Raw genomic sequence first — 84,391 nt, 5'->3', positions numbered from 1 at the left:
TGCTGTATCTTCCACTCCTCATGATTTTCCTGATCGCTACGGATTTTGCTTGGCAAAGATGACCTCTGCGGTAGCCGTCGCAGGCCCGACCATGTTGTTCGACTGTCTTTTTGCATCCGTGGTGCTGTCGTCATACATTCCATAGCCGATCACCTGCACTTGGAAGACCGAAGGAGTGGCTTCTTGGGTGGCCGACGCGCGGTTGGTATCCACGCTGTTCATGGCGTTGGTGGCCACGCCGGCAGCCGTCGATGCGGCGGTCAGCGCGGCGTAACCGTAGGCGGCGCGTTTGAGGCAGCCGACCTTATTGTTGATGCCTTCGAGTTTGCCGCTGGAGATGGGGAAGTGGAAGTAGTTCAAGATGCCCAGGGCGTGGCCGCTGAGCGTCTTGGCAAGGCTCATCATCTGGACGATGCCGCTCTCCAACGCCTTGGCGCACCAGTTTTGCAAAAACGCGCTCATGGCGCTCAGGCTTGGCTGCTCCAAAGCAGGCGCAACTTCTCCTTGAGGTAGTAGGCAACCGAGAGCGGTTCGTTGAACCGCAGCGCCTCGGCAAGCTTCTCGCGCTTGGTTTCTGGAAGGTTCTCGGCTCCCATCAACAGCAGTTAGCGGCTGCCTTTGATGGCGTTGCGCTGCAAAATGCCGGCCTCGCGCCACAACACCCGGCGCAGTTCGTCAATCTTTTCGTTGGCCAGCTTGACGACATGGAAGTGATCGAAGACCAGCGCCGTGCGTGTTCTCGAAGTTTCCACCATGACAAAACTAGGACAAACGGCTTCCATTTCTTGCGTCTTTATGCGATCATCCCTTTCGTAAGGCACGACAGAAGGCGCACAGAACCAAAGCCTTACGAAAGCGGCGGAAATCCTTTGACACCTTGCCGGGGCTGGGGCGGAGCCCCGGCATCCTAGTCCTTAGGCAGGTCCTCGGCCCGCACGGAGCTTCCCCGTGGCGTGATGGTCCCTCTTCGCCGCAGCGTGGTTGCCTTGGTCAGCTCGACGCCAAAAAACAAAATGCACGCAGAGTAATAAACCCATAGCTGAATAACGATAACCGACCCCGCCGCGCCATAGCTGGAAGCCACTCCGGTCGTGCCCAGGTAAAGCGCGATAAGAAATTTCCCCAAGGTAAAAAGAAACGCCGTCAGCGCCGCGCTCAGCCAGACATCGGCCCACCGAATCCGCACATCAGGCAGAATGACAAAGAGCGCCAGAAACAGCACCATCGTTACCAGCATCGTAAGCGAGAAGTCAAAGAGCCGCGCCCCGCCCCCGGGCATGGGGATGAACCCCGAGGAGATCACCGCGGAAAGAATCGCGCTCGCCGCCACGGCAATGATCAGGACCGAGCCGATCGCCAAAATCGCCAGCATCGAGATCAGCCGTTGCCCGAAAAACGACCGGAGCGTCTTCCCCGGTGCAGCCGTCACCCCCCAGATCGAATTCATGGCCGCCTTCAGCTCCCCAAACACCCCCGAAGCGCCAATAAAGAGCAGCACCGTGCCGCCGATCACCGCCACTGCGCCGGAGCGGCTCTGGTGAGCGTTGCGCACGAGCGAAAGCATGGCCTCGCCCGCCGTATTCCCCGCCAGCCCGCGAATCTGCTCGGCTACATGCTGCCCGGCCGCCGCCTCGCCGTAAAAGAGTGCCGCCAGCGCGATCAGGATCAGGATGAGCGGCGTTACCGAGAGCAGCGCATAGTAGGCCAGCGCCGCGCTCAGACGCAGGGCATTGTCGCCGCTCCATGAGACCGCGGCGGCCTGAATATCGCGTAATATCGCCGGAATCATGACGGCGTTTTCGCGGACGCCCGTCCCCGCCTCCCGGCCTCGCACTTGACCTTCACCCAGGCCCCGCTGCGGACATCCGCCTCATAGCGCGAGTCGGCACGTTTCGCCACGACCCCCTCCAGCCCCAGCGCCTTGGCGTGCTCCAGCAGTTCCGCCGGGGTACCGTGCAGGCTGCCGCAGAGGCGCAGCAGGCCCGAGTTGGACTGCGCGAGCAGCCGGGAAAGCAGGCGTTTGCGCTCCGCAAGCGGCTGGGCGACGAGGTTCATGCCGTCCAGGAACATCAGGTCGAAAAGATAATAAGCCTGCAAGAGCGCCGGATGCGGCCCCGGCCCCGGCTCCCGGGCGAACGTCGGCCGCCCCTGCGCGTCGAGCGCCACGACCTGGCCGTCGAGCGTCGCGGTCTTGCACGGCAGCTGGGCCACGGCTTGTTCCAGCGCCGGGAGATCGAGCTGTTTTGCGTTAAGCGAATGCAGCGAAACGTGCGCGCCCTGTTTCACCGCCACGGTCCGGCGGCCTTCGAGCTCCAGTTCGTAGAGCCAGCCCGCGCCCGTGGGCAGCGAGGTCTCCAGCCTCGGCTTCATCGGGGCGATAAATCCACAGGTGGCCACGGCACGGCGGTCCGTGTTTTCACGTTTCACTTTCACATCGAAAGTTTCGGACGGGGAGGGGGTGCGGGCCGTCCTATTTCGGCGTAGCTAGATTTCCCCGCCCGCCGCGATGAAATCCGCCGGGAGCGCCGCCTGGAATTGCATCCATTCCCCCGTGCGCGGGTGCTTGAAGCCGAGTTTCCACGCATGAAGCATCTGGCGCGGGTAGGCGCCCCGCTTGCCGTAAAGCTCATCGCCCAGGATCGGGTGCCCCAGGTGCTTTAAGTGAACGCGGATCTGGTGCGTGCGCCCGGTGTGGAGCGTACACTCCACCAGGCTCGCCCCGGGCAGTTCGCGCACGACGCGGTAATCCGTCACCGCATTGCGCCCCCGGCCTTCCTGCACCACGGCCATCTTTTTTCGGTGCACCGGGTGGCGGCCGATAAAAGTCTCAATCACCCCCGACTTTTTGAGAAACACCCCTCCGGCCAGGGCCAGGTAAACCTTGAGAACCTCGCGTTCCGCAAATTGTTTCGAGAGCGCCTGGTGCGCGGCGTCGTTCTTGGCCACCACGAGGCAGCCGCTCGTTTCCTTATCGAGCCGATGGACGATCCCCGGGCGCAGCTCGCCGCCGATCCCCGAAAGGCTGGCGCAATGGTGCAGCAGGGCGTTGACCAGCGTGCCGCTGGGGTTGCCCGCCGCCGGATGCACAACGATCCCCGGCGCTTTGTTGAGCACCACCAGGTCGCCATCCTCGAAAAGCACGTCCAGCGGGATCTCCTCCGGGGCGGCGTTGGCGGCGGGAGTCGGCTCCGGCTCCTCCACCGTTACGCGCTGGCCTTCCCGCACCTTTTCCCCGGGCTTCACCTGCCGCGCCTCCACCCGGATGTGCCCGTCCTTGATCAGCGCCTGGATGCGCGAGCGGGAGAGGTGGGGCAGTTCGGAGGCCAAATAATGGTCCAGGCGCAGGCCGGAGGCTTCGGTTGAGACAAAATATTCCGGCATGGAGGAAAATAGAGGGATTGCACCGGCCACCATAATCGTTCAAAATACTCCAGCTCAACTCTTAAAACGCCCTCTCCCCCCATGGAAACCGAATCGATCGTTCATCCCTGCCCCCACTGCGGCACTCGGCTCGACGTTGCTGAAATCGACCCCTTCACCGAAGTGGAGTGCCCCACCTGCGGCAAGACCATCCGCGTGCGCGACCGCTTCGACCACTTCCAGATCACGGAATTCATCGCCTCGGGCGGCATGGGCTCGGTCTACCGCGCCAACGACGTCAACCTGAACCGAGTCGTCGCCCTCAAGCTGCTGCGCAAAGAGTACAACGACGACAAGGAGTACATCCAGAAGCTCGAAACCGAGGCGAAAATTACCGCTTCGGTAACGCACCCCTACGTCGTCAAAGTTTTCTCCTTCGGCTGCGACCAGGGCGTCTACTACATCGCCATGGAGCTCGTGGACAAAGGCTCGCTCGACGACCTCATGGGCCTCCAGGGCCGCGTGGCCGAGGCGCAGGTGTTGGAGATCGGCCTCCAGGTGGCCCAGGGCTTGCGCGCCGCCTACCGCGTCGGGCTGATCCACCGCGACGTCAAGCCGGGCAACATCCTCTTTGCCGACGCCCATACCGCCAAGATCGTGGACTTCGGCCTGGCCATGCCGCTGGAGCAGGCCGCCGAGGGCGAGGAAGAGATCTGGGGTACTCCGTATTACGTCGCCCCGGAGAAGCTCAACCACGAGCCGGAAGATTTCCGCAGCGATATTTACAGCCTCGGGGGCACGCTATTCCACGCCTTGGCGGGCCGCCCGCCCTTCGAGGCCCAGAACGCCTCCCTCGTCGCCCTCAAGCACTTGAAGAACCAGGTCGTCAGCTTGCAGGCCTTCGCGCCGGACGTCTCCAGCCCCACGGCCTACGTCATCAACCGGATGCAGGCCAAGAACCCGAACGACCGCTACGCCTCCTACGACGAGTTGATCGAGCACCTTGAGTATGCGCGCAACGAACTCCTCGGCAACGCCGGGAAGACCCGCCAGCCCAAGGCGCGCGTGGTCGTGGAGGACGAAAAGCAGAACGCCATTTTCGGCTACATCATCTTCGGCGCCATCGCCGTGCTGATGATGATCGGCGGGACGCTCTATTACTTCCGCGAGTCCATCATCAGCAGCCACAGCGGCGCGGAGGAACTGGCCAAGCAGCAAATGGCCCGCTCCGTGGAGTCGGCCGAACAAGTGCTGGCCTACTCGCGCAAACAGATGCTCGCGGGCAAGGCCGACGTGGCCGCCGCCGCCGTCCGCACCCTGGAGAGCCGCCAGAGCCTGCCGGATGCCCTGCGCCCGTGGGTGCCGCTCCATGCCGCCGCCGCACAGTTCCAGGCCGGGCAGTCCCAGAGCGCCGGGGAAGTCATCCCTTCGGCGCTGGCCAAGAACACCTTCGCCGGAGCCGACCGCAACGAGCAGGACCGCGCCCAGAAATTCCTCTCGACCCTCGGCGGCATCGTGCGCACCCGCTCCAAGAGCGTCCTGGACCCGGCGCAAACCAAGTGGACCACCGGCGCTTACGAGCCCTTCGGGTACTACATCTGCGCCCTCAAGGAATGGGACGCCGCCCGGTTCGACGCTGCCGACCCGTTGTTCCAGAAATTCCTGGAATCGAAAGCCACCGTCGCGTGGGTGGAGGAGTTCAAGCCCCTGGCGCAGAAGTACCGCGATGATTTCGCCCAGTACCGAACCGTGCGCGACGCCATCAAGAACGCCACCTCGCCGGAGCTGAAAAAAGAGGCCCTCAAAACAGCCAAGACCCTCCGCTCCCACGCCAAGACCCAGGGGCGGCTCGCCTCCGAGCTGGCCGTCACCATCGAGGCGCTCCAGAGCTCGCTTTCGCCTGCCGATGCGCCGAAACTCACCTCGCTCAAGGTGCTCAAAGCGGATGTGGACCGCCGCCTTGCCGAAATGCAACCCGCCCAGGCCGCCGCCGATATCGACGCCGCCAAGCTCTCCGCAAAAGAGGCCGCGGCCGCCGCCGACCTCAAGAAAAAGGTCGCCTTCATCGCCGATCTGAAAAAGCGCGTGATCGAAAACCTTAACGGCAACCCGGCCAACCGCACGCTGACCCAGCGCAACGCCGCCAGCTACAGCGGCCGCATCGCCAAGGCCGACGAGAGCGGCGTCCAGTTCATGTACCCGTCCACCGTGATCCCGTGGAGCGAAATTATGCCCTCGACGATCCTCGTCTGGGCGGACTCCATCTCCGCCCCCGCCGCCGACCGCCTCTGGCTGGCCGGGGCCTACGCCTCCGTGGCGGGCCTGCCGAGGGAAGCCCGCGAGCGGCTCGACCCGGCGGCAGCGCAAAACAAAGACTACACAGCGAGCCTGCCGCTCTTCCAAGGCAAGTAGTAACTAGGAATCCATGCGATTTTACCGAGCCACTCTCGTTTCCGGCGCGCTGGCCGCCAGCCTGGCCAATTTCCTCCTGGCCATGGGGGCCTTCAACGCCTGGACACTTGCGGTATTTGGCCCCGACCCCGCGCCGCTCTGGGCGCAGTGGAGCGGCGCGTTCGTGCTCGGCTTCGGGTTGGCGTGGACGACCATCGAGATCGGCGCATTTTCCCTGAAGATCGGCGTGGCGGCCATCGCGCTGGTCGAAACGGCCGGGCTCTCCTGGCTGCTCGCCTGGCAGGGGATCGCCTGGCCGCCCTTTGCCACGCTTGCCGCCGGGGTCTTCGCCACCCTTTTCGGGCTCTTTTACAGCGGCACCATCGCGGGCCGCCGCAGTCGGCTCATCGAAGCGATCCTGGGCCATACCGTCTCCCCGGCCACGCTCGACCGGGTGCTCGAAAGCGAGCTGCCTTTCCCTTTCCAAGGCGAGGAACGCCACGCCTCGGCGGTGGTCTGCCGTTGGTTTAACCGGCGCGACCTGGCCGAGACGCTTCCGGCGGCCGATTTCGTCGAGCTCTCCAACACCTTCTCCGCCACGGTCTCCGCCGCCTTCAAAGAAGCGGGTGGAGTGGTCACCGAGGCGGACGGCGAACATGTTCACGCCGTTTTTGGCGCGCTGGCCGGGAGCCCTGACCACGCCGCGCGGGCCTGCCGCGCGCTGCTGGGGCTGACCCCGCAGATCGACACCTTCCGGCACGCGGCGAAAGTGCGCTGGGGCGTCGATCCAGACGTTCGCGCCGCCGCCGAGACGGGGACCCTCATCGCGGGCGTCTTTGGCGTGCCGGGGGCGGGCGGTTTCGGCGCCGTGGGCGAGCCCGTCGAGGCCGCGCGGCGGCTGGCCCAAGCCAATCTGTTTTACGGGACGCGGCTTTTGCTCGGGCAACGCACCTACATCGAGGCCAGGGGCGCGGTCGAGGCCCGGCCCGCGGATCTCGTCTGGGTCCACAACCTGCGCGAGGAAATTTACGAGCCCCTCGGGATGAAGGGGGAGCTTTCGCCCGAGGCGCTGGAGCGCCGCGACGCCTACTGGATCGGGCTTATCCACGCCCGGTCGGGGCGGTGGGCTGAGGCGGTGCGGCTGCTGGAGCCGCTGCGCCTTGACGCCAAGGGAGCCGAGGACCCGCTCGTGCGCGCCACGCTGGACCTGGCTTCGACCTTAAAATAAGCTTCCTCCCATGAATCGCGCAGAATACCCGCCCCTTCTCAAGGAACTGGTGGCCCAGCTCAAGCGGATGCCGGGCGTCGGCCCCCGTTCCGCCGAGCGCATTGCCCTCTGGATGGTCAGCGCCCGCAACGCCCGGACGAGCGAGATCGCCGCAGCTATTTCCGCCGTTGCCGCAAGCGTGCATCCCTGCCGCCAGTGTGGGTTTTTCACCACCGAGCCGCTCTGCGAAATCTGCCGTGACGAGACGCGGGCGGGGGATCTGCTCTGCGTGGTCGAGCAGGCTACCGATATTCTGCCGCTGGAGCGCACCGGAGCGTTCCGGGGCCTGTACCATTCGCTCGGGGGGCGCATCTCGCCGCTCGACCATGTGGGCCCAGAGGATCTGCGCATTGGCGAACTCCTGGAACGTGTTCGCCAGGGCCACCCGACCGAAGTCATCCTGGCCCTAGGCGCGGATGTCGAGGGAGAGGCAACGGCGAACTACCTGGCGGGGCTCTTGAAAGAACTGCCCGTGTCGATTACGCGCATTGCCCAAGGGCTCCCGGCGGGCGGCGGCCTCGAACACGCCGACGAATTGACCCTGAGCCGCGCGCTCGGCGGGCGGGTCAAGTGGTAGCGTTCTAGCCGTTCTTCCCAGCTTCTTCGTCCCACTTTTTGAGCTGCGCGAGTTTTTCGCCGATTTTGAGCTCCAGGCCTCTTGGCACCGGGCGGTACCAGCCCGGTTCGGCCATGTCCTCGGGCAGATACGTTTCCCCAGCCGCGTAGGCATGCGGCTCATCGTGGGCATAGCGGTAGGCGTGCCCGTAGCCCAGCTCTTTCATCAGCTTGGTGGGGGCGTTGCGCAGGTGTACCGGCACTTCGCGGCTCTTGTCCTGCTTTACGAACGCCATGGCCTCGTTGTAAGCCATGTACCCGGCGTTGCTCTTGGCGGCCACGGCCAGGTAGATCACCGCCTGCGCCAGGGCCAGCTCGCCTTCCGGGCTTCCCAGCCGCTCATAGGTCTCGGCGGCGGCATTGACGACCTGAGCCGCCCGCGGATCGGCCAGCCCGATGTCCTCCCAAGCCATGCGGATGATGCGCCGCGCGAGGTAGCGGGGATCGGCCCCGCCGTCGAGCATCCGGCACAGCCAGTAAAGCGCCGCGTCGGGGTTGGACCCGCGCACCGACTTGTGCAGGGCGGAAATCTGGTCATAGAAATTATCTCCCCCCTTGTCAAAACGCCTGGAGTTCAGCGTCAGGGCGTTTTGGATGAAATCCGCGTCGATCCGCTCAACGCCTGCCGAAACCGCTGCCGTGTTGCACTGTTCGAGCAAGTTTAGGAGCCGCCGGGCATCGCCGTCGGCATAGCCCACAATCGTATCCACGGCCAAGTCGTCGATCGCAAGATGGCCGAGCGCCCGTTCCTGGGTTCGCCGTAAGAGCTGCTTTAATTCTTCGGCAGTCAGCGGCTTGAGAACGTAGACCTGAGCGCGGGAAAGAAGCGCCGAGTTCACCTCAAAGGAGGGGTTTTCCGTCGTCGCCCCGATGAACGTCACCAGCCCGCTTTCCGCGTAAGGCAGCAGCGCGTCCTGCTGGCTCTTGTTGAAGCGGTGGATCTCGTCCACGAACAGGATCGTCTGCTTGCCCCGGGCCTGGTTTTCCCGGGCTTGATCCACGGCAGCCCGGATATCCTTCACCCCGGAGAAAACCGCCGAGAGCGCGATAAACTCGCATTCGAAAGCCGTCGCAGAAAGCCGGGCCAAAGTCGTCTTGCCCACCCCGGGCGGCCCCCAGAAGATCATCGAATGCGGCTTCCCTGACTGGAACGCCAGCCGGAGCGGCTTTCCTTCGCCCAGGAGGTGCGTCTGCCCGATCACCTCGTCGAGCGACTGCGGGCGCATCCGGGCGGCGAGCGGCGCAGCCTCCGTTACGGGTGGGTTCGCCGCCCGGGCCTTTTCGTCGTCGGTTTCAAATAAATCCGCCATAGGGTTGGGAGGGCAAACTTAGCCGTTCGCGGGCCCGGGAGCAAGCAGCGGGAATTTGTCTTGCAGGGGAGGGGAGAGCGGGCGTAGAGGTGCGGCTGGTTTTTTAAAACGACACAGCTCCGACCCATGACCGAAAACGCCTACGCCTTCAAAGGCGCCGTCCTCGCCGCCGCGATAGCCGTCGCGGCTCCGCTGTTGCTGATGGTGCGCTCCGCCATTTTTCACCCGGGCGGGTCCGATCTTTCCATCGGCGTGCTGGCCCTTACGATGCCCTTCTTTCTGCCCCTTGCCGCTTTGGTCGGCTGGTTGATCGGCAAACGGTGGCCGCAGCGGTAGGCGGGGTTCAACAGCGCCCGGGCTTACTGCTTCATCCGGCTGTCATTTTGCCCGGGGTGACGCCAGCCGGTTTCGAAGAACGAGCGATCCTCGGGGTCCGTTGCGCAGCCGCACAGAAGCAGGGTGGAGGAAACGAGTACGAACAAAACAAGCACTTTCATGGAAGGAGATGCCTCCAAGCTAGGGGATGCGCCCCGGGTTTGTAAATCGGTTTTCTTTGCGTGGACGATCATCATCCCCGCTGTAGCGTGAGGTGGACAATCTCCGCCGGAGCATTGACCCGTAGCGGGAACCAGTTGCCGATGCCGTTGGAGACCACAAGCGTCTGATTCGGCTGCCCCGGGCCGATCGGACGCCTGTAGAGGCCGGTCCAGTAGCGGAACATCGCCGGGCCGAAGCCGTGGTCCTCGTTGAGCATTAATTGCCCGCCGTGGGTGTGGCCGGAGAGGGTGAGGGCGATGTCGCCGCAGTAATCCCAGGCGTGCGGGTGGTGGGCCAGCAGGATGGGGTAGGCGGCCGGGTTGCGTTGTTTGAGAAGCTCGTCCACGGAGGTGCGCAAGCGGCGCTCGTCGCCCCGGTCCTGCCAGTTCTGCGGCCCATCCCAGCGCAGCCCCAGCAGCTGAACCGGTACGCCCCGGACCGTCCGGGTCGCGGTCTGGTTGACGAGCAGGCAGACGCCCCCCGCCCGGAGGTTCTCCTCGAACGAAAACCGGCGCGTATTCTGGTCATGGTTGCCCTTGATGGCCACGATCTCTGGCTCCATGGCCCGCAGCGCATCGATGGCCCGCAGCATGTATTCGGGGTCGTTGTTGATGAGGTCGCCGGTGAAGACGTTCAGATCGGCTTTGAGCTCGTTGACGGCGTTGACGACCGAAAGCAGAAACTCCGGAGAGGTAAACGGCCCCACGTGCAGGTCCGATAGGTGCGTGATTGTCATGCCATCGAGCGCCTTGGGGAGGTCGTGGAGGCGAATGGTGTAGCGGCGAATGCGGAAGTTACTGCTCTGCCCAGCCGCGAAAAGGGTCAGGGAGCCAGCCAGCAGGGGCGGAGCCAGCGCAGCCACGGTTCCCAGGAACTGGCGGCGGGAAACGCCGGAGGCAACCGCCGGGGCCGCCTCTTTCGCGCTCCGGGGCCGCGCCCAGCGGAAAAGGCTAAGCGCCCCGCTTCCCGTCAGCCCCAGGGCGCAGCCGACCAGGAAGAGCGGGGCCAGGAGCAGGTGCCACAGGTAGACCAGGTAAAGTAACGGGGTGGAGAAGTGCGTGGTGGAGCCGCCGTGAACGGCCCGCAAAACCAGCGCCACAAACCCGAGCTGCAAGACAAAAAAGCCGTGAAAGAGGACCCGTGCGGGCCACGCCGCCGCGAGCCAGATTTTCCGCGCGAGAAACCTCCAGAGCGCCCAGACTGCAACGTCCAGAGCGGCAAAGATGGTCAGGACGATGTGGATAAAATCCATGAGGTTGTGCGCGCGCCCTACCGGGGGGCTTGATTGAGGTGCTCCATGCAGTAATCGTTACCGTCGGCGGCGACGCGGAAATCCAGTTCAGGGTTGGAGACGTCCGTCCTCTTGCACACAGCGCAGCGGTGGAGCGGCTCCTCCTCCGGGATAGAGGCGCTCCGGTAGGCCTCCCGCCGTGCCCCGACCTCCCGGCGCTGGCGCAGGCGCGCGACGATCTGTGGCCCGAAAAATAAGAGGTAATTGAGCAGCGCCGCCACGAGCGCCATGCCGTAGGCAAAGCTCGCCAGGGAGAGAAATTGCCACAGCACCGAGACGGCGAAGAACCACGCCATCCACTTCACCTTCACCGGCAGGATGATGAAATACATCTGCGCCTCTGGGTAGAACCACGCGAAGGCGAAGAAAAGCGACAGATTAAGCATCCCGTTGGAGAAGCTCGCGCCGAAAAGGAACGCGGCAATCGTCGTGCCGATCATCCCGATCAGGTAAAAGACGTTCAGGCGGAAGGTGCCCCACGCCTCCTCCAGTGCAGTGCCGATCCACCAGAGAAAAAGCAGGCTGAAGATAACGAAAATGGCGTCCGTGGTGCTTGCCGCGGCTCCAGAGAGCGTCCCCAGCACACTGCCGTAGTTGGGGATGAAAATATACGTCACCAGCCGCCAGACCTCGCCGTGGAGCACCGCGCCGGGGTTGAGGTCCAGGTAGGAAATGAGCGCCGGGTTCCAGAGGTTCAGCAGGTAAACCAGGGCATTAAGGATGACAATTTGCCGCACCAAGCCGGGAAGGGCGTAGCGGCCGAAGCGGCGTTCCATGGAGTCGAGCAGATTCATCGAGCAGATCTCCTACATAACCGCAATCTCCAGCCAAGGCAAGGAAGGCCGTGCCGATTTGCAGGGGGCTCGACATGGCGCGCGGCACGGAGTAGGATAAAAAAACCAATATGATCCTGCACTTTACGAAGATGAACGGCGCGGGGAACGACTTTGTGATGGTCGACAACCGCCGGGACGAAATCCACCTCAGCCGCGAGACAATCGCCCGGCTGTGCGATCGCCACCGGGGGGTGGGGGCCGATGGGTTGATCGCCGTGGAGCCCGCCCGGAGCGGCGCGGATTTCCGGATGCGCTACTACAACGCCGACGGCGGCGAGGTGGAAATGTGCGGCAATGGAGCCCGCTGTTTTACCCGGTTCGCGGGCCGTCTGGCCGGGAGAACCGACCGGATTCGCTTTGAAACCGAGGCCGGGATCATTTCCGCCGAGCTTGTGGGCGAGAACGTCCGGCTTTCAATGAGCGCCCCGAAGGACCTCGCCCTGCGCGAAAGCCTGACGCTGCCGGGCGGCACCACGCTCACCGTGCATTCGGTCAATACCGGTGTGCCGCACGCGGTCGTCGTGGTCGAGGACCTCAAGGCCGTGCCGGTGCAGGAATACGGCTCCGGGTTGCGCTACCACGAGCACTTTGCCCCCAAGGGGACGAACGCCAACTTCATCCTGCCCGTGGACGCCCAGACGCTGGAGATCCGCACCTACGAGCGCGGCGTGGAGGGGGAGACGCTGGCCTGCGGCACGGGCGTAACCGCCAGCGCACTGATTTTCCATGAACTGACCGGAGCCAAGAGCCCCGTGGCTGTGAAGGTTCTCGGCGGCGACACGCTCAGCGTGGGGTTCGAGGAGGAGGGCAGAGGCGCTTTCCGCAACGTGACGCTCACCGGCCCAGCTGACTTTGTTTTCGAAGGCGACGTGGAGGTTTAATTCCTCCGCTACGTCATTCGCTACGTTAATCCCGCTCCACCTCATTGGGCAGCTCGTCGCCGCCTCCCGGGGTGGGCGGAAAGTGCTTGGCCAGGAGCGTGCCGCAGGTTTCAACGGCCAGGATGACGGCTTCCGTGAACTGCTCTTTTTTGAGCGCCTCGCGCATGACGGCGATCAGCTCGGTCCAGAATACCTCCCCGCAGCGTTCATGGACGGCGGTGTCGCCCACGACGGCAAATTTGTGCGTGTGCGGGGCGAAGTAGATCAGCACGGCGTTGCGTTCGCGGGTGCCGTCCATTCCGAGCGCCTGGAAGCGGGCCTTGGCGCGTTCGAGCGGGTCCACCACGTCGTCCTTGCTGGAGATGAAGACGCGAATCTGGCCGGAAGTGTGGCTCTCGCTCTTGGCAATAGCCTCCGCGATCTTCCGGTCATCGAGTTTTTCCAGGAATAATTTTGGTTTCATCACCAGTCTCCTCCGGCTCCGCCGCCTCCAAAGTCGCCGCCACCGCCACTGAACCCTCCTCCGTCGCCGCCTCCACCACCGCTAAAGCCGCCCCCGCCGCCTCCGCCCCCAAAGATAATCGGGCCGCCGCCGGAGAATCCGCTTCCGCCTCCCCAGCCGCCTCCGCCGCCGAAGGCGCGCAGGACTTTTAGGAAAACGAAGATCAGGATCAGAAACGGGATCAGCACAAACCACCCGGGGCCATCGTCAGCCTTCCGTTTTCGTTCCGCCACGGTCTTGCCGGTGCCTTTATATTCGCCCCGGGCCGCGGCCATCATGGCGCTGACCCCGGCGGAAAGGCCGCCGCCGTAGTCGCCCGCCTGGAAGCGGGGCTTGATGTCGTTGGCGATGATCTGGTGGCAAAGGTAGTCTGTAAGAACCCCCTCCAGGCCGTAGCCCACCTGGATGTACATTTTGTGGTCCTGGACGAACACGAAAAGCACGGCCCCGTTGCTGCGCCCCTTCTGGCCGACTTGCCAGGCATGGGCGATCCGCACGGTGTAGTCCTCGACTGACGAGTCGGTCTCCATTTTAGGGAACACCGCGACGACAATCTGGTTGGAGGTATCGCGCTCGAACTGGGCGAGCTGGGCGTTGAGCTGCCGGGCGAGCTCGGGGCGAACGACGTGGGCGTAGTCGTTAAAGTAGGCTTTGGGCGGGGGCGGCATGACCTCCCGGGCAGGGGCTAGCGCGCAGCCCAGGAGAAAGACCCACAGGATCAGGCAAATCCCACGCTTCCAATGCGTGCGGCGGCAAGACATAGCGCCCCTTTCCTACTTCGCGGGGCTGGCGGCCGGGCTTCCGAAGTTGAAATCGACCTTCGGCGGAACTTCCGCGCCCTGCGAGGCGGCAAAATACGGTTTCTGGGAAAATCCCATGATCGGCCCGATGAGCACCAGCGGGAAGCGGCGCAGCGTCGTGTTGTAGGATTGCACGGTTTCGTTGAAGCGGCCCCGTTCGACGCTGATGCGGTTTTCCGTTCCCTCAAGCTGCGCCTGGAGTGCCTGGAAATTGCTGTTGGCTTTCAGGTTGGGGTAATTCTCGGCCACGACGAGCAGACGCGAGAGCGCGGAGGAGAGGCCGCCCTGGGCCGCTTCGAATTCCTTCAACTTCTGCGGATCGCTCGGGGCGGAGCCCGGGTTGATCTGCACCCGGCCCACCGAGGCGCGGGCGTTGGTGACTTCGGTGAGGGTCGATTTCTCGAAATTCGCCGCGCCGGAAACGGTGGAGACCAGGTTCGGAATGAGGTCCGAGCGGCGCTGGTAGACGTTCTGGACCTGCGCCCACTGGGCATTAACGGCCTGATCAAGCGTGGTCAGGCGATTGTATCCGCCGATGGCCGTGACGGCTCCAACGACGACAATAAGGACGAGGGCGACAACGACGGCAATGAGGCAACCTAAGACGGGTTTCACAAGGTTTATCGGGTGGTTTAAAAGACGAGGGCAGCGTACCCTCTCCGGAGGCGAAAGCAAGCAAAGTTGCGCCCGCCTGGCAAGGCTGCTAAGGTGCCCTCCTTTTTCGCCATGAACCGCTGGATTTCCAACGAACTGCTTGCCGCCTTCGATAGCGAGGGAACGACCGCCCACCGGCTTTTCACCTCGCCCAGCGCCTGGGTGGAGCGCCTTGGCGATGACGTGCTCATCTCCCACAAAACCGACGCGGCCCGGGACGCCCTCTGCGCCGGGGTGCAAGAGTGGGCCCAGAGGGCGAATTTTGCGATTTCGCGCGTTTTTACCCGCTTTCTGCCCCGCCAGAATGCCGAGCGCGTTTCGCCCGTGCTCGCCTGGGGCGCCCCCTCGCTGCCGCTCGAAATGGTGGTCACCGAACGGGGCGTGCGTTACGGCATTGACTTCGGCGCGGGCTATTCGGCGGGGCTCTTTATAGATCAGCGGGCCAACCGGGCCTACGTTCGCGCCCGCGCGCCCAAGCGGCTCCTTAATACCTTCTCCTACACCTGCTCCTTCTCGCTGGTCGCCGCGCTCGGCGGGGCGCAGACCGTCAGCGTCGACCTATCCAAGAAATCGCTCGACCGGGGCCGGGCCAACTTCGCCCTGAATGGCCTCTCCACCGACGGCCACCGCTTCATCGCCGATGACGTGCTTGACGTCCTGCCGCGCCTTGTGCGCCGGGGGGATCAATTCGACGCGATCATCCTCGACCCGCCCACCTTTTCGCGAGGGAACAAAGGCCGTCGCTGGCAGGTGGAGGAGCAGATCGGCACGCTGCTGCACGCCGCCCTGGAGCTGGCCGCCCCCGGGGCCTCCGTCCTCATCTCCACCAACTGCACCAAGCTCGACCGCACGGCCCTGGAGCGCACGGCGCGCTTTGCCTTGAAGATGGTGCGCCGGGGCGGGGAGTTCCACTACGAAGCGGCGCTGCCCGATTTCCCCGCCGGGGAGGGGGCCCGCACCCTCTGGTTGCACCTTAAGTAAGGGCTTGCTGACGAAAAGAGATTGCCAACGGCGCTCCGTCCATCGCTAATACAACCGAAGCGCAAAAACACGACCCCATGATTCCCCAAATTCTCGTCACCGAATCTTCCGCTGATTATGAGCTGATCGACAGCGGCGAGGGGGAAAAGCTCGAACGCTACGGCGGCGTCATCCTGCGCCGTCCCGATCCCCAGGCCCTCTGGCGCAAGGCCGAGCCCACCCGTTGGAAACAGGCCCAGGGCACCTTTGTCCGCGAAGGCCGCGAGGGGCACTGGGACTTCTCCCAGCCCGTGCCGGAGAAGTGGACCATCAATTTCAGCGGCCTCTCCTTCCACATCCGCCCCACCGCCTTCAAACACACCGGCCTTTTCCCCGAGCAAGCGCCGAACTGGACCTGGATGCGCGACGCCATCCGCGCTGCCGGGCGCGAAATCTCCGTCTTGAACCTCTTTGGCTACACTGGCGGGGCCACCCTTGCCTGTGCCCAGGCCGGGGCCAAGGTATGCCATGTGGACGCCTCCAAGGCGGCGGTGGGCTGGGCCCGCGAGAACGCCGCCATCTCCAGCCTGGCCGATAAGCCGATCCGCTGGATCGTTGACGACGCCAAGGCCTTCGTGAAGCGCGAGCTGCGGCGCGGCAACCGCTACGACGCCATCATCATGGACCCGCCCGCCTTTGGGCGCGGCCCGGACGGTGACGTGTGGCAGATCGAGAGCGATTTCGTCCCGCTCCTGGAAGCCTGCCGGGGGCTCTTGAGCGAAGCGCCGCTGTTCTTCCTCCTCAACGGGTACGCCTCGGGGTATTCCCAGCTTGCCTACCGCTTTAACTTGATGGAGCTGGCCCGGGAGCGCGGCGGCGAAGTGGAGTCCGGCGAACTGGCTCTCCATGAATCCCGTGGCGGCCGCACTCTGCCCTGCGGCATCTTCGCCCGGTGGCTGAAATCCTCCGGCGGCAGCTTTAAATCGACCTGGCACTTCGGCTCCGGCTGGGAGGAGAAAAGCCAGTTCAACGAAATCGTCGCCGACCCCGAGCTTCCGGCCAAGAACTCCATCGCGCGCGTCAGCATCTGCATCCCCGCCTACAACGCGGAGAAATACCTTCCCGCCGCGCTCGAATCCGTGCGCTGCCAGACCTTCACAGACTGGGAACTCATCGTCACCGAGGACGGTTCGCGCGACGGCACGGAGCAGATCGTGAACGAGTTCGCCGCCCGGGTGCCCCAGCCGGTGCGCTACCTGCGCAACGAGATCAACCAGGGCCTGCCCGCCACGCGCAACAGCGGCATTTCCGCCAGCCGCTCGGACTTGATCGCGCTGCTCGACGCCGACGACATCTGGGAGCCGGATCACCTCCAGGTCACCATCGAGCGGATCACCTCCACCGGCGCCGACCTGGCCCACGGCGGCTCGGTGTTATTCGACAGCGACACGGGCCGCGAAATCGAAGTCCGCGCCCCGAGCGCCGAGACCATCGCCGCCTTCCCGCTCTCGCTCTTCGAAGGCGACTACATCATCCAGCCGTCGTCCGCCGTCATGCGCAAGTCCCTCTGGGAGCGCTCCGGCGGCTTCGATCCCTCCTTCCGCTACGTCGAGGACCGCGAGATGTGGCTGCGCTGCGCCCGGGTAGGGGGCCGCTTCGTCTACACCGGCAAGAACACCTGCCGCTACCGCAAACACAGCGAGGCCCTTTCCTCCCACGCCGACGAGATGGCCGTGGCCTGTGCCCGCGTGTTTGATAAGCACCTTACCTGGAACCTCATTCCGCAGGACGTGCGCATCGACTACGCCTCCGGGGCCTGGGTGGCCGCGGCCCGGATCGTCCAGCGCGCCCACCCGATGGAAGCCTCCGAGTACCTCTATAACGCCTGGAGAATCCAGCCCCGCGCCGCTACCAAGTTCTGGATCATCGGGTTGCGGCTCTACTCCTGGGTGTTCGAAAAATAACCACCGCCCCCCTCCGCGCCATGGGCCTTGCCTACTGCATCCTGGCTCACAAGAATCCCGCCCAGACCGCCCGCTTGATTCGGGCCCTCGACGGCCCGGGGAACGCCTGCTTTGTCCATTACGAAAAGCGCTCGCCCCAGGCGGAGCACCGCGAACTCGCCCGGCTCTGCGCAGCCATCCCCGGCGTGCGCTTCCTGAAGCCGAGGCGGATCTTCTGGGGCCGCTTCAGCGTCATCGGCGTCCAGCTGGAGGCCATCCGCCAGGCGCTGGAGGCCGATGGCTCGTGGACGCACCTTATCACCCTCAGTGGGCAGGATTTCCCGCTCCGTTCCCAGGCCGCCATCCAGGCCGATCTCGCTTCCACGCCCGCGCAATCCTTCGTGAGCTGGTTCGACCCGTTCGCCAACCGGCTCTGGAAGAACCTCGATGACCGGATCGGCCGGTATTACTTTGAATGCGCCCCGCTGGAGGATTTTCTCCAACTGCCCTTTATCGGTCGCCGCGTCCGGGCGCTCCTCGGGTGGAGCGGCCAGATCCCCAGCGTGCCGGGGTTTCGCCGTCGCCTCCCGGAGGGGTTTCAGTACCGGGGCGGCTCCAATCACGTCATCCTTTCCCGGGAAGCCGCCAGCTATATTGTGACCGACCCGCAGGCGCTCCAGATCACCGCCTGGCTGCGCCACAGCGGCATCCCCGACGAAAGCCTCTTCCAGAGCATCCTCTGTAACAGCCCGCTCGCCTCCACCGTAGTCAACGACGACCGCCGGGCCATCCTCTGGAAGCACCTCGGCGACCCGAGCCCTGCCACGCTCACCTCCGCCGAGCTCCCCTGGATCAGCGAACAGCGGGCGCAAGGCCGCCTTTTTGCCCGGAAATTTGACGCCACGGCGGATGAGACCGTTCTTAACACCCTGGAAAAGCTGCTTTAACCCATGACCACCCCACACGTCGTAATCTGCACCGCCACCAATGAAACCTACGTCCTTGGCGCGGCGGCGGCGCTCGTCTCCGCAGTCCTGAACGCCCCCGAGGCCGTAGAGATCCGCGTCTACGTGCTCGATGGCGGCATGAAAGAGCGCTCCTGGCGCAAACTGGAAGCCAGCCTGAAGCGGCTGCCGCGCCCGTGCGAGATCACCCGCCTGCTCCCGAACATGCAGACCTTCGCCGGGCTGCCGCAGGACTGGGGCTCCAGTGTGATGACGTATGCGCGCCTCGCCCTGCCGAGGATGGTCAGCGAAGAGCGCATCCTGTATGTCGACGCCGACATGATCATTCAGAAGCCCTGGCGAGAAATCTGGGAAACCGACCTGGGCGAGGGGATCGTCGCCGCCGCCCCGGACATCGTCACCAAGACCCTGGGCGACGAAAAGCTCGACCTGGAAAAGTTCCGGCTCGACCCTCGGGCTCCCTACTTCCAGGCCGGGCTGCTGCTCATGGACTTGTGCCGCTGGAGGGACTTCTGCGTGAGCGAAAAAGTCCTCGCCTACCTGCGCGACAACCCCGACCACTGCCGTTACTGGGACCAGAGCGCGCTCAACGTCGTGCTCTACCGCCTCTGGAAACCGCTCCCAGTAGCCTGGAACACCCCCGCCTGGTGGGCCGACCAGGGGCGGGAAGATTGCCAGCTCGACGCCCCCGTGCTTCACTTCGTCGGTCCCCACAAGCCGTGGCTCCACGGCCACGACGCCAACCCCAGCTCCCTGCGTTTCTACGGCTACGTGGACCAGACCGGCTGGAAAGGCTGGCGGCCCAACTCCCTGCGCTTCGCGTGTAAAATGGCCAAATACCGCCTGGGCCTCGCGCTCTCCAAGGTGAGGGGAGTGCTTCGCGGAAAATAATCCTCCTTAAGAGGTCCCTCTCCTGTAATTCCTTCCTGTTCAAAGGCAAAAAACCGGCTAAGCTCGCGCACCGTTTCATGAAGATCATCGCCATTGCGAACCAAAAAGGCGGCGTCGGAAAAACCACCACCGCCGTCAACCTCGCCGCCTGTCTTGCCGCCAAGCGCAAGCAGATCCTCCTTGTAGACCTCGACCCCCAGGCCAATGCCACCTCCGCCCTCGGCGTCACCGAGACCGGCGGGAAAAGCATGTACGGCCCCTTGATCGGCCAGAGCGCCGCAGCCGACCAGATCATCGCCACCCGGTTCGCGAACCTCTGGATGATCCCCGGCGACATCAACCTGGCCGGAGCCGAAATCGAAGTCGCCCGCCAGGAGGACCACCTTCTGCGCCTGCGCAACGCCCTGGAGCCGCTGCGCGAACAAGCCCCGCTCGACTACATCGTCCTGGATTGCCCCCCCTCCCTCGGCATCCTCATGACCAACGCCCTGGCCGCCGCCGACGAAATTTTGGTCCCCATCCAGTGCGAATACTTTGCCCTCGAAGGCCTCAGTAAGATCGACAGCGTCATCCACCAGATCGCCGACGGCGGCATCAACCCCGGCCTGGCCATGACCGGGATCGTCATGACCATGTTCGACTCCCGCACCAACCTCAGCTCCCAGGTCGTCGCCGAGGTGCGCAACCATTTTGGCGATAAAGTCTACAAAACCATGATCCCCCGCACCGTCCGCCTGGGCGAAGCCCCCAGCTTCGGCAAGCCGATCATCGAATACGAGCCGATCGGGGCCGGTTCCATCGCCTACAACGCCCTGGCGAAGGAATTCATCACAAGGCACGCCGCCCAAGCCAGTTAGGCCGGAAGCCTTGCGCAGCGGCCCCCCGGGCGGTCAGGGGAAAAAATGCCGCTTGTGCTTTTTTTCACAAGTTTCAGCTTGCCCCGGAAATTCAGGGTCGTAGAGTCTCACTCCATGGTTTCTCAGACACCCGTTGTGTTCGACCCCCGGTTTGAAAACAACGTCATCATCACCAAACTTGACGAAGCGATCAACTGGATGCGCAAAAACTCGCTCTGGCCCATGCCGATGGGCCTGGCCTGCTGCGCCATCGAACTGATGGGCACCGCCTCCTCCCGCTACGACATCTCCCGGTTCGGCGCGGAAGTCATGCGCTTCTCCCCGCGCCAGAGCGATTGTATGATCGTGGCCGGCACGGTGACCTACAAGATGGCGCTGGCCGTCAAACGCATCTACGACCAGATGCCCGAGCCGAAATGGGTCATCGCCATGGGTGCGTGCGCCTCCTCCGGCGGCATGTACCGCAGCTACTCCACCTTGCAGGGCGTCGACCAGATCATCCCCGTAGACGTCTACATCTCCGGCTGCCCGCCGCGGCCCGAAGCCCTCATCGAGGGGCTCCTCACCCTTCAGCGTAAAGTGGAGACCAACCATTCGTTGCTCTCCCAGAAACGCCTAACCACCGCCAATTTGTCATGACGCTTGCCGAAGCCATTGCCGCCCTGGAGAGCCGTTTCACGGTCCTCGCCAAAAAAGAATTCCGGGGAGATTTCTCGCTCACCGTCGAGCGCACCCGCATCGCCGAGGTCTGCGAATTCGCGAAAACGGAGCTCGGCTTCGACGCGCTCAATAACCTCACTTCCGTGGACAACTTCGGCAGCGAACCTCGCTTCGAGGTCGTCTACATTCTCTACTCCATCGAAGGCAACCATTACCTGCGCCTGAAAGTGGCCGTTTCCGAGGACGCCCTCGAAGTCCCCACCGTCACGGGCGTCTGGGCCGCCGCCGACTGGTATGAGCGCGAAGTGTTCGACCTCATGGGGATCAAATTCGCCGGTCACCCCGACCTGCGCCGCATCCTGATGTGGGACGGCTACCCGTACCACCCGCTGCGGAAGGATTTTCCGCTCGCCGGGCGTCCCTCCGAAGTGCCCGACGTGGCGTTCTCGAAATCGGCCCCCCTCGAAGGCGGCCCGTTCGTCACCACGCCCTGCGCCGCCGGGTCCCGCGAACGCGAACCGCGCTCCAAGCAGATCGAGTAAGGGGCGGAAGATCAGATTTGCCGCAAAAAGCGCAAAATTCCATCGCCCTGACGCCCTCGTGCCCAAACTCCATTTGGGCACGCACTTGAGGCCGCAACTCGATTGCGGCGATCGAGCAAAGGCGCATCAGCCCTGTTTTTCCCCGCCGGGCCCGGAGGCTTTCTCCCAGGGCCAGCGGCCTTCGATCTCCAGCTCCAGCGCCGTGCTCAGGAACGTCCGGATAAGGACAATCCCCGCCAGCACCGCCACATTCGTCGGAGAAGGGGCCACGGCCACCGTCCGAATGATGTCCCCGGCCACCAGGAACTCCAGGCCAAGGAGAATCGCCCGGCCCAGGCTGCGGCGGTAGCGCAGGTAGCTATCCACGGCCTGCCGGTTGCGGAGAAAAACGCGCGTGGCGTAGAGGGCTCCGATCACAATGATGATCACGCCCCCCGTGTCCATTCCGATGCCGACCCACTCCAAGAGACCCTTGAACGAGTTCATCGCGAAAGGATCGGTTCGCGCCTGGATGGCGCGTGTAATACGACTTTAGTCAGACGCCACCCAATGGCCTTTCCTGCAAAAATATTTCACGCAAAGACGCAAAGAAGGGACGCACCTGCCTTCTTTGCGCCTTTGCGTGAGACTTTATGCCTTTTGTCTGTGTAAATCGTGTAAGCCTTGCCGCTTTCGGGCGCCTACCAGTTCACCTCGCAGTCGCCGCCGTTGAACTGGTGACTGTGGTTCGTGTATTCCTGCACCTCGAAGGCGTTCCCGTCCGGGTCCCGCACCCAGATGGCCCAGGTGCCGCAGGCCCCCATCTGCTTGCGGGTGCATTCGATCCCCTTGGCCTCCAGCTCGCTGGCAAACGCGTCGAGGTTGTCCGTTTCGAGGCTGAAATGGACCGTTTTAGCAGGCGGATTGCGCTCGAAAACTTCCAGAAAACTCCGTGCGCCGAGCGAGAAATAGACGCCGACCGGCTTTCCCTGCCGGACAAACGTAAATTTCACCGGGAACCCGAGGCCGTCCTGGTAAAAGGCAATGCAGCGCTTCAAATCGGCCGTTTCGAGGCATACGTGGGCGAGTTGTTTGATCATACGGGGGGGGATGATGATGCGGTTACGAGGCAGTTTTATCGCTCTCCTGGCTGACCTGCAAGCGAAGTTGACCGCAGGCGGCCTGAATATCCACTCCTTTTTCGCGCCGGATGGTGGCGTCGGCCCCCGTGCGCTCCAGCGCGGCCATGAAGGCGTCCTGCCGCCGCAAAGAAGGCCGTTTCCATTCCAGTCCCTGGACCGGGTTGTACGGGATGCAGTTGATCTTCGCCTCCAGTCGCCGGGCGATCCGGCCCAGCTCCGCCGCCTGCTCCAACGAATCGTTGATCCCCTCAATCAAGATGAACTCCAAGGTAATGCGCTGCTTCTTGCGGGCCACGTACTCGTCGCAGGCGTCCAGCAGCTCCGCCAGCGGCCAGCGGCGGTTCACCGGCATGATCTGGTTGCGCACCTCGTCGGTGGCCCCGTGCAGCGAGACGGCCAGGCGCAGTTGGAGGGGCTGGGCGGCCAGGTCGCGGATGCGCGGCGCAAGGCCGCTCGTGGAGACCGTAATGTGCCGCGCGCCGAGGCCGACTCCCCACGAAGCGTTGATGATCTCGATGGCCCGGATCACCTCGTCGAAATTCGAAAGCGGCTCGCCCATCCCCATGAAGACAATATTGTTGATCTTCTCGCCGCTGATCTGCTCCGCTTTGAGGAACTGCCCGACGATCTCCCCGGCGTGCAGGTTGCGCGAAAAGCCGTTCAGGCCGCTGGCGCAGAATTTGCACCCGAAGGCGCACCCGACCTGGGAGGAAATGCAGAGCGTCCGGCGGTCCGAGCCCTCGCCGTAGAGAGCGGGGGAGGCGGGGATGAGGACCGTCTCGATGAGCGAACCGTCGTGAAGGCGGAAAAGGAATTTGCGCGTCGTGTCGCCCGAGCCGAGCGTGCGCACCGGCTCCAGTGAATCGAACGCGAAGGCCGCCTCCAGCGAGGAGCGCAGCGCCGCGGGCAGATTGGTCATCTCCGCGAACGAGCGGGCCCGCTTCAGGTAGAGCCACTCCATGACCTGCTTGGCGCGGTAGGCCGGTTGGCCCAGCTCGGATAATTTCGCGCTCAGCTCGGGAAGCGTGACCGAATGGATGGGCGTCTGGGTTGGCGTGAATTTCATGGAAGAGCCCTTAATATACAGGACGCGCCGCAAAGTCGACCTTGACCAAAGATAAGCCTCCTGATAATTAGGTTAACGAATTATTAGTCGCCTAATCATTTCTCTTTATGCTTAAACGAATGCTCATCATGATCGGGACCGTCCTCCTGGTCTTTGTCGCCATTGGGGCCTACTGGTACCGGGGGATGCAGGCGAAAATCGCGATGTTCAAGTCCATGACGCCGCCGCCGACCGCCGTGACCACGACCGTGGTGAAGGGGCGCACGTGGCAGCCGGTCTTAAGCACAGTTGGCTCGCTCAAGGCGGTCAACGGCGTGCTGGTGAGCACGGATCTGGCGGGCATCGTATCCGAGATCGCCTTTGAATCGGGCAAGCCGGTGAAGAAAGGCGACCTCCTCATCAAGCTCGACACCAAGACCGAGGAAGCCCAGTTGCAGTCGGCCCAGGCGCGGCTCGATCTGGCCCGGGTCAGCCTGGAGCGCAAGAAAGATCTGCTCGCCAAGAAGGCGGCCTCGCAGGCGGATTACGATGCCGCGCAAGCCGAATCCCGCCAGGCCCAGGCGGCGGTGAACGAATCCCTCGCTACCATCGCGCGCAAGACGGTCACGGCCCCGTTCGACGGGATGCTCGGTATCCGGCAGGTCAATATCGGCCAGTACTTAAGCAGCGGCACGGCGGTGGTCCCGTTGCAGTCGCTGGACCCGATTTACGTCGAGTTTTCCATTCCCCAGGCCGATCTTTCGCAGATCGCGCTCCACAAGAAAATCCGCCTTTCCGCCGTCGGGGTGGGGGATCGGGAGTTCGAGGGGGAGATCACGGCCATCAACGCCCTGGTGGATGAGACCAACCGCAATATCCAAATCGAAGCCACCGTGCGCAACCCCGAGGGGCAGCTTCGCTCGGGCATGTTCGTGAAGGTGGAGGTGCTCTTGCCGGAGAAGACGGGCATCCTGGCCATTCCCGCCTCGTCGATCAACTACGCCCCCTATGGCGACTCGGTCTACGTCGTCAAAGAGGGAAAAACGAAGGACGGCAAGCCGGAGAAGCAGGCCGTGCAGCAGTTCATTAAGGTGGGCCCGAGCCGCGGCGACCTGATTTCGATCATCAAAGGCCTGGCCGAGGGGGATGAGATCGTCACATCGGGTGTTTTCAAACTGCGCCCGAATGCCCCTGTGCAGATCAATAACGCCGTCCAGCCCGGTAACGACGAAAAGCCGCAGCCGCCAGACACCTAGGAGTTTCACCACGGAGGGCGGAAGAGGAAGAAAAAAAGGCTTTGGTCTCACGCAAAGCCGCAAAGGCGCAAAGATAGGGAACGCCTGCCTTTGTCTTTTTTGCGGCTTTGCGCTTTTGCGTGAGAATAGAAAATCCCCCCTTTTTTCATGCCGCGTGGAGCCCCGTTCTAGCGGGGTATGGGGCTCTGGGGTGAATTCTATGCTTCTTTTCGTTTCCGATTTTCCAATTTCGTGAGAAGTTCTATCTCTTTGAATGAGTGAATTCTTGGGAAAAATCGTCGAGCGGGTCCGGGGTTACACGCCCTTTGCGCACCGCCTCAACAGCACCGCCCGGACCGTTTTCCGGCGGGCGCTGCGTACGCCCAGGACCGTCACCGAGAGCCCGAACCTGCTGCCGCTCCTGATCCAGGTGCTGGCGGCCTTCTCCAAGGTCAACGGCGAGGTGCTGGAGGAGGAAATCGACTCTTCGCTCGGCTTTCTGCGCTACGATTACCCGGAGGCCGTCTACTCCGAGCTGCGGAAACTCTTTCGCCAGGCGCTCAACGAGCAGCAGGACCTCGCCGGGATGGCCCAGAAGCTCTCCTCCCAGCTCAGCGACGACCGCAAGATCATGCTGGGCGTGCAGCTCTACGACCTCATCGCCAAGGCCGACCTGAACAAGAACGAGCAGCTCGTCAATTTCTACGCCTTCATGTCGCAGCTCGGCATGGCGGCGCAAGCCATCGACATCGTCTACCAGCTCAACGGCTCGGACGATACCGACCCCTCCATCTACCAGAAGGGGGCCTCGCCTCTGGAGTCGATCTGCTTCGGCGCGGGGCCGACGTGCGATGTGGCCATCAAGGGCCTGGCTCCCGGCGAGCGGCTCATGGCCTACCGCTATCACGAGCTGATCCTTTTCAAGAACCAGACCCAGAAGCCGGTCTTTGTGCGCAGTCGGCCGCTTGGGCCCGGCGAATTCTGCCGCGTCTACTCCGGCCAGCGCATCGTCATCGGCGAGCAGGTCTTGAGCTACCAGGACCTCGCCTGGTACTTCGACGCCAAGAAAAACGTCGTCGTCACCAGCATCTTTATCTCCATCGACGAGGACGGCGAGGTGGAGCTGGAGAAGCGCCGCAGCCGCGACTCCCGCCTGGAGGTGAAGTTCGGCCTGAAAGTGCGCGTCCGGGCGCTCAAAAACGTCGATGCCGTGCTCAACGGCGTTCTGCTCAAAGCCGGGGCGGCCACCGTGGGCACGCTGGAGGATATCATCCGGTTCCGCAACGGCTCGCAGCTCTCGCTCGATGATCTGCGGCGCAAGGCCCGCGCCTTTGGGGGGCGCTTCCAGCTCAAGGCGCACAAAAGCGAGTACCTCGTTTCCAACAACTCCTCGTTGCTGGAGGAGGACGACATCCTGCTTTCTCCCGGCACCGGCGGCGATGTCCTCCTGCGCATTCAGTGTGATTACGAAAACCGCCAGGGGCGCCTGGAGGTGCTGCAAGCCGACCGGCCCATCCTGGTCGGCGAGACGCCCGTGCGCAACTCCGCGCCGCTGGCCGACGGCGACACGATCCTGATCGACACGGGCCAAATCCTGCGGTGCGACTTCTCCGAGCGGATCATCGAGGAGGAGCGCAACATCATTTCCCAGCTCGAAGCGCGCGACCTGAGCCACCGCTTCACCCCCGGCGACACGGGCTTGGACGGCATTTCCTTTAGCATCACGCGCGGCGAGATGGTCTGCGTCATGGGGGCCAGCGGCTCGGGGAAATCGACCCTGCTGCGCGTGCTCGCGGGCCAACTCCAGCCGATGCACGGCGAGGTTCTCCTTAACAGTACGCCGCTTTACGAGGACGTCGAGAACCTAAAGCAGCACGTCGCCTACATCCCGCAGGACGACGCCTTCGACGAACACCTCACCATCGCCGAAAACCTCGACTTCGCCGCCGCCATCCGCGCGCCGCACCTTTCCGCGCGCGACCGGGCCCGGCGCATCGATACCAAGCTGGTCGAGCTGGGCTTGAGTGAGCGGCGCGACTCCATCGTCGGCTCGCCCGTGCGAAAAATCCTCTCCGGCGGCGAGCGCAAGCGGCTTAACATCGGCCTCGACATGATCGGGGGCGCGGATGTGTTTCTCTTCGACGAACCGACCAGCGGCCTCTCCTCCAAAGACGCCGAGCACGTCGTCGAGATCATTCGCTCCATGGCGCACAACAAGATCGTGCTCGTGACGATCCACCAGCCGACCTCGAAGATTTTCCAGATGTTCAGCAAGGCCCTGCTGCTCGACAAAGGGGGCAAGCTGGTCTTCTTCGGCACGCCGCACGAGATGCTGGAGTACTTCGCCGGAGCGGAGCACGAACAGCGCTTTGGCACGGAGCTGGGCGGCTGCCCGGCCTGCGGCACCACGCGGCCGGAGTTCATCTTCGACGTGCTTGAAACCCCGCTGCGCGACCTCTCGGGCGACATCATCTACGAGGAGAACAACCAGGGGCAGCTCGTCCCCGCCCGGCGGTACTCGCCCGATTACTGGCGCGACAAGTACGAATCCTTCCGCCTGCTCCAGGACGTGCGCCAGATCGCCGTGCGCAAGCAGCCCGTCCTTCAGCTTCCGGATAACTCGCTGCTGGCCTACGCCAGCGGGAAGGAGAAAATCCGTTGGCGCGACGAGTGGACGCAGTTCCAGACGCTCCTGCGCCGGGCGTTCCTAAGCAAAATGCGCAACCGGGGCAACCTGCTCATCACCATCGTCGCCGCGCCCGTCCTGGCGACCTTGATCGGCTGCGTGCTTTACTACAACGAGAGCGGCAAATACGACTTCGCCAGCGCCTACCACATCCCCACCTACCTTTTCTTCGCGCTGGTCGTCGTGATGTTCCTGGGCCTGACGAACTCGGCCGACGACATCATCCTCGACCGCGCCACGCTCCAGCGCGAGCGCAACCTCAACATCCGCCTGCCCTACTACATCGCCTCCAAGGCCTTCACGCTGGCGCTCTTCGCCGCCCTCCAGTGCGTGATGTTTACCTTGATCGGCAACGCCATCCTGGAAATTCGCGGGATGTTCTGGATCTACTTCTTTTTCAATTTCATCACGGCGTTTACCGGCGTCTGCATCGGCCTTTTTGTCTCCTCACTCGTGGCCGACGGCAAGGCGGCGGCGAACATCGTCCCGTTCATCCTCATTCCGCAGATTCTCTTGAGCGGCGCTTTGATCAAGTACGAGGACATGAACCGCAACCTGAACCTCGCCTACGCCTTCTACCGCTGGTTCGCGGTGCACCCCGACCGCGCCAAGGAGAACCCCGAAAGCTCGCTCCAAGTCCCCTTCCTGTGCGAATTCATGCCGATGCGCTGGAGCTACGAGGCGATCATCGTGGCGCAGTATAAATTAAACCCCCTCAACCGCCGCCAGGACGAGGCACAGAGGCAGATCGACGTGCTCAAGGAGAAGCTGAAAAAGCGCGGCCTCACCGAGGCGGAGACCACCCGCCTGGAGGACCTCAAGGACACCCTTGCGCTGCTCTCCGGCATGGAGGGGGAGACGCCCGAGGAGGTCAACCGGCGCTTCCGGAAGGTCGACGCGGTGCTGCGCGGCGGGCCCTTTATCCTCAAGACGCTGCGGCCGAAATCCGAGGGCGTGACCGCCGAGCGCCTCTTCGTGAACCAGAAGATTACCGACCTGGTCTCCAAGGCCGAGAGCGAGCAACTCGACTACCGGCGGCTCCCGTCGCACCGGATCAACGTCTTCTTCGGCCCGGACAAGTTCTACAACTTCAATGTCTTTGGGCGCGACCTGACCATCCACTTAAGCGTTCTGACGGTGAACACCCTGGTGATGCTCGGCTTCTCCGCCGTCTCGCTCGGGGCGCTCCACGTCAGCCTGCGGCGGCGGCTCCGGATGCAGCGGTAAAAACAAAAAAAGAATAGCCGCAAAAAGGCGCAAGAGGCGCAAAAACAGAATTAGAATTTGCGCTTTTTGCGCCCTTTTGTGGCTATTCCCTCTGCAATTTTTTGGATAATCCCCGAGGGGGCGGAACGGGGTTTTCCCGACTTGCCCATCGGCGCGGCAAAATTGTAGCCTCCGTCCCTCCCATGGACGGAAAAAATATCCTTAATGCCGCTTCCGCGCGCGATGCGGCCGCGCTGGGCTTTGGGCGGCGCGGTCGGCTCTGGGCTTGCTTGCTGGCGGTGTTTCTCGCGCTGGCTTCCGGGGCGCTGTTTTTAAGCCACTGCGGCTTCTCCGTTCGCTGCCATACCGATGAACCGGGCAAAGTGCGGCAGATTTTGCTCCGGGAACGGAATTTCAACCACCCGCTGCTGATGCTCAACACCGCCCAGGCGGTGGTTGACGCCTCGGGCCTCGCGCCCACGCCGCAGAACGTGGTCCGGGTGGGGCGGGCGGTCATCGGCGTCTTTGCGGTCGTTACCGTGCTCGCCTTTGCCGCCGCTGCCGGGGTGACTGCCGGGCCGGTGGCGGCACTGGTCTGCGGGCTCTTTTTAATGACCTCGCCGCTGCTGGTGGAGGTGGCGCACTATTTCAAAGAAGACCCGGCGATGACGATGGGCCTGGGCGTCGCGCTCCTGGGCATCGCGCTTTTCCAGAAATCGCCCACGGTGGCCCGCCTTGTGCTCATGGCCGTGGGGGCCGCGCTGGCGGCTTCCGGGAAACACCTGGGCGCGGCGGTGATCCCGTTTTGCCTTTATGCACTCGCCCGCCAGCCGAAGGAGGGCCGCCTTGCTCGAACGAAACGCCTGGCCGGGTTCCTGGCGGTGCTCCTGGGCGTTTATGCGGCGATCAATTACCAAACCGTGGGCCATCTGCTCCTTTACAAAGAGCGCATCGGGCGCGAGGTCAACCTGGTCAACCAGGGGGGCTCGGTGCCGGTTCGCAACCTGGCCCTCAGGAAGTATTGGGGAATGCTCCCGGGGAATTTTCCCTGGCCGCTCTTCTGGTTTGTTGGCTATGGCGCGTGGGTCTGGGTCCGGGAAAAACGCCAGACGTTTGGCCTTGCCGCCCTCTTTGCGGTGGCGCTTTTCCTGGCGATCTCCTCAGTGAACAAGACCGCCGGGCGCTACTTTCTCCCCGTCGATTGTGTGGCCTGCTACCTGGCCGGGGCGGGAGCTGCCTGGGCAGCGGCGAGGCCCGGTTGGCGCTGGCGGATCGCGGCCTTCTGGGTGCCGCTCCTGGCAGCGGCGGTGCTTGGCATTCCTCGGGGCTGGGAGACCAGCCGCACCTTTGAGAAAGATACGCGGCTGGAAATGGCGCGCTGGATCGAGGCCCACCTCTCCGCGAACGCCGTCATTGCCCAGGACGAGTTCGGGCAGTTCGAGTCATCGGCCCAATCCGACAGCCCCTACCGCATTCCACAGGCCCTCTTCGACGCCGGGGCCGACGTCCGATCCATCCCGCTGGTGCGCCTGGAGGCAGCCGGGGTCGGCTACGTGCTAGTGGTCAACCCGGAGGCGGCCACCGCCAAGAAAAAGAAATGGAAGCGGGCCCTAGGGGAGCCGGACGGCCCCGGGGAGACCTGGCTCGCGCGTTGCCGGAAAATCCACGAGCTCCAGGGAGGCAAATTCGTCACCAACGTCAGCCCTGACATCGCCCTCTATCGGCTACCGGAATAGTAGGCATTTCTTGCCACGAGCGCCGGTTTGGGCGACACTGGAGTGTTTGAAAAGTTCCGAACATTCCATCCAGATCCGTGGCGCACGGCAAAATAACCTCAAGGGGATCGACCTCGACCTCCCCCTGGGGAAATTGATCGTCGTTTCCGGCCCGAGCGGAAGCGGCAAGTCGAGCCTCGCCTTCGACACCCTCTACGCCGAGGGCCAGCGCCGTTACGTCGAGACCTTCAGCCCCTACACGCGGCAGTTCCTGGAACGGATGGACAAGCCGCAGGTGGACGAAATCCGCGGCATCCCGCCTGCTATCGCCATCGACCAGTCCAACGCCGTGCGCACCACGCGCTCGACGGTCGGCACGATGACGGAGATCAACGATTACCTGAAACTCCTCTTTCCGCGCGTCGCCGAGGCATTCTGCCCGTCGTGCGAACGCCCCATTCGCCCGGAAAACGCCTCGACCGTCGTGGCGCAAGCCTTTGCGGAGGGCGCGGGGCTCGCGGCGCTGGTCACCTTCGGCATTCCCGTGCCCGCGGGGACCAAGGCGGCTGATTTCTTCAAATTCCTCCAGGGCCAGGGCTACCTGCGCGTCTGGATCGACGGGAAAGTTCTCCGCACCGACGAGGCGGGCCCGGCGCGGCTCCCCGCCATTGTCCGGGTCATCCAGGACCGCGTAACGATCAATGAGGAAAACCGGGCGCGGCTTTTCGAGGCCATCGAAACAGCGCTGCGCTTCGGCAAAGGGCAGATCGCCCTTATCGCTGACGGCAAAATCTATCCCCACTCCACCGGCTGGCATTGCGCCCATTGCGACCTGCACATTACCCCGCCGAGCCCGGGACTCTTCAGCTTCAACAGCCCCATCGGCGCCTGCCCCACGTGCAAGGGGTTCGGGCGCGTCATCGGGCTGGACTACGAACGGGCCGTTCCCGACCGCAGCCTCACGCTCAAAGAAGGCGCCGTGAAGCCCTTTCAGACCGAGAGCGCGCAAGAGTGCCAGCGCGACTTGATGCGCGCCTGTGCCGAAAAGGAAGTGGACGTCAACGTTCCCTTCGCCGAGCTGCCCAAGGCCGATCAGGATTTCGTTTTCTACGGTGACGACGACCAGCTCAACGCCGAGGATCTTTGGCGCAACGGCCGCTGGTATGGCATTCGCGGGTTCTTCTCCTGGCTCGAATCCAAGACGTACAAGATGCACATCCGGGTGCTCTTGAGCCGCTACCGCAGCTACACTACTTGCCCGGATTGCCACGGCGGCCGCTTCCAGCCCGAGACGCTCCATTTTCGCCTCGCGGGCCACACCCTTCCCGGCCTGATGGCGCTGCCGGTGGACGAACTGCTTTCCCTTCTGGCTCCCAAGCCTGCCGGGGAGGACGCCACCACTGCGATGCTGCGCGGGGAGGTATGCGCGCGCCTGCGCTACCTCAACGAAGTGGGCCTGAGCTACCTGAGCCTGGAGCGCCCCACGCGTACGCTGAGCGGCGGCGAGGTGGAGCGCGTGAACCTGACCACCTGCCTCGGGGCCTCGCTCGTAAACACCCTTTTCGTCATGGACGAGCCAACCGTGGGCCTGCACCCGCGCGACGTGGGCCGCCTACTGGATGTGATGCGGGATTTGCGCGACCGGGGCAACACGCTCGTGGTCGTTGAACACGAGGAGGCCGTGCTGCGGGCCGCCGATCACCTGGTGGAGATCGGCCCGGGACGCGGCGAGGGGGGCGGTGAGCTGGTCTTTAGTGGCCCGCTCTCCAAGCTCAAGGGCACGCTCACGGGCGATTACCTCACCGGCAAGAAGTCGATCCCGGTGCCGTCGCTCCGTCGCGAGCCGAAGGGCTGGCTGAAAGTCGAAGGCGCTTCGCAGAATAACCTTCAGCGCATCGACGCGGCCTTCCCGCTGGGCGTTTTCGCCTGCGTTACGGGCGTTTCCGGCTCGGGAAAAAGCACGCTCGTTCACGAAGTGCTTTACCGCAATTTGCAGAAGCTGCGCGGCACCCTCGAAGGCGAGGAGCCGGGGACCTGCCGCCGGATCGTGGGAGCGGATGGCGTCGGTAGCGTCGTGATGGTCGATCAGTCGCCGCTTTCGCGCACACCGCGTTCGAGCCCCATTGTTTACCTGGAGCATTTCGACACCGTGCGCGAGTGCTTCGCCATGCTGCCCGACGCCATGGCCGCCGGGATGACCGCGAGCTCTTTTTCGTTCAACTCCGGCACGGGCCGCTGCGAACGCTGCTCGGGCATGGGTTTTGAGAAGATCGAAATGCAGTTCCTGAGCGATCTTTATGTGCGCTGCCCGGAGTGCGACGGCAAGCGCTACCAGCCGCACGTCCTGCGCATCCGGCTGCGCGGCAAGTCGATCGCCGATGTGCTCGAAATGACCGTGACGGAGGCCATCGCCTTTTTCGGAGCGGAGACCGCCGCGCCGATTCGCTCGATGGTCAACTCGCTCAAGCTGCTGGAGGAAGTGGGCCTCGGCTACCTGGGCTTGGGCCAGCCGCTCAACATTTTAAGCGGAGGCGAATCCCAGCGGCTCAAGCTTGTCGAACACCTGGCGCGCGGCATGCGCGAGGCGGCGCAGGGCGACGGCAAGGGCTCGCTGCTCATTCTCGACGAACCGACAACCGGACTGCATTTCGACGACGTGGCGCAGCTCCTGCGCGTCTTCGAACGCCTGGTGGAGCAGGGGAATTCGCTGCTCGTCATCGAGCACAATCTCGAAGTCATCAAGAGCGCCGATTACGTGCTCGACCTCGGCCCCGAGGCGGGCGTGGGCGGCGGGTTCGTCGTCGCCGAGGGGACGCCGGAGCAACTCGCGGAGGCCGCTGGTTCCCACACGGGCGCGGCCTTGAAAGAGGTGCTTGGGAAACGACGCGGAGCCGCGGGGACCCGGAAACCGGCAGAGAAAAAAGCCGCCCGCGTGGCCGCTACCTGCTCTGCCATCGCCGTGCATGGCGCGCGCGAGCATAATCTCCAAAACATCTCGCTCGAAATCCCGCGCGATCAGCTCGTCGTCGTCACGGGCCTGAGCGGTTCGGGCAAGAGCACGCTCGCCTTCGATATTCTTTTCGCCGAAGGCCAGCGGCGTTTCCTCGACAGCATGTCGGTCTATGCGCGGCAGTTTGTCGAGCAGCTGGAGAAGCCGGACGTGGACCTGGTAACGGGCCTGCCTCCCGCCGTGGCCATCGAGCAGCGCGTCACCCGCGGCGGCGGCAAATCGACCGTCGCCACCGTCACAGAGGTCTACCATTTCCTGCGGTTGCTCTACGCCAAGCTCGGCGTGCAGTATTGCCCGGATTGCCAGCTCCCGGTGCAGAAACAGAGCTTCGCCGCGCTGCTGAAAACCGCCGAGTCCGTCGTGCGTAAAGGCGGCGGAGGGACCGTGCGCGTGCTGGCCTCGCTCGTCAAAGGGCGCAAAGGCTTCCACACCGAACTGGCCCGCTGGGCCGCGCGCGAGGGCTACCAGGAGCTGGTCGTCGACGGGCGCTTGATGCAGGTCGCCGATTTCAAAAAACTGGAGCGCTTCCGCGAGCACACCATCGACGTCGTCGTGGGCCAGCGCCATTCGCCCGGGCGGATCGAACAGATTCTGCGCCGCGCGCTGGAGATCGGCAAAGGCACCGCCAAGCTGCGCGATCATCACGGTAAAATCACCGTGCTCAGCTCCGAGATGAGCTGCCCCGGCTGCGGCCAATCCTTCGAGGAACTCGACCCGCGCCTTTTCTCCTTCAACTCGCCGCACGGCTGGTGCGAGCTTTGCCACGGCTTCGGCGAAGTCTGGGAAGGCCCGGCAGCGGAGGCCGAATCGGCGCTCGAAGCCGAGATGGACGAAGAGCGCCGCCACGAATGGCTCGAAGAAGGCGAAGCGCAAATTTGCCCCGAGTGCCACGGCGCGCGCCTCAACGAACTGGCCCGCAACGTGCGCCTCCAGAACCGAACCCTCGGCGACCTCGTGCAAATGCCCGTGAAGGAAGCCCTCGCGGAGGTGGAGCGCCTGAAATTCGTCGCGCGGGAGAAGGTCATTGCCGCCGACATCATCCCGGAGATCCGCCAGCGCCTGGAATTCATGGGGCGCGTCGGGCTTGATTACCTGGGCCTGGGCCGCAGCGCCAAGACCCTCAGCGGCGGCGAGTCGCAGCGCATCCGGCTCGCGGCGCAGCTTGGCTCCAACCTGCGCGGCGTCCTCTACGTGCTCGACGAGCCGACCATCGGCCTGCACCCGCGCGACAACGACCGCTTACTGGATACGCTCGAAGCTCTGCGCGCGAAGGGCAATTCGCTGGTTGTCGTAGAGCACGACGAGGAGACCATGCGCCGTGCCGATACCATCATCGACCTCGGCCCCGGCGCGGGCATGCGCGGCGGCAAGGTTGTCGGCATCGGCACGCTCGCCGACTTGAAGCGCAACCCGGATTCCCAGACCGGCCGCTGCCTGCGCGAGCCGCTCCGGCACCCGATGCGCGGCGCGCGCCGACCGCTGGCGGAAGCGCCCGGCTGGCTCGAAGTCACCGGCGCTCGCGCCAATAACCTGCAATCCGTCGACGTGCGCATCCCGCTCGGGCGGCTGACCGTCCTCACGGGCATTTCCGGCTCGGGCAAGAGTTCCTTCATGCGCGGCGTCCTGCGGCCCGCCCTGGAGAGCAAACTCAAAAAAGGCGCGAGCGGCAGCCACGAGAAATTATTCGATACGATCAAAGGCGCGGACAAAGTCGAGACGGTCTACGAAGTCGACCAGTCGCCCATTGGCAAAACCTCGCGCTCCACCCCCGCGACCTACATCAAGGTCTTTGACGAAATCCGCAAGCAATTCGCCGCGCTGCCCCTCTCGCGCATGCGCGGCTACACCGCCTCCCGCTTTTCCTTCAACGCGGCGGGCGGCCGCTGCGAAACCTGCGCCGGCCAGGGCGTCATCAAAGTGGAGATGAACTTCCTCCCTGCGAGCTACATCCCGTGCTCCGACTGCAAAGGCAAGCGTTACAACGCCGCCACGCTGGAGGTCCTCTACAACGAAAAGAGCATCGGCGACGTCATGGACATGACGCTGGAAACGGCAGCGGAATTTTTTGCCGCCAACCCGAAGATCGCCCGGCCCCTCTCGCTGCTTTGCGACACCGGCCTGGGCTACCTCAAGCTCGGCCAGCCGAGCCCGACCCTCAGCGGCGGCGAGGCCCAGCGGCTCAAACTGGTGAGCGAATTGACCCGGGGCGTCACCCGCGCGGCCAACGACCGCATCCGCCGCCAGCGCACGCCGAAATCGACCGTCTACCTGCTTGAAGAGTCGACCATCGGCCTGCACATGGCCGACGTGGAGCGGCTCCTGGACGTCCTCCACCGCCTGGTCGACGACGGCCAGACCGTGATCGTCATAGAGCACAACCTCGACCTCATCGCCGAGGCCGACTACGTCGTTGATGTCGGCCCCGAAGCGGGTCCCGAGGGCGGGAAAGTGGTCGCTGCCGGGACGCCGGAGGAGGTCGCCAAGAATAAAGAGAGCCGTACCGCGCCGTTTTTAAAGGCCGCGCTTAAGGGGAAATAAGCGTTGCGAAACTGGGGATGCTCAAGTAGTACATTGAGCTTCTCATGAAATGGATTTCATTTGGCACCCTCTTTTTGGCGTTTTGTACCACGGCAGGTTTCGCGGATCTGGTTGCGCCCGCGGATACGATCACCTATATCAGTTCGTCCAGCGCCACGAGCATCGTCATTGAATCAAACGGCGTAGCTCAGTTGCAGCTTCCTTCATGGGGTGTGTTGAGCTCCACGGTAGCCAACAGCGGCATTCTGGCCGACTTTTCCTCTTATACTTCCAGCATTAGCGGAGCTGTGAGCGGAACGGGGACGTATTATAAAGGAGGCGAGGGGACGACGATTCTTACCGGCAGCAGCACCTATTCCGGCTACACGATCGTCAATGCCGGAGTTTTGCAGACGGGAACATCCAATACGCTTTCCCATCAGTCTGCCGTGTTTGTTGGGACCAGCGGCACGCTCGATCTGAGTGGCTTTCAGCAGTCCGTCGGGTCCATTTCCGGCGGCGGTACGATTTTACTGGGTACCGCCGCGCTTCCGGCAAACGCCGGTTTGGTAACCCTGGGCGGATCTATTTCGACCGGCGCCAATAGCGTGGTGGGGGCCGGAGCGGCTTCCGGAGCCGTGTTGATGATTGGATCCATAAAAAACGGAACCTCAACGTATTCGCTGGGCACCGGCTATACGATTTCTGGCAGTGGAGGGCTCGGCCTGATCGCGGTGGGGGGAACCACCGGGCAAACCGGCACGGGTGTAGGCTCCGGCGGCACTCTTACCATCAATCCCGGGACCGGCAGTGCCGATGTCATTTCGCTGGGGTGCGCTACACTAAGTGGTTGGAACTCAGCCCTCACCTCGGGATCATTGGTTTACTCGTCCACAAACCTGAATATTTCCATTAGAGCGACGCTCACCGGTACGTTGAACTTTGGCGCTTTGTCCTCTGGAACGCTTACGAACGCAAGCGGCGGCACGTTGTTGCTGAACGGAACTTATGCGCTCTCCAATGGATTGTCCGTATCGTGGAGCGGAACCGGGACTGATTATCTCTTAACCCAGATCAACGGTACCACGATCACCGGGAGCGCCACCTTGACCGGTTCGTCGCTGGCGGTTTCCGGGGCGCCGCAGCGAATGATGCGTGCCGCTTTATTGCCCACCTTGAGCGGCTCCGACAGCGTTCTGGTGACCGGTTACGATAACCAGAATACCGTTTATTCCGGCACGATCAGCGGCAATGGCCAGATCGTCAAAACCGGCACGGGCACCTGGAATTTCACCGGCCTTAACACCTCGCCCGGAATGACCACCGTAGCCGATGGGGCGCTGCTGGTGAACGGCACTGTTTCCGGCGATGTTTTCGTCTGGGGCGGCTACCTGGGCGGCAGCGGGGTGATCGGCGGGAGTGTTCTGAATGAATCTGTGGTCAGTCCGGGAAATTCGCCGGGCACGCTGACCATCGCGGGTGACTATGCCCAAGCCTCCACGGGTTACTTGCTCATCCAGATTGCCTCCACCAGCGTCTACGACCGCCTTGTCGTTGGCGGCAAGGCCTACCTCGACGGTAACCTGGTCGTCCAATATCTGGACGGTTTTACCCTGAAGCGGGGCGAGACATTCTCATTCCTTACCGCGGCGGGTGGCGTCTCCGGAAGCTTTTCCCAAATCTTCTTCTCCTCCAATTACCTCCTGGGCCTCGGCGTCACCGTGAACGGAACCACCGTCAGCCTGGACGTCGTGCAGGGCTCCTTTGCCAAAGACATCCCCGGCTTGACGTCGAACGAGAAAGCCGTCGCCTCCGCGCTCGACAAGGTGGTAAACCGCTCCAGCGTTTCCGGGTTGATCGACAAACTCGATGCCATGACCCTCTCCTCCATCCAGCGCGCGCTGGACAAGATCGCCCCCACTGATTTGCTGCCAATGTTCGATGCCAGTTTCGCCTCGGCAGACGTGCAGATGGACAACATCGAACGCCGCTTGGAGGAAATCCGCGCCGGATGGGTAGGGGCCAGCTCCGCGGGGCTTCATCTTGGCAACCAGCCTGCCGCCGTGGGAGAAACGCTCGACGCGAAAGGAAAAACCGTCTACCCGGCCGGGTTGAGCGACCGCTGGGGGTTCTTCGCCAACGGTTCCGGCGAATTTGTGGACACCGAGAGTTCGTCGGCTGCCCATGGGGCCGACCTGCAAACAGCGGGCGTCTCCGCTGGGGCCGACTACCGCCTGGGGGATCACGCCGTGATCGGGGCCATGGCCGGTTACGCCAACACGACAGGCAACGGGAGAACGGAAAACTCCGTCCAGACCGACAGCGGCAAACTGGGCCTCTTTGGCAGCGTCTTCGGGAGCGGCTTCTTCGCCAACGCCGCCTTGGGCGGTGGCCTGGAAAGCTACGACACCAAGCGGGATACCGTTGGCGGCACCACCCGGGGCAGCACCGACGGCACCGAGTTCGACGCCGCGCTGGGCACCGGCTACACCTACCAAAAGAACGGACTGAGCCTCGGGCCCATTGCCTCCCTTCGTTACGACCAGGTGGCGTTCGACAGCTTCACCGAGCGCGGCTCCCTTGCTCCGTTGCGCTATCCCGACCAAAGCGAGGCCTCCCTGCGCTCGCTGCTGGGCGTCCAGATCGCCTACCTCATTGAGGCGGGAAGCGTGGGGATTCGCCCCCAAGTGCGCGCCCAATGGAAGCACGAGTACCTTGATGCTGCGCGTTCCATCGGCGCGAGCTTCCTGCCGGGCGGCGGATTTGTCGTTTCCGGGCCGGCTACGGGGCGCGACAGCCTCCTGCTCGATGCCGGATTGGGCGTCCAGTTGAGCCCTCGGCTCAGCGTCGGCCTTTTCTATACCGGCGATCTGGGGCGCGAAAACTACGGAGCCCAGAGCGTCAACGGTAGCGTAGACTTCCGTTTTTAGGGCTGTTTTTCTCTGGAAATTGCTCCATTTTGTCTCAATGCGATTTTCCCGAAAAATAACTGAGACATTTCTACCCGGTTATGTCAGGCTCTGAGCTCTTTCACACATGTTTTATCCCAAAATTATACAGGGGGGCATGGGCGTAGGGGTATCCAACTGGGTCCTTGCCCGTGCCGTTTCTATCGCGGGCCAACTCGGAGTGGTCTCCGGCACCGCGCTGGATGTGGTCCTTGCCCGTCGGCTCCAATTGGGTGACCCCGACGGACATGTTCGCCGCGCCCTGGATCATTTTCCGTTCCCTGAAATCGCCAAGCGCGTTTGGGAAACCTATTTCGTTGAAGGGGGCATCCCCAAAGGGCAGCCCTACAAGCCCGTGCCGCTGATGACGGCCACCCCCCACCAGAGCGTCTTGGAGCTCCATACGCTGGCAAATTTCGTGGAGGTCTTCCTGGCCAAGGCCGGGCATGCGGGGTCCGTCGGGATCAACTTCCTGGAGAAAATCCAGATGCCCACACTGGCCTGCATCTTTGGTTCCATGCTCGCCGGAGTCGATTTCATCTTGATGGGGGCGGGGATTCCGCGCGCCATTCCCGGGGTGCTTGATCAGTTCGCAAAAGGCCAGGCTGCCCGCCTCAAGCTCGACGTCGAGGGGAGCACGCCGGACAAAGAGTTCGCCTCCACCTTCGATCCCGAGAAATTCTGCGGCTGCAAAGTTCCCGAACTCAAGCGCCCGCACTTCCTGGCCATCATCACCTCGGCCACCCTCGCTCTGACACTTTCTAAAAAATCGACCGGCAAGGTGGATGGTTTCGTCGTCGAGGGCGAATCCGCCGGGGGCCACAACGCCCCGCCTCGCGGCGTCATGCAGCTCAGCGTCGACGGCGAGCCGATCTACGGCGAGCGCGACCTGCCCGATCTCAAAAAAATCGCCGCCATCGGCCTGCCCTTCTGGCTGGCGGGCTCCTACGGCGCTCCTGGCAAATTGCGGGAGGCCCTCGATCTCGGCGCCACCGGCATCCAGGTAGGCACAGCCTTCGCTTTCTGCGAGGAGTCCGGCATCACGCCTGAAATTAAAGAAGCCGTCCTGCGCGAAGCGGCCTGCGGCACCCTCAAGGTGCATACCGACCCCCTGGCTTCCCCGACCGGCTTCCCCTTCAAAGTCCTGCAACTCAAGGGCAGCGTCGCCGATCCGGCCGTCTACGACACCCGTTGCCGCGTATGCGACCTGGGGTATTTGCGGCATCCGTACCAGAAAGCCGACGGCACGCTCGGCTACCGTTGCTCTGCCGAACCGGCCACCGCCTTTTTAAGAAAAGGGGGCAAGGAAGCGGAGCTCGAAGGCCGCAAATGCGTTTGCAACGGCCTGGTAGCCACCGCCGGTTACGGCCAGCTCCTGTCCGGGGACAAAGTCGAAGCCCCGCTCCTGACGGCGGGCGACGACGTCGTCAACATCCGGCGGTTCCTGAAACCGGGGCAGTTGACCTACACGGCAAAAGACGTCATCGACGCCCTACTGGCCTGACAGAGGGGGCAAACTCGTGCCAATTTGGCTCGAATTTTGCTCCTTCGAGGTTGCAGCCATTAGCGCAGGCAGCTACCTTTGGGACTCGCCTCCATGACCCCGACACTCCTCATTGTTGATGACGAAAAGCACACCCGGGACGGGTTGCGCAGTTCGTTGGAAGACAATTATGACGTTTATGTGGCGGCCGACATCCAGGAGGCGCTCAACATCCTGGAAGCCGATCCGGTCGACGTCATGGTGACCGACCTGCGTCTGGGCGGCGAGGACGGCATGAAGTTGATCGACAAGGCCCTCGCCCTGCCGCATTCGCCCGTTTGCATCATGATGACCGCCTACGGCTCGGTCGATACCGCCGTCGAGGCGATGAAACACGGCGCCTACGATTTCATCACCAAGCCGCTCAACATCGACCGCCTGGAGATCCTGATCCAGCGCGCCCTGCGCAGCCGCCAGGCCGAGCAGGAAAACACCGAACTGCGCCAGCAGGTCGAGCAGCGCTTTGGCCTGGAAAACATCATCGGCAACTCGGCGGCGATGAACGAAGTCTTCGACGTCATCCGCCAGGTAGCCCCCTCGCGGGCCACGGTCCTCATCCTGGGCGAAAGCGGCACCGGCAAGGAACTCGTCGCCCGGGCCATCCACAACCTTAGCGGCCGACCCAAGCAGAAATTCGTGGCCGTCCATTGCGCCGCCCTCTCGCCGCAGCTTCTGGAGAGCGAACTTTTCGGGCACGAACGGGGAGCGTTCACCGGAGCCATGGAGCGCCGCGTCGGTCGCTTCGAACACGCCAACGGAGGCACGCTTTTTCTTGATGAAATTGGCGAAATCGACTCCAACCTCCAGGTCAAAGTCCTGCGGGTCTTGGGTGAAGACCGTTCCTTTGAGCGGGTGGGCGGCAACCAGCCCATCAAAGTCGACGTGCGCCTCGTGGCGGCCACCAACAAGAACCTGGAGAAAATGGTCGCCGAAGGGAAATTCCGTGACGACCTTTTCTACCGCCTCAACGTCGTCCAGATCACCCTTCCTCCCCTGCGGGAGCGCAAGGAAGACATCCCGCTCCTGGTGAACTCCTTCCTCAAACAGTTCGCCAAGGAAAACGGGAAACCCTTCCGGGAATTGACCTCCGAGGTCATGGATGCCATTCTCGCCTACGACTGGCCGGGCAACGTTCGCGAACTGCGCACATCAGTGGAGCACGGCGTCGTCATGGCCACCGGCGCGAAGATCGGCCTGAGGGATTTTCCCATGACCATTCGCCAGGCCAAATCCGCAGCTCCAGGGAAACCGGTGATCCTCCCGAGCGGCGGCAACTATTTGAATTTACACGAAACCGAACATCGGCTCATCATGAGGGCTTTGGATGAAAGCAAAGGCAACCGCACGGAGGCGGCAAAGAGGCTTGGAATCAGCCGCCGCACGCTCCACCGCCGTTTGCAGGAAATCAATACCACGACATAACCATGCCTTCTGATCAACAAGTACAGGACCTCGTCTACCAATTGGAGGAGGGGCGGTGGAAGAAGTGGATCACGCTCGGCGTTTTCATCTCGATCGCCATCATGGCGTTTGTCGGCTTTGTTCTGGACCCGTGGTACTGGGGCTTCTACCGGGGGCTCCAACACCCGAAGGCCATGGAGGCGGCGGAGGTCGCCCGCGAAGTCGCGCGAGGGAACGGCTTCACCACCAAGATGATTCGCCCGCTGGCCATCGCCCAGTTTCGGACCAACCGGGGCGTGATTCCAGGAGGCACCGTGCCCGATACCTTCCAGGCTCCGCTCTGGCCCCTGACGGTTGCCCCGTTCTACCTGGCGCTGGACAAGTGGCCCGATTCGTTCATTCCCTTTCGGCTCTCCCACAAGGATCGCTGGGCCGTTTCGCCGCGGGATTATATTTACGCGGGCGACCGCGTCATCTCGGGCGTCGCCACGCTCTTCCTGCTCCTTTCCATCATCGTCAATTACTTCACCGCGCGGCGGCTTTTTGACAACCACATCGCCCTTTGGACCGTGGTGTTTATGTTCGGCTGCTCGCTGCTCTGGAAATGGGCCCAGAGCGGTTTGCCGCAGATGCAGATGCTCTTCTTTTTTAGCACGGCCATGTACACGCTGGTGAGGGCCATCGAATTTCACAACGATACCCAGAGGTGGCCGTTTCTTTGGCTGTTGGCCACAACGGTCTTTTTGGGCTTTCTGACCCTTTGCCATGGGATCGGTTTCTGGGTATTCCTGGGAACGGCGCTCTTTTGCGCCATGTATATTTCCGGCTGGCGGAAGACCCTCATTTTGATGCTGGGCGTGTTTGCGATCATGATGCTGCCGTGGCTTTGGCGCACCACCAGGGCCTGCGGCAACCCGTTTGGGGTGGCTATTTTCACTCTGGTGGAACAAGTGCGCGGCACCGAGAACGCCATCATGCGTTCGGGCGACTACGAATTCCCGGGGTTGTCTCCGACGATTTTCCGGCAAAAACTCCAATCGGGCATCGTTGGGCAGTTTTCTAACCTTTTCAGCTCGCTGGGGGGTGTTTTAGTGGCGCCCGCCTTTTTCCTTGGGCTGCTGCATAACTTCAAGCATCCGACGCCCCGGGGATTCCGCTGGGGCCTCTTGTCCATATGGGTTTTCTCAGTCATCGGCATGGCCCTCTTTAACCTCGCCGAGGAGGATGCTGGCAGCGGGCTTTCGGCAAATGATTTGAACGTCCTGTTCATTCCGCTTTTCAGCTCGTTTGGCATGGCGTTTCTGCTGGTGCTCTGGATGCGTCTGGAGATCTCCGTCGCCATCCTTCGGTACGCCTTTTACGTCCTGGTCTTCGTGCTCTGCTCCTTCCCGATGCTTAACACGCTGACCATGCGAACCCGGGCCGCCGTTCAGTGGCCGCCGTATTTCCCGCCCGGGATCGGTATTTTGCGCGAATGGACGCAGCCGAGCGAAATCATCGTCTCCGACATGCCCTGGGCCGTTGCGTGGTACGCCGACCGCAAGAGCCTCTGGCTGCCAGCCTCCATCCAGGAGTTTCTGGAGATCAACGACTACCGCAAACTCGGTGGGCACGTTGCGGGCATTCACCTTACCCCCATTAGCGGCAACAAAGGGCTCATCTCCGACATCGTGAAAGGCGATTTTAAACAATGGGCCCCGTTTGTATTGCGCAGCGTTAACATCAAAGACTTTCCGATGCGCGCCGTGACGGCTCTGCCCATCGATCAACAGTGTATCTTCTACAGCGACCACGACCGGTGGACCGATCGCTCCGAATAGCTCTTTTTTTTGTCAGTCATCATGGGAAAAAACCAAACCTTTGAACAAGCCGTTGAACGGCTGGAATCGCTGGTCGAAGCGATGGAAAGCGGTCAATTGCCGCTGGAAGAAATGCTCGACCGTTACGAAGAGGGGACCCGCCTGGTGCAATTTTGCAGCGAGAAACTTGCCGCCGCCGAAAAACGCATTGAGATTGTAACCCGCAACGCCGCCGGAAAACCGGAAGTTGCGCCGTTTGATCCCAACGCGCCGACGCCCGCTCCTTCAAACCGTCCCGCCAAGGCCGCAAAGCCGTCAACCGAGGACGAAATCAGCCTGTTTTAGCATGGGGTATCTGGAAAATATCAAACATCCGTCCGACCTAAAGGCGCTTCCCGAGAGCGTCCTTCCGGAACTTGCGGAGGAAATTCGCGCAACGCTCATCAACACGCTTTCCGAGGAGAATCCGCATTCCGTTGGCGGCCACCTCGGGCCGAACCTAGGCGTGGTGGAGTTGACCCTCGCCCTGCATCGCGTCTTTGACACGCCCAAGGACAAGATCATCTTCGACGTCGGCCACCAGGGCTACGTGCACAAGATGCTCACCGGTCGCGCGGGCAAACTCAATACGATCCGGCAATACGAAGGGCTCAACGGCTTCCTGCTCCGGACCGAAAGCGAGCACGACTGCTACGGCGCGGGCCACGCAGGCACAGCGCTTTCCGCCGCCCTCGGCCTAGCCGTGGGGCGCGACCGGCGCGGTTCGGACGAATCGGTCATCTGCGTGGCGGGCGACGGAGCCTTTACCTGCGGCGTCAGCTTCGAGGCGCTCAACAACGTGGCCGGGTCCACCAAGCGGCTCATCGTGGTCTTGAACGACAACGAGTGGAGCATCGCCCGCAACGTCGGAGCCATCGCCGATTACTTCAATAAAATCGCCACCAACCCGCTCTACTTCCGCCTGCACGAAAAGACGGCGCAAATCGTCGAGCGCATCGGTGGCCAGATGGCCCGCAACCTGGGCAAAAAGGTCGAGGAAGGCATCAAGGGCCTCGTCCTCCAGAACGTCATTTTCGAGGAACTGGGCCTGCGCTACTACGGCCCTATCGACGGCCACGACCTGCCGCGCCTGATTCGCGCCTTCGAGTTCCTTAAAACGCAGAACTCCCCCGTCCTGCTGCACGTCCTGACGCAAAAAGGGCGGGGCTACGAACCCGCGATGAAGCGGCCCGACAAATTCCACGGCCTGGGCCGGTTCAACCACGACACCGGTGAGACCGTTCCCTCGGCCACGCCGACGTATTCCGAGATTTTCGGCAAAACGCTCGCCAAGTTCGCCAACGACAATCCCGCCATCTGCGCCATCACCGGCGCGATGCCGACCGGCACGGGCCTGGTCCACTTCGCCAACGAGCACCCCGACCGCTACTACGACGTCGGCATCGCCGAAGAGCACGCCGCGATCTTCGCCAGCGGCCTGGCCATCCAGGGCTTCCGGCCTTTCGTGGCCATCTACTCGACCTTCATGCAGCGTGCCTACGACATGATCGTGCACGACATCGCCTTGCAGCATCTCAACGTGGCCCTCTGCATGGACCGCGCGGGCTTGAGCGGCGACGACGGCCCTACGCACCACGGCCTCTTTGACATCAGCTTCCTGCGTTCCATCCCGGGCCTCATCCACATGCAGCCCAAGGACGAGGACGAATTCGTGGACATGCTCTGGACCATCCTGCACCACGACGGCCCCTCCGCCATCCGCTACCCGCGCGGCACCGGCACGGGCGTCACGCCAAAGGAAACGCCCCGGCTGCTGGAAATCGGCAAGGCCGAGGTCGTCCGCGAAGGCACCGACGTCGCGATCCTGGGCTTGGGCAACATGCTGGAGCTCGCCCTGGCAGCCGCCTGCCAGCTTGAAGAGCGGGGAATCTCCGCCGCGGTCATCAACCCGCGCTGGATCAAGCCGCTCGACACGGATCTTATCGAGCAATACGCCCGCAACGTGCGCGTCCTTTGCACCGTGGAGGACCATGTGCTCACCAACGGCTTCGGCAGCGCTGTGCTGGAGCACCTCGCCGACGCCGGGCTGAGCCCCGCCGCGGTGGTGCGCGTTGGCTGGCCCGACGCCTTCATCGAGCACGGTAGCGTCTCGGTATTACGCAAGAAGCACGGGATCACGCCCGAGGCGATTGTCGAAAAAATCGTCCCGCATTTTTCCGAAAGCTTGCAACAACCCTAGCGCCGGTCCGGGCCCATCTTTCAAGCGCATGGCCAAAGTCCTGATCAAGACCTACGGGTGCCAGATGAACGAGCGCGACTCCGAACAGGTCGCGCAAATGCTCATCGCGCGCGGCCATGAGCTGACCACGAGCGAAAAGGAGGCCGACGTCATCCTGCTTAACACATGCAGCGTGCGCGACATGGCCGAGCAGAAGGCGCTGGGCAAAATGCGCCTCCTGGCCCATCACCACAAAGGGAAGGGGAAAGTCCTCGGCTTCCTGGGCTGCATGGCACAGAGCCGCGGCTCCGAGCTCACCGCCAAGGCCGACTTGGTCGTGGGAACGCAGAAATTTCACCGCGTGGCCGATTACGTCGAGGAGCTCCTCGCCCGCAAGGCACAGCCCTCGATGGACGACGCCCGCTTTTCCATCGTCGATGTCGAGCCCGAGCCCGGTTCGCAGGAGGAGATCCGCGACCACTCGCTGCGCCCCCGGCAATCGAGCGCCTTTGTCTCCGTCATGCAGGGCTGCAACATGCGCTGCACCTTCTGCATCGTGCCCCAGACGCGCGGATCGGAGCGGAGCCGGGCCATCCCCGAGATCGTGCGGGAGGTAGAGGGGCTCGTCGCGCGCGGCGTTCGGGAAGTCACCCTCCTGGGGCAGATCGTGAACCTCTACGGGCGGAGCGAATTCCCCAAAGTGGAGGGCAAATCGCCCTTCGTGCAGCTTTTGGAGGCCGTCCACGGCGTCCCCGGCCTGGAGCGGCTGCGCTTTACCTCGCCGCACCCGATCGGCTACAAGGCCGACTTGATCGAAGCCTTCTCCCGGCTCCCGAAGCTGGCCGAGCATGTGCACCTTCCGCTGCAATCCGGCTCCGACCGCATTCTCAAAACCATGCACCGGGGCTACACCGCCGAGGCCTTCGTCGCCCTGGCCGAAAAGATCCGCGCCGCGCGGCCCGGCATGGCCATTACGACCGACATCATCGTCGGCTTCCCTGGCGAAACGGAGGAGGACTTCCAGGCCACGCGCGAAGTCTGCCGTCGCGTCCGGTTCGATAACGCCTTTATTTTCCGCTACTCCCGCCGCAAGGATACCCCTGCCGCCGCCATGGAGGGCCAGCTCGATGACGCCACGCTCGAAGCCCGCAACCAGGACCTCCTGGAGCTGACCAACGCCATCATCCGCGAACAGCTCGAAACCTACGTCGGCCACCGCGTCGAAGTCCTCTGCGAAGGCCCCAGCAAAAACAACCCGGCCCGCCTCACCGGGCGCACGCGAAGCAATAAAATCGTGCTCTTCGAGGGCGGGGAAGACCTCATTGGCCGGATGGTCGAGGTCGACATCCAAAGAACGAGCGGGTTCTGCTTGTATGGCGACGTGGTTTCGCGTTTGCTTTCCTAATCCATGATTTATCCAACCTTGAGTCTGCAAACCGTGGGGCTGGTGGTCGGCGTGCTGCTGCTTTTGGCGCACCTGGGGGCGCTCTTTTTCGCGCCGGTCTGTCAGCGGCTGCTGCGCCGCTTTCCGCGTTCGGGCGAAGCGGGGGCCGTGCTCTTGACCGTGGCCACCGTCTGGGCCGTCTCGCTCCTGGCGACGATGGACCTGGGGGAATTTTCCTCCTACCGGCAGATTTTCATGGGCGTCGTCATCGCGGGCTACGTGCTGACGCTGGTTTTCGTGCGGGAGTTCCTGGCCGTGCGGGCGCTGGGGATGCTGCTCTTACTCGCTGCCGAGCCGCTGATTGAAGCCGCCTTCCTCCGGCCTGAAACGAGCCGCCTGCTCCTGACCGTGCTGGCCTACATCTGGGCCACGGCGGGGATGTTCTGGGTCGGTAAACCGTATCTCCTGCGCGACCAGATCGAATGGCTCGGACGCGGCGTCTGGCGCTGGCGCGTGGCGGCGCTGGGCGGGGTGCTCTACGGGGCCGTTCTCACGATTGCCGCCGTGACCTTGTACCACGGCTAAAACCATGCGTATATTGGAGGCACTATGTCACAAGCTCCCTTTGCTTCGAACGAAGCGGTTTTAGCCGCCCTGAACTGGCGCTACGCCACCAAGCAATTCGATCCCGCCCGGAAAATCTCCGAGCAGGACTGGAAGACCCTCGAAGAAGCGCTCATCCTGAGCCCGTCCGCCTTCGGCCTGCAACCGTGGAAATTCCTGGTCATCACCGACCAGGCCACGAAAGAGAAGCTCGTTCCGGTTTCCTGGAATCAGCGGCAGGTGGCTGATTGCTCGCACCTGGTGGTCTTCGCACATCCCAAGACGCTCGACCTCGATTTTGTGGACCGCTTCCTGCAACGCACCGCAGAGGTGCGCGGCGTGCCGGTGGAGTCGCTGGCCGCCTACCGGGAGATGATTGGCAAATCGCTCATCGACGGCCCCGAGCGCGAGGCGCTGGGCTCCTGGAGCCGCCGCCAGACCTTCATTGCGCTGGGTAACTTCCTGACTAGCGCGGCGCTCCTTGGCATCGATGCCTGCCCGATGGAGGGCATCGTCCCCACGGAATACGACCGCATCCTGGGCCTGGACCAGCGCGGCCTCGCCACCTGCGCGGCGTGCCCCGTTGGCTACCGCGCGGAGACGGACAAATACGCCCAGCTCGCCAAGGTCCGCTTCGAGCCGAAGGACCTCATCGAGTACATCTAGCATTGGCCCATCCGGCAAGGCTGCGCAGCCTCAGTGAGCCGGAGCGAGCCCATCGGGCATCCCTTTCCGCCGGGGATTCCGAACCCATAGGGAATACCCATGAACCGTCTATCATGGAAGGCGTACTTTATTGTTGCCGTCTCGCTGTTGGTGATCTGGCTGGCCCTGCGCGCCACGTTGCTGGCAGCTGAGCCGGTGAGCACCCGCTATTTTCCGCTGGAGAAGGGCAATTACTGGATTTACCAGGGGGAGACCCGCTGGGTGGAACCGCAACGGGGGGGCCGCCGTAGCGGTAAGCCTCAGGCCAAATGCGCGGTGCTGACCTGGAAAATGGAGGTTGCAGAGACGCTTTCCGGCAACGGCTGGCAGGCGGCTTTGTTGAAGGGCTTCCCGAGCGAACTCTCCTGGTACGAACCCGGGCAGGTGCGCGGCGACCATCTTGTCCTTCAAGTCGGGGCCGGTTCGTATTTCCTTTTTCACGAATCCGACGCGCGGGAGATCTGGGCGGGGCTGAAAAAAGGGGGGCCGCTTGCGCCAGGCGTGGCGACGGCTGAATCGCTCTTTTTCACGGCGCCGCTCGTCCGGGGCCGGATCTACGGGGGGAGCCGCCAGAACGTGAAGCGCGGCCTCTACTGCTGGACGGTGAAGGCAGAGCGCCCGTTCGACCCCAACCGCTTCCCTGGAGCGCCGGTCATTCCGCCCGGGCGGGAGTTCACGCTGGTCTACACCACGACGCCCGATGACACTACGGTCAACTTCGTGCCGGGGATCGGGATGGTCGCTTACCACTACCGCCACCATGGCACCCCGGCGGAGACCACCCTCACGCTGGTCGAGTTTAGCACCTCGAAGCCCGTTCCCGCCGCCTCACAGGAAAGCCCAGCCCCAGGCGATCGCGGGAATTAGCAGGGCGGCGGTCGCTAGGGCTTTTTGGACCGGGGGTGGCGTTTTTTCTGGCAGGTGGGTCCACCCCAGCAGCGTCCCCAGGAGGAGCCCGCAGAGCATCCCGAAGCCGTGGGCCAGGATATCGACGTTGCCCGTCCCGTCGCCTACGCCCAGGTAAGCCAGCAGCGCCAGCCCGGCGGAGAAGGGGAGAAAGACGTGGCGCGGGCGGAACGAAGCCCACTTCCGGCGCTGAAACGCGACGGCTACCTGAAAGCCGACCAGCAACCCCAGGCCCCCGAACACGGCGGTCGAGGCCCCGATGGAAAGGTGGTCGCCGCCCCGGTGGCTCAGCGCGTTGAGGAGGTTGCCCCCCAGGCCGCTCAAGACCAGCCCCAGCCAGGTCCAGCCGCTCCCGAGCAGCGGCAGGAGCGACCAGGCGAAGACCAAGCCGCAGGCGATGTTTGCAGTCAGATGCCCCAGGTCGGCGTGGAGTGTCAGCGCCGTGACGGTCCGCCAGAGTTCGCCGTGCAGAATGGCCTGGGCGTCGGCTTGGCCGTGAGTTACCCAGCCCGGCCCCCGCGAGGCCTGGATCGCGAACCAGAACAGCATGACCCAGATGAAAGCGTACAGGGAGAAGGAGCCTGGCCTGGGGGCTGTTTTGCCCGCCTCGGCTTCCGCCTGGGCTTCGAGAAGCGCGGCCCGCTCGGCGGCTCGTTCGGCCTCGAATTTCTCCAGCTCTTCGGTAACCGCGTCCACATCGTGGCCGTCCACATAAAGGGAAAAGAGCCCGTCCTCCTCCAGAATCCAGTACGGCTTTTCGATTGCGAGAACGACGAGCCCGCGCTCCTCGGCTTGATCGCGCCGAAGATAATGGCCAACCTGAATCAGTTCGCGGGCGGGGCGCATGGGAAAAAGCGATTCGTTGACAGGCCCCCCCAAAAGCCAACGGGGCCCAAGCAAGAAGGCATGATACGGGCTAAGCCGCAGAATCAAAGGTGGAAATTAGCCATGCACGCTGTTGACGAAGCCCCCTCGGATTCATCATAAGGGTAAGCATGGAAACCTCTGTCTGTACGCTTTTTGAGGGAAACTACCATTTTGGCGTGGGCGCGCTGGTTAACTCCCTCTGCCGGACGGGGTTCCAGGGAACGGTCTTCGCGGGCTACCGGGGCGAATTGCCGGAGTGGCTGGCGGCGTTGGGGCCGTCCCAAAACGCGGCGGGCCATACGCTGGCGCGCGTGACGGACAAAGTGAGCCTGGTCTTTGTCCCGATGGCCGGGACCTGGCACCTGACGAACCTGAAAGCCGCGCTGATGCTCCGCGTTTTGCGCGAATTGAGCCCCGGGACGGAGCGCATTTTTTGTTTCGATCCGGATATCGTCTGCCTGGCTCCCTGGAGCTTCTTTGAGGGGTGGGTTGACGAAGGGGTTGCGCTGGTTATTGACGGGAATTTTCCCATGCCGCAAAATCACCCTGTTCGCAAGGCATGGCGGCGCTATTGCGAGCCTCACGGGCTGAAGTTCGCGGGCACCGCGCAGGATTACTACTTTAACGGCGGCTTCCTGGGAATCACGCGCAGGGACATCGCCTTCCTGGAGGCGTTGCAGAAAATCCATGAGCTCATCGAACCGGAGGGAATCCTCTCCCTGCCGATGGGCCTGGCGGGCGCGCCGGAGTACAAGCGGCGGCGGAGCTACCCCTTCTGGCTGCGGGATCAGGATGCGCTCAATATCGCGGCGGACCTTGAGGGGATGAACCTCAGCCCCATGGGTTGGGAGGCCATGGGGTGGCGGCAGCCTTTCGAGTTCATGCTGCACGCCTGCGGCAGCCCCAAGCCGTGGGCCACGAACATCTTGCGGGAGGCGATCCGGGGGAAAACGCCCGAGGCGCTGATGAACTTTACCTTTCTCGACCACTTCTCGGGTCCGATCCCGGTCATGAGCGCGGAGGAAATTCGCCGCCGGATCTGGCAGGTGCGGATTGCCGGGGCCATCGCGCCCCTCTGCGGCGCGCTCCAGTGGCTTAAGCGCAGCCGGTAATTAACGACTTTGTTTTTTTTCTCCTCCCTACCGGCTCTCTTTCCAGACCTGGAAGGAGGAAAGAAAGCTGTTGGAGAAATCCTGCGGGCGGGCTGCCGTCCAGCGTTCCAGAAGCGGGATCGGGAAGAAGAGGCCGCTCTCGATTTCGGCGCGGGGCCAGTGGAAGGGGCCATCGTGTTCGGTCCGGAAAATTTGCACGAATTCCCAGCCCGTCTTGGGCCCGGCGGGGTGGGTGCCGATCAGGGTAAGCGGGGCTGAGACGCCGAGCTCCTCGCCCAGTTCGCGCTCGGCGGTTTCGAGATAATCCGCGCCCGCGTTGACGTGCCCCGCCGCGCTGGAATCCCAGCGGCCTGGGTTGGCGTCCTTGAAGCGGGAGCGCTTCTGGAGAAACAGGTCGCCTCGTTTGTTGAAGACAAAAATGTGCACGGAGCGGTGCCGGAGCTTTTGGGTGTGGACTTCGTGGCGGCTGGCTTGGGCGATGACGCGGTTTTCGTCATCCACCACGTCGAAGCGCTCGCCGTGGACGTCCTGGGCCTTGGCGTTGAAGGTTTCGGGGTCCTTGGCGGCCTCCACATAGCGCGTGAGGTCCACCCACTGGCGCAGGCTGAGCGCCTCGCCCCGGACGGTTTCCTCGATGCCGAGGGCGGTGCAGAGGGCCGACCAGTCGAGCTCATGGTGGGCCAGCATTTTGCGGAGCATTTTCCGGCGCTGGGAGAAGCCTTCCTTTACCAGGCGGTTGAAAAGCCGGGCGTCGCAATCGGGAAGCTCAGCCGGGTCGCGCGGGGTCAGCGCGATGACGCCGCTTTCGACGTTCGGCGCGGGGAGAAAGGCGCTCCCGGGAATGGTCCGGATGTAGTCCACCTTCCAGCGGCGGCCGACGATGAGCGTAATGGCTCCGTAGTCCTTGGTGGAGGGCTTGGCGGAGAGGCGCTCGGCCATTTCCTTCTGGAGCGTGAAGACGAGCTTGCCCACCGGCGAGGGCTCGGCGGTGAAGGCGAGAAGCACCTGGCTGGAGACGTAATAAGGGAGGTTGCCGAGCACCTTGGCCGGGCCGCGCGGGAAGAGTTCCCGCAAATCGTACTCCAGCGCGTCCTGGTGGAGGATCTCCACGTTCGGGTGGTCCCGGAAGCTCTCCTGCAAGTAACCGGCCAGGCGGCCATCCTTTTCGATCAGCGTGGCCGAGCCGCACTTGGGCACCGCGAACTCGGTGAGCGCCCCCAGGCCGGGGCCCACCTCCACGAGGTGATCGGTGGGCGAGAGATCGAGCTGACCGACGATCCACGCGGCGGTTTCCTCGTCCTGGAGGAAATTCTGGCCGAGGCTCTTCGTGGGACGGGTCTGGAGGGCCGACAGGGCGTTTTGGATTTCAGCGCGGTTCATGAATAATGGGGGCAAAGATGAGGCAGCTTTTTCCCGGATGCGAGCCAAAGATTCTTTGTAACATTTCCTCCGTTTCGCTTCTGGGGTTGGTATATGAATGAAGCTCATTCCCCCATGACTGGCAAAAATACTTGTTCCCGCTGTGGTTCTTCCCTGCCCGCCGGGGTGCTTTCCGGGATGTGCCCCGCCTGCCTGCTCCAGATGGGAGCCGCGCCAGAAACGGTGACCGAGCCCGGCGGCCCGGTGTTCGTGCCGCTGACTGTGGAGGCGCTCGCCCCGCTTTTTCCGCAACTGGAGATCCTGGAACTCATCGGTAAGGGCGGGATGGGTGCAGTTTATAAGGCAAAACAGAAGGAACTCGACCGGCTGGTGGCGCTTAAAATTCTGCCGCCCGGCAGCTCTGGTGGCCGCTCGACTGCGTTTGCGGAGCGGTTCGCGCGGGAGGCCCGGGCTCTGGCGCGGCTGAACCACCCGGGGATCGTGACGCTTTATGAATTTGGACACGTGGAAGGCGAGGTGCCGCTCTACTTTTTTCTCATGGAATTCGTGGACGGCGTGAATCTGCGCCAGTTGCTTGGCCAGGGGCGGATTTCACCCCGGGAGGCGCTGGCCATCGTGCCGCAGATTTGCGATGCGCTCCAATACGCCCACGACCAGGGCATCGTCCACCGCGACATCAAGCCGGAGAACATTCTCATGGATCGGCGGGGCCGGGTGAAGGTGGCCGATTTTGGGCTGGCGAAGATTGTCGGAACGGACGAGCCCGCGCCTTTTGACGTGCCCGGGGAGGCGGATGACCTGACAAAAACCGGAGCGATCATGGGCACTCCGCGCTACATGGCCCCGGAGCAGACGGCCGCGCCGGGCGAGGTGGATCACCGGGCGGATATCTACGCGCTGGGGGTGGTCTTTTACCAGATGCTGACCGGCGAGTTGCCGGGACCGCACATCGAGCCGCCCTCCAGGAAGGTGCAGGTGGATGTGCGGCTGGACGAGGTGGTGCTGCGGGCGCTGGAGGAGAAGCCGGAGCGGCGCTATCAGCAGGCGAGCGTGTTTAAGACCCAGGTGGAGACGATTGCCGCCGGGCGAGCTTCCTCGGTGGGGGCTTCCTACGAATATCGCAGCCGGGCGACGCTCTTTGGTTTGCCGCTGCTACACATGACCTATGGCAACGATCCGGCGACGGGGCAAATCCGGGCCGCCCGGGGTATCGTGGCAATCGGCGGCATGGCCCAGGGTGTCATTGCGATCGGGGGAGCTGCCTTTGGCGGGCTGGCTTTTGGAGGCGTCGCGGCGGGGTTGCTGGCCTTCGGTGGGCTTTCGATGGGGCTGTTTTCCATCGGAGGGTTGGCGCTCGCGCTGATTCTGGCCCATGGAGGGCTGGCGGCAGCTCCGGTGGCGATGGGCGGGGCGGCCTTGGGGTATTTTGCCAATGGCGGCTGGGGCTATGGCCTTCATGTCTGGAGTTCCGCCATCCGGGACCCGGAGGCCATGCGGTTTTTCCAGAGCCCGTGGATGCCTTCTTTGCAGACGCTCTTGAATCTCGCCAATGCGCTGTGGATCGTGATTTTCGGGTTGGGCATGGGGGCGTTGTTTTGGGCTAAGGCGGCGATGGGGGGCGGGGGAAGCGCCACGCCGCTTCCTGAAGCGGCAAGCCAGCCCGCAGACTCAGACGAACCCTCGCCTTGGCAACCGATCATGGCGCTCCTGGGGGCGCTGGTGTGCGTGGTGGGGCTGATCGTCGCGGTTGCCCTGCCGTTTCCCTTTAATGCGGTTATTGCCCTGATGGGCTGGTTTGGGCTGACGGTGGCGGGGTTGAAGTTGATGGGGCTCTGGCCCTGGCGCTCCCCGCTTTTCCCGAAATCCACCTGGACGGGGCGGCATCTCCGGTCGCGAAAGCGGAAGATTTTCCTGCTGCTGATCCTGATCCCTTGGGTTGTCCTATCGCTGCATTCGATGTCGGTCTTGTGGGTCTATGCGCATGATGGGGCCGCAAAGAAAGGGGAAAATGCCAATCATTGAAATGGGGGCATCCCGGCAAAGCTCCGGCGACCTCTTTGCCACCACGCGCTGGACCGCCGTGATCGCGGCGGGGATGCGGGGTTCGCCACAATCCGAGCGGGCGCTCGAAGAACTTTGCGAGGCCTATTGGTATCCGCTTTACGCCTACGTGCGGCGGCGGGGGCACTCGCGGGAGGACGCGGAGGATCTCACTCAGGCGTTTTTCAGTCGGCTCCTGGATGGCCGCTCCCTGGAGGGGCTGAGTGCGCAGCGCGGGCGTTTCCGGGCCTTCCTGCTGGCCTCGATGAAGCACTTCCTGGCCAATGAATGGGACCGGGCAAACCGGCTGAAGCGAGGCGGCGGGCGGGTGCATCTTTCGCTCGACTGGGCGACGGCAGATACCCAGTTCAAGATCGCCGACCGCTGCGCAGCCAGCCCCGAGGCGCTCTTTGATCGGGAATGGGCGCTGGCTCTGCTGGAGCGGGTCCTTGAGGGGCTGCGAAACGCCTACGCCGCCGAGGGGCATGGCCCGCTTTTTTCGGCACTTCAACCGCTGCTGCTTCCGGAGACCGGCGGCGGGCGCATTGCCGACGCCGCCCGAAGCCTCGGCATGGAGGAGGGGACCCTCCGGGTGGCGCTGCACCGGTTGCGGAAGCGCTACCGCAAGCATCTGAGGGAGGAAATCGTCCAAACGCTCGAAAATCCCGCCGAGGTGGATGAGGAAATGAGGACCCTTTTTCAGGCCTTTGCGGCGGGTTAAGCCGGGGCATTTCCCTGAAGAACGCAAATTTTTCCTCATGGGTCTTGAAACCGCCACCCATTGGAGCGCATTTTAAGCGTTCCCATGATTGCGTTCCGCGACGAAGTTGGCGACGAGTTTGTCGAGCGCGTTCGGCAGATTTTCTCGCCGGACGGTCTCCTCGCGGTCGCGCGCAATTTCGAATACCGCCCCGAACAGCAGCAGATGGCCGTGGCCGTGGCCAAGGCGCTCTCGGAGGAACGCCATCTCGTCGTGGAGGCGGGGACGGGCGTGGGCAAGTCCCTGGCGTACCTGGTTCCGGCCATTCTCTTTGCTCTGGCCCACGGGAAAAAGGCGGTGATCTCCACTTACACGATCAATCTCCAGGAACAGCTGGTTTATAAGGATATCCCGATCCTCCAGAAGGTGCTCCCCGTGGAGTTTGAGGTGGCGCTCTGGAAGGGGCGGCAGAATTACCTCTGCCCGAGGCGCTTGGAGCGGGCAATGCAGACTTCGGCGGATCTCTTTACGTCGCCGGAGCAGGAGGAGCTTAAGCGCATTTACGAGTGGTCCACGACGACGCAGGACGGTTCGCTGGCCGATTTCTCGGTGGAACCCGATCCGGCGGTCTGGGCCCAGGTGTGCAGCGAGCCGCATCTTTGCACGGTCAAAACCTGCGGTGGAAATGATAGTAAGTGCTTTTATCAGCGGGCGCGTAAGAAGCTGATTTCCGCTGACGTGGTGGTGATGAACCACACGCTCTTTTTCCTGAACGCCGCCGGGGCCGACGAGGCGGATGAACAGAGCGGGTATATTTTCGCCAACGACTTCGTGATTTTCGACGAAGCCCACACGGTGGAGGGCGTGGCGGCTAAGCAGATCGGGATGAATATCTCGCAGTTTAGCCTGAAGTATGCCCTTCAGCGGCTCTATAACGAGCGCACGAAGAAGGGGCTCTTTACGCAGTTGCGCAACCCGGACGGCGTGAGGGAGGTGACGGCGCTCCTTTCGCAGGTGGACGATTTTTTCAACACGGTCTCGGACAAGGCCCCATTCAACCCCAGGGGGAGGGAGGTGCGCATTCGGCAGGCGGATTTCGTGCCGGATACGATCACGGGCGAGCTGGGCAAGCTGCAAGAGCACATCGTGGGCATCCTCAAAGGGGTGGAGGACGATATTACCAAGGGCGAACTGCAGGAGATGGGCCGCCGGGTTCGCGATGCGCGCCTGGGCATCGCCACGTTCCTTTCGCAGACGGCTGAGGACTACGTCTACTGGGTGGAGAAAACGGGCAAGCAGGGGCAATTCTGCGCGCTCAACGCCGCTCCGGTGGACATTGCAGCACACCTCCGGGCGATGTTGTTTAAGGAGGGCTCCTCGTGCATCATGACCAGCGCGACGCTCTCGGTGGGCAGCGCGGAGCTGAACTATTTCCGCAATCGCGTGGGAGGCCAGGAGGTGACGGCGGAGCAGGTGGGCAGCCCGTTCGATTACGAAAAGCAGATGCGTCTCTACGTGACGCGCAAGATGCCCGACCCGCGTGACGCCGGTTACGAGGAGGCGCTGGCGGGGCAGGTGCAACATTTCGTGGAGATGACCAACGGGCGGGCGTTCGTGCTCTTTACCAGCTACAAGACGATGCAGTCGATGGCGGAGCGGCTCACCAAGCCGTTCGTCAAGAAGGGGTGGAATTTGCTGGTGCAGGGGAGCGGGCTTTCGCGGCACCGGCTGGTGGAGGAGTTTAAGAAGGAGGAGGACCCGAATGTGCTTTTCGGGACGGATAGCTTTTGGAGCGGCGTGGATGTGCCGGGCGAGGCGCTCTCGAATGTGATCATTACGCGCCTGCCGTTTGCGGTGCCGGATCACCCGCTCATTGAGGCCCGGCTTGAGGTGATCCAGGCGCAGGGGGGCGATCCCTTTGCGGAGTATTCGCTGCCGGAGGCGATCCTCAAGCTGCGCCAGGGGGTGGGGCGGCTCATCCGCACGAAGTCGGACAAGGGGATCGTGGTGATCCTGGACCCCCGCATTCTAACCAAGGGCTACGGCAACGCGTTTATGAAGGCGCTGCCGAAGTGCCCGGTGGAGATTGTGTAGGAGACCAGAGGGCCATGAATCTGCTTTTCCCGCGAATTCAATGGCGCCTTCTGCCTCGGATGGCGGGGATCGCCTGCCTTGGGGCCCTGGTGGCGGGAGGGTATGGAGTTCTTCACGATCAAATCACCTACACCATTTCGCCAGAGTACTTTACCAAGCTGAAATCCGCCCAGTTTGCCTATGCTAATTTTGGGTTCCCAACACGCGTTTTTGTCGCGGAGATCGGGTTTCTCGCGACATGGTGGGTGGGTCTGTTTTCTGGCTGGTTTCTGGCGCGGATTGCCTTGCCTGTGTGGCCAATCCGCAAGGCTTTTCATAAATGCCTCAAGGGCTTTACGCTTATTTTTGTTCTAGCCGCCGGGGCTGGAGTTTTCGGTTATTTGCTAGCGCTGCTCCATTCCCGGGATTATTCGGATTGGCAGGAAATGACTTCGTGCTTGGATATCCAAGATGTGCCCGCCTTCGTCCGGGTGGCCTACATCCACGCCGGAGGATACATTGGCGGCCTTGCAGGCCTCTTGATTTCGCTCGGCTGGAGCTTCCACCAAAAGAAGCTCAGCCGTCAATAAGGACGATTGAAGCAGGGCAGGCCTACCGCCGCCCGGGGCTCCAGGTCATGCCGCCGGGGATGCCGCGCAGGCTCGGAACTGCCTTGGCTTTGCCGGGGCCCCGTGAAGGGCCGCCACGGGACGATCCGGAGGCTTTCTCTTGCCGGGATTTGCCGCCGCCGCTGTTGTGCGACCGGGGCTGGCTGCTGCTGTTGCTGCTTTCGCTGTTGCGGCCGCCACGGGATTGACCCTGCCTCGAGCTGCCTCCACGGCGGGGACGCTCTCCGTCGCCTTCCACTTGCTTGGGCGCGGCGGCTCCGTAGTTGAAGCCGTCGGCCTTTTTCCGGACGATGCCGCGGCCAATGAAGCGCTCCAGCGAACGGAGCGCGGCGCGGTCTTCATCGGTGACGAAGCTGGTGGCGACGCCGACTTGCTGGGCCCGGCCCGTGCGCCCGATGCGGTGGACGTAGTCCTCGGAGTGCATGGGGAAGTCAAAATTGATGACGTGCGAGATGCCGTCGACGTCGATGCCGCGCGCGGCGATGTCCGTGGCGACGAGGACCCGCACGACGCCGGATTTGAAGTCTTTCAGGGCCCTTAGGCGCTGGTTTTGCGACCGGTTGGAGTGCAGGGCGGCGGTCTTGATGCCCGCGCGCTCCAGGTTGCGGGCGATGCGGTCCGCGCCGTGCTTGGTGCGCGAGAAGACGAGCACGGTATCCAGGGCGGGATCGGCCAGCAGGTGCAGGAGGAGCGCCGGTTTCAGGTGCTTGGGCACTTCGTGGATGAACTGCGTGACGGTCTCCGCCGGGTTGGAGCGGCGGCCGATTTCCACGACTTTCGGCGCGTGCTGGAATTCGTGGGTGAGGGTCTCGATTTCTTTCGAAAGCGTGGCGGAGAAGAGCAGTGTCTGGCGCTGGGGCGGCAGGGTGCGGATGATGCGCCGGATGTCGGGCAGGAAGCCCATGTCGAGCATCCGGTCGGCTTCGTCGAGGACGAGGTGGCGCAGGCCGGAGAAGTTGCCGTAGCCCTGCTTCATCAAGTCCAGGAGGCGGCCCGGGGTGGCGATGATCAGCTCGGTGCCAGCCTTGAGGGCGGCGATTTGCGGGCGTTCGCCGACGCCGCCAAAGACGGTGGCGTGGCGCAGCGGCAGATACTTGGCGTAAATCTGGACATTCTCCTCGATCTGTGCGGCTAGCTCGCGCGTGGGGGCCAGGATGAGGGCGCGGGTGCCCGGTTTGTTGCCGCCGCCGGTGGTGGCGACGAGGTTGGTGAGGATGGGGAGGACAAAAGCGGCGGTTTTTCCGGTGCCCGTCTGGGCGATTCCGATGAGGTCGTTTCCAGCCAGGATGAGGGGGATGGACTTGGCCTGGATAGGGGTCGGTTCCTTATATCCCGCGTCGTGGATGGCTTTGAGGATATTGGGACCGAGCCCGAGATTGCTAAATGGCATAAGGGATCAGTTTCAACCCCGGAGGCAAGGAAGGCACGCTCTAATTTCACGAATATCAGGGAAATCCCGGCGTGACCGATGTGCCGCCCGATGCTAGACAATAGCGGATGCAGTGGGAAACCCTCCTCTCTCCGGCCCGCTTGGGCAAACGCGATCCCGCCAGCCGGGAAGAGCAGCGCTCGGCCTTTCAGCGCGATTACGACCGGGTGATCTTTTCGTCGGCGTTCCGCCGGTTGCAGGATAAAACGCAGGTGTTCCCGCTGGCGGGCTCGGATTATGTGCGCACGCGGCTGACGCACAGCCTGGAGGCGGCTTGCGTGGGCCGTTCGCTCGGGGCGCTGGTCGGGGCGGAGGTGGTCAAGCGCCATCAGTTGCGCGGCATCCACTCCTCGGACATCGGGGCGATTGTCGCTGCGGCCTGCCTGGCGCACGATATTGGCAACCCGCCTTTTGGCCATTCGGGCGAGGATGCCATCCGGCACTGGTTTACCGCTTCGCCGGTGGCCCGGCGCGTGGCGGGCGGGCTTTCGGAGGCGGAACGGGCGGATTTCGAGAAGTTCGAGGGCAACGCCCAGGGCTTCCGCATTTTGACTCGCCTCCAGATGCCGGATAACCGGGGCGGGCTCCAGCTCACGTGCGCCACGCTGGGGGCGTTCGCCAAATACCCCCGGCCTTCCTACCCGAAGCGCGATCCGAAGGACCGCCGGGTGAGCGCGAAGAAGTTCTCTTATTTTCACGCGGAGGCCGATCTCTTTGAGGAGGTGGCGCAGCGGACGGGGCTGATCGCAAGCGACGCGGGCTGGCGGCGGCACCCGCTTTCGTTCCTGGTGGAGGCGGCGGACGATATTTGCTACCGGCTGGTCGATTTCGAGGACGGCGTGCGCCTGCGCTTGATCAGCTACCAGGAGGCGGCAGAGGCGTTCGTGGAGGTGATCGGGAACCCGAAGTTCCTCGACATCGCCGCCCGGATGCACGGGGACGAGGCGCGCATTGAGTTCCTGCGGGCGATCGCCATTGGCGAGGCGATCGGGCATATCTCGCGCGTTTTCCTGGATCATGAGGTGGATATTTTGGAGGGGCGCTTTGAGCAGCCGCTTTTGCAATGCACGCCGGTTTCCGGGGCGATGGACGCGATTGTCCGGCGCTCGGTGAGCACGCTTTACCGGAACCCGCGCGGGCTGGAGATCGAGGCGGCGGGCTTCGAGGTGGTGGGCGGGTTGCTCGATTTGTTTGTGGAAGCCGTGGAGGCGGCGGCGCAGAAAGAGACCCCGCTTTCGCCGCGCTGGCGCAATTTGCTGGAGCTGGTGCCCGAGCCGTCGGTGGGGCCGGGCCGCAAGCCCGCGCCGGATGCCTACACGCGCCTTCTGCGGATGACGGACTATGTCTCCGGTATGGCCGATTCCTCGGCGGTGAGCCTGTATAAGAAGCTGCGCGGAATTTCCCTGCCGGGGCAGTAGGCGGAGCCCTGCGCAAGGGGTGGGTTGAAATCTGAGCGAAATCGGCTATCCTTGAAGGCGATCCGATACGATTCGGAGAGAGACCCTTGCGATTTGTTCAGTTCCATACGGTCCGCCGGTTGCTAAGCCTCGGCAGTGAGGTGGGGGGTGAGCTGCGGGTTCTTGCGGGCGTTGCGGGGGCGGTTTTGCTCGCGCTGACGGTGTGCGGCCAGGCCGAGGAGGCTCCGGACGGGGTGACGCCGCTCATGAAGGCGGTGGCTGCCGCGGACTATGGCGAGATTCAGCATCAGCTCGCTCTCGGGGCGGAGGTGAACCGGAAGGATGCCCAGGGCCGCACGGCGCTTTTCTACGCTCTGGAGGCCCGTTCGCCCCGGGTGGTCGATTGGCTGATCGCCAGGGGGGCTGACCCGGATTTGATCGACGGCCAGGGCGTGCCGCTTCTGGAGCGTGCGTTCAAGACCGGGGAGTTAACTTTGTTTAAACCGCTGCTCTGGGCCCGGGCTCCGCGAAAATGGAGTGCCACGACGCTGCGCGAACTCGACGCGGCGCTGGCGGCGGCCAATAAACCGTTCATCTCCACGCTGCTTGCGGCGCATGCGGGGGTGCCGGTGGCTGAGGGGGCGCGGCAATCGCGGCTGGCCTACCTGGTAACGCAGGGCAAAAGCGAGGCGCTCGGGCTGCTGCTGGAGGGCGGAGCGAGCCCGGACGGGACGCTCAGCGTGCCGGTGGAGAAGGCGTTTGCGCAGACGGTGAGGAACCGGGAGTTTCGCGAATCGCTGGACCGGGAGAAGGGGATCACGCTCTTGATGCTGGCCGTGGCGGAGGGGCAACTGGGGTGCGCAGAGGTCTTGATGGCCCACAACGCCCGGACGGATTTGCTGACGGCCCAGCGAAAACTGTCGGCGATGCAAATCGCGGTGACGGGAAAGGCCTCGCCGGAGATGCTCCAGGTGCTGCTGGGGAAAAACCCGGAGGAGGAGGATCGCAAGGTGCGGGTGGAGATTTCCGTCAAGAAGCAGCAGGCCGTGGTCTACAAAAACGGGCTCCCCGCGATGGAGGTGCCGGTTTCGACGGGCAAGCCGGGGTTCGAAACGCCGATGGGCCGCTTTGTCGTGACCGACAAGGACACGATGCGGATGTCGACGATTTACACGTTTGCCTGCATGCCCTTCTTCATGCGCCTGAGCGGCAGCGAGTATGGGATTCACGCGGGCGAGGTGCCGAAAAATCAGGCCGCCTCGCACGGGTGCATCCGGGTGCCGCTGGAATCGGCCAAGGGGCTCTACGATGAGGTGGAGCTGGGGACGCTGGTGACGATCTCCGAATAGGCCTCGGGGCCGTCTTGGCAGGGCCGACGGGTGTTCGGGGCTCGAAGTCTAGGGCAACTGATCTTTTACCCATGCCTACTCAGCCCATATCGCGCCGTCATTTTCTGGCCGTCACCAGCCTGGCCGCCGCTGCGGGAGTGCTCGGCACCCGGAGCCGCGGGGAAAAAGCTCCCGAGCCAAGCGGCGGCTTCGAGATGATCCTGCTGCCGTATGATTACGGAGCTTTGGAGCCGTACATTGACGCCCAAACGATGCAGCTCCACTACGATAAGCATTACGCGGCGTATACGAAGAATCTCAATGAGGCGCTCAAGGATTACCCCGACCTGCGCGGGTTGAAAATCGAGGAGCTGCTTTCCCGGGTCGAGACGCTACCGGAGGCGGTCCGGAGGGCGGTTCGCAACAACGGGGGTGGGTACTATAACCACGGGCTTTTCTGGCAGATGATGAAGCCGCAGGGAGGGAGCCCGCAGGGGGCGCTCGCCGGGGCAATCAAGACGGCTTTCGGCGGCCTGGAGGAAATGAAGAAGGCGTTCTCAGCCAAGGCAGCGGCGGTTTTTGGCTCCGGCTGGGCGTGGCTGGTGGTGCGCGATGGGCGGCTCGAAATTACCAGCACGCCCAATCAGGACAGCCCGATCATGAAGGGCATCGCCGAGGTGGAGGGCAAGCCGGTACTGGCGCTGGATGTCTGGGAGCACGCTTATTACCTTAAATACAAGAACGAGCGGGCGAAATATATCGCGTCGTGGTGGAACGTGGTCGACTGGGATACGGTGAAGAAGCTCTACGAAGAGGCGCTGGGGTGAGGGCCCCGCGCTTTATTTCCCGAGCCGCCGGGTGAGCTGATCGGCGTGGAGGTCTTGCGGGGTCAGCGCGGCGGGTTGGATGGCCTCGAACCATTTCCCGTCGGGGCTGGTTTCGCTGGGCTGGTTGGTGCTTAAGGCCACGAGGTTGATCGAGAGCGGGCCGAAGTCCGCAGGCGGGTAGGCGAGCGGCTTGGCGGCCCGGATGTTCCAGAAGGTTCCGCGCGCGGCGCACGGTTTGCCCAGCGCGTCGCCGCCGCCGTGGGCCCAGAGGCGCGTGCCCGCCCCGGCGTCGAGGTTGGTAAAGAGGTTCTCCGAGCAGGTCCGCTTGTGATGGTCGAGGCAGAGGTCCACGCCTTTGCCCTCGGCAGCGACGTTGCCGGAGGCGCCGCCGTCGACCGAGATGTCGTGGATGAAGCGGGTGCGGAAGTCGAAGCGGGTAAAGAGGTTGTCCCGCCCGGTAAACGTGAAGCCGTGGTGGCCGGTGGCGCCGGTTTTGTCCGTCGGGCGATGGGAGTCGAGGACGACGTCTTGGATGGTGCAGAAGACTCCCGTGGCGAAGATGCCGCTATCCGCGTTGACGATGCGGAGGTTGCGCGCCCAGCAGTCCGAGCATCCGTAGAAGGCCAGGGCGTTGTAGCCCGCTTCGGTGAAGTGCCCCTCGTAGGGCGTCACGGGGAACTCAAAGGTGAGCCCCTCCACGCCGGATTCCGTCACGGTCGGCTGAAAGCTGGCGATTTCCGCCTTCCATTGCGGCTTGAGGTCGCAGCGCAGCGGCCGGTCGATGGAGACTTTGTGGCCGTCGATCTTTGTCACGGTGCAGACGAAAAACGTCTTGGTCGAGCCGCGGAGCTTTTCCATCGGGCCCGGGTCGCCGGAGTAGAGCTGTGAGGCGAGCGAATTGTCGGGGAGGTCGTGTTGGCGAACGATCACGCGCTGGCCGGGCTTGAGGCCCTCGGTTTTGTCCACGGTGAGGAGGGTCTCCCCCCGGCGGGCTTCGGCGGTGATGCGGGTGAGGTGCTTGGCCTGGTAGTCGCCCTTGATGGCCACGATGCCGCCGTCCCAGGACCAGCGGGAGGTGGGCCGCCCGGTGGTGGTGGCCGAGGGGCTGGGCTGGCTGGTCTCGAGCGGCACCGGGCAGACGAGCACGCTGCTTTCCGGGTCCGCGCCGCTCAAGACGATGCTGCTGCGGTTGATGACCAGCATTTTGGTGATCCGGTAACGTCCCGGCGGCACTTCGATGGCCCCGGCGGGTGCTTTGTTGAGCGCGTCCTGAAAGGCTTCGGTGTCGTCGGCGATGCCGTCGCCCTTCGCGCCAAAGTCCATGACGCTCAGGCCCTTGGAGAGGACGGGGATGGGGCGTTCGCCTTGGTGATAACCGGCGTGGGAGAAATCGGGGAGCCTGGAGTCGGGCGTCCAGGCTTCGCCATGCTTGCCCCAGAGGGCAGAGGTTTCGGCGGCGAAGGAGGAGGCGGCAAAGGCGACAAGGAGAGGAAAAATCCAGCGCATAGAGATAGGAGTGGGGTATTCTGCTACCACCGGGCCTCGAAGAATCAAGCTATTCCGGGTTGAACTCGGGTCGGAATCAATAAATGATAATCCCTATGCACTTTCTGCGGTTTTTACCGATTTTACTGACAGGGGGGGCGCTGGCGCTTTCCGGTTGCGGACGGAAGGCTCCTCAAGCGTCCGCCAAAGCCCCGCGTCCCGTGACCGTCGCCAAGGCGGAGACCCGGGATGTCCCCTTTTACCTGGACGAGATCGGCAATTGTACGGCGTTTGAATCCGTTATCATCAAGCCACAGGTCTCCGCGGCGATGATCGGCATTCACTTCAAGGACGGTGCGGAGGTGGCCAAGGGCGATCTGCTCTTTACGCTCGATCCGCGCCAGTTCCAGGCGGCGCTGGCCAAGGCCCGGGCCACGCTGGCCCAGGACCGCGCCAAGGCCGATTACGCCCTCATCCAGGTCCGGCGCAACGAGGATCTGCGGCAGAAGAAAGCCGTCTCTGACCAGGAGTACGACAGCGTTCGCAGCACCGCCGAGGCCGCCGTGGCGACGGTCCAGGCCGACGAGGCGGCGGTGAGTTCGGCGCAGATTGATCTCGACTACTGCCAGATCCGCTCGCCCATCGGCGGCCGCGCCAGTAAGCGCAACGTTGACCAGGGCAATATTGTTATTTCCAACTCCACCTCGCTGCTCGTCATCCAGCGGCAGGACCCCATTTACGTCGATTTCACCATCCCCGAGGATGTGCTCCCGCAGGTGCGCCATTACTTTGAGGCGGGAACGCTCAAGGTCGAGGCGGGCTTCCCGAACGATCCCGCCAAAAAGCGCGAGGGGAAATTCGACTTCCTCGACAGCGGCGTGCAGCCGAACTCCGGCACCGTCCGGCTGCGGGCGCTCCTGGAGAATAAAGACCGGCTTTTCTGGCCCGGGCAGTTCGTTAACGTCCGCCTCGTGCTCGAAACGCTCAAAGAAGCCGTGCTGATTCCCAACGAGGCGCTGCAAGTGGGGCAGGATGGGCCGTTTGTTTTTGTCGTCAAGACGGGCAATACCGTTGAGCTGCGCCGCGTCAAGCCGGGCCAGCGCCAGGAGGAAAGCCTGGTGATTAAAGAGGGGCTGAAAGCCGGGGAAACCGTCGTCGTCACCGGGCAGATCGCGCTCTCGCCGGGCGCGGCGGTGGACATTCTTCCTCAGTAGAACCCAGAAAAGCATGGCCAGTCTCTCCGCTCCCTTTATCAAACGCCCGGTCATGACGATGATGTGCACGCTGTGCATCGTCGTCTTCGGCATCCTCGGGTTCAACCGGTTGGCCGTCAACGATCTGCCCGCCATTGATTTCCCGGTCATCAACGTCACGGTCAACTACCCGGGCGCGAGCCCCTCGACCATGGCTGCCAACGTGACGACGCCGCTGGAGCGCCAGTTCATGCAGATCCCCGGCCTGGACCTCGTGACGAGCCAAAGCTCCCAGGGGGTCAGCACGATCACGCTCCAGTTCAAGCTGGACAAGAGCGTTGACGCCGCGGCGACCGACGTGCAGGCGGCCATTAACCAAGCCAGCTCCAGCCTGCCGCAGGACCTGCCCTCGCCGCCCCTTTTCACCAAGTTCAACCCAAACGACCAGCCGGTGATCTACCTCGTATTGACCACGGCCTCGCTCACCCAGGGGCAGCTTTACGACTACGCCAGCAGCCAGATCGCCCAGCGCATCAGCATTCTGCCGGGCGTGGCGAAGGTGGATATTTACGGCTCCAAGGCGGCGGTGCGCGTGAAGGTCTCGCCGACCAAGCTGGCCTCGCTCGGCCTCAGCGTGAGCGACCTCGCCAACGCCATCAAGGCCGGGACCAGCTACCAGGGCGCGGGGCAGTTCGACGGTGCCTCGCGCACGTTCCTGCTCCAGCCGCAGGGGCAGCTTGAGAACGCGGAGGCCTACCGGGGCCTGATCATCGGGTACAGAGAGGGGGCGTCGATTTACCTGCGCGATGTGGCGGACGTCACCGACTCCGTGCAGGACGAACGCATGGCCCGCCATTTCTGGATGCGCAAGGGGAGCGCCGCCGCGACGAACGTGGTGCTGGCGGTCTCACGGCAGTCCGGCGCGAATGCCGTGGCCACGGCTCAGGGCGTTAAGGATTTGCTGCCGTTCTTCCGGCACGAGCTGCCCGGCTCCATTCAGCTGGAACCGATGTTCGACCGCTCGATTACCATCATCAACTCCGTGGAGGACGTGAAGGAGACGCTCCTCATTGCCTTTGCGCTGGTGGTCATTGTTATTTTCATCTTCCTCGGGCGCGCCACCGACACGCTCATCCCGATCGTGGCGCTGCCGATGTCGATGCTGATCACGTTTTTGGCGATGTTCCTTCTGGGCTACAGTATCGACAACTTGTCGCTGCTGGCCTTGACGCTCTCCATCGGGTTCCTCGTGGACGACGCCATCGTGTTTCTGGAAAATGCCGTGCGCCGGATGGAGGCGGGCGAGACGGCGCTGGAAGCCTCTTACCACGGGGCCAGCGAGATTAGCTTCACGATTCTCTCGATGACGCTTTCGCTCGCCGCCGTCTTTCTGCCCATGGTCTTTATGCCGGGGCTCATTGGGCGGACGTTCCAGGAGTTCGCCATTACGATCATCATCGCCATCGTGGCCTCCGGTGTGGTCTCGCTGACGCTGACGCCGCTGATGTGCTCGCGGATGCTGGCCCGGCACGAGAATGCCACCAAGACGTGGCTCGAAACGCACGTGAAAAAGGTGCTCGACCGGGTGATCGGCGCTTATGGCGATTCGCTCCACTTTTTCCTGCGCCATAAGTGGATTTCCGCGCTGGCATGGGTGGTCTGCATGGTGGGAACAGTGGTCCTTTTCCAGACGGTGCCCAAGTCGTTCCTGCCCGTGGGCGATAGCGGTACCATCCGCGGCACCTTCATGGTGCAGGAGGGGACTTCGCCGGATCGGATGCGCGAAATTCAGTACAAAGTGGATCAAATCCTGCGCGACAACCCTTTCGTTGATCTTTCCTACACCATCTCGGGGCTCACCGGGCGGCTGCCTTCCAACCAGGCGCGCATTCTCGCCAATCTCGTTCCCACACAGATGCGTCCGCCGATCGACGTGGTGATGGCTCAAATCGCCCGGGAGATCGCCAAAATACCCGGGGTGATTCCATATATGCAGGCCAACCCGGTCTTGCAGGTCAGCACCGGGGCCACCGGCAATGCCCAGGGCAAATTCGCCTACGCCATCAGCGGCATCAGCACGGAGGAGGTCAACGACGCCGCGCGCAAGCTCATCGATAAACTGCGGCCCTACCCGGGCTTCCTTTTCGTCAACTCCGACCTCAAGACGGCGACGCCCAATTTGCAGGTCGACATCCTGCGCGAGCAGGCCGCCTCCTACGGCGTCTCGGCCCAGGCCATCCTCTCGGCGCTGCGCAACGCCTACGCGCAGAACTACGTCTACCTTATTAAGAAAGAGACCGACCAGTACCAGGTCATCATGGAGGTGAGCGACGCGGGCCGCTCCCAGCCGCAGAACCTGGAGCGCCTTTATGTGAAGCCGGACAAGGGCGGCGACTTGGTGCCGCTCAAGGCCGTGGCCCGTTGGAAGGAACGGCTCGGGCCGCAGGCGGTCAACCACATCAACCAGTTCCCGTCCGTGACGATCTTCTTTAACCTCGTGCCCGGGGCGGTGATCGGCGACGCGGCGGCCTTCATCGAAAAAACCGCCGCCGAGACGCTCCCCCCGACGCTGCGCGGCAGCTTGCAGGGCGAGGCGCTGGTGTTTAAGGAGACGATTAAGAGCCTCTCCATCCTGATGATTTTCGCGGTGTTCGTGATGTACATCATTCTGGGGATTCTTTACGAGAGCTACGTCCACCCGCTTACGGTGCTCAGCTCGCTGCCGGTGGCGATGGTGGGCGGCCTGGCGACGCTGGTGCTTTTCGGCAAAGAGGCTTCGCTCTACGCCGATGTGGGCCTCTTTCTCTTGATCGGTATTGTGAAGAAGAACGGCATTATGATGATCGACTTCGCCCTCCAGCGCATGGCCGACGGGCTTGACCGCGTGGCGGCGGTGCACGAGGCGAGCGTGGAGCGCTTCCGGCCGATCATGATGACGACCTTCGCGGCGTTGATGGGGGCGCTGCCCCTGGCGTTTGGGTTTGGCGCGGACGGCAGCTCGCGCCAGCCGCTCGGGCTGGTCATTGTCGGCGGCCTTGTGGTCTCGCAGTTGGTGACGCTCTACGTCACTCCGGCGCTTTTCCTGATGTTCGAATGGTTCCAGGAGCGGGTGCTCGACCGGAACTCGTTTTTGCGCTCTCACCGCGCCACCCATGTCGGTATCCATCACGCTGCGCCGGAGGAAACCGAGGTTCTTCCCGTGCCGTAAGCTCCCTCCTTTTTTATGCAGCCCCCCGAAGCATCCTTTTGCAACCGGTCGGTTTATCGCCTGCTCTGGCTGGCGTTCTGGCTGACGCTCATCGGCTTGGTGCGCTGCTGGAACTCGGGCGATGTCTTTATCCAAAAGCAGGTTTTCTTTGTCGATCCGGATTGCTACTCGCGCATGACGCGGGTGCAGCGAGTCTACGAACACCCGGGCCAGCCGGTGCATACGCACGAGTTTGAGAACTGGCCGGAGGGGACCCGCCCCCATACCACGGCGCCGTTTGACTACCTGACGGCCGGGCTGGCGCTCGCTTTCCGCCCGTTCAGCCCGGATGCGGCGGTGGCGCTCGACCGCGCGGGCGCTTGGGTCTCGCCGTTGCTCGCGGTGCTGGCGGGCCTGGCGCTCTGGCTGCGGGGAGGGCGGTGGAGGTACGCCGCGCTGGGGCTTTTTGCCGTGAGCCCGATCCTGGTTCACGGGACGACGCTGGGAAGGCCGGATCACCAGTCGCTCATCATGTTCTGCGCCGTGGCGGCACTGGCGGTGGAGGGGAAGACGCCCCTGACGCGTGCCCGGGCGGTGATCGGCGGGCTGGCCTGGGGGCTTGGGGTGTGGGTTTCGCTCTACGAGCCGCTGATTTTGCTCCTGCTGACCTGCGTGCTGGGCGCGGCGGCTTACCGGCGGGCGTTTTTTAACCGCGAACGGCTCGTTTGGGTGGGGGGCATCGCGCTCGTTTTCCTGCTCGGGCTGGCCGTGGACGGCTGGCCGATCCGGCGGCCCGACCCGGCCATTCTGGCTTACTTCGAGAACTGGAGCCACACGGTGGGCGAACTGGGCCGTGCCACGCCGGGGAGCTTGGTTTCGTGGGGCGGCTGGCTGCTATTTGCCGCGCCGCTGCTGCTCGCGTGGCGGCTTTTCCGCGAGCGCGATGCCGAGGCTGGCTTTTGGCTGGGGATGCTGCTGGCCCTGGGCGTGCTGACTTTGTGGCAGGCCCGCTGGGGGTATTTCCTGGCCGTCGGCTTTGCCCTGGCGCTCCCGACCGTTTTGGAGACGTTCCAAAAACGCTGGCTGGCGTGGGTTATCCTGGTTGTTTCTCTTTGGCCGGTGGCGCGGGAGTGGGACCGGATGCTCGACACGCGCCAGAGCTCCCTTTCCCTGGAACGCCGCTACGAGGCGGTGCAACTGCGCGACGTGGCCACCCGGCTGCGGGCCGAGCGCCGGGTGGCGATCCTGGCCCCTTGGTGGCAGTCCCCCGCGCTGGCCTACTGGTCCGGGCAGCCGTGCGTGGCGGGCAGTTCGCACGAGAGCCTGCCGGGGATCGTCGATAGCGCCCGGTTTTTCGAAAGCCCCGGGCTGACCCCCGCCGCCCTGGAGATCCTGGATCGCCGCAAGGTCGATTGCGTGGTTGCTTACGACGGGGCGCGCGTGGACCGGGTGAGCAGCGCGATCCTTGGCGAGCCCGTTCCCGAGGAATCCCTCGCCCGGCTGCTCTACGAACGCCCCCATTCCGTGCCCGCCGGGCTGGAGCCGGTCTACGACAACAATATTTTCCGCGTGTTTATCCGCCGCCCCTCCGGGACGCCGTGAGGCCATTTGCCCGGACGGCCCCGAAAGCTTCTTGAAAGAGGAGAGCAAAACATGATCACCGCCAAAGACTTAACGCAAGCGCCCCCGCGCAGCCCACGCGTACGGGTTCGCGATTACGCCATCCTGGCCCGCGCCGCCGACAAGGCCCGTGCCGAACTGGCCGGGACAGCCGGGGAGTACCACTTCGATTGCCCGCTCGACCGGACGCTCTTTACCTTTAAGGGCGTCACCGGAGACGAGTTCCTGGCGCACGTCAAACGCGGCTACAGCGACGAGGACCTGGGCATCTGGCTCGACGAGAACGGGCTCGACAAGACCCCGGAGGAGATCCTCGCCTGGAGCGACTCCATGGAGGCCTACTGTCTCTATAACAACCTCGAAAAGCGCGAATCCTTCGTGCTCGAATGCACCCGCCTGGGGCTCAACCCGGCCCACACCACGCTCTTTGACTGGCTCGAAGCCGACGACCGCGCCAGCTTCCCCGCTGCGGTGGTGTAGGGATTTTTGAGCCGCGAAATTTCCCGGCATTTCCGCTTTGCGCCGGGGCGTTTCGACGCTAGCCTGCCCGCTCTATGTTAAGCGCAGGCATCGTCGGGCTCCCCAATGTGGGCAAATCCACCCTCTTTAACGCCGTTACGCGGACGCGCAAGGCGCAGGCGGCTAACTACCCCTTTTGCACCATCGACCCGAACCAGGGCGTCGTGGTCGTTCCCGATCCCCGGCTCCAGGTGCTTTCCAATATCTCCCATTCGCAGAAACTCATTCCGGCGGTCATCGAAATGGTCGACATCGCAGGCTTGGTGCGCGGCGCCAGCCAGGGGGAGGGCCTGGGTAACCAGTTTTTGAGCCACATCCGCGAGGTCAACGCCATCGTGCAGGTGGTCCGGTGTTTTGAAAACGACGATATCCACCATGTGGCGGGCAGCGTCGACCCCGTGCGCGATATCGAGGTGATTAATACCGAGCTGATCCTTGCCGACCTCGCCAGCATCCAAAAGCGCGGCGATCGCAACCAAAAAGCCGCCCGCTCCGGCGATAAAGTGGCCAAGGCGGAGCTCGCCTTGATCGAAAAGCTCATCCCGCACCTCGACTCCGGTAAGCCCGCCATCACGCTTGAGCTGAGCGACGACGAGAAGCGCCTCGCCCGGGACTTCATGCTGCTGACGATGAAGCCGACCCTCTTTGCCTGCAACGTGGCCGAGGCCGACCTGGCGCAGATCGCCCAAGAGCTCAAGGCCCCGGCGAGCGGCGAGCTTCACCCCTCCACCCGCTTCGTCAAGGCCGTGCAGGATTACGTCCGCACCCACCTGGCCACCGAGGCCGTGGTCATTAGCGCGCAGATCGAGAGCGAACTCATCGATCTGCCCGAGGAGGAAGCCCGGGAATACCTCAAGGACCTCGGGGTCGAGGAGAGCGGGGTTGGCTCTCTCATTCGTGCGGTTTACCACCTGCTCGGATTACGTACCTACCTGACCACCGGCGAGAAAGAAACGCGGGCCTGGACGATCAACGAAGGCGACAAAGCACCGCAAGCCGCCGGGGTGATCCACTCCGATTTTGAGCGCGGTTTCATCGCCGCGGAGACGGTCCATTTCGACGACCTGGTCGAGCTCGGATCCTTTGCCAAAGCCCGTGAAGCGGGCAAGCTGCGCATTGAAGGGAAGGAATACGTCGTCAAGGATGGCGACGTGATGGAGTTCCGCTTCAATGTGTAAAAATACGGTCCTGTAATCATCCAGATCGGATACAGCCGGTCCCGGTATGATTGTGCGTGCTTATACGTGCTAAAAAAAAGGTATATCGTGGGTGAGAATGACTTGCATTTTTGACAGGGAATCCCTACAAAACACATCGCAAAAAGGACAATTAGAGCCAAAGGGAACCACCTCACGGGCTCGGCTATCAAAAAAAACAAACAGGAGGGGAACATATGAAACTTTTTACAAAGAGCGTAGTGGCTGCGGTGTTAGGTGCCGCTTTGGTGTTGCTTGGATCCGGACAGCAAGCAAAGGCAGCTAGCTATTCCGTCACGGGTACTACTGGTTATACGTTGACGAATTTTGCTGATGTCGATCTGACTGTTGCGGGATTTGACACCTTGAAGGGAACCCTTACTGGGGTATCCATTACGATTGTAACTTCGGCCACTACAAGTATCCAAGTTTCCTCCATAGGGGCTTCGGCTGGTTCCGTTTACAGTGAAGTTACGCTGCATTTGAGTGGCGCCTCTTTCAGCAAAACTTCGGTTGTGGATATTCCTAATACCGTTGACGAGGATACCGGAAGGGTCGTTGGGCTAAGTTATTCCCTTGCAGCCACGGGGCAAACCACAGTTGCGGCCTCCTCTACGGGGACTGCTTCCAAAACTTTAACTTCCTCAAGTTTTGATGAATTTTCAACTGATGAAGTGGCCCTAACTCTGTCTGGATCAACCGATACGATTCTTAGAACTTCGAACGGCAACACTTCAACTCAGCAAAACACCTATACTGCGGTTGCTGTCACCGTGACCTACACCTACACCCCGACTGCTGTTCCCGAGCCCGCCACTTGGGCGATGATTTTCGGCGGCGTGGGTACGCTCGTTCTGGTTCAGCGCATGCGCCGCCACAGAGAGGCGTAAGATTTTTGCTAGCTTTTGATTTGAGGGGTTCCGCTTCGGCGGAACCCCTTTTTTTTGCCGTTTTTTTGGTGGGCAAAAGAGGTGTTTTTGAGGCGCTCCCCGTTTTCTCATCACAGAAACTGGGTGATGTGGCTGCGGCCCAATATTGGCGATAGGATGAAGCTTTGCTCTACTATGGAATGATGTAATCTTTGCACTAAGGATAGTGCTTATAATTACGTAGGTAATTATACTTAAAATTGCGAAGTTTTCAGTGGATATGGCTTGCAATTGTGATGCGGATTTCCTACAAGCGCGGACACGGATTTTGTTATTCCAGGTAGACCTGGAAGGAACCAAAAACAAAAGAGGAGGAAGAAATGGAATTCAAAACGATTGCGATGGCCACGGTTGTCGGTATGGCGCTGGTTTTTCTAGGGGAGCCGCAGGCAAAGGCATTATCATATTCGGTGACTGGCACCCTTGGGCAAACGCTGACGAATTATCAGGGTTTTATTACGGTTGATGGTTTCGATACCTCGCTAGGTACTCTGGACTCCGTGACGATTAGCCTTCAAGGGAATCTTTCCACGGTGTTGACGGTTACGGCGGGGCCTTCCGGTGCGACGAACGTTAGTAGCTATACGGTCGTGACCTTTACACTCAGTGACGTCGGGGGGTATGTTTCTTTGATCCGCGATGCGAGTTCCGATCACTATTCAGCCCCCGTGCTCGCGCCAAATGAGACGGTGACTTCCGGTACGTTGACGGGATCGGATACAAGAACGACATCGCCTCTCACCAGTGCTGGAATTCTCCAAGAGTTTTCGGAGAGTACCGTAACGCTTGCCACGACGGGGACGGCAACGACTTGGACCAGCTACACGGGCGGTAATGCGACGACAGCCCAAGTGACCTATGGGGATGAATTGGTCACGGTGATCTATAACTACCAAGCCATTCCAGAGCCGGCGACCTGGGCCATGCTTTTCAGTGGCCTTGGCGTGCTGGTCTTGGGGCAGCGGATGCGCCGCCTCAAAGCGGCATAAGCTTATCCCTGCTGTGCTTGGTTAAGGGGTTCCGTTCGCGGAACCCTTTTTTTATTCTCCTTGGAGGAAACCGGGTGTGCTGCGGTTGGGTGGCATCAGTTTGCCCGGGACCCCTCTTCCTGCGCGGAAATGAGGTGGTGCAACGCGAGCGCGTTGTGGTAGGTTAGGTTGCGTGACGTCCTCTAGCTTACGCATAAAGGTCGTTCTGTTGATGTTGCTGGCTTTCCTGCCAGTGGTGGTCTTGGAAATCAATACGACGGCTGATCAGGAACGCAAGGCTGCGGAAAATGTTCGGGCGGAGTCGGCCCGGCTCTCTCGGCTTTTTGCGAACAATCAGACCGCGCTCATCGACTATTCCCGGCAGATTCTTACCATGGTCTCGAAGCTGGACCGGGTGCAAAACTGGGACCCGGTGAGCTCTCAGCGGCTGTTCGATCAGTTGCGAAGCGAGAATCCGCTTTTTTCCGTGGTGGGCTTGGCCGATCTCAAGGGCAATGTTTTCTGTTCCTCGCCGGAGGGGAAAGGCCCCTCCAATGTGAGCGACCGGTTTTATTTCCAGCGGGCGCTTCAAAATAAGGGCTTTGTGGTGGGGGACTTTACCATCAGCCGCGCGGCGGGTAAGCCGACGCTGCACATGGCCATGCCGGTCTGGAATACCGAGGGGCATGCGGTGGGGGTCGTGTTTATTGGGCTTGATTTGATGGCGGTAAGCGAGTCGCTGGGGAATGTCACGTTAGCGCCGGGCGGCACCATGGCGATCCTCGATCCGAACGGTATTTTCCTGGTTCGTTATCCCGAGCCGGGAAAGTGGATTGGCCGAAAAGGCTACCACGGCGTGGTTCAGATGACCGTTCCCGAGGGGGCTGGGGAAGGGACGCATGAGGCGAGGGGGGCCGACGGGGTGGAGCGGCTTTACGCGGGGACGCGGATTGATGAACCGGGCGTGGGGCATCTCTACGTCATGGTGGGGATTGCCAAGAAGGAGGCCTACGCGCCTTTTCACCAGCAGATGCGGGAGCAGATCGGCTTTATGGTCGTGATCGCCTCGCTGGCCATGGCGGCGGCCTGGGCGTTTGCGAGCAGCTCGATCTGGCACCCGGCGCGGCATCTGGTGGAGGTGGCCCGGGCGTTGAGCGCGGGGCATCTTGATACTCGCAGTAAGCTGAGGGGCGGGGAGTTCGGGGAGATCGGGATGGCTTTTAACCAGATGGCCGAGGCGTTGAGCAAGCGTATCTCGGAGCTGAAGGATACCCAGGGGGAGCTGCGGCAGGCGCACGATGAGCTGGAGCTGCGCGTGCAGGAGCGCACTGACGAGCTGCGCCGGGCCCGGGAGCGGCTGGTGGATGCCATTGAAAACCTCGACGCCGGGTTCTGCATGTTTGGCCCGGACGAGCGGCTGGTTATTTGCAACCAGACCTTCCGCAATACCTATGGGATCTGCGCGGATGTCATCCGGCCCGGGAACCAATTTGAGGACATCGTCGAGGCATTTGTCGCGCGCGGGGGGCGCGTGGAGAGCGAGGACGACATGCGGGAGTGGGCCCGCAACCGAATGGAGCTTTTCCGGCTGGCCGACAGCCGCCCCTTTGACGAAAAAATCAACGGCCGCTGGTTGCGTATCAGCGATCACCGGACGCGGGAAGGCGGGACGGTGTCGCTGCGCACCGACATCACCAATTTAAAGGAAATCCAGGAGACGCTCATTCTGCGGGACCGGGCCATCGCGGCGGCGGTAAGCGGGATTCTGGTGACCGACCCGAAACAGCCCGACAACCCCATCGTGGATGTCAACCCGGCCTTCGAACGCATCACCGGCTATGGCAAGGCGGAAGCGCTGGGGCGCAATTGCCGCTTCCTCCAGGGGCCTGATTCCGACCGCGGTGTTCTCGATGGAATCCGCACGGCCATCGCGGCGGGCCGGGAATGCCAGGGCGTGATCCGCAACTACCGCAAGGATGGCACGCCGTTCTGGAACGACATCAAAATAACCCCGGTGCGCGACGAGATGGGCCGGGTGATCCACTTCGTGGGGGTCATCACCGACGCCACCGAGCGCGTGGAGGCGCAAAAGGCGCTGGAGCGCGTGCTCGACGATCTGCACCGCTCCAACCAGGAGCTGGAGCAATTTGCCTACATGGTGTCACACGATTTGCAGGAGCCGCTGCGGATGGTCGCCAGCTACACCCAGCTCCTGGAGCGCCGCTACAAGGACAAGCTGGATGCCGACGCGCATGATTTCATCGGCTTTGCCGTGGACGGGGCGAAGCGGATGCAGGGCTTTATCCGAGACCTGCTGCAATACTCGCGCGTGGGGACCCACGGGCGCCCCTTTGAGTGGGTGAAGGTGGGGGGCGTGCTGGCTGGCGCGGTGGAGAATCTCCGCTTTGCCATTGAGGAGAAAAAAGCGGAGATGATCCTGGGCGAAATGCCCGAGCTGGAGGCCGACCCGGTGCAGTTGGGGCAGCTGTTCCAGAACCTGATCGGCAATGCGCTGAAATTCTGCGGCGAAGCGCCGATCCGCGTTTCCGTCGAGGCCCGGCGGCTTGAGGACGGCCTGTGGGAGTTCGTGGTGAGGGATAACGGTATCGGCATTGACCCGAAGGATGCGCAGCGGATTTTCATCGTCTTCCAGCGCCTCCACACGCGCCAGGAATACGAGGGGACGGGGATCGGGCTAGCCATCTGCAAGCGCATCGTGGAACGCCACGGGGGGCGCATCTGGGTGGAATCCGAGGTGGGTAAGGGGGCGGCATTCTTCTTCACGATCCCGGAGCGGCACGAGGGGTAGGGACTCTGCTTGGGGCGCTTGCAGTCTTGCATCCCGGCGCGGTTCGCGAGAGATTAGCACCATGCAAGGAACCCAGCCTGCCAGGACGCAGCAACCCCCGTTGCGGGTATTGCTCGTGGAAGATAATCCCGGGGACGCGCGGCTCATTCAAGAGCTCTTGTTGGAATCCCAATGGGGGGAGCTCCAGACCTCAGTGGCCGGGTCGCTGGCGGCGGCGCTCGAAGTGCTGCGGGGGGAGGAGATTAAGCTGATCCTGCTGGATTTATCGCTGCCCGACAGCCTTGGCATCGACACCTTCCACAAAGTGGCCGAGGCCGCGCCGCTCATCCCGGTGATTGTCTTAAGCGGCCTGGACGACGAAGCCCTGGCGCTCCAGACCGTGGAGGAGGGGGCCCAGGACTACCTGGTGAAGGGCCAGGTGGACCCGAACATCCTTGAGCGGGCCATCCGCTATGCCCTGAAGCGTGTGGAGGCTGAGCGCGCCCTTTCCGAGGAGCGCAATCTGCTCCGGAGCGTCATCGATAACCTGCTGGACTCCATTTACGTCAAGGACGCCACGGGCCGTTACCTGCTGGATAACCGCGCCCACATGCGCTCCCTCGGGGTCGATACGCCCGAGAAGGTCATGGGCAAGACGGTCTACGATTTTTTCCCCCCGGCGGTGGCCGCCAAGTTCCAGGAAGACGACGAGCACGTGGTGAGCACCGGCGAGCCGATCGTCAACCGCGAGGAGGTGGTCGTCTCGGATTCCACCGCCGTGCGCTGGATCTCCACGACCAAGGTGCCGCTGCGCAACCGCGATGGGAAGGCCGTGGGCGTGATCGGCATCGGGCGCGACATCACCGAGCGGAAACGGGCCGAGGAGCAGATTTTCCGCTACAACTCAGAGATTCGCCAGCGCAATGCCGAGCTGGAGGACGACCTCCACATGGCCCGCGAGATCCAGCAGGCCTTCCTGCCGCAGCAGTACCCCACCTTCCCTCGGACGGCCCTCCCGGCGGAGAGCGACATCCGGTTTTTCAGCCGCTACATCCCGACCACGGCGGTGGGTGGGGACTTTTTCCACGTTCTGCCCATCTCTGACACGCAGGCGGGGATTTTCATTTGCGACGTGATGGGCCATGGCGTCCGGGCCGCGCTCGTAACGGCCATCGCCCGTGCGCTGGTGGAGGAGATGTTGCCCGTGGCGAACGATCCCCACCGCTTCCTGACCAACATCAATCAGACCCTACTGGCCATCTTGCGCCGGGCCCGCACCCCGATGTTTGCCTCGGCCTTTTCGCTGGTGGTGGATACGGAGAGCAGCGTCGTGAGCTACGCCAATGCCGGGCACCCGAACCCGGTGTTGATCCGGCGCGGCACCCGCGAGGTGGAGTGGCTCTGCGGCACCGCCGAGCGCCCTGGTCCGGCCCTCGGGGTTTTTAAGGATGCGGTGTACGAAACGCATACCCGCCCGGTTGAACCCGGTGACTTGATTTTGCTCTTCACTGACGGCCTTTACGAGGTCGAGGGGAATGACGACGCTTTTTTCAACCACGATATGCTCCTGGACGTTCTGCGTCGAAATGCGGCGGAGCCGACCGAGAAACTGATCGATAATACCCTGAGCGAGGTGCGGGAATTCGCCTTAGGCCATATTTTTGCTGATGACGTCTGCTTAATTGGAGTGGAAATCGAACGAACTCACCGGTATAGTCCGTAAAAGTCCGTACGTTTCCTCGTCGTGAAGCCCCCTCCTACATTTATTCGAGTCTTTCTGGTCGAAAACAGCCAGACAGACCAGATGCTTATCATGGAGCTGCTTCGAGCCTATGGTGGGGGGCAGTTCATTATATGCGGAATTTTCCGTAACCTCGCGGATGTCATCACGGCTCTTCAGGACGGGGGCTCGGTGGATATCGTGATGCTCGCCCTGGCGCTTCCGGACAGCCGGGGGGTGGGGACGTACACGCGGTTTTCCTCTTCTTTCCCAGACCAGCCCGTGGTGGTGCTCTCCGAGGTTGACGACGAGCCGATCGCCGCCGAGGCGGTGCACCTGGGGGCGCAGGAGTACTTGGTTAAAAACGAGCTGACGGGAAAGTTCCTTGTCAACTCGCTGCGCTACGTGGCCGACCGCTGCCGGGCGGAAAGCGCGCTTAAGAGTCTCCGCGAGGAGATGAATACGAAGATCACCGAGCGCACGCAGGCCCTTACGAAGGCTAATCAGCGCCTGGCCGAGGTGCTTGATGAGTTGAAAAACGGCCGGGAGCAGGCGGCGGATCAGGATCGCCTGAAGTCGCTCGACCGGATGGCGGGTGGCCTGGCCCATGATTTTAACAACGCACTTTCGCCGATCCTGGTTCACAGCGAATGGCTCCTCAATAAGCCGGGGGTGCTCGGCAACGAAGCCGTGGTGCGCAATGCGTTGGCCGCCATTCATCAATCTGCCGGGCAGTGCGCGGAGATGGTGCTCAAGGTGCGCGATATTTGTCGCCCGTGCGAGGAGCCCCGGCGGGTTGAACCGCTGGATTTGCGCGAGGTGCTCCGCGAGGCTGTCTCGGTGACGCGCCCGATCTGGAAGGATCAGGCTGAGCTGCGCGGTTGCGAGATCCGGGTCGAGACCGATTTCGAGCCGGTCTCCAAGGTCCGGGGCACGCACGAGGACCTGGTGGAACTCTTTACGGACCTGATCCTGCACGCGGTGGACGCCATCCAAGTCGCCGGGGTGATTGCGGTGAAGGTTTTCGCTCCCGACGAGGGGTACGTCACGGTATCGGTGACGGACAATGGCTCCGGCTTAATCGACGAGAGCGGGGTGCCTGTCCGCAGCGGAGTGGGGCTCGGGGTGGTCTACGGCATCGCCCAACGGCATGGGGCGGAGGTTGATTTTTCAGTGTTGGGAGAGAACGGCGCCTGCCTTTCGGTCCGCTTCCCGGTGGGCGGGGAGGTGCCGCAAGCGGCGGAGGTGGTCCAGCCGTCGGAGCATCTTACCGGGCTGCGCATCCTGGCGGTGGACGACGAACCGTCCATCCGCAATATTCTGGGGCTCTGCCTGACGGAGGATGGCCACCAGGTGGAGCTTGCGGGAGATGACCGCGAGGCGCTTTCGAAGTTCAAGCGCAACCGGTTTGACCTGTTGCTGACCGATTATTCCATGCCGAATATGAACGGCGACCGGCTGGCCGCCGCGATCCGGGCTGCCGATCCGAAGATCCGGGTGGCGTTGCTGACGGGCTTCGGCTCGCAGTTGCCCCAGGGGGCGCCGCTGCGGTTGGAGGTCGATTCCATTATCGCCAAGCCGTTTACGTTCGACTCGCTGCGCCAAGGGATCGCCGAGGCGATGGCGGGTTAGTCTTTCTCTTAGGACAACCGGCCCGGCGCGATGCCGAAAACGCGCTTGAAGGCCCGGGAGAAGTTGTACGGGTCGCTGAAGCCCAGCTCCTGCGCCGTTTGTTTGACGGAGTAGCGGCCGTTGCGCAGGAGTTCGACGGCCTGGTTCATTTTCAGGTTTTGCAGGTACTCGAAGGGGGACTGGCGGCGGAAGCGTCGGAATAGGCGGCAGAGGTAGGCGCTGTCGACATGGCAGGCCGAGGCGACTTCCGCCAGCGAATGCACCTCCAGGTAATGCTCTTCGATGAACTGGCGGCACTTCTGGTAGGTGGCCACCGAGGCGCTCCCGGTCTGGTCGGCAGGAAGGGTGCTGGCGGCGATTTTCATGAGCAGATATTGCAGCGCGATCTGACACATCCAGGCCCGGTTGCCATGGTCGCTCAGGCCGTGGGAGATCAGGTCCTCGAATACGGGCTGGATCTGTTCGGCGTGGACGGCACGCAAGACCGTCCCGGGCAAAATATGACATTCCTGCATGAGCTCCGCTGCTCCATCGAAGGCGACGAAGTATTTCTCCATAGGCGGGGCCGGGCGGGCCCGGATGCGGTGAGGGACGCTGGGGCCGTAGACGAAAACTGAGCCGGGGGAAAGGGGGTGTTCGCGCCCCCCCATGGTCACCGTGCCTGAGCCGCGCGTTACCAGCTCCAGAAGCGGCGTGGAAAAGCCGCTGCGATTGATTTCGTAATCCGGGCGGCAGCGTTCCCAGCCGCCGCTGGTGACGGTGATGCCGCGCCTCGCCCGGCGGGTTACTTCCAGATAAAAACGGCGCGATTCCAGCACCTGGGTGCTGAAGTAATCGGGTGCGGCTTCGGAGCGGCCACGGGGAGCGGAAACGGGGGACATGGGATAGCTCCAGAGTGGAGGGCGAGGGGAGTGCGCGCAAGTCAAAAAATGACATCTCTGGGTCAATCCATGCCATTGCCGCGGCGAAGGGTTCGGGGGCAAGATCGCCCCACTATGAGCGTATCGTTTCCCCTAACCCAAGTTTTCCCCAAAGTCGGCATCCGTCCCATCATCGACGGCCGTTTGCACGGCGTCCGGGAATCCCTTGAAGATCAAACCATGGCGATGGCACGCCGCGCGGCGGAATTGATTTCCTCCAGCCTTCGCTACATCAACGGCGAGGCGGTCCAGTGCGTGATCGCCGATTCCACCATCGGCGGCGTGGCCGAGGCCAATGCCGCTGCCGAGAAGTTCGCGGCGCAGAATGTGGGCGTCATTCTCTCGGTGACTCCGTGTTGGTGTTATGGCTCGGAGACCATGAGCATGGAGACCAAGCTCCCGCATGCCATCTGGGGCTTCAACGGTACGGAGCGTCCGGGCGCGGTTTACCTGGCCGCTGTTCTGGCCGCGCATTCGCAGAAAGGCATCCCCGCCTTCGGCATTTACGGGCAGGACGTTCAGGAAGCCAATGACTCGGAGATCCCCGCCGACGTGAGGGAAAAGCTCCTGCGCTTTGTCCGCGCGGGCGTGGCACTGGGCACGCTTCGCGGCAAATCGTATCTCTCCATGGGCAATGTTTCCATGGGCATCGCAGGGTCGATTGTGAACCACGATTTCTTCGAGGAATACCTCGGAATGCGCGTGGAATGCAAAGACATGAGCGAGTTCCTGCGCCGCATCGACAAGGGGATCTACGACCAGGATGAATACGAGCGCGCCCTGGCTTGGGTCAAAAAGAACTGCAAGGAAGGGGCCGACCCGAATACGACGCCCCGCAGCCGCGCCCACCTCGATGCCGAATGGGAAACCTCGGTAAAGATGACCCTCATCGCCCGCGACATGATGGTGGGCAACCCGAAGCTGGCCGAAAAGGGCTTCGGCGAGGAAGCCAACGGCAACCATGCCATTCTCTCGGGCTTCCAGGGCCAGCGCCAGTGGACCGATTACCAGCCCAACGGCGACTTCATGGAGGCCATCCTCAACAGCTCTTTTGACTGGAACGGTGTTCGCAACCCGTACCTTGTGGCGACGGAAAACGACAGCCTTAACGGCGTCTCCATGCTGCTGGGCTATGCGCTCACCAACACCGCGCAGATTTTCGCCGACGTGCGTACTTTCTGGAGCCCTGACGCAGTCAAGCGCGTCACCGGCCACACGCTCGAAGGCGCCGCGAAGGGCGGCCTCATCCACTTGATTAACTCCGGCGCGGCGACGCTCGACGGCACGGGCCGCCAGACGATCGATGGCAAGCCGGTGATGAAGCCCTTCTGGGAGATCACGCCCGAGGAAGCGCAGGCCTGCTTGGATGCCACCACGTGGAGCCCTTCCGTGACGGAATATTTCTGCGGCGGCGGCTGGTCGAGCTGCTTCCTTTCCCGCGGCGGGATGCCGGTGACGATGTCGCGGCTTAACCTCGTCAAGGGCTTGGGCCCGGTGTTGCAGCTTGCCGAAGGCTACACCGTGGAGTTGCCCGAGAAGGTCCATCAGGTTCTTGATAAGCGCACCAACCCGACCTGGCCGACTACCTGGTTCGCCCCGATCCTGACGGGCAGCGGCGCGTTCCGTGACGTTTACAGCGTGATGAACAACTGGGGAGCCAACCATGGCGCGATCAGCTTCGGGCATATTGGAGCGGATTTGATCACACTGGCCTCGCAACTCCGCATTCCGGTGTTCATGCACAACGTGGCTCCAGAGCGGATCTTCCGCCCGAGCACCTGGGCCGCTTTTGGCACCTCCGATCTGGAGGGGGCGGACTTCCGCGCCTGCCAGAATTTCGGTCCGCTATATAAATAACCGACTTCCTCTGCCTCGGCAGGGTGTATAACGAAAAACGCAGCTGATCCTGGAGGGGGCAGCTGCGTTTTTTTTGGCTAATTTTGCCGGATGACCACCGGGGTTCCCACTTTGGCGGTGTTGAAGAATTGGCGCGCTTTCCAATACGGCATCCGCACGCAACCGTGCGAGGCGGGGTAGCCGGGGAGGTAGCCCGCATGGAGGCCGTAACCGGGCGAGAACTCCAGGAAAAACGGCATCGGTGCCCCCTGGAAGTGCGAATGCGGCGGGCGCTTGGCGGTCCGGGTGTCTACGTTTGCGGCCACGACGCGGCCGGTGTCGTCGAGGTAATCGCCGTAGATGGATGAGCGATGATCGGCGTCCTTGCGGCGAACGGTGAAGGTCCCCGCCGGGGTCTCCTTGCCTTCGCGGCCCGTGGAAATTCTCGATTCCGCGATGGTGGCTTTGCCTTTGAAAAGCGTCGCCTTCTGCTGGCGCAGGCTGATGACGATTTTAGGGCGGCCCTTGTGATTGTCGGGGAGGTTGGTGACGACGAGGTCGGAGACGGTGCTGCAGCCTGCCAGGAGCGGGGTCAATAGCAGGGGCAAATAGAAGCGTCGGGCGGATGGGCTCATGCGCTTCTGAATTACAGCAGGAGGCGTACCTGCCCGCGTTCTAGCGGCCCGCGCGGCGGATGTAGTAGGCCTTGCGGTATTCCCGGGGCGGCATCTGGAATTCCTTCCGGAAACGGCGCGAGAAATAGAATTCGTCTTCGAAGCCGATGGTGTGTCCGATCTCGTTGACGGGCAGGCTGGTTTCGACCAGTAGGCGGCAAGCCTCGCGCATACGCAAGGTGATTAAATATTGCGAAGGAGAGACGTCGCTGATTTGGGCCCAGCGTCTGCGGAACGTGGCGGGGGACATGCCCCGCTTGGCCGCTTCGTGTTCGATGTCGATGGGCTGGTCGAGATGCTGGCGCAGGTGCAGCAGCAGTGCCTGGATGGACTGAGCCGCGGGTTCCGTAATGGGGGGAGTGATCAGGGTTTCTAAAATGAGTCGTTCGCACACGCGGTCGACCCTGTCCACGACTGATTCGGGCAGGTGCGAGTTGGTTAAAATCTCCAGTTCTGCGATTTGAGCATTGACCGAGGCGAGATCGTGGATCGGCCAGACGGGCCGCTCTGTATCGACCAGACCGCACTCGATCAGCTTGGGCATCGTCGCGGCAGCGTAGTCGATGTGCAGTTCGTCCCAGGTGCCATCCATCGGTCCGTAGTCGAGGTGTTCCTCTGGCCATTGGCTTATGACACAA

66 protein-coding genes and 2 pseudogenes (1 of these 68 cut by a window edge) are annotated in these 84,391 nt (G+C 63.0%); 46 read left to right on the top strand and 22 right to left on the bottom strand.

Going from position 1 to position 84,391, the window contains the following annotated elements; all coding sequences use genetic code 11:
* Window positions 1-36: 36 nt before the first annotated feature.
* From B2828_RS03440 to B2828_RS03420, 5 genes and pseudogenes are all read right to left on the bottom strand, one after another.
* Entirely contained in the window at window positions 37-462 is a 426-nt protein-coding gene (locus B2828_RS03440) for a transposase (protein WP_479632284.1), read from the bottom strand.
* 5 nt (window positions 463-467) lie between these two features.
* Window positions 468-755 (bottom strand): annotated as a pseudogene (locus B2828_RS03435) (transposase).
* A gap of 152 nt (window positions 756-907) precedes the next feature.
* Complete coding sequence (locus B2828_RS03430; RefSeq protein ID WP_479632283.1) at window positions 908-1,789, bottom strand: YihY/virulence factor BrkB family protein; 882 nt, start codon at window positions 1,787-1,789, stop codon at window positions 908-910.
* Window positions 1,786-2,427, bottom strand: coding sequence for an ATP-dependent DNA ligase (locus tag B2828_RS03425; protein WP_479632282.1), 642 nt, complete (start codon window positions 2,425-2,427; stop codon window positions 1,786-1,788). The genes B2828_RS03430 and B2828_RS03425 overlap by 4 nt, the downstream gene beginning before the upstream one ends.
* 57 nt (window positions 2,428-2,484) lie before the next feature.
* Window positions 2,485-3,381, bottom strand: a complete 897-nt coding sequence (locus B2828_RS03420) for an RluA family pseudouridine synthase (RefSeq protein ID WP_479632281.1) — start codon at window positions 3,379-3,381, stop codon at window positions 2,485-2,487.
* A gap of 81 nt (window positions 3,382-3,462) precedes the next feature.
* On the opposite strand from B2828_RS03420, the gene B2828_RS03415 reads away from it, so the two are divergent.
* From B2828_RS03415 to recR, 3 genes are read left to right on the top strand one after another with little or no spacing between them, the layout of a single operon-like run.
* Entirely contained in the window at window positions 3,463-5,772 is a 2,310-nt protein-coding gene (locus B2828_RS03415; RefSeq protein WP_479632280.1) for a protein kinase domain-containing protein, read from the top strand.
* A gap of 13 nt (window positions 5,773-5,785) precedes the next feature.
* On the top strand, window positions 5,786-6,979 hold the full coding sequence (locus B2828_RS03410) for an adenylate/guanylate cyclase domain-containing protein (protein ID WP_479632279.1): 1,194 nt from the start codon (window positions 5,786-5,788) through the stop codon (window positions 6,977-6,979).
* A 10-nt stretch (window positions 6,980-6,989) separates the two neighbouring features.
* On the top strand, window positions 6,990-7,595 hold the full coding sequence (recR, locus tag B2828_RS03405; RefSeq protein WP_479632278.1) for a recombination mediator RecR: 606 nt from the start codon (window positions 6,990-6,992) through the stop codon (window positions 7,593-7,595).
* 4 nt (window positions 7,596-7,599) lie between these two features.
* Here the strand turns inward: recR and B2828_RS03400 are convergent, their stop codons facing one another.
* On the bottom strand, window positions 7,600-8,943 hold the full coding sequence (locus tag B2828_RS03400) for a replication-associated recombination protein A (protein ID WP_479632277.1): 1,344 nt from the start codon (window positions 8,941-8,943) through the stop codon (window positions 7,600-7,602).
* A gap of 126 nt (window positions 8,944-9,069) precedes the next feature.
* Between B2828_RS03400 and B2828_RS03395 the strand changes: the two genes are divergently transcribed.
* Window positions 9,070-9,279: a hypothetical protein gene (locus B2828_RS03395; protein WP_479632276.1), complete on the top strand. Its 210-nt coding sequence runs from the start codon at window positions 9,070-9,072 to the stop codon at window positions 9,277-9,279.
* A 23-nt stretch (window positions 9,280-9,302) separates the two neighbouring features.
* Here the strand turns inward: B2828_RS03395 and B2828_RS03390 are convergent, their stop codons facing one another.
* The 3 genes from B2828_RS03390 to B2828_RS03380 all read right to left on the bottom strand — a co-directional run bounded on the left by B2828_RS03390 (window position 9,303) and on the right by B2828_RS03380 (window position 11,565).
* On the bottom strand, window positions 9,303-9,440 hold the full coding sequence (locus B2828_RS03390; RefSeq protein ID WP_479632275.1) for a hypothetical protein: 138 nt from the start codon (window positions 9,438-9,440) through the stop codon (window positions 9,303-9,305).
* Between the two features lie 71 nt (window positions 9,441-9,511).
* Window positions 9,512-10,732, bottom strand: coding sequence for a metallophosphoesterase (locus B2828_RS03385; protein WP_479632274.1), 1,221 nt, complete (start codon window positions 10,730-10,732; stop codon window positions 9,512-9,514).
* 17 nt (window positions 10,733-10,749) lie between these two features.
* Window positions 10,750-11,565 carry a rhomboid family intramembrane serine protease gene (locus B2828_RS03380; RefSeq protein WP_479632273.1) on the bottom strand — a complete coding sequence of 272 codons (816 nt, stop codon included), beginning with the start codon at window positions 11,563-11,565 and terminating at the stop codon, window positions 10,750-10,752.
* A 110-nt stretch (window positions 11,566-11,675) separates the two neighbouring features.
* On the opposite strand from B2828_RS03380, the gene dapF reads away from it, so the two are divergent.
* Entirely contained in the window at window positions 11,676-12,488 is an 813-nt protein-coding gene (gene dapF / locus B2828_RS03375) for a diaminopimelate epimerase (protein WP_479632272.1), read from the top strand.
* Between the two features lie 25 nt (window positions 12,489-12,513).
* On the opposite strand, the gene B2828_RS03370 is transcribed toward dapF, so the two are convergent.
* Genes B2828_RS03370 through B2828_RS03360 form a run of 3 tightly spaced genes read right to left on the bottom strand, consistent with a single transcriptional unit; the run spans window position 12,514 to window position 14,405 of the window.
* Window positions 12,514-12,951 carry a TPM domain-containing protein gene (locus B2828_RS03370; RefSeq protein WP_479632271.1) on the bottom strand — a complete coding sequence of 146 codons (438 nt, stop codon included), beginning with the start codon at window positions 12,949-12,951 and terminating at the stop codon, window positions 12,514-12,516.
* Window positions 12,951-13,751 carry a TPM domain-containing protein gene (locus B2828_RS03365; protein WP_479632270.1) on the bottom strand — a complete coding sequence of 267 codons (801 nt, stop codon included), beginning with the start codon at window positions 13,749-13,751 and terminating at the stop codon, window positions 12,951-12,953. Before B2828_RS03365 ends, B2828_RS03370 begins: the two co-directional genes overlap by 1 nt.
* Window positions 13,752-13,763: 12 nt before the next feature.
* Window positions 13,764-14,405: a LemA family protein gene (locus B2828_RS03360; RefSeq protein ID WP_479632269.1), complete on the bottom strand. Its 642-nt coding sequence runs from the start codon at window positions 14,403-14,405 to the stop codon at window positions 13,764-13,766.
* 111 nt (window positions 14,406-14,516) lie between these two features.
* On the opposite strand from B2828_RS03360, the gene B2828_RS03355 reads away from it, so the two are divergent.
* The 8 genes and pseudogenes from B2828_RS03355 to B2828_RS03320 all read left to right on the top strand — a co-directional run bounded on the left by B2828_RS03355 (window position 14,517) and on the right by B2828_RS03320 (window position 21,262).
* On the top strand, window positions 14,517-15,425 hold the full coding sequence (locus B2828_RS03355) for a class I SAM-dependent methyltransferase (RefSeq protein WP_479632268.1): 909 nt from the start codon (window positions 14,517-14,519) through the stop codon (window positions 15,423-15,425).
* Window positions 15,426-15,502: 77 nt separating this feature from the next.
* Window positions 15,503-16,360 (top strand): annotated as a pseudogene (locus tag B2828_RS03350) (class I SAM-dependent methyltransferase); the annotation flags it as partial.
* On the top strand, window positions 16,334-17,368 hold the full coding sequence (locus B2828_RS03345) for a glycosyltransferase family 2 protein (protein ID WP_479632291.1): 1,035 nt from the start codon (window positions 16,334-16,336) through the stop codon (window positions 17,366-17,368). The pseudogene B2828_RS03350 and the gene B2828_RS03345, both read left to right, overlap by 27 nt.
* Before the next feature lie 20 nt (window positions 17,369-17,388).
* Window positions 17,389-18,294: a beta-1,6-N-acetylglucosaminyltransferase gene (locus tag B2828_RS03340; protein WP_479632267.1), complete on the top strand. Its 906-nt coding sequence runs from the start codon at window positions 17,389-17,391 to the stop codon at window positions 18,292-18,294.
* A 3-nt stretch (window positions 18,295-18,297) separates the two neighbouring features.
* A complete protein-coding gene (locus B2828_RS03335; RefSeq protein ID WP_479632266.1) occupies window positions 18,298-19,203 on the top strand; it encodes a glycosyltransferase family 8 protein in 906 nt (301 codons plus the stop codon).
* A 77-nt stretch (window positions 19,204-19,280) separates the two neighbouring features.
* Entirely contained in the window at window positions 19,281-20,060 is a 780-nt protein-coding gene (locus B2828_RS03330) for a ParA family protein (protein ID WP_479632265.1), read from the top strand.
* 114 nt (window positions 20,061-20,174) lie between these two features.
* Complete coding sequence (nuoB, locus tag B2828_RS03325) at window positions 20,175-20,699, top strand: NADH-quinone oxidoreductase subunit NuoB (RefSeq protein ID WP_479632264.1); 525 nt, start codon at window positions 20,175-20,177, stop codon at window positions 20,697-20,699.
* A complete protein-coding gene (locus B2828_RS03320; RefSeq protein WP_479632263.1) occupies window positions 20,696-21,262 on the top strand; it encodes an NADH-quinone oxidoreductase subunit C in 567 nt (188 codons plus the stop codon). The genes nuoB and B2828_RS03320 overlap by 4 nt, the downstream gene beginning before the upstream one ends.
* Before the next feature lie 126 nt (window positions 21,263-21,388).
* Here the strand turns inward: B2828_RS03320 and B2828_RS03315 are convergent, their stop codons facing one another.
* The 3 genes from B2828_RS03315 to rlmN form a co-directional block, all read right to left on the bottom strand.
* Window positions 21,389-21,748, bottom strand: a complete 360-nt coding sequence (locus tag B2828_RS03315) for a DUF1622 domain-containing protein (RefSeq protein ID WP_479632262.1) — start codon at window positions 21,746-21,748, stop codon at window positions 21,389-21,391.
* Between the two features lie 194 nt (window positions 21,749-21,942).
* Window positions 21,943-22,341 carry a VOC family protein gene (locus tag B2828_RS03310; RefSeq protein WP_479632261.1) on the bottom strand — a complete coding sequence of 133 codons (399 nt, stop codon included), beginning with the start codon at window positions 22,339-22,341 and terminating at the stop codon, window positions 21,943-21,945.
* A gap of 22 nt (window positions 22,342-22,363) precedes the next feature.
* On the bottom strand, window positions 22,364-23,449 hold the full coding sequence (gene rlmN / locus B2828_RS03305) for a dual-specificity RNA methyltransferase RlmN (RefSeq protein ID WP_479632260.1): 1,086 nt from the start codon (window positions 23,447-23,449) through the stop codon (window positions 22,364-22,366).
* 107 nt (window positions 23,450-23,556) lie between these two features.
* Here rlmN and B2828_RS03300 point away from each other — a divergent pair, with 107 nt between their 5' ends.
* From B2828_RS03300 to B2828_RS03235, 14 genes are all read left to right on the top strand, one after another.
* Window positions 23,557-24,684 (top strand): efflux RND transporter periplasmic adaptor subunit, encoded by a 1,128-nt coding sequence (locus B2828_RS03300; RefSeq protein ID WP_479632259.1) that lies wholly within the window; start codon window positions 23,557-23,559, stop codon window positions 24,682-24,684.
* A gap of 253 nt (window positions 24,685-24,937) precedes the next feature.
* Window positions 24,938-28,576, top strand: coding sequence for an ATP-binding cassette domain-containing protein (locus tag B2828_RS03295; protein ID WP_479632258.1), 3,639 nt, complete (start codon window positions 24,938-24,940; stop codon window positions 28,574-28,576).
* 182 nt (window positions 28,577-28,758) lie between these two features.
* Complete coding sequence (locus B2828_RS03290) at window positions 28,759-30,291, top strand: ArnT family glycosyltransferase (protein ID WP_479632257.1); 1,533 nt, start codon at window positions 28,759-28,761, stop codon at window positions 30,289-30,291.
* A gap of 46 nt (window positions 30,292-30,337) precedes the next feature.
* Complete coding sequence (gene uvrA, locus B2828_RS03285) at window positions 30,338-35,818, top strand: excinuclease ABC subunit UvrA (RefSeq protein WP_479632256.1); 5,481 nt, start codon at window positions 30,338-30,340, stop codon at window positions 35,816-35,818.
* Between the two features lie 44 nt (window positions 35,819-35,862).
* Window positions 35,863-38,727, top strand: a complete 2,865-nt coding sequence (locus B2828_RS03280) for an autotransporter outer membrane beta-barrel domain-containing protein (RefSeq protein ID WP_479632255.1) — start codon at window positions 35,863-35,865, stop codon at window positions 38,725-38,727.
* Between the two features lie 136 nt (window positions 38,728-38,863).
* Complete coding sequence (locus B2828_RS03275) at window positions 38,864-40,249, top strand: nitronate monooxygenase (RefSeq protein ID WP_479632254.1); 1,386 nt, start codon at window positions 38,864-38,866, stop codon at window positions 40,247-40,249.
* A 93-nt stretch (window positions 40,250-40,342) separates the two neighbouring features.
* On the top strand, window positions 40,343-41,710 hold the full coding sequence (locus B2828_RS03270; protein ID WP_479632253.1) for a sigma-54-dependent transcriptional regulator: 1,368 nt from the start codon (window positions 40,343-40,345) through the stop codon (window positions 41,708-41,710).
* A 2-nt stretch (window positions 41,711-41,712) separates the two neighbouring features.
* Window positions 41,713-43,509 carry an ArnT family glycosyltransferase gene (locus B2828_RS03265; RefSeq protein WP_479632252.1) on the top strand — a complete coding sequence of 599 codons (1,797 nt, stop codon included), beginning with the start codon at window positions 41,713-41,715 and terminating at the stop codon, window positions 43,507-43,509.
* 21 nt (window positions 43,510-43,530) lie between these two features.
* Window positions 43,531-43,833: an exodeoxyribonuclease VII small subunit gene (xseB, locus tag B2828_RS03260; RefSeq protein WP_479632251.1), complete on the top strand. Its 303-nt coding sequence runs from the start codon at window positions 43,531-43,533 to the stop codon at window positions 43,831-43,833.
* A gap of 1 nt (window position 43,834) precedes the next feature.
* Complete coding sequence (gene dxs / locus B2828_RS03255) at window positions 43,835-45,727, top strand: 1-deoxy-D-xylulose-5-phosphate synthase (RefSeq protein ID WP_479632250.1); 1,893 nt, start codon at window positions 43,835-43,837, stop codon at window positions 45,725-45,727.
* A gap of 28 nt (window positions 45,728-45,755) precedes the next feature.
* Window positions 45,756-47,111, top strand: a complete 1,356-nt coding sequence (gene miaB / locus B2828_RS03250; RefSeq protein WP_479632249.1) for a tRNA (N6-isopentenyl adenosine(37)-C2)-methylthiotransferase MiaB — start codon at window positions 45,756-45,758, stop codon at window positions 47,109-47,111.
* A 3-nt stretch (window positions 47,112-47,114) separates the two neighbouring features.
* Window positions 47,115-47,675 carry a hypothetical protein gene (locus tag B2828_RS03245; RefSeq protein WP_479632248.1) on the top strand — a complete coding sequence of 187 codons (561 nt, stop codon included), beginning with the start codon at window positions 47,115-47,117 and terminating at the stop codon, window positions 47,673-47,675.
* Window positions 47,676-47,699: 24 nt separating this feature from the next.
* Window positions 47,700-48,359, top strand: a complete 660-nt coding sequence (locus B2828_RS03240) for an NAD(P)H-dependent oxidoreductase (protein WP_479632247.1) — start codon at window positions 47,700-47,702, stop codon at window positions 48,357-48,359.
* Window positions 48,360-48,458: 99 nt separating this feature from the next.
* Entirely contained in the window at window positions 48,459-49,265 is an 807-nt protein-coding gene (locus tag B2828_RS03235) for a hypothetical protein (protein ID WP_479632246.1), read from the top strand.
* Here B2828_RS03235 and B2828_RS03230 read toward each other — a convergent pair.
* Complete coding sequence (locus B2828_RS03230) at window positions 49,227-50,150, bottom strand: rhomboid family intramembrane serine protease (protein WP_479632245.1); 924 nt, start codon at window positions 50,148-50,150, stop codon at window positions 49,227-49,229. The genes B2828_RS03235 and B2828_RS03230 overlap by 39 nt on opposite strands.
* Before the next feature lie 149 nt (window positions 50,151-50,299).
* On the opposite strand from B2828_RS03230, the gene B2828_RS03225 reads away from it, so the two are divergent.
* The gene (locus B2828_RS03225) at window positions 50,300-51,283 is read left to right on the top strand and encodes a hypothetical protein (RefSeq protein ID WP_479632244.1); all 984 of its coding nucleotides are present in this window, start codon (window positions 50,300-50,302) and stop codon (window positions 51,281-51,283) included.
* A 27-nt stretch (window positions 51,284-51,310) separates the two neighbouring features.
* Here B2828_RS03225 and rsmA read toward each other — a convergent pair whose 3' ends face one another.
* Complete coding sequence (rsmA, locus tag B2828_RS03220; protein WP_479632243.1) at window positions 51,311-52,663, bottom strand: 16S rRNA (adenine(1518)-N(6)/adenine(1519)-N(6))-dimethyltransferase RsmA; 1,353 nt, start codon at window positions 52,661-52,663, stop codon at window positions 51,311-51,313.
* 114 nt (window positions 52,664-52,777) lie between these two features.
* On the opposite strand from rsmA, the gene B2828_RS03215 reads away from it, so the two are divergent.
* The 4 genes from B2828_RS03215 (at window position 52,778) to B2828_RS03200 (ending at window position 58,066) form a co-directional block, all read left to right on the top strand.
* Window positions 52,778-54,685 carry a serine/threonine-protein kinase gene (locus tag B2828_RS03215; RefSeq protein ID WP_479632242.1) on the top strand — a complete coding sequence of 636 codons (1,908 nt, stop codon included), beginning with the start codon at window positions 52,778-52,780 and terminating at the stop codon, window positions 54,683-54,685.
* Window positions 54,672-55,424, top strand: a complete 753-nt coding sequence (locus B2828_RS03210; RefSeq protein ID WP_479632241.1) for an RNA polymerase sigma factor — start codon at window positions 54,672-54,674, stop codon at window positions 55,422-55,424. Before B2828_RS03215 ends, B2828_RS03210 begins: the two co-directional genes overlap by 14 nt.
* A gap of 84 nt (window positions 55,425-55,508) precedes the next feature.
* Window positions 55,509-57,497, top strand: coding sequence for an ATP-dependent DNA helicase (locus B2828_RS03205; protein WP_479632240.1), 1,989 nt, complete (start codon window positions 55,509-55,511; stop codon window positions 57,495-57,497).
* A 14-nt stretch (window positions 57,498-57,511) separates the two neighbouring features.
* On the top strand, window positions 57,512-58,066 hold the full coding sequence (locus B2828_RS03200; RefSeq protein WP_479632239.1) for a hypothetical protein: 555 nt from the start codon (window positions 57,512-57,514) through the stop codon (window positions 58,064-58,066).
* Between the two features lie 22 nt (window positions 58,067-58,088).
* Here the strand turns inward: B2828_RS03200 and B2828_RS03195 are convergent, their stop codons facing one another.
* Window positions 58,089-59,495 carry a DEAD/DEAH box helicase gene (locus B2828_RS03195; RefSeq protein WP_479632238.1) on the bottom strand — a complete coding sequence of 469 codons (1,407 nt, stop codon included), beginning with the start codon at window positions 59,493-59,495 and terminating at the stop codon, window positions 58,089-58,091.
* Window positions 59,496-59,602: 107 nt separating this feature from the next.
* Between B2828_RS03195 and B2828_RS03190 the strand changes: the two genes are divergently transcribed.
* The 3 genes from B2828_RS03190 (at window position 59,603) to B2828_RS03180 (ending at window position 63,086) form a co-directional block, all read left to right on the top strand.
* A complete protein-coding gene (locus tag B2828_RS03190; RefSeq protein WP_479632237.1) occupies window positions 59,603-60,952 on the top strand; it encodes a deoxyguanosinetriphosphate triphosphohydrolase in 1,350 nt (449 codons plus the stop codon).
* Window positions 60,953-61,038: 86 nt separating this feature from the next.
* The gene (locus tag B2828_RS03185; protein ID WP_479632236.1) at window positions 61,039-62,280 is read left to right on the top strand and encodes a L,D-transpeptidase family protein; all 1,242 of its coding nucleotides are present in this window, start codon (window positions 61,039-61,041) and stop codon (window positions 62,278-62,280) included.
* A gap of 194 nt (window positions 62,281-62,474) precedes the next feature.
* A complete protein-coding gene (locus B2828_RS03180; RefSeq protein ID WP_479632290.1) occupies window positions 62,475-63,086 on the top strand; it encodes a superoxide dismutase in 612 nt (203 codons plus the stop codon).
* Between the two features lie 12 nt (window positions 63,087-63,098).
* Here B2828_RS03180 and B2828_RS03175 read toward each other — a convergent pair whose 3' ends face one another.
* Window positions 63,099-64,592 (bottom strand): glycosyl hydrolase family 28-related protein, encoded by a 1,494-nt coding sequence (locus B2828_RS03175; RefSeq protein WP_479632235.1) that lies wholly within the window; start codon window positions 64,590-64,592, stop codon window positions 63,099-63,101.
* Window positions 64,593-64,792: 200 nt separating this feature from the next.
* Here B2828_RS03175 and B2828_RS03170 point away from each other — a divergent pair, with 200 nt between their 5' ends.
* The 10 genes from B2828_RS03170 (at window position 64,793) to B2828_RS03125 (ending at window position 80,323) form a co-directional block, all read left to right on the top strand.
* Window positions 64,793-65,785, top strand: a complete 993-nt coding sequence (locus tag B2828_RS03170; protein ID WP_479632234.1) for an efflux RND transporter periplasmic adaptor subunit — start codon at window positions 64,793-64,795, stop codon at window positions 65,783-65,785.
* A gap of 13 nt (window positions 65,786-65,798) precedes the next feature.
* Entirely contained in the window at window positions 65,799-68,972 is a 3,174-nt protein-coding gene (locus tag B2828_RS03165) for an efflux RND transporter permease subunit (protein ID WP_479632233.1), read from the top strand.
* A gap of 15 nt (window positions 68,973-68,987) precedes the next feature.
* Window positions 68,988-70,553: a hypothetical protein gene (locus B2828_RS03160; protein WP_479632232.1), complete on the top strand. Its 1,566-nt coding sequence runs from the start codon at window positions 68,988-68,990 to the stop codon at window positions 70,551-70,553.
* A 51-nt stretch (window positions 70,554-70,604) separates the two neighbouring features.
* Window positions 70,605-71,051 carry a DUF5069 domain-containing protein gene (locus B2828_RS03155; protein WP_479632231.1) on the top strand — a complete coding sequence of 149 codons (447 nt, stop codon included), beginning with the start codon at window positions 70,605-70,607 and terminating at the stop codon, window positions 71,049-71,051.
* A 74-nt stretch (window positions 71,052-71,125) separates the two neighbouring features.
* Window positions 71,126-72,268, top strand: a complete 1,143-nt coding sequence (gene ychF, locus B2828_RS03150; RefSeq protein WP_479632230.1) for a redox-regulated ATPase YchF — start codon at window positions 71,126-71,128, stop codon at window positions 72,266-72,268.
* Window positions 72,269-72,483: 215 nt separating this feature from the next.
* Window positions 72,484-73,176, top strand: a complete 693-nt coding sequence (locus B2828_RS03145) for a choice-of-anchor E domain-containing protein (RefSeq protein ID WP_479632229.1) — start codon at window positions 72,484-72,486, stop codon at window positions 73,174-73,176.
* Between the two features lie 359 nt (window positions 73,177-73,535).
* On the top strand, window positions 73,536-74,204 hold the full coding sequence (locus tag B2828_RS03140) for a choice-of-anchor E domain-containing protein (protein WP_479632228.1): 669 nt from the start codon (window positions 73,536-73,538) through the stop codon (window positions 74,202-74,204).
* Between the two features lie 211 nt (window positions 74,205-74,415).
* Window positions 74,416-76,992 (top strand): ATP-binding protein, encoded by a 2,577-nt coding sequence (locus B2828_RS03135; protein ID WP_479632227.1) that lies wholly within the window; start codon window positions 74,416-74,418, stop codon window positions 76,990-76,992.
* 115 nt (window positions 76,993-77,107) lie between these two features.
* Window positions 77,108-78,694, top strand: coding sequence for a PP2C family protein-serine/threonine phosphatase (locus B2828_RS03130; protein ID WP_479632226.1), 1,587 nt, complete (start codon window positions 77,108-77,110; stop codon window positions 78,692-78,694).
* A 21-nt stretch (window positions 78,695-78,715) separates the two neighbouring features.
* Entirely contained in the window at window positions 78,716-80,323 is a 1,608-nt protein-coding gene (locus B2828_RS03125) for a hybrid sensor histidine kinase/response regulator (RefSeq protein WP_479632225.1), read from the top strand.
* An 8-nt stretch (window positions 80,324-80,331) separates the two neighbouring features.
* Here the strand turns inward: B2828_RS03125 and B2828_RS03120 are convergent, their stop codons facing one another.
* The gene (locus B2828_RS03120) at window positions 80,332-81,204 is read right to left on the bottom strand and encodes an AraC family transcriptional regulator (RefSeq protein WP_479632224.1); all 873 of its coding nucleotides are present in this window, start codon (window positions 81,202-81,204) and stop codon (window positions 80,332-80,334) included.
* A 114-nt stretch (window positions 81,205-81,318) separates the two neighbouring features.
* On the opposite strand from B2828_RS03120, the gene B2828_RS03115 reads away from it, so the two are divergent.
* Window positions 81,319-83,100: an L-fucose isomerase gene (locus tag B2828_RS03115; RefSeq protein WP_479632223.1), complete on the top strand. Its 1,782-nt coding sequence runs from the start codon at window positions 81,319-81,321 to the stop codon at window positions 83,098-83,100.
* Between the two features lie 77 nt (window positions 83,101-83,177).
* Here the strand turns inward: B2828_RS03115 and B2828_RS03110 are convergent, their stop codons facing one another.
* Window positions 83,178-83,714 carry a L,D-transpeptidase family protein gene (locus tag B2828_RS03110; RefSeq protein ID WP_479632222.1) on the bottom strand — a complete coding sequence of 179 codons (537 nt, stop codon included), beginning with the start codon at window positions 83,712-83,714 and terminating at the stop codon, window positions 83,178-83,180.
* A 40-nt stretch (window positions 83,715-83,754) separates the two neighbouring features.
* A protein-coding gene (locus B2828_RS03105) for a helix-turn-helix domain-containing protein (protein ID WP_479632221.1) crosses the window boundary here: on the bottom strand, window positions 83,755-84,391 show its 3' portion. The gene runs 194 nt beyond the window's last position; the window shows 637 of its 831 coding nt (coding positions 195-831); its start codon lies off the right edge, out of view — the gene reads right to left on this strand; the stop codon is at window positions 83,755-83,757.

This window comes from Spartobacteria bacterium UBA695, assembly GCA_002298145.1.
Taxonomy (GTDB): Bacteria; Verrucomicrobiota; Verrucomicrobiia; order Chthoniobacterales; family Chthoniobacteraceae; genus UBA695.
Note: the sequence above shows the minus strand (reverse complement) of the source record. Positions and strands in the feature narration are given on the sequence as shown.

Coding starts and splice junctions, on each gene's coding strand:
- B2828_RS03430 (WP_479632283.1), bottom strand. CDS start 1,789: ATGATTCCGGCGATATTACGCGATATTCAGGCCGCCGCGGTCTCATGG.
- B2828_RS03295 (WP_479632258.1), top strand. CDS start 24,938: ATGAGTGAATTCTTGGGAAAAATCGTCGAGCGGGTCCGGGGTTACACG.
- B2828_RS03225 (WP_479632244.1), top strand. CDS start 50,300: ATGGAAACCTCTGTCTGTACGCTTTTTGAGGGAAACTACCATTTTGGC.
- B2828_RS03415 (WP_479632280.1), top strand. CDS start 3,463: ATGGAAACCGAATCGATCGTTCATCCCTGCCCCCACTGCGGCACTCGG.
- B2828_RS03135 (WP_479632227.1), top strand. CDS start 74,416: ATGTTGCTGGCTTTCCTGCCAGTGGTGGTCTTGGAAATCAATACGACG.
- B2828_RS03195 (WP_479632238.1), bottom strand. CDS start 59,495: ATGCCATTTAGCAATCTCGGGCTCGGTCCCAATATCCTCAAAGCCATC.
- xseB (WP_479632251.1), top strand. CDS start 43,531: ATGGGAAAAAACCAAACCTTTGAACAAGCCGTTGAACGGCTGGAATCG.
- B2828_RS03190 (WP_479632237.1), top strand. CDS start 59,603: ATGCAGTGGGAAACCCTCCTCTCTCCGGCCCGCTTGGGCAAACGCGAT.
- B2828_RS03340 (WP_479632267.1), top strand. CDS start 17,389: ATGGGCCTTGCCTACTGCATCCTGGCTCACAAGAATCCCGCCCAGACC.
- B2828_RS03400 (WP_479632277.1), bottom strand. CDS start 8,943: ATGGCGGATTTATTTGAAACCGACGACGAAAAGGCCCGGGCGGCGAAC.
- B2828_RS03280 (WP_479632255.1), top strand. CDS start 35,863: ATGAAATGGATTTCATTTGGCACCCTCTTTTTGGCGTTTTGTACCACG.
- B2828_RS03385 (WP_479632274.1), bottom strand. CDS start 10,732: ATGGATTTTATCCACATCGTCCTGACCATCTTTGCCGCTCTGGACGTT.
- B2828_RS03290 (WP_479632257.1), top strand. CDS start 28,759: ATGGACGGAAAAAATATCCTTAATGCCGCTTCCGCGCGCGATGCGGCC.
- B2828_RS03310 (WP_479632261.1), bottom strand. CDS start 22,341: ATGATCAAACAACTCGCCCACGTATGCCTCGAAACGGCCGATTTGAAG.
- B2828_RS03440 (WP_479632284.1), bottom strand. CDS start 462: ATGAGCGCGTTTTTGCAAAACTGGTGCGCCAAGGCGTTGGAGAGCGGC.
- B2828_RS03160 (WP_479632232.1), top strand. CDS start 68,988: ATGCAGCCCCCCGAAGCATCCTTTTGCAACCGGTCGGTTTATCGCCTG.
- B2828_RS03235 (WP_479632246.1), top strand. CDS start 48,459: ATGAACCGTCTATCATGGAAGGCGTACTTTATTGTTGCCGTCTCGCTG.
- dxs (WP_479632250.1), top strand. CDS start 43,835: ATGGGGTATCTGGAAAATATCAAACATCCGTCCGACCTAAAGGCGCTT.
- B2828_RS03140 (WP_479632228.1), top strand. CDS start 73,536: ATGGAATTCAAAACGATTGCGATGGCCACGGTTGTCGGTATGGCGCTG.
- B2828_RS03120 (WP_479632224.1), bottom strand. CDS start 81,204: ATGTCCCCCGTTTCCGCTCCCCGTGGCCGCTCCGAAGCCGCACCCGAT.
- B2828_RS03410 (WP_479632279.1), top strand. CDS start 5,786: ATGCGATTTTACCGAGCCACTCTCGTTTCCGGCGCGCTGGCCGCCAGC.
- B2828_RS03420 (WP_479632281.1), bottom strand. CDS start 3,381: ATGCCGGAATATTTTGTCTCAACCGAAGCCTCCGGCCTGCGCCTGGAC.
- B2828_RS03315 (WP_479632262.1), bottom strand. CDS start 21,748: ATGAACTCGTTCAAGGGTCTCTTGGAGTGGGTCGGCATCGGAATGGAC.
- B2828_RS03370 (WP_479632271.1), bottom strand. CDS start 12,951: ATGAAACCAAAATTATTCCTGGAAAAACTCGATGACCGGAAGATCGCG.
- ychF (WP_479632230.1), top strand. CDS start 71,126: ATGTTAAGCGCAGGCATCGTCGGGCTCCCCAATGTGGGCAAATCCACC.
- nuoB (WP_479632264.1), top strand. CDS start 20,175: ATGGTTTCTCAGACACCCGTTGTGTTCGACCCCCGGTTTGAAAACAAC.
- B2828_RS03245 (WP_479632248.1), top strand. CDS start 47,115: ATGATTTATCCAACCTTGAGTCTGCAAACCGTGGGGCTGGTGGTCGGC.
- B2828_RS03210 (WP_479632241.1), top strand. CDS start 54,672: ATGCCAATCATTGAAATGGGGGCATCCCGGCAAAGCTCCGGCGACCTC.
- B2828_RS03110 (WP_479632222.1), bottom strand. CDS start 83,714: ATGAGCCCATCCGCCCGACGCTTCTATTTGCCCCTGCTATTGACCCCG.
- B2828_RS03175 (WP_479632235.1), bottom strand. CDS start 64,592: ATGCGCTGGATTTTTCCTCTCCTTGTCGCCTTTGCCGCCTCCTCCTTC.
- B2828_RS03145 (WP_479632229.1), top strand. CDS start 72,484: ATGAAACTTTTTACAAAGAGCGTAGTGGCTGCGGTGTTAGGTGCCGCT.
- B2828_RS03365 (WP_479632270.1), bottom strand. CDS start 13,751: ATGTCTTGCCGCCGCACGCATTGGAAGCGTGGGATTTGCCTGATCCTG.
- B2828_RS03330 (WP_479632265.1), top strand. CDS start 19,281: ATGAAGATCATCGCCATTGCGAACCAAAAAGGCGGCGTCGGAAAAACC.
- rlmN (WP_479632260.1), bottom strand. CDS start 23,449: ATGAAATTCACGCCAACCCAGACGCCCATCCATTCGGTCACGCTTCCC.
- recR (WP_479632278.1), top strand. CDS start 6,990: ATGAATCGCGCAGAATACCCGCCCCTTCTCAAGGAACTGGTGGCCCAG.
- B2828_RS03390 (WP_479632275.1), bottom strand. CDS start 9,440: ATGAAAGTGCTTGTTTTGTTCGTACTCGTTTCCTCCACCCTGCTTCTG.
- B2828_RS03355 (WP_479632268.1), top strand. CDS start 14,517: ATGAACCGCTGGATTTCCAACGAACTGCTTGCCGCCTTCGATAGCGAG.
- B2828_RS03395 (WP_479632276.1), top strand. CDS start 9,070: ATGACCGAAAACGCCTACGCCTTCAAAGGCGCCGTCCTCGCCGCCGCG.
- B2828_RS03275 (WP_479632254.1), top strand. CDS start 38,864: ATGGGCGTAGGGGTATCCAACTGGGTCCTTGCCCGTGCCGTTTCTATC.
- rsmA (WP_479632243.1), bottom strand. CDS start 52,663: ATGAACCGCGCTGAAATCCAAAACGCCCTGTCGGCCCTCCAGACCCGT.
- miaB (WP_479632249.1), top strand. CDS start 45,756: ATGGCCAAAGTCCTGATCAAGACCTACGGGTGCCAGATGAACGAGCGC.
- B2828_RS03300 (WP_479632259.1), top strand. CDS start 23,557: ATGCTTAAACGAATGCTCATCATGATCGGGACCGTCCTCCTGGTCTTT.
- B2828_RS03320 (WP_479632263.1), top strand. CDS start 20,696: ATGACGCTTGCCGAAGCCATTGCCGCCCTGGAGAGCCGTTTCACGGTC.
- B2828_RS03265 (WP_479632252.1), top strand. CDS start 41,713: ATGCCTTCTGATCAACAAGTACAGGACCTCGTCTACCAATTGGAGGAG.
- B2828_RS03270 (WP_479632253.1), top strand. CDS start 40,343: ATGACCCCGACACTCCTCATTGTTGATGACGAAAAGCACACCCGGGAC.
- B2828_RS03180 (WP_479632290.1), top strand. CDS start 62,475: ATGATCCTGCTGCCGTATGATTACGGAGCTTTGGAGCCGTACATTGAC.
- B2828_RS03115 (WP_479632223.1), top strand. CDS start 81,319: ATGAGCGTATCGTTTCCCCTAACCCAAGTTTTCCCCAAAGTCGGCATC.
- B2828_RS03335 (WP_479632266.1), top strand. CDS start 18,298: ATGACCACCCCACACGTCGTAATCTGCACCGCCACCAATGAAACCTAC.
- B2828_RS03200 (WP_479632239.1), top strand. CDS start 57,512: ATGAATCTGCTTTTCCCGCGAATTCAATGGCGCCTTCTGCCTCGGATG.
- dapF (WP_479632272.1), top strand. CDS start 11,676: ATGATCCTGCACTTTACGAAGATGAACGGCGCGGGGAACGACTTTGTG.
- B2828_RS03165 (WP_479632233.1), top strand. CDS start 65,799: ATGGCCAGTCTCTCCGCTCCCTTTATCAAACGCCCGGTCATGACGATG.
- B2828_RS03215 (WP_479632242.1), top strand. CDS start 52,778: ATGACTGGCAAAAATACTTGTTCCCGCTGTGGTTCTTCCCTGCCCGCC.
- B2828_RS03240 (WP_479632247.1), top strand. CDS start 47,700: ATGTCACAAGCTCCCTTTGCTTCGAACGAAGCGGTTTTAGCCGCCCTG.
- B2828_RS03155 (WP_479632231.1), top strand. CDS start 70,605: ATGATCACCGCCAAAGACTTAACGCAAGCGCCCCCGCGCAGCCCACGC.
- B2828_RS03205 (WP_479632240.1), top strand. CDS start 55,509: ATGATTGCGTTCCGCGACGAAGTTGGCGACGAGTTTGTCGAGCGCGTT.
- B2828_RS03230 (WP_479632245.1), bottom strand. CDS start 50,150: ATGCGCCCCGCCCGCGAACTGATTCAGGTTGGCCATTATCTTCGGCGC.
- B2828_RS03380 (WP_479632273.1), bottom strand. CDS start 11,565: ATGAATCTGCTCGACTCCATGGAACGCCGCTTCGGCCGCTACGCCCTT.